Annotated in this window: 116 protein-coding genes, 2 tRNA genes, 1 pseudogene and 1 riboswitch; of the genes and pseudogenes, 66 read left to right on the top strand and 53 right to left on the bottom strand. The window is 70.0% G+C overall.

Annotation, left to right across the window (positions count from 1 at the left end):
* The first annotated feature begins 162 nt into the window (after window positions 1-162).
* Complete coding sequence (locus ABT158_RS41855) at window positions 163-459, top strand: hypothetical protein (protein WP_352363380.1); 297 nt, start codon at window positions 163-165, stop codon at window positions 457-459.
* Between the two features lie 168 nt (window positions 460-627).
* Here ABT158_RS41855 and trpS read toward each other — a convergent pair whose 3' ends face one another.
* On the bottom strand, window positions 628-1,608 hold the full coding sequence (trpS, locus tag ABT158_RS41850) for a tryptophan--tRNA ligase (protein ID WP_352363378.1): 981 nt from the start codon (window positions 1,606-1,608) through the stop codon (window positions 628-630).
* A gap of 272 nt (window positions 1,609-1,880) precedes the next feature.
* On the opposite strand from trpS, the gene ABT158_RS41845 reads away from it, so the two are divergent.
* From ABT158_RS41845 to ABT158_RS41835, 3 genes are all read left to right on the top strand, one after another.
* Window positions 1,881-2,342, top strand: a complete 462-nt coding sequence (locus tag ABT158_RS41845; protein ID WP_352363376.1) for a hypothetical protein — start codon at window positions 1,881-1,883, stop codon at window positions 2,340-2,342.
* 25 nt (window positions 2,343-2,367) lie between these two features.
* Window positions 2,368-3,258, top strand: coding sequence for a permease-like cell division protein FtsX (locus ABT158_RS41840; RefSeq protein WP_352363375.1), 891 nt, complete (start codon window positions 2,368-2,370; stop codon window positions 3,256-3,258).
* Between the two features lie 63 nt (window positions 3,259-3,321).
* Window positions 3,322-3,975, top strand: coding sequence for a class I SAM-dependent methyltransferase (locus tag ABT158_RS41835; RefSeq protein WP_352363373.1), 654 nt, complete (start codon window positions 3,322-3,324; stop codon window positions 3,973-3,975).
* Here ABT158_RS41835 and ABT158_RS41830 read toward each other — a convergent pair.
* Together ABT158_RS41830 and ABT158_RS41825 are read right to left on the bottom strand one after the other, a co-directional pair.
* A complete protein-coding gene (locus tag ABT158_RS41830) occupies window positions 3,943-4,686 on the bottom strand; it encodes a helix-turn-helix domain-containing protein (protein ID WP_352363371.1) in 744 nt (247 codons plus the stop codon). The two genes, ABT158_RS41835 and ABT158_RS41830, sit on opposite strands and share 33 nt — an antisense overlap.
* A 55-nt stretch (window positions 4,687-4,741) precedes the next feature.
* Entirely contained in the window at window positions 4,742-5,344 is a 603-nt protein-coding gene (locus ABT158_RS41825) for a hypothetical protein (protein ID WP_352363369.1), read from the bottom strand.
* 85 nt (window positions 5,345-5,429) lie between these two features.
* Between ABT158_RS41825 and ABT158_RS41820 the strand changes: the two genes are divergently transcribed.
* Window positions 5,430-6,101, top strand: a complete 672-nt coding sequence (locus ABT158_RS41820) for an HNH endonuclease family protein (RefSeq protein ID WP_352363367.1) — start codon at window positions 5,430-5,432, stop codon at window positions 6,099-6,101.
* Between the two features lie 12 nt (window positions 6,102-6,113).
* Here the strand turns inward: ABT158_RS41820 and ABT158_RS41815 are convergent, their stop codons facing one another.
* Window positions 6,114-6,944 carry an alpha/beta fold hydrolase gene (locus tag ABT158_RS41815; RefSeq protein ID WP_352363365.1) on the bottom strand — a complete coding sequence of 277 codons (831 nt, stop codon included), beginning with the start codon at window positions 6,942-6,944 and terminating at the stop codon, window positions 6,114-6,116.
* 68 nt (window positions 6,945-7,012) lie between these two features.
* Between ABT158_RS41815 and ABT158_RS41810 the strand changes: the two genes are divergently transcribed.
* Both ABT158_RS41810 and ABT158_RS41805 read left to right on the top strand, forming a co-directional pair.
* The gene (locus tag ABT158_RS41810; protein ID WP_352363364.1) at window positions 7,013-7,501 is read left to right on the top strand and encodes a MarR family winged helix-turn-helix transcriptional regulator; all 489 of its coding nucleotides are present in this window, start codon (window positions 7,013-7,015) and stop codon (window positions 7,499-7,501) included.
* Complete coding sequence (locus ABT158_RS41805; protein ID WP_352363362.1) at window positions 7,498-8,028, top strand: flavoprotein; 531 nt, start codon at window positions 7,498-7,500, stop codon at window positions 8,026-8,028. Before ABT158_RS41810 ends, ABT158_RS41805 begins: the two co-directional genes overlap by 4 nt.
* On the opposite strand, the gene ABT158_RS41800 is transcribed toward ABT158_RS41805, so the two are convergent.
* Window positions 8,009-9,043 carry a GlxA family transcriptional regulator gene (locus ABT158_RS41800; RefSeq protein ID WP_352363360.1) on the bottom strand — a complete coding sequence of 345 codons (1,035 nt, stop codon included), beginning with the start codon at window positions 9,041-9,043 and terminating at the stop codon, window positions 8,009-8,011. The genes ABT158_RS41805 and ABT158_RS41800 overlap by 20 nt on opposite strands.
* A 132-nt stretch (window positions 9,044-9,175) precedes the next feature.
* On the opposite strand from ABT158_RS41800, the gene ABT158_RS41795 reads away from it, so the two are divergent.
* From ABT158_RS41795 to ABT158_RS41725, 15 genes are all read left to right on the top strand, one after another.
* The gene (locus tag ABT158_RS41795; RefSeq protein WP_352363358.1) at window positions 9,176-9,601 is read left to right on the top strand and encodes a DUF6010 family protein; all 426 of its coding nucleotides are present in this window, start codon (window positions 9,176-9,178) and stop codon (window positions 9,599-9,601) included.
* A 36-nt stretch (window positions 9,602-9,637) separates the two neighbouring features.
* On the top strand, window positions 9,638-11,437 hold the full coding sequence (locus ABT158_RS41790) for a flavin-containing monooxygenase (RefSeq protein ID WP_352363357.1): 1,800 nt from the start codon (window positions 9,638-9,640) through the stop codon (window positions 11,435-11,437).
* Between the two features lie 128 nt (window positions 11,438-11,565).
* A complete protein-coding gene (locus tag ABT158_RS41785) occupies window positions 11,566-11,835 on the top strand; it encodes a hypothetical protein (RefSeq protein ID WP_352363355.1) in 270 nt (89 codons plus the stop codon).
* Entirely contained in the window at window positions 11,828-12,442 is a 615-nt protein-coding gene (locus ABT158_RS41780; protein ID WP_352363353.1) for a DUF6879 family protein, read from the top strand. Before ABT158_RS41785 ends, ABT158_RS41780 begins: the two co-directional genes overlap by 8 nt.
* 4 nt (window positions 12,443-12,446) lie before the next feature.
* Entirely contained in the window at window positions 12,447-13,166 is a 720-nt protein-coding gene (locus ABT158_RS41775; protein WP_352363351.1) for a DUF6082 family protein, read from the top strand.
* An 11-nt stretch (window positions 13,167-13,177) separates the two neighbouring features.
* A complete protein-coding gene (locus ABT158_RS41770; RefSeq protein ID WP_352363349.1) occupies window positions 13,178-13,567 on the top strand; it encodes a hypothetical protein in 390 nt (129 codons plus the stop codon).
* Window positions 13,568-13,609: 42 nt separating this feature from the next.
* Window positions 13,610-14,227, top strand: a complete 618-nt coding sequence (locus tag ABT158_RS41765) for a TetR/AcrR family transcriptional regulator (protein ID WP_352363347.1) — start codon at window positions 13,610-13,612, stop codon at window positions 14,225-14,227.
* On the top strand, window positions 14,224-14,640 hold the full coding sequence (locus ABT158_RS41760) for an acyl-CoA thioesterase (protein ID WP_352363345.1): 417 nt from the start codon (window positions 14,224-14,226) through the stop codon (window positions 14,638-14,640). Before ABT158_RS41765 ends, ABT158_RS41760 begins: the two co-directional genes overlap by 4 nt.
* A 61-nt stretch (window positions 14,641-14,701) precedes the next feature.
* Window positions 14,702-15,862, top strand: a complete 1,161-nt coding sequence (locus ABT158_RS41755; RefSeq protein ID WP_352363344.1) for a sensor histidine kinase — start codon at window positions 14,702-14,704, stop codon at window positions 15,860-15,862.
* Window positions 15,850-16,491, top strand: coding sequence for a response regulator (locus ABT158_RS41750; protein ID WP_352363342.1), 642 nt, complete (start codon window positions 15,850-15,852; stop codon window positions 16,489-16,491). The genes ABT158_RS41755 and ABT158_RS41750 overlap by 13 nt, the downstream gene beginning before the upstream one ends.
* Before the next feature lie 34 nt (window positions 16,492-16,525).
* Window positions 16,526-17,320, top strand: a complete 795-nt coding sequence (locus tag ABT158_RS41745) for an MBL fold metallo-hydrolase (protein WP_352363340.1) — start codon at window positions 16,526-16,528, stop codon at window positions 17,318-17,320.
* A 35-nt stretch (window positions 17,321-17,355) separates the two neighbouring features.
* Entirely contained in the window at window positions 17,356-17,928 is a 573-nt protein-coding gene (locus ABT158_RS41740) for a PadR family transcriptional regulator (protein WP_352363339.1), read from the top strand.
* Between the two features lie 115 nt (window positions 17,929-18,043).
* Window positions 18,044-18,421: an SgcJ/EcaC family oxidoreductase gene (locus tag ABT158_RS41735; RefSeq protein ID WP_352363337.1), complete on the top strand. Its 378-nt coding sequence runs from the start codon at window positions 18,044-18,046 to the stop codon at window positions 18,419-18,421.
* Complete coding sequence (locus tag ABT158_RS41730; RefSeq protein WP_352363335.1) at window positions 18,418-18,768, top strand: hypothetical protein; 351 nt, start codon at window positions 18,418-18,420, stop codon at window positions 18,766-18,768. The genes ABT158_RS41735 and ABT158_RS41730 overlap by 4 nt, the downstream gene beginning before the upstream one ends.
* 10 nt (window positions 18,769-18,778) lie before the next feature.
* Window positions 18,779-19,744 carry a GNAT family N-acetyltransferase gene (locus ABT158_RS41725; RefSeq protein WP_352363333.1) on the top strand — a complete coding sequence of 322 codons (966 nt, stop codon included), beginning with the start codon at window positions 18,779-18,781 and terminating at the stop codon, window positions 19,742-19,744.
* Here ABT158_RS41725 and ABT158_RS41720 read toward each other — a convergent pair.
* Window positions 19,731-21,077 (bottom strand): sensor histidine kinase, encoded by a 1,347-nt coding sequence (locus ABT158_RS41720; protein WP_352363331.1) that lies wholly within the window; start codon window positions 21,075-21,077, stop codon window positions 19,731-19,733. The two genes, ABT158_RS41725 and ABT158_RS41720, sit on opposite strands and share 14 nt — an antisense overlap.
* Entirely contained in the window at window positions 21,074-21,745 is a 672-nt protein-coding gene (locus ABT158_RS41715) for a response regulator transcription factor (protein ID WP_352363329.1), read from the bottom strand. The genes ABT158_RS41720 and ABT158_RS41715 overlap by 4 nt, the downstream gene beginning before the upstream one ends.
* Window positions 21,746-21,869: 124 nt before the next feature.
* Between ABT158_RS41715 and ABT158_RS41710 the strand changes: the two genes are divergently transcribed.
* Complete coding sequence (locus ABT158_RS41710) at window positions 21,870-22,439, top strand: hypothetical protein (protein WP_352363327.1); 570 nt, start codon at window positions 21,870-21,872, stop codon at window positions 22,437-22,439.
* A gap of 2 nt (window positions 22,440-22,441) precedes the next feature.
* On the opposite strand, the gene ABT158_RS41705 is transcribed toward ABT158_RS41710, so the two are convergent.
* Together ABT158_RS41705 and ABT158_RS41700 are read right to left on the bottom strand one after the other, a co-directional pair.
* Complete coding sequence (locus ABT158_RS41705; RefSeq protein WP_502911613.1) at window positions 22,442-23,518, bottom strand: Rv3169 family protein; 1,077 nt, start codon at window positions 23,516-23,518, stop codon at window positions 22,442-22,444.
* Between the two features lie 99 nt (window positions 23,519-23,617).
* Window positions 23,618-24,055 (bottom strand): hypothetical protein, encoded by a 438-nt coding sequence (locus tag ABT158_RS41700; RefSeq protein ID WP_352363324.1) that lies wholly within the window; start codon window positions 24,053-24,055, stop codon window positions 23,618-23,620.
* Window positions 24,056-24,274: 219 nt separating this feature from the next.
* Between ABT158_RS41700 and ABT158_RS41695 the strand changes: the two genes are divergently transcribed.
* Both ABT158_RS41695 and ABT158_RS41690 read left to right on the top strand, forming a co-directional pair.
* A complete protein-coding gene (locus ABT158_RS41695; RefSeq protein WP_352363322.1) occupies window positions 24,275-24,811 on the top strand; it encodes a peptidylprolyl isomerase in 537 nt (178 codons plus the stop codon).
* 112 nt (window positions 24,812-24,923) lie between these two features.
* The gene (locus tag ABT158_RS41690) at window positions 24,924-25,787 is read left to right on the top strand and encodes a rhomboid family intramembrane serine protease (RefSeq protein ID WP_352363320.1); all 864 of its coding nucleotides are present in this window, start codon (window positions 24,924-24,926) and stop codon (window positions 25,785-25,787) included.
* Window positions 25,788-25,821: 34 nt separating this feature from the next.
* On the opposite strand, the gene ABT158_RS41685 is transcribed toward ABT158_RS41690, so the two are convergent.
* Window positions 25,822-26,067: a cell division protein CrgA gene (locus tag ABT158_RS41685; protein WP_125640971.1), complete on the bottom strand. Its 246-nt coding sequence runs from the start codon at window positions 26,065-26,067 to the stop codon at window positions 25,822-25,824.
* Between the two features lie 144 nt (window positions 26,068-26,211).
* On the opposite strand from ABT158_RS41685, the gene ABT158_RS41680 reads away from it, so the two are divergent.
* The 3 genes from ABT158_RS41680 to ABT158_RS41670 are packed head-to-tail and all read left to right on the top strand — an operon-like array spanning window position 26,212 to window position 27,564.
* The gene (locus ABT158_RS41680) at window positions 26,212-26,835 is read left to right on the top strand and encodes a class E sortase (protein WP_352363318.1); all 624 of its coding nucleotides are present in this window, start codon (window positions 26,212-26,214) and stop codon (window positions 26,833-26,835) included.
* Between the two features lies 1 nt (window position 26,836).
* Window positions 26,837-26,995, top strand: coding sequence for a hypothetical protein (locus tag ABT158_RS41675; RefSeq protein ID WP_352363316.1), 159 nt, complete (start codon window positions 26,837-26,839; stop codon window positions 26,993-26,995).
* Window positions 26,992-27,564: an anthranilate synthase component II gene (locus ABT158_RS41670; RefSeq protein ID WP_352363314.1), complete on the top strand. Its 573-nt coding sequence runs from the start codon at window positions 26,992-26,994 to the stop codon at window positions 27,562-27,564. Before ABT158_RS41675 ends, ABT158_RS41670 begins: the two co-directional genes overlap by 4 nt.
* A gap of 209 nt (window positions 27,565-27,773) precedes the next feature.
* Here ABT158_RS41670 and pknB read toward each other — a convergent pair whose 3' ends face one another.
* From pknB to ABT158_RS41635, 7 genes are all read right to left on the bottom strand, one after another.
* A complete protein-coding gene (gene pknB / locus ABT158_RS41665; RefSeq protein WP_352363312.1) occupies window positions 27,774-29,615 on the bottom strand; it encodes a Stk1 family PASTA domain-containing Ser/Thr kinase in 1,842 nt (613 codons plus the stop codon).
* Between the two features lie 83 nt (window positions 29,616-29,698).
* Window positions 29,699-31,069 carry a serine/threonine-protein kinase gene (locus tag ABT158_RS41660; protein WP_352363310.1) on the bottom strand — a complete coding sequence of 457 codons (1,371 nt, stop codon included), beginning with the start codon at window positions 31,067-31,069 and terminating at the stop codon, window positions 29,699-29,701.
* Window positions 31,070-31,090: 21 nt separating this feature from the next.
* Window positions 31,091-32,551 (bottom strand): peptidoglycan D,D-transpeptidase FtsI family protein, encoded by a 1,461-nt coding sequence (locus ABT158_RS41655; RefSeq protein WP_352363309.1) that lies wholly within the window; start codon window positions 32,549-32,551, stop codon window positions 31,091-31,093.
* Window positions 32,548-33,966, bottom strand: a complete 1,419-nt coding sequence (locus ABT158_RS41650; RefSeq protein WP_352363307.1) for an FtsW/RodA/SpoVE family cell cycle protein — start codon at window positions 33,964-33,966, stop codon at window positions 32,548-32,550. Before ABT158_RS41650 ends, ABT158_RS41655 begins: the two co-directional genes overlap by 4 nt.
* A complete protein-coding gene (locus ABT158_RS41645) occupies window positions 33,967-35,265 on the bottom strand; it encodes a Stp1/IreP family PP2C-type Ser/Thr phosphatase (protein WP_352363305.1) in 1,299 nt (432 codons plus the stop codon).
* A complete protein-coding gene (locus ABT158_RS41640; protein WP_352363303.1) occupies window positions 35,262-35,732 on the bottom strand; it encodes an FHA domain-containing protein FhaB/FipA in 471 nt (156 codons plus the stop codon). The genes ABT158_RS41645 and ABT158_RS41640 overlap by 4 nt, the downstream gene beginning before the upstream one ends.
* A gap of 17 nt (window positions 35,733-35,749) precedes the next feature.
* Complete coding sequence (locus ABT158_RS41635) at window positions 35,750-36,490, bottom strand: FHA domain-containing protein (RefSeq protein ID WP_125640997.1); 741 nt, start codon at window positions 36,488-36,490, stop codon at window positions 35,750-35,752.
* Between the two features lie 198 nt (window positions 36,491-36,688).
* Here ABT158_RS41635 and ABT158_RS41630 point away from each other — a divergent pair.
* Window positions 36,689-36,771 (top strand) — tRNA-Leu (locus ABT158_RS41630).
* Window positions 36,772-37,157: 386 nt separating this feature from the next.
* Window positions 37,158-38,225, top strand: a complete 1,068-nt coding sequence (gene pdhA, locus ABT158_RS41625) for a pyruvate dehydrogenase (acetyl-transferring) E1 component subunit alpha (RefSeq protein WP_352363301.1) — start codon at window positions 37,158-37,160, stop codon at window positions 38,223-38,225.
* On the opposite strand, the gene ABT158_RS41620 is transcribed toward pdhA, so the two are convergent.
* Both ABT158_RS41620 and ABT158_RS41615 read right to left on the bottom strand, forming a co-directional pair.
* A complete protein-coding gene (locus ABT158_RS41620; protein WP_352363299.1) occupies window positions 38,195-39,241 on the bottom strand; it encodes a hemolysin family protein in 1,047 nt (348 codons plus the stop codon). The genes pdhA and ABT158_RS41620 overlap by 31 nt on opposite strands.
* Entirely contained in the window at window positions 39,238-40,584 is a 1,347-nt protein-coding gene (locus ABT158_RS41615; protein ID WP_352363297.1) for a hemolysin family protein, read from the bottom strand. Before ABT158_RS41615 ends, ABT158_RS41620 begins: the two co-directional genes overlap by 4 nt.
* 244 nt (window positions 40,585-40,828) lie before the next feature.
* Between ABT158_RS41615 and ABT158_RS41610 the strand changes: the two genes are divergently transcribed.
* Complete coding sequence (locus ABT158_RS41610; RefSeq protein WP_352363295.1) at window positions 40,829-42,091, top strand: LCP family protein; 1,263 nt, start codon at window positions 40,829-40,831, stop codon at window positions 42,089-42,091.
* A 74-nt stretch (window positions 42,092-42,165) separates the two neighbouring features.
* Here the strand turns inward: ABT158_RS41610 and ABT158_RS41605 are convergent, their stop codons facing one another.
* Window positions 42,166-42,816: a GOLPH3/VPS74 family protein gene (locus tag ABT158_RS41605; protein ID WP_352363293.1), complete on the bottom strand. Its 651-nt coding sequence runs from the start codon at window positions 42,814-42,816 to the stop codon at window positions 42,166-42,168.
* Window positions 42,817-42,839: 23 nt separating this feature from the next.
* Between ABT158_RS41605 and ABT158_RS41600 the strand changes: the two genes are divergently transcribed.
* The 4 genes from ABT158_RS41600 to ABT158_RS41585 all read left to right on the top strand — a co-directional run bounded on the left by ABT158_RS41600 (window position 42,840) and on the right by ABT158_RS41585 (window position 46,203).
* On the top strand, window positions 42,840-43,445 hold the full coding sequence (locus ABT158_RS41600; protein ID WP_352363291.1) for a TenA family protein: 606 nt from the start codon (window positions 42,840-42,842) through the stop codon (window positions 43,443-43,445).
* A 37-nt stretch (window positions 43,446-43,482) separates the two neighbouring features.
* The gene (locus ABT158_RS41595; protein WP_352363289.1) at window positions 43,483-44,361 is read left to right on the top strand and encodes an Fpg/Nei family DNA glycosylase; all 879 of its coding nucleotides are present in this window, start codon (window positions 43,483-43,485) and stop codon (window positions 44,359-44,361) included.
* A gap of 26 nt (window positions 44,362-44,387) precedes the next feature.
* A complete protein-coding gene (locus tag ABT158_RS41590) occupies window positions 44,388-44,711 on the top strand; it encodes a rhodanese-like domain-containing protein (protein WP_352363287.1) in 324 nt (107 codons plus the stop codon).
* Between the two features lie 50 nt (window positions 44,712-44,761).
* Window positions 44,762-44,875, top strand: a riboswitch (TPP riboswitch).
* Window positions 44,866-46,203, top strand: a complete 1,338-nt coding sequence (locus ABT158_RS41585; RefSeq protein WP_352363285.1) for a purine-cytosine permease family protein — start codon at window positions 44,866-44,868, stop codon at window positions 46,201-46,203. (Overlaps the previous riboswitch by 10 nt.)
* Here ABT158_RS41585 and ABT158_RS41580 read toward each other — a convergent pair.
* A complete protein-coding gene (locus ABT158_RS41580) occupies window positions 46,189-46,761 on the bottom strand; it encodes a methylated-DNA--[protein]-cysteine S-methyltransferase (protein WP_352363283.1) in 573 nt (190 codons plus the stop codon). The two genes, ABT158_RS41585 and ABT158_RS41580, sit on opposite strands and share 15 nt — an antisense overlap.
* Before the next feature lie 95 nt (window positions 46,762-46,856).
* Here ABT158_RS41580 and ABT158_RS41575 point away from each other — a divergent pair, with 95 nt between their 5' ends.
* Both ABT158_RS41575 and ABT158_RS41570 read left to right on the top strand, forming a co-directional pair.
* Window positions 46,857-48,725: an ATP-binding protein gene (locus ABT158_RS41575; protein ID WP_352363281.1), complete on the top strand. Its 1,869-nt coding sequence runs from the start codon at window positions 46,857-46,859 to the stop codon at window positions 48,723-48,725.
* 151 nt (window positions 48,726-48,876) lie between these two features.
* A complete protein-coding gene (locus ABT158_RS41570; protein WP_352363279.1) occupies window positions 48,877-49,302 on the top strand; it encodes an ATP-binding protein in 426 nt (141 codons plus the stop codon).
* On the opposite strand, the gene ABT158_RS41565 is transcribed toward ABT158_RS41570, so the two are convergent.
* The 3 genes from ABT158_RS41565 to ABT158_RS41555 all read right to left on the bottom strand — a co-directional run bounded on the left by ABT158_RS41565 (window position 49,299) and on the right by ABT158_RS41555 (window position 50,386).
* Window positions 49,299-49,940 carry a YidC/Oxa1 family membrane protein insertase gene (locus ABT158_RS41565; protein ID WP_352363277.1) on the bottom strand — a complete coding sequence of 214 codons (642 nt, stop codon included), beginning with the start codon at window positions 49,938-49,940 and terminating at the stop codon, window positions 49,299-49,301. The two genes, ABT158_RS41570 and ABT158_RS41565, sit on opposite strands and share 4 nt — an antisense overlap.
* 75 nt (window positions 49,941-50,015) lie before the next feature.
* Window positions 50,016-50,216, bottom strand: coding sequence for a DUF6412 domain-containing protein (locus ABT158_RS41560; RefSeq protein ID WP_352318263.1), 201 nt, complete (start codon window positions 50,214-50,216; stop codon window positions 50,016-50,018).
* Entirely contained in the window at window positions 50,213-50,386 is a 174-nt protein-coding gene (locus ABT158_RS41555; protein WP_352363275.1) for a hypothetical protein, read from the bottom strand. Before ABT158_RS41555 ends, ABT158_RS41560 begins: the two co-directional genes overlap by 4 nt.
* 106 nt (window positions 50,387-50,492) lie before the next feature.
* Here ABT158_RS41555 and ABT158_RS41550 point away from each other — a divergent pair, with 106 nt between their 5' ends.
* Together ABT158_RS41550 and ABT158_RS41545 are read left to right on the top strand one after the other, a co-directional pair.
* Window positions 50,493-51,191 (top strand): response regulator transcription factor, encoded by a 699-nt coding sequence (locus ABT158_RS41550; protein WP_352363273.1) that lies wholly within the window; start codon window positions 50,493-50,495, stop codon window positions 51,189-51,191.
* Complete coding sequence (locus ABT158_RS41545) at window positions 51,188-52,339, top strand: sensor histidine kinase (protein ID WP_352363271.1); 1,152 nt, start codon at window positions 51,188-51,190, stop codon at window positions 52,337-52,339. The genes ABT158_RS41550 and ABT158_RS41545 overlap by 4 nt, the downstream gene beginning before the upstream one ends.
* 83 nt (window positions 52,340-52,422) lie before the next feature.
* Here ABT158_RS41545 and ABT158_RS41540 read toward each other — a convergent pair whose 3' ends face one another.
* The gene (locus tag ABT158_RS41540) at window positions 52,423-52,848 is read right to left on the bottom strand and encodes a hypothetical protein (protein WP_352363269.1); all 426 of its coding nucleotides are present in this window, start codon (window positions 52,846-52,848) and stop codon (window positions 52,423-52,425) included.
* 160 nt (window positions 52,849-53,008) lie between these two features.
* On the opposite strand from ABT158_RS41540, the gene ABT158_RS41535 reads away from it, so the two are divergent.
* The 3 genes from ABT158_RS41535 to mptB all read left to right on the top strand — a co-directional run bounded on the left by ABT158_RS41535 (window position 53,009) and on the right by mptB (window position 55,823).
* A complete protein-coding gene (locus ABT158_RS41535; RefSeq protein ID WP_352318253.1) occupies window positions 53,009-53,356 on the top strand; it encodes an STAS domain-containing protein in 348 nt (115 codons plus the stop codon).
* Window positions 53,353-54,084, top strand: coding sequence for a glycosyltransferase family 2 protein (locus tag ABT158_RS41530; protein WP_352363267.1), 732 nt, complete (start codon window positions 53,353-53,355; stop codon window positions 54,082-54,084). The genes ABT158_RS41535 and ABT158_RS41530 overlap by 4 nt, the downstream gene beginning before the upstream one ends.
* Before the next feature lie 314 nt (window positions 54,085-54,398).
* A complete protein-coding gene (gene mptB, locus ABT158_RS41525; protein WP_352363403.1) occupies window positions 54,399-55,823 on the top strand; it encodes a polyprenol phosphomannose-dependent alpha 1,6 mannosyltransferase MptB in 1,425 nt (474 codons plus the stop codon).
* On the opposite strand, the gene ABT158_RS41520 is transcribed toward mptB, so the two are convergent.
* Window positions 55,708-58,281: a hypothetical protein gene (locus ABT158_RS41520; protein ID WP_352363265.1), complete on the bottom strand. Its 2,574-nt coding sequence runs from the start codon at window positions 58,279-58,281 to the stop codon at window positions 55,708-55,710. The two genes, mptB and ABT158_RS41520, sit on opposite strands and share 116 nt — an antisense overlap.
* Window positions 58,282-58,338: 57 nt before the next feature.
* Here ABT158_RS41520 and ABT158_RS41515 point away from each other — a divergent pair, with 57 nt between their 5' ends.
* From ABT158_RS41515 to serS, 4 genes are all read left to right on the top strand, one after another.
* Complete coding sequence (locus ABT158_RS41515; RefSeq protein ID WP_352363263.1) at window positions 58,339-59,529, top strand: glycosyltransferase 87 family protein; 1,191 nt, start codon at window positions 58,339-58,341, stop codon at window positions 59,527-59,529.
* A gap of 22 nt (window positions 59,530-59,551) precedes the next feature.
* On the top strand, window positions 59,552-59,974 hold the full coding sequence (locus ABT158_RS41510; protein ID WP_352363261.1) for a DUF4446 family protein: 423 nt from the start codon (window positions 59,552-59,554) through the stop codon (window positions 59,972-59,974).
* 73 nt (window positions 59,975-60,047) lie between these two features.
* The gene (gene pheA, locus ABT158_RS41505) at window positions 60,048-60,968 is read left to right on the top strand and encodes a prephenate dehydratase (RefSeq protein ID WP_352363259.1); all 921 of its coding nucleotides are present in this window, start codon (window positions 60,048-60,050) and stop codon (window positions 60,966-60,968) included.
* 73 nt (window positions 60,969-61,041) lie between these two features.
* Window positions 61,042-62,304, top strand: coding sequence for a serine--tRNA ligase (serS, locus tag ABT158_RS41500; protein ID WP_352363257.1), 1,263 nt, complete (start codon window positions 61,042-61,044; stop codon window positions 62,302-62,304).
* On the opposite strand, the gene ABT158_RS41495 is transcribed toward serS, so the two are convergent.
* Complete coding sequence (locus ABT158_RS41495) at window positions 62,268-63,200, bottom strand: hypothetical protein (protein ID WP_352363255.1); 933 nt, start codon at window positions 63,198-63,200, stop codon at window positions 62,268-62,270. The two genes, serS and ABT158_RS41495, sit on opposite strands and share 37 nt — an antisense overlap.
* A gap of 14 nt (window positions 63,201-63,214) precedes the next feature.
* Here ABT158_RS41495 and ABT158_RS41490 point away from each other — a divergent pair, with 14 nt between their 5' ends.
* Entirely contained in the window at window positions 63,215-63,643 is a 429-nt protein-coding gene (locus ABT158_RS41490; RefSeq protein WP_352363253.1) for a hypothetical protein, read from the top strand.
* Between the two features lie 329 nt (window positions 63,644-63,972).
* On the opposite strand, the gene ABT158_RS41485 is transcribed toward ABT158_RS41490, so the two are convergent.
* Window positions 63,973-64,176: a cold-shock protein gene (locus ABT158_RS41485; protein ID WP_043619750.1), complete on the bottom strand. Its 204-nt coding sequence runs from the start codon at window positions 64,174-64,176 to the stop codon at window positions 63,973-63,975.
* A gap of 250 nt (window positions 64,177-64,426) precedes the next feature.
* On the opposite strand from ABT158_RS41485, the gene ABT158_RS41480 reads away from it, so the two are divergent.
* Entirely contained in the window at window positions 64,427-65,206 is a 780-nt protein-coding gene (locus ABT158_RS41480) for an HAD family hydrolase (RefSeq protein WP_352363251.1), read from the top strand.
* Here the strand turns inward: ABT158_RS41480 and ABT158_RS41475 are convergent.
* Together ABT158_RS41475 and ABT158_RS41470 are read right to left on the bottom strand one after the other, a co-directional pair.
* On the bottom strand, window positions 65,197-65,709 hold the full coding sequence (locus tag ABT158_RS41475) for a bacterial proteasome activator family protein (RefSeq protein ID WP_352318235.1): 513 nt from the start codon (window positions 65,707-65,709) through the stop codon (window positions 65,197-65,199). The genes ABT158_RS41480 and ABT158_RS41475 overlap by 10 nt on opposite strands.
* Before the next feature lie 5 nt (window positions 65,710-65,714).
* Window positions 65,715-66,671 carry an NAD(P)H-quinone oxidoreductase gene (locus ABT158_RS41470; protein WP_352363249.1) on the bottom strand — a complete coding sequence of 319 codons (957 nt, stop codon included), beginning with the start codon at window positions 66,669-66,671 and terminating at the stop codon, window positions 65,715-65,717.
* Between the two features lie 114 nt (window positions 66,672-66,785).
* Between ABT158_RS41470 and ABT158_RS41465 the strand changes: the two genes are divergently transcribed.
* The gene (locus tag ABT158_RS41465) at window positions 66,786-69,017 is read left to right on the top strand and encodes a nucleotide-binding protein (RefSeq protein ID WP_352363247.1); all 2,232 of its coding nucleotides are present in this window, start codon (window positions 66,786-66,788) and stop codon (window positions 69,015-69,017) included.
* A gap of 1 nt (window position 69,018) precedes the next feature.
* Here the strand turns inward: ABT158_RS41465 and ABT158_RS41460 are convergent.
* Window positions 69,019-69,105: transfer RNA gene (locus ABT158_RS41460), tRNA-Ser, on the bottom strand.
* A 36-nt stretch (window positions 69,106-69,141) separates the two neighbouring features.
* On the opposite strand from ABT158_RS41460, the gene ABT158_RS41455 reads away from it, so the two are divergent.
* Complete coding sequence (locus ABT158_RS41455; protein ID WP_352363246.1) at window positions 69,142-69,507, top strand: STAS domain-containing protein; 366 nt, start codon at window positions 69,142-69,144, stop codon at window positions 69,505-69,507.
* On the opposite strand, the gene ABT158_RS41450 is transcribed toward ABT158_RS41455, so the two are convergent.
* The 6 genes from ABT158_RS41450 to ABT158_RS41425 are packed head-to-tail and all read right to left on the bottom strand — an operon-like array spanning window position 69,490 to window position 74,085.
* Window positions 69,490-70,335, bottom strand: a complete 846-nt coding sequence (locus ABT158_RS41450) for an NUDIX hydrolase (protein ID WP_352363244.1) — start codon at window positions 70,333-70,335, stop codon at window positions 69,490-69,492. The genes ABT158_RS41455 and ABT158_RS41450 overlap by 18 nt on opposite strands.
* A gap of 11 nt (window positions 70,336-70,346) precedes the next feature.
* Entirely contained in the window at window positions 70,347-71,102 is a 756-nt protein-coding gene (locus tag ABT158_RS41445) for a M15 family metallopeptidase (RefSeq protein WP_352363242.1), read from the bottom strand.
* Between the two features lie 29 nt (window positions 71,103-71,131).
* The gene (locus tag ABT158_RS41440) at window positions 71,132-71,617 is read right to left on the bottom strand and encodes a universal stress protein (protein ID WP_352363240.1); all 486 of its coding nucleotides are present in this window, start codon (window positions 71,615-71,617) and stop codon (window positions 71,132-71,134) included.
* Between the two features lie 13 nt (window positions 71,618-71,630).
* Window positions 71,631-71,867, bottom strand: a complete 237-nt coding sequence (locus tag ABT158_RS41435; protein ID WP_352363238.1) for an SPW repeat domain-containing protein — start codon at window positions 71,865-71,867, stop codon at window positions 71,631-71,633.
* Window positions 71,864-72,289 (bottom strand): hypothetical protein, encoded by a 426-nt coding sequence (locus tag ABT158_RS41430; protein WP_352363236.1) that lies wholly within the window; start codon window positions 72,287-72,289, stop codon window positions 71,864-71,866. The genes ABT158_RS41435 and ABT158_RS41430 overlap by 4 nt, the downstream gene beginning before the upstream one ends.
* Window positions 72,286-74,085, bottom strand: a complete 1,800-nt coding sequence (locus ABT158_RS41425) for an MDR family MFS transporter (RefSeq protein WP_352363234.1) — start codon at window positions 74,083-74,085, stop codon at window positions 72,286-72,288. Before ABT158_RS41425 ends, ABT158_RS41430 begins: the two co-directional genes overlap by 4 nt.
* 99 nt (window positions 74,086-74,184) lie before the next feature.
* Between ABT158_RS41425 and ABT158_RS41420 the strand changes: the two genes are divergently transcribed.
* The 3 genes from ABT158_RS41420 (at window position 74,185) to ABT158_RS41410 (ending at window position 77,401) form a co-directional block, all read left to right on the top strand.
* Window positions 74,185-74,745, top strand: a complete 561-nt coding sequence (locus tag ABT158_RS41420; RefSeq protein ID WP_352363232.1) for a TetR/AcrR family transcriptional regulator — start codon at window positions 74,185-74,187, stop codon at window positions 74,743-74,745.
* Between the two features lie 144 nt (window positions 74,746-74,889).
* Complete coding sequence (locus ABT158_RS41415) at window positions 74,890-76,236, top strand: glycoside hydrolase family 6 protein (protein ID WP_352363230.1); 1,347 nt, start codon at window positions 74,890-74,892, stop codon at window positions 76,234-76,236.
* 169 nt (window positions 76,237-76,405) lie between these two features.
* A complete protein-coding gene (locus ABT158_RS41410; RefSeq protein ID WP_352363228.1) occupies window positions 76,406-77,401 on the top strand; it encodes an LLM class flavin-dependent oxidoreductase in 996 nt (331 codons plus the stop codon).
* Here ABT158_RS41410 and ABT158_RS41405 read toward each other — a convergent pair.
* Window positions 77,398-77,856, bottom strand: a complete 459-nt coding sequence (locus ABT158_RS41405) for a hypothetical protein (RefSeq protein WP_352363226.1) — start codon at window positions 77,854-77,856, stop codon at window positions 77,398-77,400. The genes ABT158_RS41410 and ABT158_RS41405 overlap by 4 nt on opposite strands.
* On the bottom strand, window positions 77,840-78,547 hold the full coding sequence (locus ABT158_RS41400; RefSeq protein ID WP_352363401.1) for a PAS domain S-box protein: 708 nt from the start codon (window positions 78,545-78,547) through the stop codon (window positions 77,840-77,842). The genes ABT158_RS41405 and ABT158_RS41400 overlap by 17 nt, the downstream gene beginning before the upstream one ends.
* Before the next feature lie 238 nt (window positions 78,548-78,785).
* On the opposite strand from ABT158_RS41400, the gene ABT158_RS41395 reads away from it, so the two are divergent.
* Both ABT158_RS41395 and ABT158_RS41390 read left to right on the top strand, forming a co-directional pair.
* Window positions 78,786-79,976 carry a serine hydrolase domain-containing protein gene (locus ABT158_RS41395; RefSeq protein WP_352363224.1) on the top strand — a complete coding sequence of 397 codons (1,191 nt, stop codon included), beginning with the start codon at window positions 78,786-78,788 and terminating at the stop codon, window positions 79,974-79,976.
* 26 nt (window positions 79,977-80,002) lie between these two features.
* Window positions 80,003-80,440 carry a GNAT family N-acetyltransferase gene (locus tag ABT158_RS41390; protein ID WP_352363222.1) on the top strand — a complete coding sequence of 146 codons (438 nt, stop codon included), beginning with the start codon at window positions 80,003-80,005 and terminating at the stop codon, window positions 80,438-80,440.
* Here ABT158_RS41390 and ABT158_RS41385 read toward each other — a convergent pair.
* Window positions 80,437-80,601 (bottom strand): hypothetical protein, encoded by a 165-nt coding sequence (locus ABT158_RS41385; protein WP_352363220.1) that lies wholly within the window; start codon window positions 80,599-80,601, stop codon window positions 80,437-80,439. The genes ABT158_RS41390 and ABT158_RS41385 overlap by 4 nt on opposite strands.
* Before the next feature lie 88 nt (window positions 80,602-80,689).
* Between ABT158_RS41385 and ABT158_RS41380 the strand changes: the two genes are divergently transcribed.
* Window positions 80,690-81,715: an ATP-binding cassette domain-containing protein gene (locus tag ABT158_RS41380; RefSeq protein ID WP_352363218.1), complete on the top strand. Its 1,026-nt coding sequence runs from the start codon at window positions 80,690-80,692 to the stop codon at window positions 81,713-81,715.
* Window positions 81,712-82,548, top strand: a complete 837-nt coding sequence (locus ABT158_RS41375; RefSeq protein ID WP_352363216.1) for an ABC transporter permease — start codon at window positions 81,712-81,714, stop codon at window positions 82,546-82,548. Before ABT158_RS41380 ends, ABT158_RS41375 begins: the two co-directional genes overlap by 4 nt.
* A gap of 2,034 nt (window positions 82,549-84,582) precedes the next feature.
* Here ABT158_RS41375 and ABT158_RS41370 read toward each other — a convergent pair.
* Window positions 84,583-85,476, bottom strand: a pseudogene (locus ABT158_RS41370) (BTAD domain-containing putative transcriptional regulator); the annotation flags it as partial.
* A gap of 323 nt (window positions 85,477-85,799) precedes the next feature.
* On the opposite strand from ABT158_RS41370, the gene ABT158_RS41365 reads away from it, so the two are divergent.
* Window positions 85,800-87,392, top strand: coding sequence for an FAD-dependent monooxygenase (locus ABT158_RS41365; protein ID WP_352363214.1), 1,593 nt, complete (start codon window positions 85,800-85,802; stop codon window positions 87,390-87,392).
* Window positions 87,393-87,484: 92 nt separating this feature from the next.
* Here ABT158_RS41365 and ABT158_RS41360 read toward each other — a convergent pair whose 3' ends face one another.
* The 3 genes from ABT158_RS41360 to ABT158_RS41350 all read right to left on the bottom strand — a co-directional run bounded on the left by ABT158_RS41360 (window position 87,485) and on the right by ABT158_RS41350 (window position 89,994).
* Window positions 87,485-88,513, bottom strand: coding sequence for a CU044_5270 family protein (locus tag ABT158_RS41360; protein ID WP_352363212.1), 1,029 nt, complete (start codon window positions 88,511-88,513; stop codon window positions 87,485-87,487).
* Window positions 88,510-89,082, bottom strand: coding sequence for an RNA polymerase sigma factor (locus ABT158_RS41355; RefSeq protein ID WP_352363210.1), 573 nt, complete (start codon window positions 89,080-89,082; stop codon window positions 88,510-88,512). Before ABT158_RS41355 ends, ABT158_RS41360 begins: the two co-directional genes overlap by 4 nt.
* 201 nt (window positions 89,083-89,283) lie before the next feature.
* Window positions 89,284-89,994: a hypothetical protein gene (locus ABT158_RS41350; RefSeq protein ID WP_352363208.1), complete on the bottom strand. Its 711-nt coding sequence runs from the start codon at window positions 89,992-89,994 to the stop codon at window positions 89,284-89,286.
* Between the two features lie 70 nt (window positions 89,995-90,064).
* Between ABT158_RS41350 and ABT158_RS41345 the strand changes: the two genes are divergently transcribed.
* Window positions 90,065-90,877 carry a TetR/AcrR family transcriptional regulator gene (locus ABT158_RS41345; protein WP_352363206.1) on the top strand — a complete coding sequence of 271 codons (813 nt, stop codon included), beginning with the start codon at window positions 90,065-90,067 and terminating at the stop codon, window positions 90,875-90,877.
* Window positions 90,878-91,337: 460 nt separating this feature from the next.
* On the opposite strand, the gene ABT158_RS41340 is transcribed toward ABT158_RS41345, so the two are convergent.
* Both ABT158_RS41340 and ABT158_RS41335 read right to left on the bottom strand, forming a co-directional pair.
* Window positions 91,338-92,252: a YxiH-YxzG fusion protein gene (locus ABT158_RS41340; protein ID WP_352363204.1), complete on the bottom strand. Its 915-nt coding sequence runs from the start codon at window positions 92,250-92,252 to the stop codon at window positions 91,338-91,340.
* A 355-nt stretch (window positions 92,253-92,607) separates the two neighbouring features.
* Entirely contained in the window at window positions 92,608-93,012 is a 405-nt protein-coding gene (locus tag ABT158_RS41335; RefSeq protein ID WP_352363202.1) for a hypothetical protein, read from the bottom strand.
* Window positions 93,013-93,618: 606 nt separating this feature from the next.
* Here ABT158_RS41335 and ABT158_RS41330 point away from each other — a divergent pair.
* The 3 genes from ABT158_RS41330 (at window position 93,619) to ABT158_RS41320 (ending at window position 98,659) form a co-directional block, all read left to right on the top strand.
* Window positions 93,619-94,008 carry a hypothetical protein gene (locus ABT158_RS41330; RefSeq protein WP_352363200.1) on the top strand — a complete coding sequence of 130 codons (390 nt, stop codon included), beginning with the start codon at window positions 93,619-93,621 and terminating at the stop codon, window positions 94,006-94,008.
* A gap of 461 nt (window positions 94,009-94,469) precedes the next feature.
* The gene (locus ABT158_RS41325) at window positions 94,470-94,847 is read left to right on the top strand and encodes a hypothetical protein (protein WP_352363198.1); all 378 of its coding nucleotides are present in this window, start codon (window positions 94,470-94,472) and stop codon (window positions 94,845-94,847) included.
* A 59-nt stretch (window positions 94,848-94,906) separates the two neighbouring features.
* Window positions 94,907-98,659, top strand: a complete 3,753-nt coding sequence (locus ABT158_RS41320) for a P-loop domain-containing protein (protein WP_352363196.1) — start codon at window positions 94,907-94,909, stop codon at window positions 98,657-98,659.
* A 26-nt stretch (window positions 98,660-98,685) separates the two neighbouring features.
* Here ABT158_RS41320 and ABT158_RS41315 read toward each other — a convergent pair whose 3' ends face one another.
* The 3 genes from ABT158_RS41315 to ABT158_RS41305 all read right to left on the bottom strand — a co-directional run bounded on the left by ABT158_RS41315 (window position 98,686) and on the right by ABT158_RS41305 (window position 103,784).
* Window positions 98,686-98,991, bottom strand: coding sequence for a hypothetical protein (locus tag ABT158_RS41315; protein WP_352363194.1), 306 nt, complete (start codon window positions 98,989-98,991; stop codon window positions 98,686-98,688).
* 3,026 nt (window positions 98,992-102,017) lie between these two features.
* The gene (locus ABT158_RS41310) at window positions 102,018-102,854 is read right to left on the bottom strand and encodes a transposase family protein (RefSeq protein WP_352363192.1); all 837 of its coding nucleotides are present in this window, start codon (window positions 102,852-102,854) and stop codon (window positions 102,018-102,020) included.
* Window positions 102,855-103,277: 423 nt separating this feature from the next.
* Window positions 103,278-103,784: a hypothetical protein gene (locus ABT158_RS41305; RefSeq protein WP_352363190.1), complete on the bottom strand. Its 507-nt coding sequence runs from the start codon at window positions 103,782-103,784 to the stop codon at window positions 103,278-103,280.
* 207 nt (window positions 103,785-103,991) lie between these two features.
* Here ABT158_RS41305 and ABT158_RS41300 point away from each other — a divergent pair, with 207 nt between their 5' ends.
* Both ABT158_RS41300 and ABT158_RS41295 read left to right on the top strand, forming a co-directional pair.
* Window positions 103,992-104,186 (top strand): hypothetical protein, encoded by a 195-nt coding sequence (locus ABT158_RS41300; protein ID WP_352363188.1) that lies wholly within the window; start codon window positions 103,992-103,994, stop codon window positions 104,184-104,186.
* 294 nt (window positions 104,187-104,480) lie between these two features.
* Window positions 104,481-104,801, top strand: a complete 321-nt coding sequence (locus tag ABT158_RS41295; protein WP_352363186.1) for a hypothetical protein — start codon at window positions 104,481-104,483, stop codon at window positions 104,799-104,801.
* A 217-nt stretch (window positions 104,802-105,018) separates the two neighbouring features.
* Here ABT158_RS41295 and ABT158_RS41290 read toward each other — a convergent pair whose 3' ends face one another.
* On the bottom strand, window positions 105,019-105,477 hold the full coding sequence (locus tag ABT158_RS41290; RefSeq protein WP_352363184.1) for a hypothetical protein: 459 nt from the start codon (window positions 105,475-105,477) through the stop codon (window positions 105,019-105,021).
* Between the two features lie 318 nt (window positions 105,478-105,795).
* Between ABT158_RS41290 and ABT158_RS41285 the strand changes: the two genes are divergently transcribed.
* Together ABT158_RS41285 and ABT158_RS41280 are read left to right on the top strand one after the other, a co-directional pair.
* The gene (locus ABT158_RS41285) at window positions 105,796-106,176 is read left to right on the top strand and encodes a tyrosine-type recombinase/integrase (RefSeq protein WP_352363182.1); all 381 of its coding nucleotides are present in this window, start codon (window positions 105,796-105,798) and stop codon (window positions 106,174-106,176) included.
* Window positions 106,177-106,435: 259 nt separating this feature from the next.
* The gene (locus ABT158_RS41280; protein ID WP_352363180.1) at window positions 106,436-107,116 is read left to right on the top strand and encodes a DUF6461 domain-containing protein; all 681 of its coding nucleotides are present in this window, start codon (window positions 106,436-106,438) and stop codon (window positions 107,114-107,116) included.
* Between the two features lie 183 nt (window positions 107,117-107,299).
* On the opposite strand, the gene ABT158_RS41275 is transcribed toward ABT158_RS41280, so the two are convergent.
* From ABT158_RS41275 to ABT158_RS41265, 3 genes are read right to left on the bottom strand one after another with little or no spacing between them, the layout of a single operon-like run.
* Complete coding sequence (locus ABT158_RS41275) at window positions 107,300-107,707, bottom strand: hypothetical protein (RefSeq protein ID WP_352363178.1); 408 nt, start codon at window positions 107,705-107,707, stop codon at window positions 107,300-107,302.
* Window positions 107,708-107,709: 2 nt separating this feature from the next.
* Window positions 107,710-108,861 (bottom strand): scabin-related ADP-ribosyltransferase, encoded by a 1,152-nt coding sequence (locus tag ABT158_RS41270; RefSeq protein WP_352363176.1) that lies wholly within the window; start codon window positions 108,859-108,861, stop codon window positions 107,710-107,712.
* 4 nt (window positions 108,862-108,865) lie between these two features.
* Entirely contained in the window at window positions 108,866-109,105 is a 240-nt protein-coding gene (locus ABT158_RS41265; protein ID WP_352363174.1) for a hypothetical protein, read from the bottom strand.
* Between the last annotated feature and the right edge of the window lie 326 nt (window positions 109,106-109,431).

The following is a 109,431-nucleotide window of genomic DNA, read 5'->3' as shown; positions in this document are numbered from 1 at the left end:
CCAAGCTGCCTGTAGGCGTCGTAGGTCATGATGCCCCTGGTGGGTTACCGACGAGCAGAGGGCGTTCCGATGGCTGTGTGCAGGACGGATCCCCCTTCTCGGCGTGCGGGACGACCAAGGAGCGGGCTCCTGGGCTCCGCCCTGGTCAACCTCGCGCTCGGCGTGCCCGCGACCCTGCCGCTCGCCCTGGCGTGGTGGCTGCTGACCGAGTACCTGCCGATGGACTGCAGGAGCACGGAAGACCTCGCCAAGCCGGGTCTCGTCAACTGCAACTACACGACGCTCGATCACGCGAGCGTCGTCATGTTCCTCCTGGCGGTAACCGGTGTCGTCATCCTGGCGCTGGTGGTGGTGGTCGACGTGGTTCTCCCGGTCCGCCGCGGGCGGGGGCTCGCGGCACGGCTCGGCACGGCAGTGCTCATCCCGCTGCCGTTCGCGGTCTGCCTGGCGCTGCTCTGACGCCGGGACTTCCCGAGAACGACCTGTATCCGCACGGTCGGCGTTTTCTGCGGGTGCTCGGGCTGATTCGGGAGGGATCTGACGGGGTCCATGTCCTGATCGGGGGGTGACGCGTGCCCGCCTCCGGTGCGGGGCCGGAGGCGGGCGTGGTGCCGGGTTGAGTCGCAGTCAGGCGGGGAACAGGCCGATGGCTGCCTTGGCCTGGCGGACCTTGGCGCCGGCCAGGTCGCGGGCCCGTTCGGCGCCGGACCGCAGGGCCTTCTGGACGTGGCCGGGGTCCTCCGACAGGTGCAGGTAGCGGTCGCGGACGGGGGTGAGGGTGGCCACCACCGCGTCGGCCACCGCCTCCTTGAGCTCGCCGTAGCGGTCGAAGCGGGACGCCAGGTCCTCGGGGGCGTGGCCGGTGCAGGCGGACAGGATGGCCAGGAGGTTCGAGACCCCGGGTTTGCGGTCGGGGTCGTACGCGACCGTGTTGTCCGCGTCGGTGACCGCGCGCATCACCTTGCGCCGCAGCACGTCGGGCTCGTCGAGCAGGCGCAGGGCGCCGCCCGGCGTGGCGGCCGACTTGCTCATCTTGTCGGCCGGGGACGTCAGGTCCATGAGCCGGGCGGCCACCGGCGGGTTGACCGCCGTGGGCACGGTGAAGACGGGGGCGTACCGGGTGTTGAACCGCTGGGCGACGGTTCTGGCCAGCTCGACGTGCTGGCGTTGGTCCTCGCCGACGGGGACCTCGTCGGTGTCGTACAGCAGGATGTCGGCGGCCATGAGGATCGGGTACGTCAGCAGCGACATGCGGACCTGCTGCTGACGGCGGGACTTCTCCTTGAACTGGATCATCCGCTGGGCCTCGCCGTAGCCCGTGGCGCATTCGAGCAGGTAGTGCAGTTCGGTGTGTTCCGGCACGTGCGACTGGACGAGGAACAGGCACGACTCGGGGTCGGTGCCGGCGGCGAGCAGCAGGGTGGCGAATTCCAGGGTTCGCCGGCGCACCTGGACGGGGTCGTGGTCCAGGGTGAGCGCGTGCAGGTCGGAGATGAAGACGACGGTGTCCGTGGTGGTCTGACCGGCGATGATCGGGGCGATGGCGCCGAAGTAGTTGCCGAGGTGCAGGTCGCCGGACGGCGTGAAACCCGTGAGACGTCGTGGCATCGGTGGAGCTCCCTCAGGTCGGGAGCCGCCTGTCGTCCTGGATCGGCCGAGAGATGAGGACACCGACGGGCCGCCCGGGACTGGGCGGCCGCTTTGTCAGGTCTGCGCGGATGAGCAGTGCCGCCCGGTTAGGGGCGCCACCAGCCGAGAAATGAGTGGATCATCCGCATGACGCATACCGTACCACCCGGTTTGGAACGGGCGGTCCGCCGGTCGATGAGTATGGTCAAACGTCTGGTGGTTTGGTGGGTTGGTCCGGAATCATGCTGCCCGTGGCGATGCTCCGGTTGTTCGCGATAGGCCTTCTTGCCGGTGCCGCGCTGTGCCTGGTCCTGTGGCCGCCGCTACGTGCGGACGACTTTCAGCATGCGCGGCTCTCGACGCTGATGGCCCTGGAGATGGGGCAGTTCGTCACCGTGCCGATCGCGCTGGTCGGGGGGTTCGTGCTCGCCGTGAAAGGGGCATGGGCGCGGACTCCTGGCTATCTGCTGGGGACGGTCACGACCCTTTTCGGGGTGCTGGTCGCCACTCAGGCATGGGCCATGGGCGAATGGGTCGATACGGGCCCGCCCGGGATAGGCGATCCGGAAGGCGAAAGCGTCCTGGCGTTTCTGGGCCTGTTCTCCGGTGCGGTGACGACGGTCGTCGGCCTGTCCATCTTGATGTTGCGATGGTCCGGCTACGATTCCTCGACCGCGCCGGTACGTCAGCGACGCCCGCGCAGGCGCAGGTAAATATTTTCGTGGTGCGAGGAGTCCGGTGAGACGTTGGTTCTGGCGGGTGCTGGTTGCGAGTGTCGTGGCGTTGTCGGGAATGGCAGGGCCGGCCGCGTCGGCCGAGGTGGAGCCCGGTCCCGCGGGCGTCGCCGCTGACAACGGCGAAATCGCGGTGTTCCTCTGTACGCCCTCCGCGCGCGGGTGTGACAAACGGCATGCGACGGCGAGACAGCGGCGCGACATGGAGGTTTTCCTGAATTCCACGCCCGGCGTGACCGAGGTCCGGTTCGTGAGCCGGGCGGCGTCCTATGCGGCGTTTCGGCGGGAGTTCGCCGGTCAGCGGAAAATGCTGGCCGAGGTGCGGGCCAAGGACATGCCCGAGTCGTTCTGGATCCGGGTCTCCGAGGTGGCTGATCGGACTCGCATCGTGAATGCGGCGGATCGGCGGCCCGGGGTCGCACTGGTGGTCGATCAGCTGGAGACCCGTCGCGTGACCCGGCCGTACTGGAGTGTGGAAGTCTCCGTGTTCCTCTGCACGGGCGATTCCTCCTTGCCCGAATGCCGGCACGGGCGGGGAGGGGCGAACAAGAAAGCCGCCACCGCCAAGGAGAAGAAGGCGATCGTCGCCGTCATCGAGCGGATTCCCGGCCTCGAATCGTATGAATACGAGGACCAGCAGACGGCCTATCGCCACTTCGTCGAGACGTACGCGGACAATGAGACGTTGATCGCGGCTACCAGGGTGTCGGACATGCCCGCGTCGTATCGGCTGTCGATACAGCCGGAGGTGAACCGCGGTCCCTGGCGTCACCGGCTCGCGAAGATGCCGGGGGTCAGCCAGGTGTGGGACCACGAGTGCGTGTCGCAAGTGGCGCGGCTCTGGTCCGAATACGGGCTGCAGGACGTCGAAGCCCTAACCCGGGAATGCGAGTAGCAGCGTCGACGCGCGAGCGTTCTGTTCAAGACCGGGATGTGGCGTACGGCTGAGACTGTGCCCATGTCGCAACAGACCTTCACCCCCGCCCTCGGACGCCTGAAGTTCACCCGCCTGTACGACCCCGTGGTCGCCCTGACGCGGGAACGGCTGTGGCGCAGCCTGGTGGCCATGCACGTCGCCCCCAGGCCCGACGACTCGATCGTGGACGTCGGCTGCGGCACCGGTTCGCAGGCCATGCTGCTGCACCGCCTCGAACCACGGGCCCGGATCGTCGGCGTCGACCCCGATCCGGAGACGCTGGCCCAGGCGCGGCGCAAGAGCAGGGCGAGCGGCACGGCCCCGGAATGGCGGCTCGGCATGGGCGACGCGCTGACCGGCCTGCTGGGGCCGGGTTCGGCCGACACGGCGGTGTCGAGCCTGGTCCTCCACCAATGTCCGCTGCCGATGAAACGCGCGATCCTCGCCTCGATGCACGCCGTGCTGCGGCCGGGCGGCAAGCTGGTGATCGCCGACTACGGGTGGCAGCGGACGGCGTCGATGCGGCTGGCGTTCCGTGTCGTGCAACTGGCCGACGGGATGCGGGACACGCAGCCCAACGCGGACGGCGTGCTGCCGGAGCTGATGACCGGCGCGGGGTTCGCGGACGTCCGCGAGGCGGAGGTCGTGCGGACGGTGACCGGCTCAATCTCCGTCTACGTGGCCGCCCGCGGCTGACCGGCGCAGCAGCGGCAGCACGGTGGCCGGCGTGAGCCCCAGCATGTCGCGCAGCTGCCGGTGGAAGTGGGCCTGGTCGGCGAAGCCGCCGTCGAGCGCGGCCTCGGCGATCGATTGGCCGTCGGCCAGGGCGCGGGCCGCGCGGGTGAGCCGCCGCCAGATGCGCCACCGGGCGAGCGGCATGCCGAGTTGCAGCCGGGCCAGGGCGCGCAGGCGTTGGGGGGAGAGCCCGGCGTGCGCGGCCGCGTCGGCGACCAGGAGGTTCCGCGACGTCAACGCCTCCATCGCCACCACCAGGCGCGGATCGAGCGCCCGGGACGGCCGAGGCGACGCGACCAGACGGAAGTCCTCCTCGCGGAGGGCATGCAGGTCGGCGGCCGCGGTGATCACGCCACCGGCGGACGGGAAGCCGGGGCCGGTGGCGGACCGGCCGGGCCCCTGGGTGCAGCGGTCGCGCAAGGTGGACGCGTACGAGCACTGCGGCTCGACGAACCGGATGCGGACGTCCGGCGCCCCCGGCATGCGGTGCCGGACCATGGGCGGGATGATCAGGGCAGGCCCGCGATGGCACGTCCCCCGCTCGTCGATGACGGTCACCTCGCCCTCCACGGCGGCCGTCACCTGGTAAGCGGCGTGACGATGGAGCGAGTTGTCCGCCGACGGCCCCTGATACGACGCGTACCCCTCACCGATGAAGAACCGGCTCGTCATCCTCACCCCATCGCTCATCGTGCCGGCCGGCACCCGGCACCCAGGACGTGCGGGATCAGCTCCAGGTGGCGTGCCTGAGCACGCCGGCCAGCCCATAGGTGTTCCAGGCGTCCACCACCAGGATCCCGGACCGCGGCAGGAACCACTCCTTCTCGTTCCACCTGGCGGTGGTGCGGCCGGTGTCGTTCGTCACGCAGCGGTTCGGCCAGGTGGTGTACTTGGCCTTGTGCCCGGAGCCCACCGGCCGCAGCCCGCGGTAGGACGCCTTCTCGCCGGGATACCAGCTCAGGTTGGAGTTGAACGGGCACGGGATCACCCCGCTGAACGGATGGAACTGCTGCTCACCCGTGTACGTGACGGACCCGCCGCCGACCGGCACGTTCGTGTAGTCCTTCGGCCCGAAGATCCAGAAGCTCTCGCAGTCGGGCGCGAACGGCTCGGGCTTCTTGCACAACACCCCGGTCACCACCACGACGTGGTCGCCCGACCGGTACACCTTCCAGTCGGCGGGGATCCGCAGCGTCATGCCGCGGAAGGAGAGCGTCTTCCCGGCGGCGGAGGCCGACGCGGGGGAGGCCGACGCGAGGGAGGCGGTCGCGGGCAGCACGGTGGCGGTGGCGGCGGTCAGGGCGGCGAGGAGGAGAGGGAGCTTTCTCATGGTTCGGGAAGGTACGCACCCCCACTTGCGGAGGGCTGGCCATCCGCTTGGAGGAGGTCCGTCGTGGGTGGGTATGGGGTAAAGCATGATCTTCCTGAGACGGGCCGTCCTGATGGCCGTCCTCGCCCTTCTGGTCATCCCGATCACCGAGGTCGTCGCCGCGCCGCAGCCGGCCGCGGCGCAGTCCGGCGCGCGCGCCCACGCAGGCGCGCAGGTCAGTGCGGCGCGGGCCCGCCGCATGCTGGCCCAGTTACGGGTCGCCCGGCCCTTGTCGCTGCGCGGCTACACCCATCGCCGGTTCCAGCCCAGGTGGGGACGTCACAAGGGAAGGTGTGACGTACGGGAGACCGTCCTGGCCCGGGACGGGCGGCGGGTGCGCAGGAACGCGGCCTGCCATCCGGTGAAGGGCGTCTGGTACAGCCCGTACGACGGCAGGCGGTTGAAGAGCGAGCGCATGGTGGACGTCGACCACGTCGTCCCGCTGGCCTACGCCTGGCGCTCGGGCGCCAAGAGGTGGAGCCAGGCGCGGCGGCGGGCCTTCGCCAACGATCTCACCCGTCCTGAGCTGGTCACCGTCAGCCATTCCGCCAACATCGCCAAGGGCGGGCAGGGGCCGCAGAGCTGGCGTCCGCGCCGCCGCGCCTACTGGTGCCGTTACGCGACGTCGTGGATCACCGTGAAACACCACTACCGCCTGTTCGTGACCCGCAGCGAGCGCGTGGCGCTGTCCAACATGCTCCGCACCTGCGGCCGCTGACCGCCCGTACGTTCACGCCTGGACGCGACGCGGAGCGAGCAGTTCCTTGAGCGCCCGAGCCGTCGCGCGCGGAAAAGCCGTGTTGCCGTTGTGGCCGCCCGGCAGCGTGACCGGCTCGACGCCGAGCAGCTCGGCCAGCGCGAGCGCGCAGCGGTAGGTGTGCACCGACGGCCGGGTGGCGAGGCCGATCGCCGGGATCACCCGGGTCCCGGTGCCCGCCGTCTCCGCCGGGGCGAGGTCGTCCTCCATGACGGCCGTGAACTCCGTCCCGATGAAGAACCCGAAGTTGGCCTGCCGCCGGGCCGTGAGCGGCTGCGGGGTGAGGCCGTCCTCGGTCTGGTCGTGGGCCGGGTCGATGCCGAGGTGCCGGGTGATCGCGGGGACGGCCGCGGCCAGCCCCCCGTCCGCGTACGCCCGCTGGATGGCCGCCAGCTCGGCCACGTGCTCGGCGCGGCCGGCGGCGGGCAGCAGGTTCGGCAGCACGGGCTCGTGCGCGACCAGCGTGCCGAGCACGCCGGGGTGGCGGGCCGCGACCCGCAGGCCGATCGCGCCTCCCATGCTGAACCCGGCCATCAGGGCGGGCCCGTCGGCGACCTCGGCGAGCAGCCGCGCGACGTCGTCGGCGTGGTCGGCCATGGTGACGGGCGGCGCGGCGGGGTCGAGGGCGCTGCGCGACAGGCCGCGCCGGTCGTAGGTGACGACGGTGAAGGCGTCGGCCAGGAGCGGAACGAGGTCGGCGGTGCGATCGGCGTCGCCCTCGCCGCTCTGCGACAACAACAGGACCGGGCCGCTGCCCTCGACCTGGAAGTGCAGGGTGGCGCCTGGGACCGGAAGGGCGTTCATGGGGGTCTCCTCCGCTAAGGGAAAAAAGCATCTAAATCGATGCATCGAGATAGATGTATCATGCCTTCATGAACGGAGTCGAACTGTTCCTGCTCGGCCGCACCCTCATGAAGATCGGCGAGCAGGCGATGCCCCAGCCGAAGGGCGACGGCCCGCGGGGCTCGGTCCGTACGGTGCTCGTCGTCCTCGGCGACGTGGTCGCCCACCCCGGCACGACGGTCAGCGAGATCGCGGCGCGCACCGGCCTGCCGCAGAGCCAGGTGTCCACGGCCGTCGCCCGGCTGGAGTCCACGGGGTCGATCGAGGGCGTGCCCGATCCGGCCGACCGGCGGCGGCGGCTCATCCGTCCCGCGGCGACGCCCTCCGCCCGGGTCGCCGAGGTCAGGGCGGCCACGATCGACGACGCCCTCACCGCCGCCCTGCCCGATCCGGGCCCGGAGGCGGTCGGCGAGGTCACCGCCGCCCTGGAGGTGCTGGCCCGCCACCTCACGCCGGAGGTCGCCGCGCGCGTACGCGACGTCGAGGGGACGGCGGGCGTCCTACGATCTCAACCGTGAAGACACCGGCACGCAGTCTCTATGTCATCGTGTGCGCGGCCGGGCCGGCCGGCGACGTGGCCAGGCTCGTCGTCCCGGCCCAGGAGGAGGGCTGGGACGTCCAGGTCGTCGCCACGCCGTCGGCGCTGGCCTTCGTCGACGTGCCGGAGCTGGAGCGCCTGACCGGGCGCCCGGTCCGCAGCCGCTACCGCAGGCCGGACGAGCCCAGGCCGCCGAGGGCCGATGCGATCATCGTCGCCCCGGCCACGTACAACACGATCAACAAGTTCGCCATGGGCGTCGCCGACACCTACGCGCTCGGACTGCTGGCCGAGGCTCCGGGGCTCGGCATCCCCGTGGTCGTGCTGCCGTTCGTCAACAGCGCGCTCGCCGCCCGCGCGCCCTTCCGGCGCAGCGTCGAGGAGCTGCGGTCGGAGGGGGTGCGCGTCCTGATCGGGCCGGGACAGTTCGAGCCGCACGCGCCGAGCGCGGGCGACGGCAACGACACCTACGTCTGGGAGAGCGCCCTCACGGCGCTGCGTCCGTGACGAGAGCCGCGTCCGTGACGAGAGCCGCGTCCGTGACGAGAGCTGCGTTCGTGACGAGAGCCGCGTCCGTGACGAGATGCCGGAAAGAGGCGCGGTAGGACTGCGGCGGCACGCCGACCACCCGCTTGAACCGCTCGCGGAGGGCGACCGCCGAGCCGAACCCGGACTGCGCGGCGATCCGCTCCACGCCGTGGTCGGTGGTCTCCAGGAGGAGCTGCGCCCGCCGCACCCGGGCGCGCAGCAGCCACTGCAGCGGCGTGGTGCCGGTCTGCTCGCGGAAACGGCGGCCGAACGTGCGCTCGCTCATCCCGCAGTGCGCGGCCATCGCGGCCAGGGTCACCTTGCCGTCGAGGTTGTCCTCGATCCAGGCCAGCACCGGCTCCAGCAGCGAGCCCTGCGGCACGGGCGGCCGGGTGTGTGCCATGAACTGGGCCTGGCCGCCCTCCCGCTCCAGGGGCGTCACCGACAGGCGGGCGGAGTCGGCGGCGACCGCCGAGCCGAAGTCGCGCCGGACGAGGTGCAGGCACAGGTCGAGCCCGGCGGCGGCGCCGGCCGAGGTCAGGATCTGGCCGTTGTCGACGTAGAGCACGTCGGGCCGTACGTCGACGTCGGGGAACAGCTCGGCCAGCCGGTCGGCGGCCATCCAGTGGGTGGTCGCGCCCAGCCCGTCGAGCAGCCCGGCGGCGGCCAGGGTGAAGGCCCCCACGCAGATGGAGGCGATGCGGGTGCCGGCGGCGGCCGCGTCGCGCAGCGCCGCGAGCACCTCGGGCCCCGGCGGGACGGCCTGCTCCGAGCAGCCCGGCACGACGATCGTGTCGGCGGTGCGCAGCGCCTCCAGGCCGTGGGGCGCGACGATCGTGAAGGCGTCGCCGGGCACCTGCGGCGTCGCCGCGCACACCTGGACCCGGTACGGGCGGCTTCCGTCGGCCAGCCGGGCACGGCCGAACACCTCGACCGGGATCGCCAAGTCAGCCGCCACCACGTGATCGAGGGCCAGGACCGCCACAGTGTGCATGCGGCCACGCTAGGCCAGACGGCGGGCGGGTTGGCGGGAACCCGTCGGTGTTTGTCGAACCAGCCACTGTGACGGCCCGGACGGCCCGCCTAGCCTGGCTGCGTTCCCCTCGAAACCGGCAGGAAGTGCCCCATGTCCATCCTCATGCCGATCCTGATCGGCCTGGTCGCCGTCTCCCTCGTCTCCCTGATCCCCGAGCCGCACGGCCGCCGCGCCAACGCCGTGCTGGTGGCCGGCGCGGGCGCCGCCTACCTGAGCGGCGGCGGGCTCGGCTACTGGGAGTTCCTGCTGCCGGTCGTGATGACCTACGTCGCCTACCGCGGGCTGGAGAGCTGGACGTTCATCGGCATCGGCTGGCTGCTGCACACCGCCTGGGACGTGCTGCACCATCTCCAGGGCAGCCCGCTGCTGCCCTTTGCCGCGGACTCGTCCTTCGGCTGCGCCATCTGCGATCCGGTGATCGCGTTGTGGTGCTTCGCGGGCGGTCCGCCGGTCCTCGGCCGGCTGCGGGCCCGCTTCGCCCGGCCGCGGGCCTTGTCGAACGAGATTCGCGAATGACATTCTGGAATTCGGAACCTCGTCCCCGGAGGACGTATGGACAAAGAAGCCCTCCGCCGCAAATACCTCGAAGAGCGCGACAAGCGGCTCCGCCCGGACGGCAACGACCAGTACGTCCGCCTCACCGGCCGCTTCGCCCACTACCTCGACGACCCGTACACGCCGAGGACCGAGCGCGAACCGAAGACCGACCACGTGACGGTGGCCGTGGTCGGCGGCGGGTTCGCCGGGCTCGTCACCGGCGCCCGGCTCAGGGAGGCGGGGGTCGGCGACGTGCGGATCGTCGAGAAGGGCGGCGACTTCGGCGGCACCTGGTACTGGAACCGCTACCCGGGAGCCCAGTGCGACACCGCGTCGTTCGTGTACATGCCGCTCCTGGAGGAGACCGGCCACATGCCGACGGAGAAGTACGCGCACGCCCCCGAGATCCTGGAACACTGCCGCCGCATCGGCAAGCACTACGGCCTGTACGACGACGCGCTCTTCCACACCGAGGTCCAGGACCTGGAGTGGGACGCGTCCCGGTCGCGCTGGACCGTCCGGACGAACCGCGGCGACGCCTTCACCGCCCGGTTCGTGGTCATGGGCATCGGCCCGCTGCACGTGCCCAAACTCCCCGGCATCCCGGGCATCGACGATTTCCGCGGGCACTCGTTCCACACCAGCCGCTGGGACTACGACTACACCGGCGGCGACCCCACGGGCGCGCCCATGGACCGGCTGGCGGACAAGCGCGTCGCCGTCATCGGCACGGGCGCGACGGCCGTCCAGTGCGTGCCGCACCTGGCCCGCGCCTGCGCCGAGCTGTACGTGTTCCAGCGCACCCCCTCCTCGGTGGACGTACGCGACAACCGGCCCACCGACCCCGCCTGGTTCGCCGGGATCGCCACCCCCGGCTGGCAGCGGCGCTGGCTGGAGAACTTCACCGGCAACCAGACCGGCGGCCTGGTCGACGAGGACCTGGTGATGGACGGCTGGACCGACATCGCCCGCCGCGTCCGCGCCCGCATCGCGGCCCTGCCGCCCGAGGACCTGACCCCGGAGAAGATGGCGCAGGCGTACGAGGACTCCGACTTCGAGAAGATGGAGGAGATCCGGGCCCGCGTCGACGCGGTCGTCGCCGACCCGGAGACCGCGGCGAAGCTCAAGGCCTGGTACCGCCAGCTCTGCAAGCGTCCCTGCTTCCACGACGAGTACCTGCAGTCCTTCAACGTGCCGGGCACCCGCCTGGTGGACACCGACGGCAAGGGCGTCGAGCGCGTCACCGCGCGCGGGGTGGTGGCCGCGGGCGTCGAGTACGAGGTCGACTGCGTCATCTACGCCTCGGGCTTCGAGGTGACCACCGACTACACCCGGCGCGCCGGCTACGACCTGACCGGCCGCGACGGCCTGCGGCTCACCGACCGCTGGGCGGACGGCATGCGCACCCTGCACGGCATCCACGTGCACGGCTTCCCGAACGTCTTCGTCGTCCAGCCCACGCAGGGCGCGAACCTCATCTCCAACATCCCGCACAACCTCACCGAGGCCGGCCGGACCATCGCCACGATCGTCAGCCATGCGCTCGACCAGGGCTTCGACGAGGTCGAGGCGACCCGGGAGGCCGAGGACGCCTGGATCGAGCTGCTGCTGTCGGGCCCCGGAAGCATCCTGGGCGCCTCCGCCGACTGCACCCCCGGCTACTACAACAACGAGGGCCGCGACGCCGGCATGAAAGGCCGGCTGAACATCGGCCATCCACAGGGGGCGATGGCGTACTTCGCCTACATCGACGGCTGGCGCACGTCGGGGAAGTTCGAGGGGCTGGAGTTCCGCAAGCGCGCAGAGGGAGAATGACCCGGCGCTCACCGCGAGAACATTACTGCCGCCGCAGTGAATTCACTCTTCCGTGACGGGGACATTGTCCGTCATGGCATTCGATGTCACACTCATGCGTAACGCCACCAGGGAAAAGAGGTTTTGCCGTGGCGCGTCCATGGGAAGCTGACACATCGGCCGAACTGCGACGACGCCTGGGGAGGTCGGCCCTTGAGCTCGGCGATACCACGGCAAGTCCCTCATGTCCTGACATCTGGGAGCTTTCCAATGGCGATATCGCGGTGATAGGACGCGACCTCACGGAGAGTTATCGTGGCCGCCTGCCCGCGGGGGTTAGTATTGCCCGAGACGAACGCCTGGTCGTCATTCCCCGCAAGATGCTCGTAGCCGCCAAGCCGGATATCCCTGATGCTTAGAAACGTCGCTGCGGCGCAGTCCCAGCTGCTCACTCCAGATGAGTATTTCGCCGATTTCTGGCCGTACTTCCGCGGGCTCGAACGTGTCTTCTGGAAACTGGAGACCCGCCAGAGCTACCGCGAGCCGGACGAGCCGAGCTGGCTGGCCCTCGACGCCGGCGACTGGGGCGAGGCGATCCGGCTCATCGACGAGCGTCGCAGCGAGATCCAGCGGCCGCTGCGCGAGGCGGGGGAGTTCGCGATGCGGCGCGTCCGGCTCGTCGAGCGGCCCTTCAGCCGCTACCTGCAGTGGGAGCTCTACTACATCCGCCTGCGGGCGCTGGCGGGTGAGCACATCCGCGTGCTCGAAGCCGACCGTCTGCCCGCGCTCGGCTTCCCCGGCCCGCTGCCCGAGCTGGTCGTCCTTGACTCGACGGTCATGTACGAGGTGCTCTACAGCGAGGACGGCACACTGACCGGAGCGCGCAAGATCCTCGACCGGTCGTTGATCGAGAGCTGCGGAGACGACATGGAGAAGCTCTTCGGCCAGGGGGTGGAGCTCATCCCGTACATGGCCGCCGAACGCGACGTCCTCCCCCCGCCCCTGCGCCACTCCACCGTGTTCTAGCCCGGTGAACAGGCGGTCGTTCGGGCGCTACTGGGTGACCATCCTGCTCCTGCTGTCGGTGGTCGCCGCCGCCGGACTGGTCGTCGCCTCGCCGTTCTTCCTGGCCGCCCTCGGGCGCAGCCGCGGCGACTGGTCGGTGCTCGGCGACATCGGCCAGACGTACGGCGCGGCCTCGGCCATCCTGGCGGTCCTCGCGCTCATCGGCGTGGCGTTCTCGCTCGTGCTCCAGGCCAGGGAGGCCAAGTCCGCCAGGGAGCAGGCGCTGCGCACGCTGCACGGCGACCTGATGAAGATGGCGATGGACGACCCGCTCTACCGGGCCTGCTGGGGAGCGTTCTTCGCCTCCGGCGACGAGGAGGCCCAGCGGGCCCACCTGTACGTGAACATGATCGTCAACCACTGGCTGCTGATGTGGGAGCTGCGCTCGATCACCGAGGCGCACCTGCGGGAGATCGCCGCCACCGTGCTCGCCGGGCCGATCGGGCGCGACTTCTGGCGGCAGGCGCGGACGCTGCGGACGACGAGCGCCGGGTCGCGCAGGGAGCGCCGGTTCAACCTGATCATCGACGACGTCTACTCGGAGGTCACCGCCGGCGGGGCGGCGCCCGTGGCCGCACAGGCGCCCCGCGGGGGGAGTTCTGTGGTGGTGGGGGTCGGGGTGGCCCTCGCGCTGCTTGTTGTCGGTCGGCGTATTTTGCGCAGATTCGTCGGGGATGGGCGCTAGTTTCGTCCACCATGAGCTACGACCTGTACTTCGGCTCGGCGGGCGATGAGCCGCGCCCGCCGGACCTGGTGGCCTGGAACAACGTCGTCACCCAGGCCCGCGCGCTCCTCGGCGACGTGACGGTCTTCGAGGACCCGCCCAACTGGGAGCTCGAACACGAGGGCACCGGCATCTCCGTGGACCACTGGGCGGGCGGCTGGGGGATCAGCGTGCCCTACTGGTGGCACGGCGAGGCCGCGGGCCGGGTCGTGGACCTGATGTACCAGGTGGCGCGGATCGTCGAGCGGGAGTCGGGGCTCGAAGGCAACGATCCCCAGCTCGACTGCCCGCTCGCGGACGCGGACGCGGCGGCGGCGGTCCAGATCTTCGACGCGGTCGCGGTGCGCTACGGGAGGGCCTGACCCACCAATCTGAACGATCGGTCGTTAATGTATGCTGGCGGCATGGCCGACGTGAAGGAAGACGGTCGCCGGGCGCGCGGACAGCGCAGCCGTGAGGCGATCCTCGGGCAGGCCGTGTCACTGGCCTCGGTGCACGGTCTGGACGGGCTGACCCTGGGCCGGCTGGCCGAAGCCGCCGGAGTCAGCAAATCCGGATTTTTCGCCCACTGGCGAGATAAAGAGCAACTTCAGCTCGACACCATCGAGTGGGCCGTCCGCCAATGGACCGACGAGATCGTCAAGCCCGCGCTCAAGGCTCCTCCCGGCGTGGCCCGCGTCCTGGCCCTGCACGAGGCCCGCCTGCGGTTCTACGAGAGAGGCGTCCTGCCCGGCGGGTGCTTCTTCTACACGGCGCGGGTGGAGTTCGACGACCGTCCAGGCCCGGTCAGGGACCGGGTGGCCGAGTCGATGGCCGACTGGCTGAGGTTCGTCGAGCGGCTGGTCCGGGAGGCGGTCGAGCTGGGGGAGCTGCCCCCGGAGACCGACCCGGCGCAGCTCGCGTACGAGATCGACGCCCTCGGCGAGGCCGCGGTCACCCACACCCGCCTGCTCGGCAGGGGCGAGGCCGCCTACGAGCGGGCTCGCCGAGCCGTCCACGACCGACTGAAGGAGTTCGCGTGACCCAGACCCGCCCCGCCCAGGTGCACTTCGACGACCTCGACGCGATGGGCCTGCTGCACAACTCGCGTTACGCCCTGCTGGTCGAGCGCGCGATCTCCGCCTACTGGGCCGAGCAGGGCTGGAGCTTCGACCCGGCGATCTCCAAGTTCAAGGACCTCTACCTGGCCGTCCGCGAGTTCAAGATCACCTACAACGCGCCGGTCATGGGCGCGGGCGAGGTGCAGGTCGACTTCTGGATCGACCGCATGGGCCGCACCAGCGGCGTGTACGGCTTCCGCGTCCTGTCGCAGGACCGCTCGGTCGTGCACGCCGAGGGCTACCGCGTCAACGTCAACCTCGATCCGCAGACCTTCCGGCCCACGCCGTTCAGCGCCGAGCTGCGCACGGCCGCCGAACCGCTGATGGCGGGCTGAGCCGCCGACGGTAGACCCTGCACTACTGCGTGCCGTTCCCGCCCCCGGATACGGTCACCGGGTGGGAAACAGGACCGCGCTCGAAGCGCTCACGCAGCGGCCGCCCGGCTTCCTCCGGTCGGCCTGGCCGTGGCGGTGCGTGGCGTACCTGGTGGGCAGCGTGGTCCCGGGGGCGGCCGTCGCTCTCGGGGTCCTCGCGGTCGGGCTCGCCGGGCCGCCGGTCGGCCTGCTGCTCGTGCCGCCGCTGTCGGCCCTGGTCGTGCCGCTGATCGCCCGCTTCGAACGGGTGCGGCTGCGTCTGGTGGACCCCGTGCCGCTGCCGCCGGTGCCCGACCGGCGCCGGCGGGAGATCGGGGTCGCGGTCATGACGGTGTTCGCGATGTGGTGGATCGACCTGGTGATGCTGGGGTTCACCGTCGGGGGGCCGGTGCTGCTGATCCTGTCGCCCGTGGTCCAGCCGGAGGCCGGGCCGGTGCCGGGCGCCGTGGCGGGCGTGGCGGGGGTGCTGCTGCTGCCGGTGGCGGCGTACACGATCACGGCCTGGGGCGGGGCGCGCGGCGCGATGGTCAGGGCGGTGCTCGCGCCGGCCGGGTCGGAGCTGGGCGAGGTCATGCGGTCGCGGGCGCGCCTGGTGGACGCCTTCGAGACCGAACGCCGCCGGATCGAGCGGGACCTGCACGACGGCGCGCAGCAGCGGCTGGTCGCGCTGTCGATGACGCTCGGCCTCGCCCGGCTGGACGTGCCCGACGACTCGCCGACGGCCCGGCTGCTCGACGTCGCGCACGACGAGGCCAGGCAGGCGCTGGCCGAGCTGCGCGAGCTGATCCGGGGCGTGCACTCGCAGGTGCTCACCGACCGGGGGCTGGGCGCGGCGATCCGCGACGTGGCCGGACGCTCGCCCGTCCCCGTGGACGTGGACGCCGACGAGCTGGGACGCCTGCCCGCGCCCGTCGAGGTCACCGCCTACTACGTGGTCAGCGAGGCGCTGGCGAACGTGGCCAGGCACAGCGGAGCCACCAGGGCCACGGTCACCGCCCGGACGGCGGCCGGCACGCTGGCCGTCGAGGTGCGCGACGACGGCGTCGGCGGCGCGGACCCGGCCAGGGGCACCGGGCTGACCGGCCTGGCCGACAGGCTGGCCGTGGTGGCGGGAAGACTGTCGGTGTCCAGCCCGCCGGGCGGACCGACCCTGGTACGAGTGGAGATCCCGTGCGCGTCGTGATCGCCGAGGATGCCGTGCTGCTCCGCGAGGGGCTGGTGGGGCTGCTCGAACGTTTCGGCCACACCGTGGCGGCCGCGGTCGGCGACGCCGAAGCCCTGGTCGCGGCGGTCGCCGAGCACCGCCCCGACGCCGTGGTGACCGACGTGCGCATGCCCCCGGACTTCACCGACGAGGGCCTGCGCGCCGCGCTCGGCCTGCGCCGCCGCCACCCCGAGCTGGCCGTCCTCGTGCTCAGCCAGTACGTCGAGCAGACGTACGCGGCCGAGCTGCTGGAGTCCGGCGACGGCGCGGGCGTCGGCTACCTGCTGAAGGACCGGATCGGCGACGTGCGCGAGTTCGTCGACGCGCTCGACCGGGTGGCCGCGGGCGGCACGGTCGTGGACCCGGAGGTGGTGCGCCAGCTCCTGCGCCGGCGGCGCGACCCGCTGGCCCGGCTCACCCCGCGCGAGCAGCAGGTGCTCGCCCTGATCGCCGAGGGCCGCGCGAACGCCTCGATCGCCAGGGAGCTGGTCGTCACCGACGCCGCGGTGGCCAAGCACATCGCCGGCATCTTCACCAAGCTCGACCTGCCGCCCGAGTCCGACGGCCACCGCCGGGTCCTGGCCGTGCTGGCCTACCTTCGGGGGTGACCGGCGGGAAGTCCGAAAAGTAAGGTTCGTTGCCATGAACGAGCAGTGGCAGGAGGTCGGCGACCGGGTCTACGTGCGTCGCCATCGGTCCTTCGACCTGAACACGGGCCTGATCGTGGGCGACGGGCACTGCCTGGTGCTCGACACCCGCAGCTCCCACCGGGAGGCGGCCGACCTGATCGACGCGATCAGGACGATCACCGGCCACCCGTGGACGGTCGTGAACAGCCATTCGCATTTCGACCACTACTTCGGCAACGCGCTCTTCCGTCCCGCCGAGATCTGGAGCCACGTCCGGTGCGCCGAGGAGATCGACGTCTACGGCGAGCGGCACCGCGCGGACGTCATCGAACGGCTGCCGGACCGCCGCGCGGAGATGGAGGAGGTCGCCATCGTGCCGCCCGACCACACCTTCACCACCTCGGCCAGCCTCGACATCGGCGGACGCATGGTGCACCTGCGGCACTTCGGGCTCGGCCACAGCAGCAACGACATCGTCGTGCACGTGCCGGACGCCGGCGTGGTGTTCGCCGGCGACCTGGTCGAGGAGGGTGCGCCGCCGGCGTTCGGCGACTCCTACCCGCTCGACTGGCCGGACACGACGGCCGCGATGCTCGACGCGCTGCCCGAGCCGGTGTTCGTGCCGGGGCACGGCGCGGTGGTCGGCCGGGCCTTCGTCCAGGAGCAGCAGGCCGAGCTGGCGCTGGTGGCGGAGCTGGCCGCGAAGGCCCACGTGGAGGGGCTGCGCGACTCGATCACGCGGTTCCCGTACCCGGAGGAGGTGTCGCGGCAGGCGATCGAGCGGGCCTTCCTCCAGCTCGACAGGTGAGCTATATTGCAAACTGCAATATAGGGGGAGGCAACATGGCACAACGCAAGGGCCTGGTCGACCTGACCGTGCTCGCCCTGCTCACGGTGCAGCCGAGCCACCCCTACGAGCTCCACCGCTTCATCATCGACACGCACAAGGACTACATCACCGGCCTGCCGCGCAGCCTCTACCACGCGGTCGAGCGGCTGGCCAGGGACGAGCTGATCGTCCCCGCCGCGACCGGGCGCGAGGGCCGCCGGCCCGAGCGCACGGTCTACGAGATCACCGACGAGGGCCGCGAGGAGCTGATCACCCGGCTCCGGCGGCTGCTGGAGCAGCCCGACCCCGACCGGCGCGCCTTCGTGGCGGCCATCTCGCTGATCGGCTGCCTGCCGCTGCCCGAGGCGCAGCGGGCGCTGCGCACCCGCGCCGCCACCCTCGAAGGCACGCTCGCCGGGATGGAAGGACACATCAAGGCCATGCACGACAGTGGCCTGCCCGAGATCCTCATGCTGGAGGTCGAGTGCGAGCAGGCGCTGCACGCCGCCGAGCTCGCCTGGATCAGAAGTCTTCTCGACCGGCTCGACCAGGGCGAGCTCGCCTGGACGAGCACGACCGAGGGGTGAGAGAAGGGCCGCCGGGGTGCGCCAACACCCCGGCGGCCGGACATCCGAACACGGCGCCTGCCCTGCCCGGACGCGCAACTCCCAGGATAGGCGCCGCGACGAAAGGAGCTGTGCCATGTCCGAAGAGATCACCCGCCTGGTGGAGCGGATGACCGAGACCTGGAACGCCGGCGACTCCGCCGCCTACGCCGGCCTGTTCACCGAGGACGCCGACTACGTCACCTTCTTCGGCCTGCACCTGCAGGGCAGGAAGGCGATCGAGGAGACCCACCGCGCGCTGTTCGAGACCTCCGTCAAGCTCGCCGAGGGCGGCCCCGCGCCGCTCGTCAGGCCGCTGACCGACGACGTCGCGCTGGTGATCGTCGGCGGCAGCTCGTCGGTGGGCGGGGTGCCCGACCCGAGCAGGGAGTCCGTCGTCACGCTGACCGCGCTGCGCACGCCGGAAGGCTGGCGGTTCGCCTCCTTCCAGAACAGCCGGGTGCGCAAGCCATGAGGAAACGGCTGATCACCGAGGTGGCCGGGGTGGTCGGCGCCCCGGCCGAGCAGGTGTGGCAGGCCCTGACGCGCTCGCTGCCGACACACCCGATGACCGTCGAGAAGGACGGGTACACCGTCGCCTACCAGGGCGGCTGGTGGTACCGGGGCGAGTGGGCCGTGCTCCCGCACCCGGAAGGCGCCCGCGTGGAGCACCGCGTCTACGACGTGGCCGAGCGGGGACGCTGGGCCGTGCCCCTGGCCAACCGGTTCTTCATCGGGTTCGCGCAGCGCACGAGGGAGGGCTTCGCCGAAGGCATCTCCCGCATAGGGCGAGAATTGGGGTGCTCCGCCAGGCTGTCCTAGGCTGCTGGCCATGAGCCTGGTGTGGGAACCGCTGACCCCTGACGACGCCGAGGCGCTCGCCGCACTCCTGGCCGCGATCGAGGCCGAGGATCGCACGGGCGAGGTCCACGACCTCGACGACGTCAGGGAGCAGCTCGGCCACCGCCTGATCGACCTGGCCGCGGGGACGCTCGCGGCCAGGCAGGGCGGCGAGATCGTCGCCTACGGCTACCTGCCGGCCCGGCAGTCCGCCACCGACACCCACGTCATGCGGCTGTCGGGAGGCGTGCACCCCGCCCACCGCAGGCGCGGGCTCGGCCGGCGGATCGTCGACTGGAGCCTGGCCGCGGCGCCGGGGCTGAGCGAGCGAGCCTTCCCCGGCGTGCAGCCGGAGATCCACCTCTACGCGCCCGACACCAACGTCGGGCTGAAGGCGCTGGCCGAGGGCGCCGGTTTCGTCGCCAACCGCTGGTTCGCCCAGATGGGACGCTCGCTGTCGGGCGACCTGCCGGCCGTCGCGCCGCCCGCCGGGGTGACCATCGCCCCCTGGTCGCCCGAGCTGGACGAGGGCGCCCGCCGCGTACGCAACGAGGCGTTCCTCGACCACTGGGGCAGCGTCCCGCACACCCCGGAGAGCTGGCGCGACTACATCGTCGGCTCCCAGAACTTCCTGCCGGAATCGTCGTTCCTGGCCCTGCACGAGGGGCGGGCGGTGGGCACGCTCATCACCCACACCTTCGAGGGCTACAACGCGCTGGCCGGCGAGCGCCGGGCCTGGATCCAGATCATCGGCACGCTCCGGGAGTGGCGCGGCAAGGGCGTGGCCGGCGCGCTGATCGCGCACGCCCTGGCCGCCTTCCGCGCGCAGGGGTTCGACACGACCGGGCTGGGCGTCGACGCCGACAACCCCACGGGAGCCGTCAGCGTCTACTCCCGCGCCGGGTTCGAGATCTTCCAGCGCAGCACGAACTACGCCCTGGCCGTCAAACGGGGCTGAGCGCCCCCTCCGCGAGGGGGAACCGGGCCACGAAACCGGCGTCCGTGTACGTGAGCGTGCCGCCGTGCAGGTGGGCGATGTCCCTGGCGATGGGCAGGCCGAGCCCGGCGCCGCCGGCGTCCCTGGCCCGTGCCTCGTCCAGGCGGGTGAAGCGGCCGAAGACGGCCTCGCGGTGTTCCGGCGGGATCCCCGGGCCGTCGTCGCGCACCTCCAGCACGGCCCGGCCCTCCTCGGCGCGCACCCGTACGCGTACGGCCGCGGCGGCGTGCCGTACGGCGTTGTCGGCCAGGTTGGTGACCAGCCGGTCGAGGTGGGCGCGGGAGCCGTGCAGCACCACGTCCGGCTCGATGTCCAGCTCGACCCTGATCTCCGGCCGCCGCCTGGCGCGCAGCGACTCCTCGGCCGCCACCTGACCCAGGTCCAGCTCCTCGGTGCGCAGCGGCTCGCCGGCGTCCAGCTTGGCCAGCATGAGCAGGTCGGCGGCCAGCGACTGCAGGCGTTCGACGTCGGCCAGCGCCTCGCGGGTGAGCTCGCTCTGCTCGGCCAGTTCGAGCCGGGCCCGCAGGGTGGCGATGGGGCTGCGCAGCTCGTGCGCGGCGTCGGCGACGAACCGCTTGTGCCGGCCCACGGCCGTCTCCAGGCGGTCGAGAGTGCCGTTCACGGTGGTGGCCAGGGCCGCGATCTCGTCCTTGGAACCCGGCACCGGCACGCGCTGGTGCAGGTCGCGGGCCGTGATGTCGGCCACCTTGGCCCTGATCGCGGCCACGGGGGCCAGCGCGCGGCCCACGGAGAACCAGGTCATCCCGGCCACCACGAGCAGCAGGGCGGGCACGCCGGGCAGCAACGCGCCGTACAGGGCCTGGACGGCCTTCTGCACGCCGTCCAGGGAGACCCGCGACCAGAGCGTGGCCGGGCCGGTCGGCGTGCTCACCTGCAGGCCCGCGACGGCGTAGTCGGCCGGCTGCGCCCACAGGGCGGGTGAGCCGGTGGCGCGGCCGGCCAGGACGAGGTCGGGGTCGGCGAGCCGCACCACGGACAGGCCGTCCATGAGGATCGGGCTCGTCTGGGCGACGGTCGTCGTGGCCGCCGGCGTCAGCCCCTCGGGCATGATCGGCACCGTCTCCGCGTACGGCATCGCCGCCGCGGCACGCCTGACCGCCTCCTCGCCCGCGTTGCCCTCCAGCGTGCCGCGCAACGCCATGACCAGCACCAGGGCGGCCACGCCGAGCGCCAGGGCCACCACCAGCGTCGCCGCGACGGTGGCCCGCACCCGCACCGACGACAGCCCGCCCGACAGCCGGGCCCACGTCGGCCGTCCGAGCAGCGCCTTCATGCCGCCTCCAACCGGTAACCCGCTCCCCGGACGGTCACCAGCGTCGTCCGGCCGAACGGCAGGTCGATCTTCCTGCGCAGGGCGCTGATGTAGACCTCGACGATGTTCGGGTCGCCGTCGTAGGAGAAGTCCCACGCCTGGGCCAGCAGCTCGCTCTTGGAGACCACCTCGCCGGGGCGGCGGGCCAGCGCGTGCAGCACCGCGAACTCCTTCGGCGTCAGCCCCACCTCCACCCCGCCCCTGCGGCAGCGCAGGCCCGCCGGGTCCACCACCAGGTCGCCGACCGTGATCGTCACCGGCCGCTCGGTCCCGCCGCGCCGCACCAGGGCGCGCAGCCGGGCCAGCAGCACCACGTACGAGAACGGCTTGGCCAGGTAGTCGTCGGCGCCGTTGTCGAGCGACTCGGCCTCGTCGTAGACGCCGTCCTTGGCGGTGAGCATCATGATCGGGGTCCAGTCGCCCGCCTCGCGCAGCCGGGAGCAGACCGTGTAGCCGTTCATCCTGGGCAGCATCACGTCCAGGACGATCACGTCGTAGGCGTTCTCGGTCGCCATCCACAGGCCGTCGCGCCCGTCGTGGGCCACGTCCACGGCGAAGCCCTCGCCCGCCAGCCCGCCCTTGATCAGGCCGGCCAGCCGTTCCTCGTCCTCCACCAGCAGCACTCGCACGACGTCCAGAGTGCCTGAGCGAACCTAAAGCCAACCTGAAGATCATTTAGGGCGCGTTCAGGGTCGCTTCAGGTGCGGGCGAGCACGCTCGGGGCGTTCGGATGGATTCCACTGAGGAGAATGCATGTTCAAGCGACGTCTCGCGGTCCTCGGCACGGTGGGGGTGCTCGCGCTCGCGGGCCTGGGCGGCTCCGCCCTGGCCGACGGAACCCCCGCACCCGACGCCACCACCGCCACCACCGCGGCTGTCATCTGCCGGACGTCGGACGGCAAGGAGATCAAGCTCGCCGACGGCCCGGCGGCCCGCATTTTCGTCATGCGCGACGAGAAGGGGGAGCGGGCGGACGGCGCGCCGGAGCTCAAGGCCGAGCGGGGCCGCGTGATCGAACTCGCCCCCCGGACGATCACCGAGGCCGCACCGACCACCCCCTCCGCCCCGACCGCCCCTCAGTCCGGCACCGAGGCCGCGCCCACGACGCCGAGCGCCACCCTTCCCGAGGGCGAGGCCGTGCCCGCCGTCCCGGCGACCCCCCTGACCGACGCCGAGACCGGGCCCACCGCCCTTCCTGAAGGCGAGGCGGCGCGGATGCTCCCGGCGCTGCCCGCGACCGAGCTTCCCCCGGGCGCCGTGAAGCTGGACGACCCCGGCAAGGTCGTCCACATCGAGTGCGCCCCCGCCGAGCCCGCCAAGTAGGTTCACCCGGGGAACGACGGGTGCGGACCGAGCGCCCAGTACTCGTACAGGCCGTGGCCGACGAGCCCGTCGTACTCGAAGCGGCCGACGGCGTCGACCAGGCCCCACATCCTGGCGGCGTCGTCCGGCAGCCGGTACGTCACCGCCTGCACGACCGTCCTCGGCCCCTGGTACATGCCGTGCCTCCAGTCCGGCTCCAGCCCGTATCCGGTGCCGGCCATGAGGTGCACCGGCAGCACCGGCGTGCAGCGCACCTCGAACGGCCGGCCGCCCGGCGGCGAGAAGGCGATCACGGCGTCCACGACGTCCCGGGTGCCCGGGGCGTAGACCGGGCGGTAGTCCGGCCGGCCGAGGTACTCCTCCTCCCGCCCGTCCGTCCAGACGCGTACGGCCTCCTCCAGCAGCCGCCGGCCACGGTGGTCCTCCTGGATGATGCACAGGATGGCGTGGTCGTCGAACTTCATCGGCGTGTACAGCCAGTAGAACGTGCCGGGGTCGTTCGCCTGGATGCCGGGCGGCTCGGGCTCGCCCACCGGCCGCACGCCCCATGACCGGTCCCTGGTGCCGAGCCAGCGGTCGGGGGTGACCGGGATCACCTGGTCGCCGACGGCGATGCTGCCTGACCAGCGGCCGGTCTGGGCGAGCCGCACCGAGTCGAACATCACCCGTTCCCGCCGGCGCAGGAAGTGGCGGGGTTCGAGGGTCGCCGGGATCGTCCCCTCCCAGTCGAGCTCGAAGGACAGGCCATGCTCGGTCGGCTCCAGGATCACGCGGAGCCGCTTGAGCCCTTCGATCACCTCGACCCGGAAGGGGCCGATCCTGGTGTCCATCCGGTCGGGGCCCAGCTCGCGCGAGGCCCGCACGACCCGGTGCAGGTCGCCGTGCCTTACGAGGGCGAAGGCGTCGGTGACGCCGAGGTTGGGGTACTGGCCGAGGCCGACGATCAGCATGAGCTCGTCGGTGCCGGCGTGGCAGTTGAAGTAGTAGCGGTCGTAGAAGTTGCGGTCGGAGGTGGCGACGTGCCGCATGACCTGGGCGGTCTGGTGCACGGGGTGATCGTCTAGCGGTGACAGCGCCATGCCCGGCTTTGTAGCAAGCGCTTGGTGAACCGTCAACGGGCCGGAACGCGAAAGCGCGCCCCCCCTCTCGTGAGAGCGGGGGCGCGCTTCCGGTCCGGATCAGGGCATGTTGTGCGATGCCTGGTCCGTCTTGTTCTGCACGTTGGACGCCATCCGGTCCGCCGAATGCGCGGTCCTGTCCGCCTTCTCACCGACCCAGCGTGATGCATCGGAGGCAGAGTCCTTCATGTGCTCGGTCCACTGCTGGGCGTTGCGACGGTAGGCCATGTAGCCGATCGCGCCGACCGCAAGACCGGTCAGCAGCACCATCGTCGGCCACCGCCGTGACCGGGACGGTTTCGGGTCGATTCGCTTGGCCGCCGCCGACAGCATCCTGCTGACCTTGGGGGCGACCTGATCCTCGAACCCGTGCGCCGCGGCGTCGAGCCTCGGCGCCGCCCAGTAGCGGGCGTCTTCGATGCGCTGTGCGGTGGCCACCTTGGCCTGGTCCGCCATTGGCGCCATGCGATGGCCGGTCTTGACGGCCTGGGCCTTCATGCGGCCCATCCACGTGGCGGGTACCTCTATTACCACGCGGCGTCTCTTCAGTGTCAGGGACACGACAACCTCCCCTGTCGTTGGGGCCCCGCGCTTGACCTTCCCTGGACAAGGCGGCTCAATCATGGCGGTCCATGGGAGGATGGCTCAGGAGGCCGAACGGCCATACTGCTCAGAACATCACAAACAACCCTGTGCATAGAGGGGGGCAGCTGTCTCGTGGCTGAGAAGCTGATCGCAAATCTGAAGACCAATCGCGGCGATATCAAGGTCGAGCTTTTCCCGAACCAGGCGCCGAAGACCGTCCGCAACTTCGTGGAGCTCGCCGAGGGCACCCGCGAGTGGACGCACCCGGAGTCGGGCGAGAAGAGCACGGCCCGTCTGTACGACGGAACCATCTTCCACCGGGTCATCTCCGGTTTCATGATCCAGGGCGGCGACCCGCTCGGCCAGGGCATCGGCGGCCCCGGCTACGAGTTCGACGACGAGATCCACCCGGACCTCTACTTCAACCGGCCCTACCTGCTGGCCATGGCCAACGCGGGCGTCCGGTTCGGCAAGGGCACCAACGGCTCGCAGTTCTTCATCACGGTCGTGCCCACGCCGCACCTCAACGGCAAGCACACGATCTTCGGTGAGGTCGTCGAGGGCCAGGACGTCGTCGACGCCATCGCCAAGACCGACACCGACCGGCGCGACCGTCCGGTCCAGGACGTCGTCCTGGAGTCGGTCACCATCGAGCGCGTACAGGGCTGAGCCGATCCCTGACGGGGGCGGGCCGTCCACGGGTCCCGCCCCCTTCGGGCAGGCATGTCACAGCCCTGATCGACGGCACACAGCTACGTCCGGTACGTCATAGGCTCTGGACATGACCAGCCAGCCGCCCAGCCCGCCCTCGCAGCCCGAGCAGCCTGCCGAGGCGGTCCCCACGTGCTACCGGCATCCCGGCAGGGAGACCTGGGTCCGCTGCCAGCGCTGCGACCGGCCCATCTGCCCCGACTGCATGCGCGACGCCGCCGTGGGCTTCCAGTGCCCCGAATGCGTCGCCCAGGGCAGCCAGAACTTCCGCCAGGCCCGCTCCACCTTCGGCGGCCAGGTCGTCGGCACGCCGTACGTCACCTGGGCCATCCTGGCCGTCAACGTCCTCGTCTTCGGCGCCCAATACCTCGTGCCCGCCGTCACCGGGGCGCTGCAGATGTGGCCGGCCGGAGTGGCGGTCTTCGGCGACTACTACCGGCTGGTCAGCGCCGCGTTCGTGCACGCCGGCGTCTTCCACATCCTGTTCAACTGCTGGGCGCTCTACGTCGTCGGGCCCTATCTGGAGCGCGCGTTCGGGCACGTGCGCTACACGGCCCTCTACCTCGTCAGCGCCGTCGGCGGCAGCGTGCTCAGCCTCTGGCTCGACCCGCTCGGCCAGCCGACCGTGGGCGCGTCCGGAGCCATCTTCGGCCTCTTCGGCGCCGTCTTCGTGGTGGGCCGCAAGCTCAACATGGACGTACGCGGCATCGCCATGCTCATCGTGATCAACCTGGTGATCACCTTCGTGTTCCCCGGCATCAGCTGGACCGGGCACGTCGGTGGCCTGATCACCGGTTCGGTGCTGGCGGGAGCGATGGCCTACGCCCCCAAGAACAACCGGACCCTGTGGCAGGTGCTGGCGATCGCGGGAGCGCTGGCCGTGCTAGCCGTGCTCGTGATGGCCCGGACCTCGGCGATCCTGAGCTCGATCTGACTTCCCCAGGCTGTGGAAAAGACTGTGGAAAGAACTAACGCCAGCGGGTGGAAAGAACCACACCGAAGATGATGAAGACAAACCCGATCAGCAGGTTCCAGTTCTGGAGGTCGCTGAAGAAGGGCGCCTGCGGGGCGACGTAGTAGATCGCGATCCACAGGATGCCGATGATCCAGGACACCACCATGGTGGGCGCCAGCCAGCGCGGGCTGACCTTGACCTGCTGGGACTTCTGCGGCGGGGTGTAAACCGCCTTCTTGCGAGCCTTGGACTTGGGCACTGGGTAACTCCTGCTGAGGGCCTGGGCTTCCGGATCGTCCACAGGCTCTTCGTTAAGCGTAGTTGAAGCGTGCCCCAGGATAGTCGCCACGCGCACGACATGGCGATCCCCCACGTCGGGAGATGTCATGAATACGCTGACGACATGCGGTCCATCTTCCGGGCCGTGGGGGAGCTGAGCATCAGCGCCGGCCTGGTCCTCATGTTGTTCTGCGCCTACCTGCTCTGGGGCACCGGCGCCTACACCAAGAGCCAGCAGTTGCTGCTCCAGCGCGAGCTGGCCGCCGAGAAGGCGGAGCGCGACCGCGGCCGCATCGACAAGATCGAGCTCGGCAGGGCCGTCGCCATGCTGAGCATCCCGAGGCTCGGCCGCGACTACCGGTACGCCATCGTCGAGGGCGTGGACGCCGAGCACCTGAAGAAGGGCCCGGGACACTACCCCGACAGCGCCATGCCCGGCCAGATCGGCAACTTCGTGGTCTCGGGCCACCGGACCACGTACGCGGCCCCGTTCAAGGAGCTCGACGAGCTCGAACGCGGCGACGAGATCATCGTGGACGCCCGCGAGGCCCGCTACACCTACCGCGTCACGTCCCAGGACGTCGTGGAGCCCACGGAGGTGGAGGTGCTCGCCCCCGTCCCCGGCAAGCCCGACATCCGTCCCATCCGCGCCTACATCACCCTCTCCACCTGCCACCCCGAGTACTCCGCCGCCCAGCGCCTCATCGTGTACGGCGTGCTCAAGAAGACCGAGCTCAGAAAGGAATGACATGTACGGCTGGATCTGGCGCAAACTGCCCGGCGACCCCCGTCGCAAGGTGCTGACGGCCGCCTTGCTGGTCGCCGTCGTGGGGGTCGTACTCTGGTATGCCGTGTTCCCGCTCCTGGAGCCGGCGGTGACGCTCGACGAGGTGACCGTAAGAAGATGACCCGCGTGCTGGTCGTGGACAACCACGACAGCTTCGTCCACACGATCGTCCAGTACCTGCGCGTGCTGGGCGCCGACTGCGACGTGCGCCCCCGCGACGTCGTGGGCGTGCGCGACGGCGACGCCTTCGACGGCGTGCTCGTCAGCCCCGGGCCGGGCACCCCGGAGGCGGCCGGCGTGAGCGTGCCCCTGGTGCTGCGCGCGGCCGAACGCGGCATGCCCCTGCTCGGCGTCTGCCTCGGCCACCAGGCCATCGCGGTCGCCTTCGGCGCCACCGTGGCCCGCGCGCCCGAGCTGGTCCACGGGCGCACCAGCGCCGTGCACCACGACGGCAAGGGCGTCTTCGAGGGCCTGCCGTCGCCGGTGGCGATGACCCGCTACCACTCGCTCGCCGTGCTGCCGGAGACCGTCCCCGAGGTCCTCGACGTGACCGCCCGCACCGACGACGGGGTCATCATGGGCCTGCGCCACCGCCGGGCGCCCATCGAGGGCATCCAGTTCCACCCGGAGTCGGTGCTGTCCGAGCACGGCCACCAGCTGCTCGGGAACTGGCTGCACGGGATCGTGTAACGCCCGGCTCGCACAGAGCGACTACCAAATGAACGCCCCCGCCGTTGCCCCCGAGCGGCGGGGGCGTTCTCCACGCCCACCCTCAGAACCCCCGCCACCCCGCCCCTGACTCTTCCCGAGAGGCGGGGTGGGCGTTCGCGTCGGAAGCCTTGCGGTGGAACGCCGAGGGCCGCCCTTCCCGTGTGGGGAGGGCGGCCCGGGGTGGTCGGTCAGCCGTTGAGGCCGTCGTCGCCGATCGGGTTGTCCTCGGTCGGCTCGTCGGACGGGAAGTCCGTCTGGTCGTCGGTCGGCTGCTCGGTCGGCTGCTCGTTGGTGGGCGGCGGAGCCGTCTCGGGGCCGGTGGACACCACGATCGTGATCGTCGTGTTCGGCTGCAGCTTCTGGCCCGCGCCCGGGTTCTGCTGGATGACCGTGCCCTCGGCCTGGTCACTGGCCTGCGGCGACACCTTCACCTTGAAACCGGCGCCCTTGAGCGCGGCGATGGCGTCCTGCTGGGTGTAGCCGATCACGTCAGGCAGCTCGGTCAGCTCGAACGGCACGTAGAGGGTGACGCCGGCGTCCTTCTCGATCTCGGTGCCGGCCGCCGGCTTGGTCTCGAAGACCTTGCCCTGAGGCTTGGCGGACTGCTTGGTCTTGACCACGCCCTTCAGGCCGACGTCGGCGAGGGCCTTCATCGCGTCCTCGGTGCTCATGCCGATGAGCCCGTCGGGTACGGCGACCTTCTCCTTGCCCTTGGACACGACCAGCTTGACCGTGGCGCCCTTCTCGACCTTCTCGCCCTCCGCCGGCTCGGTCCGGATCACCGTGCCCTTGCCGAACTCGTCGCTGGCCTCCTGCACCACCTCGGGCTTCAGGCCCAGGCCGATGAGCGCCTTCTGCGCGGGTTCCAGCTTCTGCGTGGCCAGGGCCGGGATGGTGACCGAGGCGTCGGTGGGCGCGGTCTTGGTGCCGAACACCAGGTAGCCAACCGTGACGAAGGCGCCGATGATCAGCAGCGGGATGATGATCCACAACGCTGTCTTGACCGCGTTGCCGCCACCGCCGGAGGCCCTGCGCCGCCCCATGCGGGTGCCGTCGCCGTCGCCGTACTCGTACGGCGGGACCGCGCCGGTGCGCTGCGTGGCCGGGCCCTGGGCCGCCTGGGTGGCGGTCATCATGCGGGTGCCCTGGTTGAAGTTCCCGGTCATCGCCATCGTCTGGGCGTCGACCGGCATGCCGGACATGGCGCGCTGGATGTCGGCGCGCATCTCGCCGGCGTTCTGGTAGCGGTGGGCCGGGTCCTTGGCCATGGCCTTGAGCACGATCGCGTCGGCCCACGCCGGGATCTCGCGGTCGATCTGCGAGGGCGGGATCGGCTCTTCGCGGACGTGCTGGTAGGCGATCGCCACCGGGGAGTCGCCGGTGAACGGCGGCTGGCCGGTGAGCAGCTCGTACAGCACGCAGCCGGTGGAGTAGATGTCGCTGCGGGCGTCGACGCGCTCGCCCCGGGCCTGCTCGGGCGACAGGTACTGGGCGGTCCCTATCACCTGCGCCGTCTGGGTCATGGTGGCGGCCGAGTCGGCCATCGCGCGCGCGATGCCGAAGTCCATCACCTTGACGTCGCCGGCACGCGTGATCATCACGTTGGCCGGCTTGATGTCACGGTGGACGATGCCGCCGCGGTGGCTGTAGTCGAGCGCGCGCAGGATGCCGTCGACCAGCTCGGCCGCCCGCTCGGGCAGCAGCCGGCGGTCCTGGCGCAGCAGGTCGCGCAGCGTCCGGCCGTCGACGTACTCCATCACGATGTAGGGCACCGGGGTGCCGTCGGTGACGTCTTCGCCGGTGTCGTAGACCGCGACGACGGCAGGGTGGTTCAGTGAGGCCGCCGACTGCGCCTCGCGGCGGAAACGGGCCTGGAAGGTGTGATCGCGCGCCAGGTCGGAGCGGAGGGTCTTGATCGCGACTATGCGGTCCAGCCGGATGTCTCGGGCGCGATACACCTCGGCCATGCCGCCGCGCCCGACGACACCGTCGAGCTCGTAACGACCTCCGAGTAGCCGAGGCTGAGTCATTTCCTGCACTGTCCCTTACCGTTCATCTTGGGTACCGGCCTGCTCGGGGGGCCGCCGGTGTCCATCATCGACCCCGTAGCGCATCACGTCTCCTCCTTCGGCGGGTTTGTGCCACCCGGGTCCGGCGAAGCGGTTGGTGTCGGAGTTGTCGGTGTCCTGCTGGGCGTTGGGGTGGTGGGGGTGGGAGTCGGGGTACGGGTGGTCGGGGTTGGCTTCGGTGTCGGCTTCTTCGTGGGAGTAGCCGACTTGCTTACCGTAGCCGACCGCGAGGGTACCGGCCGCGTCGACTTCACCGGAAGCGCCGGGGGCCGGCGCGTGTGCTTCTTCGTCCGCGTGGGCCTGAGCAGCTCGGGCGACTGCATCGGGGTGTGGCTGGGCTCGGCGATCTCCGGCAGGGGAGGCGGCGTCGTATCGCGGTTGGCGAACGTGATCGCGCTCAGCCCCACCGCGGCCACGCAGCCGGCCGTCGCGACCAGCGCCAGCGTCCGCGCGCCGCGGCGGCTGCGGGGCGGCGGATCGGGCGGGCTCTGGACGGTCGTCGCCGGGGCGAGGCTCTCGGTCGCCCGCTGGTCCTCCGTGGCCGGCTCGCGCACCCGGAAACCCGCGGGGTCGGTGTACATGCTCAGGTCGGCGCCCTGCTCGACGCCCTCGACCAGCGACTGGCGCAGCACGTACGCCCGGTCGGCCGCCTCCAGCGCCGAGGCCGGACGCATCCCCGGCTCCTTCGACAGCAGCGTCATGACCAGGTCGCGCACCGGGACGGGCACGTCCGCGGCGAGCGGCGGCGGCTGCTCGTTGAGGTGCAGCAGCGCGATCGCCACCTGGCTGTCGGCCCGGAACGGCGTGTGGCCCGCCAGGCACTCGTAGGCCACCACGCCCAGCGAGTACAGGTCGGTCGCGGGCGTCAGCGGGAAACCCTGGGCCTGCTCGGGGCTGACGTACTGGGCGGTGCCGAGCACGGTGCCGGTCTGCGTGACGGGCGCGGCCTCCAGGGCGCGGGCGATGCCGAAGTCGGTCACCTTGATCGTGCCCTCGCGGGTGACCAGCAGGTTGCCGGGCTTGACGTCCCTGTGGATGATCCCGGAGGAGTGGGCCGCGTGCAGCGCCTTGGCGGTCTGGTGCACCACGTCGAGGGCCACCTCGGGCCCGAGCGCGCCGTTGCGCCCCAGGATGGCCGACAGCGGCTCGCCGTGCACCAGCTCCATCACGAGATAGGCCAGATCGCTCTGCTCGCCGTAGTCGAAGATCTGGGCCACCCCGGGGTCGGCCAGGGCGGCCGTGAGCCGCGCCTCGTTGCGGAAGCGCTCGCGGAACGTGGGGTCGGCGTGCATGTGACTGCGCAGGATCTTGACCGCGACCTCGCGGCCCAGAAGCTCGTCACGGGCGCGCCACACCTCTCCCATACCGCCCGTGGCGATGCGGGAGAGCAGAAGATAGCGGTTACGGAGCCGCATGACCCAGCACGTTACCGTCACTCACTTGTTCAGCACCGCCTCCAGCACAGCCTTTGCGATCGGGGCGGCGGTGTGACCGCCCGTGGCCTCCGCGCCGACATTGGCCGCGCCCGACTCGACGATGACCGCCAGCGCCACCTTCGGGTTCTCGGCGGGCGCGAAGGAGATGAACCAGGCGTGCGGCGGCGCGCCGGTGCTGGTCTCCGCGGTGCCGGTCTTGCCGCCCACCTGGACGCCCGGCACCTGCGCGAGGTTGGCCGTGCCGTTGTTGACCACGCTAACCATCATGTCGCGCAGCTTGCTCGCCGTCTCGGAGCTGACCGCCTCGGTCAGCTCCTCGGGCTTGGCCTCCTCCATGACGTCGTTCTTGGAGTCGGTGATCTTGTTCACCAGGTACGGCTTCATCACCTTGCCGTCGTTGGCGATGCCCGCCGCGATCATGGCCATCTGCAGGGGCGTCATCCGGTTGTCGCGCTGGCCGATCGAGGCCATCGCGAGCGCGGCGTCGTCGTACTTGCTGCCGAAGTCGCTCTGGGCCACCGACATCGGCACGCCGATCTGCTTGCCCATGCCGAACTTCTCGGTCTGCTCGTTGAGCTTGTCGTAGCCCAGCTGCATGCCGATCTTGGCGAACGGCGTGTTGCAGGACTTCTCCAGCGCGTACACGAGCGGCACCTGGCCGGCGCCGCAGGCCGCGCCGCCGTAGTTGGGCAGGCTGATGTTGGTGTTGGGCAGCGGCAGCCGCTGCGGTGCGTCGACCGTGGTGTCGCCGCCGCGCGAGGAGTCGTCCTCCAGGTACGCCGCCGCCGTCACCACCTTGAACGTCGACCCCGGCGGGTACGTCTGGGCGATGGCCCGGTTGAGCAGCGGCTGGCTCTTGTCCTTGTCCAGCTCGTTGTAGCGGGTGAACACCGTGCCCTTGTCGGTGCCCGACAGCTCGGCCGGGTCGAAGGTGGGCAGCGACACCATCGCCAGGATCCCGCCCGTCCGCGGGTCGAGCGCCACCAGCGCGCCGCGCTTGCCGCTGGCGCGCAGGGCGTCGTAGGCCGCCTTCTGCGCCTTGGGGTTGATCGTGAGGTCGACGTTCGCGCCCCTGGTCGGCTCGCCCGTGAACAGGTCGATGCTCCGCCGCAGCAGCAGGTCGGCGCTGGAGCCGTCGAGGAGCTTGTTCTCGGCCCCCTCGATCGCGCTCGCACTCTCGGGCGAGAAGTAGCCCGTGACGTGCGCGTAGAGCTTCCCGTCGGTGTACTTCCTGAGGAACCTGAAGTTCTTGTTGTCGGTCTCCACCGATTGGGCGATCACCTTGCCGCCGGCGGTGATGCGCCCGCGCTCGACGGCGTAGCGCTCGTAGTAGTTGCGTCGGTTGCTCGGGTTGGAGCGGTAGTCGTCGGCCCGGACCGCCTGGAGGATGTTCACGTTGATCATCAGGAGCGCGAACATGACCAGGCAGGCCACGGCCGTGCGCTTCAGAGTGCTGTTCATCGCTGGAACACCTGGGTGAGTCCTTCGTTCTGGATCGCCTGGGGCGGGGGCCGTCGCGCCGCGTCTGACATGCGTACCAGCAGCGCGATAAGGATCCAGTTAGCCAGCAGCGCCGAGCCGCCCTGCGACATGAACGGGGTGACCAGGCCGGTCAGGGGGATGAGGTTCGTCACGCCGCCGACGATGATGAACACCTGCCAGGCCAGGATGAACGACAGGCCGCCCGCCAGCAGCTTCGAGAACGGGTCTCGGGCCACGAGCGAGGTGCGCAGGCCGCGCTCGACCAGCAGCGCGTAGAGCATGAGCAGCGCCATCAGGCCGGTCAGCCCGAGCTCCTCGCCGGTCGCGGCGAAGATGAAGTCGGAGAAGCTCAGCGGGATCAGGTCGGGGTGGCCCTGGCCGAGCCCGGTGCCGAGGATTCCGCCCGCGCCGAACCCGAACAGCCCCTGCATGATCTGGTAGCTCTTGCTGCACATCGGGTCGCCCGGCGGGTCCTCCAGGCAGACGGGCGCGGTGCCGTAGTAGACCGGGTTGCTCGGGTCGAGCCAGGCGTCGAAACGCGCGCCCACGTGGTCGAAGACCTGCCCGGCGAGGAAGGCGCCGCCGACGAACAGCAGGATGCCGATGAGCACCCACGAGGTGCGCTGGGTGGCGATGTAGAGCATCGCGATGAACGTGCCGAACAGCAGCAGCGAGGTGCCCAGGTCCTTCTCGAAGACCAGCACCAGCAGGCTGAGGCCCCAGGTGACCAGGACCGGGCCGAGGTCACGGGCGCGCGGCAGGTCGATGAAGAGCAGCCGCCGCCCGGCCAGCGCCAGCACGTCGCGCTTGGCCACCAGGTAACCGGCGAAGAAGACCACCAGCGCCAGCTTGGCGAACTCGCCCGGCTGGATGGAGAAGCCGCCGACGCGGATCCAGATCTTGGCGCCCTGGACCTCGCTGAGCGAGCCGGGCAGCAGCGCCGGGATCGCCAGCAGCACCAGGCCCACCGCGCCCGCCGTGTACGTCAGGCGTTGCAGCATGCGGTGGTCGCGCAGCACGATCAGCGTGATCGAGAACATCACGACGCCGACGCCGGTCCACATGATCTGGTTGGCCGCCGAGGCGCCCTTCATGTCGGCCGACTCCAGCCGGTAGATCATCACCAGCCCGAGGCCGTTGATCAGGGTCACCAGCGGCAGGATCAGCGGGTCGGCCCAGGGCGCGAACTTGGCCAGCACCAGGTAGGCCGCCAGCATCAGGCCGCCCAGGCCCAGCCCGTAGGCCAGCATGCCGGCCGGCACCTTGCCGTCGACGGCCAGGCCGACGTTGGCGTAGGCGCCCATGATGATCAGCACCGCTATGGCGAGCAGGACCAGCTGGGCCACCCGCCGTTTGGCCGGCATCGGGACGGGGGTCGCGAGCATTTCTGCCATTTATTGCGATTTCGTCTTGGTGGCGGAGGGAGTCGGGGACGTGGCCGTGGTGGAGCTCGTGTCGCCCGTGTCACCCTTGTCGTCCTGGGAGAACTTCAATCCGTTTATCTTCGTCACGCCTTCGTTGACGTCGGTGACGGGGATGCCGCTCTTGATCAGGGCCTGGTCCGCCGGGGACAGCTTGGAGAGCGGACGGCCGGTGCGCTTCTCCACGTGGAAGAACTCGATCGGCCCCACCTCCTGCTTGATCCCCTGGAAGATGACCACTTCGTCGCCCCTGGCACCGACGAAGAACTGGTCCTGGGTCCACTGCCATCCGAGGTAACCGCCGGCGCCCAAGGCGACGGCGCCCACCCCGAGCACGGTGACCAGCACGGGCCACACACGACGGCGCCGCCCCGACCGCCGCGTCGCCTGCGCGACCGGCTCGTCGAAGTCGTCACCGTCGGTGATCGCCGGCTGGGGTGCGGTCACCGCGCTCACTCGCCCCGGCTGGGTCTCCGGGGCGCCTCCTCGTAGCCTGGTCATCCCCGCGGCGCCGACGACCGCCGCCTCCACGGGAACCTCCTGGCCGTCGCTGATCTCCAGCACGTCGGCGAGCACGCATGTGATGTTGTCGGGCCCGCCGCCCCGGTTCGCCAGATCGATGAGCTGGCGGACCACCTCTTCGGGGTCGTCGATGTTGGTCAGCGTGGCGTGCAGCGTCTCGGCGCTCACCACGCCCGACAGGCCGTCGGAACAGAGCAGGTAGCGGTCGCCCACCTGCGCCTCGCGCAGGGTGAGGTCGGGATCGACCTCGCCGCTGCCGTCGAGCGCGCGCAGCAGGATCGATCGTTGGGGGTGCGTGGCCGCCTCTTCGGGCGTGATGCGCCCGTCGTCGACGAGCTGCTGCACCAGGGTGTGGTCATGGGTGATCTGGTAGAGCTCGCCGCGTCTCAGGAGGTAGGCGCGCGAGTCGCCCACGTGCACCAGGGCGACCTGGGTGCCGTTCCAGAGCATGGCGGTGAGCGTCGTGCCCATGCCTTTGAGGCTGGGATCCCGCCCGACCATCTCGTGCAGCCGGCGATTGGCGTCGCGCACCGCTGCCTCAATGGCGTTGAGCAGGTCACCCCCCTGTTGGGCCTCTTCCAGAGAGGCCATGGCGGCGATGGCGACAGAGCTCGCCACCTCGCCGTGTGCGTGCCCGCCCATGCCGTCGGCGACGGCCAGCAGGCGGCCGCTAGCGTACGCCGAGTCCTCGTTCCCTTCGCGGAGGAGGCCGACGTCCGAGCGGGCGGCGTAGCGGAGTGCGATGGTCATTTGCGCAATTCAATGACTGTCTTGCCGACGCGGATCGGAACACCGAGCGGCACCGGGGTCGGACGGGTGACTTTCGAGCGGTCGAGATACGTGCCGTTGGTCGAACCGAGATCTTCCACGATCCACTGACCGTCCTGAGGGAAGAGCCGGGCATGCCGGCTGGATGCGTAGTCGTCGCTGACTACCAGCGTGGCGTCGTTCGCCCGGCCAATGGTGATGGGCGTCTCCGTGAGGTTAATGGTGGTGCCCTGCAATGGGCCACCGGTAACGATGAGCTGGCGTGGCTCGCCCTTTTTGCTCTTGGGCTTGACCACCGGTTTGGCGGGCTTCACGGCTTTGCGCGGGCCCGCGGGAGCCGTGCGTGAACCGAACAAGTCAGTCCGGATCACGCCGACTGCGGCAATGACGAAAAACCACAGCACCGCCAGGAAGGCGAGCCGGATCAGCAGCAGCGTGAGCTCGGACATGGACCGTCTGTCTACCCCTAATCGCGCCGGAACACCAGAGTCGTGCGTCCCAGCGTCACTCGCGTGCCGTTCTGGAGCTCGATTCTGCGTACCGGCTGGCCGTTGACGAAGGTGCCGTTCGTCGAACCGAGATCGACGAGGGCCACGAGCTGCCCCTCGACGCGCAGCTCCGCATGGTGCCGCGAGACTCCCGGATCGACAAGACGAAGATCGCAGTCGGTGCCCCTGCCTAGCAAGGTCACCGGCGTGGTGAGCTCGTAGGAGCGGTCGCCCTGCGGGTCGTCCTGGGTGGAGACGAGCAGCCTGGGCCGCCCGTTGAAGGCCCCGGGCCTGGACGGGGGCAGGTCGCTCGCCGGCTGGCGGATCTCGTCCTGCTCCACCGTCGCGCCACGGATGACGCCGGACCGGATGCGGAACAGGCCCACAGCCAGGTCGCCGGCGGTCTCGAAGCGCACCCGGACCGGTCCCACGAAGGAGTAGCCCTGTTCCTTGGCGTACTCCCTGGCGAGGTTGGCCAGCTCGTGGCTGATGCTGTCGGCGTAGACCTCAAGCCGTTCGCTGTCGGTCGTGGACAGCTCCACCACGAAGTCGTTGGGCACGAGCGTCCGGCCTTGTGCGACGATCGCCGCCCGCTCGTCCATCTCCCGTTGAACCGCGCTGGCGACCTCGACCGGCTGAAGGTCAGATTTGAACGCCCGCGCAAAGGCCCCCTCAACCAAGCCTTCGAGCCTTCGCTCGAAGCGCTGAAGGACTCCCACCGGGTACCTCCCTTCTTCCCTGCATATGATCGCGGCCCCAGACGCTTCCGGCGCCCGGTTTCCGCTCGTCCCACGTGGCGGCGTCGTGACGCTCGTTGCCAGTCGCGCCCAGCTCCTCCGCTTCCGTGTCTTCTGCGATCGTATCCGGGTTCAGTACCAGTGGCTGTTCCGTGCTACTGTTTCTCCGCACCCACAAACGGGCGGGTGGCGGAACGGCAGACGCGCACGGTTCAGGTCCGTGTGTCCGAAAGGACGTGAGGGTTCAAATCCCTCCTCGCCCACTCGGTGACTAGGGGATCCTTGGTCGCCGGCCTTACAGGTCGGCTTCCTCGGGTCCCCTCGTCATATCTGCCCGGGGGATAACCCCCGGACCCCCAGGGGGACAAGCGTTCGGGGGATTCTCCCCCGGACCCCCGTCCATGAGGGTTGCTGTTCGTGGGTCTGGCCCACCGTTTCGTACCGGGTCTTGTTGCGCAAGGGTTCTGGGATTTCTTTCTTGTGACGTGGTTCTTGGACTTTAGGTCAGCTGACTTGCAGCGAACTTTCTGGTGGCTTGCGTGATTTAGGTCACATTGGTTTGGTGGGCGGGTTCGGGTGATCCTGAGGGCTACGGCAAACTGTGGCCGCTGGGTTTCTGTTCAGGGGGTTGCCGCACATGGATGACTCGATGGTTCAGCTGCTCACGCCCTCCGGTGAGCGCGTGGAGCATCCGGAATATCCGCTGGTCGTCTCGGATGATGAGATCCGGGATCTTTATCGGGATCTCGTGGCCGTCCGGCGGATCGACTCCGAGGCCGTCGCGCTCGCGCGTCAGGGGGAGCTGGGGCTGTGGACGTCCCTGCTCGGGCAGGAGGCCGCCCAGGTCGGCTCCGGGCGCGCCATCGGGGATCTGGACGCCGTCTTCCCCTCCTACCGGGAGCACGGCGTCGCCTACTGCCGGGGGATGGACCCCCTCGACGTGGTCGCCATGTGGCGCGGCGTCAACCACGGCGGCTGGGACCCGTCCCGGCACAACTTCTTCCTGTACACGATCGTCATCGGGACGCAGGCGCTGCACGCCACCGGTTACGCGATGGGCATGCAGCGCGACGGCGTCATCGGCACCGACAAGGCCGGGGCGACCATCGTCTACTTCGGCGACGGCGCCACCTCCCAGGGCGACGTGAACGAGGCGTTCGTCTTCGCGGGCGCCTGCCACGCGCCGATCGTGTTCTTCTGCCAGAACAACCAGTGGGCCATCTCCGAGCCCCAGGAACGCCAGTCGCGGATCCCGCTGTACCGCCGGGCCGAGGGCTTCGGGTTCCCCGGCGTCCGGGTCGACGGGAACGACGTGCTGGCCTGCCTCGCGGTCACGCGCAAGGCGCTGGCCGACGCCCGGTCGGGGCAGGGGCCCACGCTCATCGAGGCGTTCACGTACCGGATGGGGGCGCACACCACCTCCGACGACCCCACCCGCTACCGGGCCAAGGACGACGTCGAGGCGTGGCGGCGGCGCGACCCCATCGAGCGGGTCAGGGCGTACCTGACCGCGGCCGGCACCGGCGACGACTTCTTCCGCGAGGTCGAGGCCGACGCCGCCAAGATCGGGGCCGAGCTGCGCAGGCGACTGCTCGAACTGCCCGACCCCGCCCCTTCGGCGATCTTCGAACACGTCTACGCCGAGCCGCACCCGCTCATCGAGGCCGAGCGGGCGCAGCACGCCGCCTACCTCGACGGGTTCGCCGCCGGGGAGTAGGCGCGCGAGGCGGCCTTGGTGTCCAGGAGCTCGCCCAGCAGGTCCGTGAGGCTCACCATGCCGATGACCGCGCCGCCCTGGCCGGTGACCAGCGCCAGGTGCGCGCGGGCCTCCTGAAGGGCCGTCACGGCCTCGGGGACCTGCGTGACGCACGCGAGCCTGGGCAGCGGCCTGGCGAGCTCACCGGCCGTACGCGTGGGCTGCAGGAGGGCGTCACGGGCGTGCAGGACGCCCTCGATCCCGGCCGGACCGCCCACCAGCAGCCGCAGGTGGCCGCTGCCCGCCGCCCTGGCCCTGATCTGGGCCGACCCGGCGGCCGGCGGCACCTTCACAGCCCGGTCGATCGGCACCATCAGGCGCTCGATGCCCTCGGCCTGCAGCCGCAGCGCGCGGGTGAGCAGGTCGTGCTCCTCGCGGTCGAGCAGGCCCATCCGGCCCGACTCGCCCACCAGCATGGCGAGCTGCCGGGGCGTCCTGGTGGTGGCCAGCTCGTCGCGCGGCTGCACGCCGAACAGGCGCAGGATCAGGTTGGTCAGCGCGTTGAGCGACGACAGCAGCGGCCGCATGAGCTGCGTGAACCCGCGGAACGGCAGCGTCAGCACCAGCGCCGCCCGCTCGGGGTGCGTCAGCGCCCACGACTTGGGCGCCATCTCGCCCACCACCATGTGCAGGAACGTCACCAGCGCCAGCGCGATCGTCAGCGCGATCGGCATGCGCAGCGACTCCGGCACGCCGACGGCGGCGAAGACCGGCTCAAGGAAGTGCTCGATGGCCGGCTCGGTGACCTGGCCGAGGCCGAGCGTGCACAGCGTGATGCCCAGCTGCGCGCCGGCCAGCATGAGCGAGAGCTGACGCCCGCCGCCCACGGCCGACTTGGCCGCGACCCGGACCAGGCGGTTGCCGCCCGAGGCCATCTCCTCCAGGCGGTGCCGCCTGGCGGAGACGAACGCGAACTCGGCGGCCACGAACAGCGCGTTGAACAACAGCAGCGCGAGGCTGACCAGGATCATCGTCATCGGGACGCCTCCGCGTGCTGCACGGGCGCGAGCCGCACCCATTCGGGCACCCGGCGGTTGAGCGACATGACGGTCAGCTCGGCCAGGTGCTCGGCCGCGTCGTCGGCGAACGGGTCGGCGTCCCCCTCGATCGGGACGGTCACCATGTCGCCGGGGTCGGGCATCCGGCCCAGCCGGGCCAGCACCAGGCCGGCGAGGGTGTCGTAGTCGTCGCTCTCCGGCAGGGCGACGCCGGTCGCGCGCTCGACCTCGTCCAGCCTGAGCCAGCCGGGCACCTCCCAGACGCCGCCGGGGCGCTCGACGGCGCCCGCCGGCTCGGGGTCGTTCTCGTCGACGAGCTCGCCGACCAGCTCCTCGGCCAGGTCCTCGACGGTGAGCACGCCGGCCAGGCCGCCGTACTCGTCGATGACGCAGACGATGTCGTCGTTGGCCGCCCGCATCCGGTCGAGGACGGCCGGCAGCGGCAGCGAGTCGGGCACCAGCAGCGCGGGGCGGGTGATGCTGCCGACCAAACCCTCGTCCAGGCCGGACTCCAGCAGCTCGCGCACGCCCGTCACGCCCACCACGTCGCCGTCGTCCCCGACGACGGGATAGCGGGAGTGGCCGCGGTCGCGCATGACCTCCAGCAGGTCGGAGATGGGCTGGGAGTCGCGCAGCGCCACCACGCGGGGGCGCGGCACCATGATCTCCTCGGCGCTGTGGTCACCGAACTCCAGGGCGCGCTCCAGCAGCTCCGACAACCTCGGGGGCAGCTCGCCCGCCTGGGTCGACTCCTCGATGATCCGGGAGAGCTCCTCGGGGGTGGCCCCGTGCTCGACCTCCTCGACCGGCTCGATGCCGACGCGGCGGAGCAGCCCGGTGGCGGCCGAGTCGAACAGCTTGACCACCGGCCCGACGACCGCCAGGTAGACCAGCGTGGACCCGGCCAGGAACTTGGCCACCGGCTCGGGCCTGGCGATGCCGAGGTTCTTCGGCGCCAGCTCGCCGAGCACCATCTGCACCACGGTCGCCACGAACACGCCGGCGGCCACGGACAGCCCCGTGATCGCCGCGTCGGGCAGGCCCGTGCCGTCGAGCCAGGGCCGTACCAGGACGGAGATGGCCGGCTCGGCCAGGAAGCCGACGAGCAGGGCCGTGACGGTGATGCCGAGCTGTGCGCCCGAGAGCATGAACGAGAGCCGGGAGGTCACCTGGAGCGCCTTTTCGGCCTGAACGTCACCGGCGGCGGCCTGCTCGCGCAGGAGGCCCCGGTCGGCGGCGACGAAGGCGAACTCCTGGGCGACGAAGTACCCGGTTGCGGCGGTGAGGAGGAAAAGGGCCAGCAGGCCGAGATAGGCGCTCACCGGGGTGAGCCCTCAGAGGAACCCGTGCCGAGGCACGGGCCAAGACTCCACGAGTCCGGAGCGGACACGATCATCCCTTCGATAGAGGTCGTCCATAACGCTAACGACGCAGTCCGCGTCTATGTTTCCGCAGTGACTCTCCGCTAGTTGTGTGTACTTGTCCGTGGGAGAAACTTGGTGAGATGTCTTCACTGCCAGGGGGTTGGACGTAGCGTCTATGGCATACCGAAGGGAAGAAGGCGAAGTGTCTGAGGACGACCGTACGCGGGCCATGCGCTCGCCGGGCGACGGCCGCCCGCTGCCACCGAGGCCCGGCGACGGGCAGCGCTCCGGTGGCGCACCCGCCCACCGGGTCCCGCCGGGCGTGCCGAACGCGGCCACGTCCAAGCTGCCCGCCTACTCCGACGAGCAGCAGTCGCCGCCGCCTCCGCCGCCGTCCCGATCGGGAAAGGTCTACGGACGTGAGCGCGCCGGGAGCAGCCCGGTCAAACCGCTCAGGGCGGCGGGCGAGACCGCGCCGAAGGAGCCGCGCGGGCCCAGGGGGCCGCGGGTGCGCGGCCGGACCGTCCTGAAGATCGTCGCGGGCCTGGTCGCGCTGCTCCTGGTGGCGTCCGTGGGCCTGTTCTTCTGGATCAACTCCCGGCTGGCGGGCATCGACGGGGTGCTCGACGAGTACGAGGGCCGGCCCGCCGACACACCCGGCACCAACTGGCTGCTGGTCGGCTCCGACAGCCGCAAGGGCCTGACCGCGGCCGAGCGCAAGAAGCTGGCCACCGGGCGCGCGGTCGGGCAGCGCACCGACTCGATGATGCTGCTGCACATCTCCGACAACGGCGACAAGCCCACCCTGGTCAGCCTGCCGCGCGACTCGGCGGTGACCATTCCGGGGCGCGGGCGCGACAAGCTCAACGCGGCGTACGCGGCCGGCGGGCCGAAGCTGCTGGTCCGCACGATCGAGACGGTCACCGGCGTGCACGTCGACAACTACATGGAGATCGGCTTCGCCGGCTTCGTGGACATCGTGGACGCGATCGGCGGCGTCGAGATCAACGTCCGGGCCGACGTCGACGACCCCAAGGCCGGGCTCAAGCTCAAGAAGGGCAAGCAGGTGCTCAACGGCGCCCAGGCCCTCGGCTACGTACGCACCCGCAAGGGCGGCGCGCTGCCGGACTTCGAGCGCACCAAGCGGCAGCGGCAGTTCCTCGGCGCGGTGGTGAAGAAGGCCGCCAGTCCGGGCGTGCTGATCAACCCGTTCACCTCGATCCCGCTGGCCATGAGCGCCACGGACGCGGTCGAGGTCGACTCCGGCACCGGCGCGTTCGACATGCTCTCGCTGGGGCTGGCGATGGGCGACAGCCCGGTCACGACGGTGGTGCCGTTCGGCGGGAACGAGATCGTCGCCGGCGGCGGCGCGGCGGTCAAGTGGGACCGGCTCAAGGCGCTGGCCCTCTTCGACGCCCTGAAGGCCGACAAGCCGGTGCCGAAGGAGATCGTGGACGCCGGTTGACCCCTTCCCGCGCAGGCGCGAGCCTCGCGGGAACGGCCGGGCCCGGCGGGGCCCGGCTCAGTCAGCGGCCCGGCTCAGGTCGTGGTGGCGGCGACGGCCGCGGCGGTGGAGGCGGTGACGGCGATGGCCGCGGTGATGGCGGCGATGGTCTTGGCGACCGCCTGGCCGGCCCACTCGCCCTCGGCGATCTCCTTGACGCGCCCGCGGTCGGCGCCCGGGAAGGCTTTGCGGTCGAGCTTCGCCGCATGCATGATCGCGATCAGCGTGGCGGTGCGCTCGTCGGGGTCGGCGCCCGCGAGGACGGCCGTGACGCGTTCACGCACGTCGGCCTCCACCTGAGGGTCCGCCTCCGGCCAGCGCGTGGTCGGGAAGACGCCCAGGATCCGGCCGCGCTCCTCGGCCAGCACGCCCGCCTCGGCGAGCCTGGTGAGCAGGCGTCTGCGCAGCTTGTCCGACTGCAGCCGCTGCACCCACCACGCGGGCTTCCTGGCCTTGCCGTCCTCGGCCATGCGGGCGAGGGCGGCGTCGAGCTCCGCGTCGCCCAGCGGGGTGGGGTCCGTCACTGTCACCTTGTCGTCGGCCAGCTCGACGCGGCCCGCGGCGGCCAGCTCGGCGAGGATCGCGCCGCCGAGCGCCGGGTGGAGCTGGACGCCTCCGATGAGCTGCTTGCCTTCTTCCTCGTCGAGGGCGAGGAGGAGGAGTTCTTCGGCAATCGTCACGGTCATGTCCCGACACTAACCTCCCAGGCATGAGCATTTCGGAAAGACTTCACGCGATCGGCCGGCCCTTGCTCCAGGCGCAGCTGGACCATCCCACGGTGGCCGGCATCGGGCGCGGCGACCTGCCGGAGCCGGTCTTCCGGTCCTGGCTGGAGCAGGACTACCTGTACCTGCTCGACTATGTGCGGGTGTTCTCCAGGCTGGCCTGGCAGGCGCCGGACGGGCATCTGGGCGACCTGGTGGATCTGGCGTACGCGACGTACCACGACGAACTGCGTCTGCATCGGTCGTTGTCGGCGGAGTTCGGGGCCGATCTGGACAATGCGGTGAAGGGGCCGGCGTGTGTGGCGTACACGGCGTTCCTGTTGGAGGCGGCGGGGTCGTACGGGGAGGGGTTGGCGGCGCTATATCCGTGTATGTGGGGATATTCGAGTCTTGGCAGGATCCTCGCCGAGAACCCGCCCGCCGAGCCGCGGTACCGCGCCTGGGTGGACACCTACGCCGACCCGGCGTTCGCGGCGCTGACCGTACGGATCGGGCAGATGATCGACGAGGCCGACCCCGACCCCGTACGGGCGGAGGCGCTGTTCGCCGAGGGCATGGCACACGAGCTGGCCTTCTGGGACGTGCCGTAGTCGCGTGCCGGTCCGGCGCGCGCCATACCCTGGGGGCATGCCGGAACTTCCCGAGGTGGAGTCGCTCACCAACTTCCTGCGCGAGCGGGCGGTCGGCCGCTCGATCGCCGGCGTCGACGTCGTCGGCTTCCAGGCGCTCAAGACGTTCGACCCGCCCGTCACCGCGCTCGGCGGGCTCACCGTCACGGGCGTGTCGAGGCACGGCAAGTTCCTCGACCTCGACTGCGACGGCCTGCACCTGATCATCCATCTGGCCCGCGCCGGCTGGCTGCGCTGGCGCGACGACCTGACCGGCGCGCGGCCGGTGCGGCCGGGCAAGGGGCCGCTGGCCGTACGCGTACGGCTGGCGCCCGACGACGACGGCCTGGCCCCCGGCTTCGAGCTGACCGAGGCCGGCACGCAGAAACGGCTGGCCGTCTACGTCACCGACAAGCCGGAGGACGTGCCCGGCGTCGCCGCCCTGGGCCCCGACCCGCTCGACGACGCCTTCACCGTCGAGGCGCTCAAGCGCATCGTGGGCGGCAACCGCACCCAGATCAAGGGGCTGCTGCGCGACCAGAAGGTGATCGCGGGCATCGGCAACGCCTACTCCGACGAGGTGCTGCACGCGGCGAAGATGTCGCCGTTCAAGATCGCCGCGACGCTGACCGACGCGCAGATCGCCGACCTGCACGAGGCCATCGTGACGACGCTGCGCGACGCCGTCGAACGGGCGCACGGGCTGGCCGCCAAAGACCTCAAGGCGGAGAAGAAGTCCGGGCTGCGCGTGCACAACCGGGCCGGCCAGCCGTGCGACGTGTGCGGCGACACGATCCGCGAGGTGTCCTTCGCCGACTCCGCGCTCCAGTACTGCCCGACCTGCCAGACGGGCGGGAAGCCGCTGGCCGACCGGCGGATGTCGCGCCTGCTCAAGTAGGGTCCCGGGCGCGGGATGATGGAGGCATGACCGTTCCAGAGATCGACGTCACCGCCGTTCCCGACGACGCCTACCTGCTCGACGTCCGCGAGCAGGACGAGTGGCTGGCCGGCCACGCCCCCGAGGCCGTGCACATCCCCATGTCGCAGATCCAGGGCCGGGTCGAGGAGGTGCCCGCCGACCGCACCGTCTACGTGGTGTGCCGGGTCGGCGGCCGGTCGATGCAGGTCACCGCGTGGCTCAACCAGCTCGGGCGCGACGCCGTCAACGTGGGCGGCGGCATGCAGTCGTGGGAGTTCGCGCGCCGTCCCATGGTCAGCGAGACCGGGCAGGAGCCTTTCGTGGCCTAATGCCCCACTGTGGCGGTTCCGCCGCCATTGAGGCATGATGAGGGCGCCAACTGCATAGTCGCGGGAGCTCGGGGTGCCGGGCTGAGAGGGCAGCAACACAGCCGCTGCCGACCGCCTGAACCTGTCCGGGTAATGCCGGCGTAGGGAGTGTGCGATGACGCATGTCGTCGACGAAGTTCCGCTGACCCTTGACGGCGCGCCCCCCAAGACCCTCGGCGTCCTCGACCAGGGCGCGCTCTGGGCCAACCTCGGTGTCAGCCTCCTCGGCTTCTCCGGCGCGCTCGTCCTGATCGATCCCCTGGGCAACGCGCCGCTCAGCCTCGTGGCCGCGCTCACGGCCGCCGTGGTGGGCAGCCTCATCGGCACGGCCATGGTCGGCCTGTCGGCCATCCCCGGCACGCAGACCGGGCGGCCGGCGATGGTGCTGCTGCGCGGGCTGTTCGGGGCGAAGATGTCGTACGTCCCGTCCGTGCTGAACATCGTGCAGATGCTCGGCTGGGGGGCCTTCGAGCTCTGGGTGATCGCCAAGGCCGCGAGCGCGATCTTCGGGAGCGTCCCGTACCAGGTGTGGGTGGTGGTGGCGGGGGTGCTGACCACCGCGCTCGCCGTCTGGCCGCTCGGGTCGATCAGGCTGCTGCGCCGGTACGTGACCGCCGGCGTGATCGTGTCGCTGATCTGGTTCACCGTGTCGTTCCTGGGCGAGGCGCCGACGTACACGGGCGGGTCGTGGACGGCCTTCGCCCCGGCCGTCGACTACGTCATCGCCCTGTCGGTGTCGTGGGTGCCGATGGCCGCCGACTTCGCCAGGCACTCGCGTTCCAGCCGGGCCGCCTTCACCGGCGTCGTCGGCGGCTACACCGTCGCCCAGGTGGCCTGCCTGGCCCTCGGCGTGTACGCGGTGGCCATCGCGGGCGCCCAGGCGGTCCAGGCCGACGGCATGGTCGTGTTCCAGCCGTTCGTCGCGGCGCCGCTGGGCGCGCTGTTCTTCGGCATCCTGGTGCTGCGCGAGACCGACCAGTCCTTCGCCAACGTCTACTCCACCACCGTCTCGCTGCAGAACCTCATGCCGAAGGTGGACCGGCGGATCGTCTCCACCGCGATCGGCGTGCTCACCACCGCGATCGCCCTGGTCGTGGACGTCACCTCCTACGGCGCGTTCCTCGGGGTGATCGGCGCGGTGTTCGTGCCGATGTTCGCGGTGCTGGCCGTCGACTACTTCGTGCTCGGCGGCGCGGCCCGCTGGAACACCGCCGAGGACGCGCCCTCGCGCTGGCTGATGCTGCTGCCGTGGGCGCTGGGCTTCGCCGCCTACTGGTTCACCACCTCGACGCCCACGGTCGCCGGCTGGGACGACTTCTGGGCCTCCGCCCGCGAGGCCGTCGGCTTCACGCGGGAGCCGTGGATGAACGGCGCGCTCGGCGGCGCGCTGGTCGCGGCCCTGGTGACGCTGCTCATCGGCGTGCTCGGCCGGCGCCGCTCAGCGGCCCGCTGAGACCCGGCGTTCGACGTTGAGCAGGTGCTGCTTGGCGGCCACGCCTCCGGCGTAGTCGCCGAACTCGCCGTCCTCACGGACCACCCGATGACAGGGCACGATCACGCACACGGGGTTGGCGCCGACCGCGTTGCCGACCGCGCGAAGGGCGCGCGGCCGTCCGATGCTCGCGCCGATCTCCTCGTACGTCGTGGTCGTGCCGTAGGGCACGGCCATGGTCTTCTGCAGCACGGTACGGGCGAACGGCGTGGCCAGCGCGAGGTCGACCGGCGTGGCGAAGGTGCGCAGCCGGCCGGAGAAGTACGCGTCGAGCTCGCGGCGCACCGGGTCGAGGCGGCGGGCGTCGGGCCCGATGAACGTGCCGACCTCCTTGGCCAACCGCTCGAACACGGTGTTCTCGGCCTCGAAGCTGCAGGCCGCGATGCCCTTGCCGGTCACCGCGAGCACCAGCCTGCCCACCGCGCCGTCGTAGGTGCCGAACGCGATGTCCGGGGGCCCCTCTCCCTTGTAGGTGCTGGAGGTCACTCTCAGCAGGGCATCGAGGTCGCTGCTCGACATGCCTCTCACCCGTTTCAGCCACCGGAATCTTCGTGAGCGCAGCGTATCGGACGGATCGCCCGTCAGACCCACCACGCCACGTGCACTATGGAGGTGTGGGATACGCATGGGTCGGCAGTGACGAGGAGATCGCTCGCGCCGTGCTCGCCGGGTCCCCCAACGCCGTGGTGGCGCTCGACCGCGACCAGAGCGTGCTGGTCTGGAACGCGGCGGCCGAGCACCTGTTCGGCTGGACGGCGGCCGAGATGCTGGGTCGCCGGGCGCCGATCGTCCCCGACGAGCTGGCCGCCGAGCACAACGCGGTGCTGGAGCGCGTACGCACCGGGGGGCAGGTGTCGTTGCGCACCAAGCGCGTCCACAAGGACGGCAGGCCGCTCGACCTGCGGGTGGACATCAACGCCCTGCGCATGGGCAACTCCGTGGTCGGCTACGTCCTGGCCCACCATCCCGCGCGGGCCGACGAGGTCGCGGGGCTGCGCATGGAACGCCGGGCCCGGCTGGTGCACCGGCTCACCGACGTGGTCGGCGACATCAACTCCGAGCTGGAGCTGCCGGCCGTGCTCGACCGCATCTCGGCCAGCCTCACCGAGCTGACGGGCGCGGACGCGGGCGGGTTCGTGCTGATCGAGGGGGAGCGGCTGCGGCTGGTCAGCACGTACCGGCTGCCGGAGACGCTCAGGGGCACCACCACCGGCCTGCGGACGAGCCTGGTGGACAAGCTCTTACGGACGGGCAAGACCGTCATGCTGGAGTCCCAGGGGCTCGGCGACCTGGTGTGGGCCAGGCTCAACGGGCTGCACACGATCGCGCTCGGCCTGGCCGCGGTCGGCGGCCGCCCCTACGGAGCCCTCTACGCGCTGTTCGCCGGGCCCGCCCCCGGCCACCTGGAGCTGGAGCTGCTCGAACTGCTGGCCGGGCACGCCGGCATCGCGGTCGGCAACGCGGTGGCCTACCAGGAGGCGGTGCGGCAGCGGGCGCACGAGCGGGCCGTGTTCGACGCCAGTGCCGACGGCATCGCCGTGCTGGACGACGCCGGCCGGGTCGTGCGCTGGAACCCCGCCGCGGCCGAGCTGACCGCCTTCCCCGCCGACGCGGTGATCGGCGGCCCGCCGCCGTTCCCGCTGCCCAGCCCCGGCGAGAAGCTCACGTTCCAGCTGGAGAACGGGCGCTGGCTGGACGTGGTGAGCGCGCGGATCGAGGAGACCGGCGAGATCGTCATCGACTTCCGCGATGTCACCCAGGCCAAGGAGCTGGAGGAGGCCAAAGACCTCTTCCTGGCCACCACCAGCCACGAGCTGCGCACGCCGATCACGATCGTGCGCGGGTTCGCCGGCACGCTCGACGCGCGCTGGGACAAGATGAGCGACGCGGAACGCCGCTCGGCCGTGCACACGATCGCCGAGCGGGCCGGATCGCTGGGCCAGCTCATGGACCACCTGCTGCTGGGAGCCAGGGCGGGCGCGGACGAGCTGGCCGTGCGGATCGAGACGTTCGACCTCGCGGCCCGGATCCACGCGGCCACGCTCGGACTCCCCGTGTTGTCCGACCGCCACCGCGTCGAAGTGCGCATCCCGGACGAATTGCCGCCGGTGCTGGGCGACGCCCTGGCAACCGACATCGTTTTGGGGCAATTGCTGGAGAATGCGTTTAAATATTCCCCAATGGGTGGATTGATCTGTGTTGGAGCTTGGCCCGAAGACGACGGCGTGGTCGTAGTGGTGGATGACGAGGGGGTCGGAATCCCACCGCCTGACCGCGAACGGATCTTTGAGCGCTTCGTCCAAGTGGACAGCGGGGACCGGAGGCGCTTTGGTGGAGTGGGGCTCGGCCTCTACATCGTGCGCAGTCTGGCCAGGGCTCAGGGGGGAGAAGTGAGTGCTCAGCCGAGGCCCGGAGGGGGTACGAGGATGCGGTTGATCCTGAGGCGCGCTTCCCCTATCCGATCCGACACACCGATGCGGTAACGAGGTGGTCACAGTTGAGCTGATCTATCGTCCAATGTGTACAAGCTGTGATCGAGATGCGGTTTCTGCGATTGGCTAACGGGGCATTTCGGTCGTACCGGGGAGTGTTCCCGCGGGGGGCACAGGGAACGGGGAGGTGGGTGTGTCAAGCGTGGTGCTGCTGCCGTACGCGCCGTCCAGCGTCGCCGTCGCCCGCCAGCGTCTGAGCACTGACCTGCAGGATTGCGGGGTCTACACCGCCGCGATCGACGATGCGGTGCTGGTGGTGAGCGAGTTGCTGAGCAACGCGCTGCGGCACGCGCATCCGCTGCCTTCAGGCATGGTGAGGGTCGCCTGGATGCGTAGCGACGATCACATAGAGGTGGCGGTCAGCGACGGGGGTGCGGCGACAGAGCCGCGGGCGGGCCGCCCGACCCTGTCTTCGCTCGGGGGCCGGGGGCTGGGGATCGTCGAATACGTGGCTGAGAGCTGGGGGGTTCGTCACGACGGTGACACGACGACGGTGTGGGCCATCCTGCCCGCACCCAACGGGGCGGCGGTGAACGGGCAGGTCGCGGCCCTGAAGGAGGCCGGTTAGGCGGTCCTGGCCGCCAGTACGGCCCGTTCGGTGACGGCCCACGCCGTGGAGACCAGGAGGTACAGGCCGGCCGCCAGGGGGAGCACGAGCACGGCCAGCGCGGAGCCGTACGGCAACAGCGGCATGACCTTGCGCAGCAACTCCGGCTGCTCCTCCGACACCTTGATCGAGCGTGCCGACAGCCATGCCAGCAGCACGAGCCCCGCGATCACGATGACAAAGACCGAAACCGGCCAACTGATCAGACCGAAATTGGCCACCACACCCGCGAGCTGCTGTCCCAGCGGCGCCCCGAACAGCGTGTGCCCCGCCAGTGCCGTCGGGTGCGTGGCCACCCTGAACATCAGCCACAGGAACGGCAATTGCGCCAGCATCGGCAAGATCCCCGCGAACGGTGACGTGCCCTCCCGGGCGTACAGAGCGGTCAGCTCCTTGGACAGCCGCTCGGGATCGCGCCCGTGGCGCTTGCGCAGCTCCTGCAACTTGGGCGCGAGCCGCTGCCGGACCTGGCCGGCCCGCGCCTGGCGGACGTTGAGCGGCAGCAGGACCAGGCGTACGGCGAGGGTGAACAGCACGATGGCGAGCGCGGCATGGCCGCCGGACACGCCGATGACGAACGTGACAAGTGAATCGATCATGAGCCCTTCAGACATGACGACGGATCAGGGCTCACACATGACGATGAGCCCCGCTTTGACGGAAGCGGGGCTCGCCTAAGGCGCTCGTGGACGCGGGCGTCCGGCCGCGTCGGGATCGCGCAGCCGCTGGAAGGCCGTGCGGCGCGCGTAGGTCAGCGGGAAGCCGGGAGACTCACCGCCGAGGACGGGCGGCAACGTGGCCGCCCACGTGGCCAGCAGGAGGATCGCCATCATGGTGATCCCCACCAGCCACGGATCGAACAGAAGCGACGTCACTGCGACGAACGGGACTTACCGACGACGGTGACCGCGATGAAGACAATCAGGGCGACGACCCCGACGATCAGGACGAGCTTGAACAGACCTGCCAGCAGCGGCAGGAGGAAGTTGAACAGCACGAAGAGACCGAGAAGGGTCCCTAAAACGAGCATCACGACTCTACTCATGAGGCCACCGTACGTCCTCCGAGCATGATCCGCGAGGCTTACGAACCTGTGACGTCCATGTCCGCCACCATGTCCGCCACGTGCGGCTCAGCCGTACGGTGAGACGGTGAACACCCGCATCCTGGTGGTCGACGACGATCCGACCGTGTCCGAGGTCGTGGCGCGCTATCTGGAGCGCGACGGGCACGAGGTGGAGTGCGTGGGCGACGGCGCGGAGGCGCTGCGCAGGGCCCTGGCCGACCCGCCCGACCTCATGGTGCTCGACCTGATGCTGCCCAGGATCGACGGGCTCCAGGTGTGCAGGAAGCTCAGGGAGCGGTGGCCGGTCCCGGTGATCATGCTGACCGCGCTCGGCGAGGAGATCGACCGGGTGGTGGGCCTGGAGACCGGGGCCGACGACTACGTGACGAAGCCGTTCAGCCCCCGGGAGCTGGCCTTGCGCGTGCAGTCGGTGCTGCGCCGGGCGCGGGGGGCGTCCGGCACGGCCGGCACCGGCGTGCTGCGCGACGGCGAGCTCGTCGTGGACGTCGGCGCCCACGAGGTGCGGCTCGGCGGCGCGCAGGTGATGCTGACGGCCAGGGAGTTCGACCTGCTGGCCTACCTCATGCGCAACCCGCGGCAGGCGTTCAGCCGGTCGGCGCTGCTCGACCAGGTGTGGGGGTGGTCGTTCGGCGACTCCTCGACCGTGACCGTGCACGTGCGGCGGCTGCGGGAGAAGGTCGAGGCGGACCCGACCGAGCCGCGGCGGATCGTCACGGTCTGGGGTGTCGGCTACCGGTACGAGCCGATGGAGAGCGCGGGGTGACGCCCCCCGAACCCTGCCTGGGCGGGACGTGCCCTCAGGCCATGGTGTCGGTGAGCGAGCTGCCCATGGTCGTGGCCGTCTCGGCGGGGCTGGGGCTGCTGGTCGCCGCCGCCGGCGTATGGGCCATGGGACGGCTTCGGACCAGGTCGATCGGGGTGATGCTGGCCGTCGTGGTGGTGGTCGCCGTGGCGGCGACGCTGGCGGGCGTGGTCGCCATCACCATGAAGATGATCATCGAGGGGGCGGTCAAGGACTTCGTGCTCAGCGTGGTCGCGGTGGGCGGCCTGGTGGGGCTCGGGGTCGCGTTCGTGCTGGCCAGGCGGGTGGTGGGGGAGAGCAGGCGACTGGTGGCGGCCGTGCGCGACGTGCCGTTCAGAGCGCCGCTGGGGTTGCCGGCCGAGCTCCAGGAGATCGCGAGCACCCTTGAGGAGGCGTACGCGCGGGAACGCGCGCTCGAAGGCGCGCGCCGGGAACTGGTCGCCTGGGTGAGCCACGACCTGCGCACGCCGCTCGCCGGCCTGCGGGCCATGGCCGAGGCCCTGGAGGACGGGGTGGTGGCCGACCACGAGACGGTCGCGCGCTACCACGGCCAGATCAAACTGGAGGTCGAACGGCTCTCGGCCATGGTGGACGACCTGTTCGAGCTGTCGCGCATCCACGCGGGCGCGTTGCGGCTCTCGCGGGCCAGGATCGGGCTCGCCGACCTCGTCGCGGACACGCTGGCCGGGGTCGAGCCGCTGGCCAGGGCCAAGGGGGTGGTGCTCACGGCGGAGGCGGCGGGGGCCGTGCCCGTGGAGGCCGACGCGGCGGCGCTGGGCCGGGCCCTGCGGAACCTGGTCGTCAACGCCATCCGGCACACGCCGTCGGAACGGGCCGTGGTGCTGCGGGCGGAGGTGGACGAGCAGGGGATGGCCTGCCTCTCGGTGGCCGACGGTTGCGGGGGGATTCCCGAGGAGGATCTGCCTCGGGTGTTCGAGGTGGCGTTCCGGGGGGAGGCCGCGCGTACGCCCACCGCCGACGGCGGCGCCGGGCTCGGGCTGGCGATCGCCCAGGGGATCGTCGAGGCGCATGATGGGATGATCGGGGTGGTCAACGAAGGACCGGGATGCCGGTTCGAGATCCGGTTGCCCCTGATGTCCGGAAGTTGACGTTCCCGCACGGTGTCCTGCCTCGATCTTCCGCTGTGGTCTCGCTTCCTCGATCGTGGGTCGCCCGGGTCTGGGCGCCCGGGTCAGGCGGGTTCGGGGAGCGCGGTGTCGCGTTGCCCAAACGACTCCGACATCGCCCGGAACGTCGGGCAGGGCCAGCGCCACATGCAGCTCCGGCACCGCAGGATCGGGTTGGCGGTGTCGCTCGTGATGCCACCCGCGTCGCGCGGCTGGTGCAGGTCGAGCAGCCGCAGCCCGAGCTCGGCGAACCTGAGCAGGTCGGCGCGGGAGCCGGCCAGGAAGTCGAGGTCTTCGCTCGCCAGCCTGGTGCGGATCGGGACGTAGCCCTCGTGATTCAGCAGGCTGCGCAGGCGCGCTGCTTCGTCATGCCATGACGTGGCCTTTTCTGTGCGGATGAGGATGGTCTCCAGACGTTCCCGGAGCCCCTGACGCTGTGGATCTTCAGGTTTCTCTGCATTCATCGATATGAGGCCCATGGGGCGGGCCACAGCCCCTCCTTCTCCATGAAGCGTTGCCGGTTCCGGTGTCACGCTGTCAAGCTTCGCGTACTCTCCGTTTTGATGGAGCCCAAACGGAGGACAAAAACCTGTCGTTCCCCTCTCGGCGTGACAACGTGACCGGAAGCCTCCGCGCCGCTAGCCTGCCCATGTGGAGCTCAAGGTCTCGACTCGATCACATGCCGGGTGCGCACTCGTTGCCATCACCGGAGAAATCGACCTCTATACGGCGCCTCACCTGCAGGCCGAGTTCACTCGGCTGCTGCAGGACGAGCCCAGCCGGGTGGTCATCGACATGTCCGCCGTGGATTTCTGCGACTCCACGGGGATGAACGTGCTGCTCTCGGCGCTCAAGCGCATGAAAGAGCGGGGAGGTGTGCTGGAGGTGGCCGCGCCGCGTCCGGCCGTCCGCAAGATCCTGCAGGTGACGGGGCTCGTCTCGGTGTTCACCGTGCATGACGAGCTGCCGCAGGAGTTCCTCATCACCGAGGGATCATGACGCAGGCTGACACGGCCGTCGTCATTCCCGCGGTGAACGAGGGCGACCGCATCGGCGCCACCGTCGCGGCGGCGGCCGGCCTGCCGGGCGTCGATCTCGTCGTGGTCGTCGACGACGGCTCGACGGACCGCACCGGCAAGGTGGCGCGGGCGGCGGGCGCGCGGGTGGTCCGCCACAGCCGCAACCGCGGCAAGGCCGCGGCCATGGAGACGGGCGCGGAGGCCGTACGCCTTCTCGACGAGGACCGTACCCCTCGCCACCTGCTCTTCCTCGACGCCGACCTGGGCGACACGGCGAGCGCCGCGGCGCCGCTGGTGGAGCCCGTGCGCGAGGGCAAGGCCGACATGACGATCGCGCTGTTCGGCACGCGGGTGAAGCTCGGCGGCCATGGGTTAGTCGTGCGCGTGTCCAAGGACGGCATCCGCCGCGCCACCGGTTTCGAGGCCGCCCAGCCGCTCAACGGCCAGCGTTGCCTGACCCGAGCCGCCTTCGAGGCCGCCCGGCCGCTGGCGCACGGGTTCGGCGTGGAGACGGCGCTCACCATCGACCTGCTGCGCAAGGGGTTCAGGGTCGTCGAGGTCGAGGTGGAGATGTCCCACCGGGCCACCGGCAACGACTGGCGGGCCCAGTTGCACCGCGCCCGGCAGCTGCGGGACGTCGCCCTGGCTCTGGCGAGCCGGGAGCCGGTGGTCGTCGAAAATCTCGGCAAACTCCTCCCCAAGCGGTGATTTCGTGCTCCGGGTTATCCACAGGCGTGGATGATCTGGGGCTGGCGCCGTGACGAGTGTGCTGGAATTTGCGGGTGACTTCGGAGAGACGCCGCAAACAGGCACAAGCCCCACCCTTCCGGGTGGCATCGCTGCGGCTTCCGTGGTCTGCCGCCGACCGGCGCCGGTTCCCGGCGGGCGGGGGCGGGGTCGTCGCGTGGGGTGGGCGGCCGGTGTTCGCCCGGGCCTCCGCGGCCGGTGGTCGGGCGGCGGCGCCTCGGCCGGGATGGCTCGCCGACGCGGTTCGCGCGCGGCTCGCGGTTCCCGGGCTGGTGATGATCGCGATCTCGGTGCTCCTGACGATCACGATCGGGTTGCTCGGGCCCTCTCCCATGGTTCCCGCGCTGGGCGGGCCGGGGTGGCAGCCGCCGTACTGGCTGGATGCCCGTCCTGATCCTTATGCGGTGCTCGTCCTGGCCGCCGCGGCTCTGGTCATCGGCGGGGCCGGGCTGCTGGCGGCGCTGGCCGCCGGGCCGCGTCCCGGGCTGCGTGCCCGGCCGCTGGTGCTGCTCGGTTGTCTCGCCGCGGGGGTGCTCGCGTTCCTGCCTCCCTCGGGCTCCGGCGACCATCTCAACTACGCCGTGTACGGCCGGATGGTCACGCTGGGGCTCAACCCCTACACGCACGGCGCCGTCGACCTGCCGGGCGATCCCATCGCCGACGCGGTCGAGCGGCCGTGGCGCGAGGAACCCAGCGTCTACGGGCCCGTCGCCACCGCTCTGCAGGCGCTGGCGAGCTGGATCGGCGGCGACTCGCTCCGGTTGACCATCTTCGTGCTGGCGCTGTTCAACGCCGCCGCCTTCGTCGTCACGGCTCTGCTGATCGACCGCTTCACCAGGGACGACCCCGCCCGGCGGCTGCGGGCCGCCCTGTTGTGGGCGGTCAATCCGCTCCTGCTCTACCACCTGGTCGCGGGCATGCACGCCGACACCCTGGCCATCGCGTGCATGGTGGCGGCGCTGCTGGCCAGGGCACGTCCGGTCGCGTCGGGGGTGCTGCTCGGCCTCGGGGTGGCGACGAAGCTCAACGCGGGGCTGGTGGCGCTGGGGCCCGCGTGGGAGCTGCGCCGCCGTCCGGGGCGGCTCGCCGTCATGGCGGCCGGGGCGCTGGCCGTGGTGGTCGTCGGCTACGCGGTCGTCGGGCCCGAGGCGATCACGCCGGTGACGACCACCAGCAAGGCGATCTCGCACGCCTCGTTCTGGAAGCTGGTGCAGGGGTGGCTCTGGGCCCTGGTGGGCACGGGGCGCGCGTACCGGGGCGAGATCCAGGTGGGCGCGCTGGTGGTGCTCGCGCTCGTCGCCTGGTCGTTGCTCCGGCTGGCGTCCCGGCGGTCCGCCTTCCGCGAGGGGGCCTCAGGAGGGCTGGAGGCGCCGGTCGTGGCGGCGGCGCTCGTCGTGGCCTACCTGTTCGCCACGCCGTACATCCTGCCCTGGTACGACGGGCTGGCGTTCGGCATGCTCGCCCTGGTGGGCGCCTCGGCCGTCGACGGGTTCATGGTCGCCCACCTGCTGGTCCTGTCCCTGGCCTACCTGCCCGCCCGGGTCGACGGGCAGCCGCAGGGCGTCGAGTGGCTCAGTGGCGTCCTCAGGCCTCAGATCGCGTGGGCGCTGCTGGCGTTGACCGTTGCGCTGGTGGTGTGGGCGTGGCGAGCTGGAGGGCCCGTACGCAGGCCGCGAGCGTCAGCGGCACCGCCACCGTGAGCGCCATGGCCGGGATGGCGATGCCCGAGTCGTTCATCAGGAAGCCGATGAAGGCGCAGGTGAGCGTCCCGAACAGGCCGGCCCTGAGCGGCGGGGCCAGCGTGTACGCCTGACCCAGCGCCGAGGCCCCCCACCGCGACGGGCGGGCCAGCACCAGGAACAGGAACGCCAGCGCGACCAGCGAGAGCAGGGTCAGCGGCCAGTTGCCCACGGTCACGCCGATCATGGCCCCGAACTTGCGTCCGACGACGGTCCACGCCTGGCCGTCGATGATCTGCTGCACGAACGCGCCGAGGTGCGTGCGCGTGTCGGCTGGGCGCATCCAGTCGAAGACCGAGATGGCGGCGATCAGCGCGACCGCGCCCACCCCCACGAGCAGGAGCTTCACCACCGACACCCGCCTGCCGGACAGCAGGATGAGGAAGACCGCCACCCCGATCACGAACGCCGGGACACCGCCGAAGTCCGCGCCCCACGAGGGGGAACCGTCCGCGAAGACGGCGAAGGCGCCGTACAGGCCGCACAGCGCCACGACCACCGTCCTGGAGACGCCCCTGCCGAGCAGCCAATGCGCCACCCCGGCCAGGCCGAGCACCGTGCCGGTCGCGTAGACGGCGAAGGCGATGTTGCTGAAGCCGTAGAAACGTCCTCCGGTGACGGGTTCGTAGCCGGTCACGGCGTTGACCTGGAGGGACGAGCCGGTCATCACGTCGATGAGGAGGGCGAGCGAGGTGACGGCCGCGACCACGGTGAGCGGGCCGAGCACGTGCGCACGCCACGGACCGGCGAACGCGAGGCCGGTGATCAGGGCGGCGATGGCCAGGATCGTCACGATCACCGAGACCATCGGCATCGGCAGGCTCCACCACGGCACGAGCTGGGCCAGGAACGTGGAGACGGCGATCGCGCCGCTGACGGTCGCCACCACCTGGATGGCGGCCAGCAGCTTCGAGGCGTCGGCCGGGTCGCCGCCCGCAGCCGAGGTGGGGTGGCCGTTCGCCTCGGGGGCGTCCGGCACGGCGCCCGGCACGGCGCCCGTTACGGCGCCCGTTACGGCGGCGGTCGCCGGGGGCGTGCGGTCGCCGGCGGCCGACGAGCCGGCGGCGTCGGACGCGGGCCGGGCCTGCCGGACGCGGGAGGAGCGGCGGCGCCGCAGCGCCAGGGCGGCCAGGGCGTAGAAGAGCAGCTGAACGCTGACGAGGATCGTGAAGAAGGGCCCGCGTACGTCCTTGAGCACCTTGCTGGCCAGGTCGCCGTCGGCCAGTCGGGTCACCGTGGCGGCGGCCGGCGCGGAGGCCTCGCCGTCGGGCTGCCAGGCGCGGCCGACCACGTCGCGGGGGGCGGTCAGGCCCAGGAGCTGGATGGCGGTGGCGGTGAGGTCGGTGATGGTGACCAGGCCGTCCTGGCGGGTGGAGGAGGCGGTGAGGTAGCCCCCCTGCGGGTACGGCCGCCCGCTCGGGGACGGTCCCGTGGCGATGGCCGCGTGGAGGTGGGCGTCCGGGCTGAGGTCGGAGATGCCGGCGAGCAGGACGGTGGTGTTCGCGGGCACCTTGCCGATCAGGGCGGCGATCTGCTGGTCTGCCTTGGTTGCGGCGGCCTGACGTTCGGCGGCCGGGAGGGAGACCGGGATTCCGTGATCGTCGAGGGGGCCGCGGGCCCAGGCGGTGGTGAGGTCGGCGGCTTCGAAGACGATCAGGTTGTAGGGGGTCAGGTCGTTCAGGGCGTCGAGGGTGGGGGCGTATCTGGTGATTTTTCCGGTCTTGTCGGCAGCGGCGAGGGCGGCGCCAGGGCTGATCGCCGCCACCTTGCCCCCGCCGTCCGCCACCAACTGGCCGAGCGTGCCGATCTGGGCCGCGTAGCCGGTGTCGGACTGGAAGGCCACCAGCTCCCGCCACCCCGGGACGGTGGCGCCGTCCCCGGCGGGCTGAGGAGGCGTCGCGGCGGGGCAGCCCTGTCCGGGGGTACCGGCGCGCTGACCGGCGGAGACGGTCAGCCAGCCCGCCATGGGGCAGGTGACGCCGCGGTCCTTGGGCGGGACGGCGCGGGTGGACAATGACGCCGAGCTGCCCTGGGCGGCGAGCTTCCACAGGGTGGGCGTGCCCGACTCGCTGAAGTCACTCCACTGAAGACCGGGGACGCCGACCACGACGACCCGCCGCCCCGCCGGCCCGTCTTGCCCCGGGACGCCGTTGACCGAGGCCGCCGCGACGCTGCCCTGGGCGGCGGCGGCGGCGGGGGCGGCCGTGCCGGGGAGGAGGAGGGCGGCGAGCAGGAGGCCGAGGAGCACCGTGATCAGATGGCGGCGCGCCCGTGGCGCCGCTGCACCGTGGCGCCGCAGGGCCTTGGCGAGGTGCCGCAGGGGCTTGGCGAGGTGCCGCCGGGGCTTGGAACGGGCGCTCGGGGTCGCGGGGCGTACGCGACGCGCTTGGTGCTCGCCCCCGAGCGTGGCGTAAGGCATGTACGGAACCCCCAGTGTCTGCGCCCTCGATCAACAGCCACGGTAACGTGCCACATCGTGACAAGAGGCGAGGTGCGAGTGATCCGGCGGCAGTGGTGGGCGTGGGTGGTGGTGGCGCTCGTCGTCGCGGCGGCGGCCGCGCCTCTCGTGCACACGTGGCTGACCAACCCGGACGACCAGCGGCTCGTCGACCTCGACGTCTACCGTACCGGCGGCCAGATGCTGCTCGACGGCCGTCCGGTGTACGACTTCTTCACCCCGGCGCCCCAGCTGCTGCCGTTCACCTATCCGCCCGTCGCGGCGATGCTGGCCGTGGCGCTGGCCGAGATGTCCTGGGGCACCGCCCAATGGGTGTGGACGGCCGGCATCTTCGCGGCGCTGGCGGTCACCGTCTGGTTCGCCTTCCGCCAGGCGCTGCGGGCCTACGTGCCGTGGGTGTTCGGGCTGCTCATGGTGGCCTGCACGTACCTGATGCCGATCCGCGACCAGGTGCGGTTCGGGCAGGTGGACATCCTGCTGGTCGCCCTTTGCCTGGTGGACTGCCTGGCGCGGCGGCCCTGGCTGCCCCGGGGGTTCCTGGTCGGGCTGGCCACGGCCGTCAAGCTGACTCCCGGCGTCTTCCTGATCTACTTCCTGGTCACCAGGCAGTGGCGGACGTTCTTCATGGCGGCGTTCGTGGCGGCCGTGCTGACGGTGCTGCCGTTCGTGGTGATCCCGCAGGACGCGTCCGCCTTCTGGTTCTCGGCGCTGCTCGATCCGGAGCGGCTGGGGGCGAACAAAGCCACGACGAACCAGTCGATCCGGGGCATGTTGCTGCGGCTGTACATGCCGGAGTCGCTGACGTTCGTGATCTGGGCCGTGATCGTGGCGGCCGTGGCCTGGTACGGGTTCCGGGCGGCGCGGGCGGCGTACCTGGCGAAGGACGAGCTGACGGCGGTGGCGCTGACCTCGCTGATGGCGGTGCTGCTCTCGCCGGTCGCCTGGATCCACCATCTGGCCTGGGTGGTCGTGGTGCTCGGGGCGATCGTCGGCGACGGGCGCGATCCGGTCAGGCTGCGGGTGGCCGCGGGGGTCTGGCTGTTCTACGTGGTGCCCGTGCCCTGGTGGGGGGTCTCGCTGATCGCCGCCGGGATCCCGGGGGTGAGCCTGGTGCTCGGGAAGATCGTCCAGGACGGGTTCGGGCTCGGGGCGCTGGTTCTGGTCTGGCTGCTGGCGTCCTGGTTGCCCAAACGGCGGCAACTGGCTTGACCGAAGTATTACCCTCTGTGGCGTGCTCCTTACCGCTTGGGTAGTCGTGGGCCTCGTGGCCGGGGTGAGTGGCGTGTTCATCGGCTACATGGGCCTCAGGCAGGCCAGGGCCGCCGTCGACGACTGTCTGCGCAGGGTGGCCAGGCAGACCAGCGAGGGCGCCGGCGACCTCAAGGCGATCAGGGACGTGGCCGTGTGCCGCTACGACGCGCTCGCCGAGATGAGCGGCAGGCTCTCGTTCTCGGTGGCCATGATCAACGCTCTGGGTGACGGCATCGTGCTGACCTCGATCAACGGCACCAGCGAGACGCGCACGTACGTGCGTCCGGTGGTGGGCGGGAAGGGGCAGCAGCCGCTGTCGCCGGAGGAGGAGCAGGCGGTGCGGGCGGCCCGGCTCGGGCTGGGCCCGCTGGTCCCGCCGCGGGCCCTCAAGGGTTCACGCTGAGTGTCCGTACGGGTGCCGTACGCGGTCGGCGAAAGGGCGGCGTGCTGCGACCACCTGCGGATACTCTGGATGCATGCCCAGACTCGCCTATCTCGGACCGGAAGGGACCTTCACCGAAGAGGCCCTGAGGCTCCTTGACCCCGCCGCCGAGCGCCTGCCCTGCGCCACGGTGAGCGCGGCGCTCAACGCCGCCCGTTCCGGTGACGCCGACGGCGCCGTCGTGCCGCTGGAGAACTCCATCGAGGGCGCGATCACCACGACGCTCGACGAGTTCGCCTGGGGCGAGCCGTTGACGATCACGGCCGAGCTGCTGCTCCCGGTCCAGTTCTCGCTGCTGGCCAGGCCCGACACCGAGATCGCGCACATCAAGCGGGTCTACACCCATCCCGCGGCCATCACGCAGTGCCGCGCCTTCATCGCCCGCGAGCTGCCCGACGCCGTGGTGGTCGCCGCGCCTTCCACGGCGGCCGCGGCCCAGGAGGTCTCGCTGCCCGGCTCGCCGTACGACGCGGCCATCGCCGCGCGCATCGCCGGCGAGCACTACGGGCTGGTCGCGCTGGCCGGCGACATCGGCGACCGGTCCGACACGGTGACCAGGTTCGTCAAGGTGAGCCGTCCGGGGCCGCTGCCCGAGGCGACCGGCTCCGACCGCACCACGCTGGTCGTCTTCCTGGCCGACGACCACCCGGGCGCGCTGCTGGAGATGCTGACCGAGTTCTCCGTGCGCGGGGTCAACCTGACCCGCATCGAGTCCCGGCCGACGGGCGACGGCATCGGGCGCTATTTCTTCCACTTCGACTTCGAGGGGCACATCGCCGACGCGCGGGTGGGCGAGGCCGTCGCCGGGCTCCACCGCATCTGCGGCGAGGTGCGCTTCCTCGGCAGCTACCCCCGCGCCGACGGGGTCGCGCCGCAGATCAAGAGAGGCACGGCCGACACCCAGTTCGCCGAGGCCGCCGACTGGCTGGCCCGCATCAGATCCGGCCGGCTCTGACCCCCGAGCCCTTCACGGGGCTGCCGGGGAATCCGGGGGCGGGGTGGGGGCGGGCGCCGGTAGCCTTTCCCTTGTGATTGACCTGCGTACCCTTCGTGAGGATCCCGACCGGCTACGGGCGTCGCAGCGTGCCCGCGGTGAGGACGACTCCGTCGTCGCAACGCTGCTCGACCTCGACGAGCGCCACCGATCCGCGCTGACCTCGTACGAGTCGATGCGCGCTGAGCAAAAGAGCATGGGCAAGTCGGTCTCCAAGGCGCAGGGCGAGGAGAAGGCCGCGCTGCTCCAGCGGGCCAAAGACCTCGCGAGCCAGGTCAAGGCCGCCGAGGCCGAGGCGGAGAAGCTGGCCGCCGAGCTCGACCAGCTCATGCAGGCGGTGCCGAACATCGTCGAGGAAGGCGCCCCTCCCGGCGGCGAGGACGACTATGTCGTCCTGGAGACGTTCGGGGAGCCGCGCCAGTTCGACTTCGAGCCGAAGGACCACCTGGAGCTCGGCGAGGCGCTCGGCGCGATCGACATGGAGCGCGGCGCCAAGGTGTCCGGCTCGCGGTTCTTCTTCCTCAAGGGCGTCGGCGCGCGCCTGCAGCTCGGCCTGCTCAACATGGCGATGCAGCAGGCGATCGAGGCCGGTTTCACGCCGATGATCACTCCGGTGCTGGTCAAGCCGGAGACCATGCAGGGCACCGGCTTCCACGTGGCCCACGACAAGGAGATCTACCGCCTGCCGGAGGACGACCTCTACCTCGTCGGCACCTCCGAGGTGGCGCTGGCCGGCTACCACGCCAACGAGATCGTCAGCGGCGACGAGCTGCCGCTGCGCTACGCGGGCTGGTCGTCGTGCTTCCGCCGCGAGGCCGGCTCGTACGGCAAGGACACCCGGGGCATCATCAGGGTCCACCAGTTCGACAAGGTGGAGATGTTCTCCTACGTCCGTCCCGAGGAGGCGCACGAGGAGCACCAGCGGCTGCTGGCCTGGGAGAAGGAGATGCTGGCCAAGATCGAGGTCCCGTACCGGATCATCGACACGGCGGCGGGCGATCTCGGCATGTCGGCGGCGCGCAAGTTCGACTGCGAGGCGTGGATCCCGACCCAGGGCCGCTACCGCGAGCTGACCTCGACCTCCAACTGCACCGAGTTCCAGTCGCGCAGGCTCGCCGTCCGGTATCGGGACAAAGACGGCAAGCCGCAGCATCTGGCCACGCTCAACGGCACGCTGGCCACCACCCGGTGGATCGTGGCGATCCTGGAGAACCACCAGCAGGCCGACGGCTCGGTGGTGGTTCCCAAGGCGCTGCGTCCCTACGTGGGGCTCGACGTGCTGGAGCCGTCCAAGTAGGAGTGGCGGCGGGCGTCGATCGCGATGACGGCGACGCCCGCGACCACGATCAGGCCGGTCAGCAGGGCCGCGAGCGTGACGGCGGTCCCGTGGGTCTCGGGCGTGCCGCGTGCCCAGCCATGGAAGGGCAGGTAGACGGCCGCGTAGACCAGCGGCGCGGCCACCACGCCGGTCAGCGCGCTCACCGGCTGCGGCTTTCCGTCCCAGGCCAGCACGAGGCAGGCCAGCCCGGTCGCCAGCGCCACCGCCCAGCTGAACACGGCGGTGAGGTTGACGAACCCCGTCTCGCCGCTCCCGCTGTCGAGCGCGACGAACATGGCCAGCGCCCCGATCGCCCCTGATGCCGCGAACGCGCCCTGATACCTGCGCATCCTGGCGCCGACGCCGCCCAGCAGCATGCACGCGGCCAGGAAGAGCGCGACGTTCCGCTCGGGGCTGAGGTCCACCTCGTCGGCCTGCACGTCGTCGAGCGTGTAGGACCAGCCGAGGCGATGCCAGGCACCTGAGACGTCCCTGACCAGGATGCCGTCCACGCCGTTGGCGACGACCACGACGTGTCCTCCGGGCCTTGCCTGGACCGCCAGGTCGTAGGACATGAGCATGCTCTCGTCCGCGCCGTACTTCCTGTTCAGCCGGAGGCGGGCGTCGGGGGACGGTTCCCAGGAGGGTCGCCAGGTCCGGCCGCCGTCGTCCGACTGGTCCACGCCGAGGTGGTTCTGGCGGACGCGGTAGCAGCGGGTCGCCTGGCCGGGCACGCACTGGGCGCTGATCGACGTCCGGGGTGAGGCGGGGGCGGTTCCGTCGGTCCAGGTCGTGCCGCCGTCGTCGGAGAGGCGGGAGCTCTGTTCCGCGCCGGTCGTCCCGACGACGATCTTGCCCGATCCGGTCACGTCCACGGACAGGGCCGCCGATGCCGGGACGGGCCCGGGCCGTGGCGGTCACGGCCAGGACGGCCAGCGGCACGGTGACCATGATCCGCCGGCGCGCGGAGTCGGTGCCGGCGCTGCGCTGCCGTACCCACCAGGCCAGGGCGAGGGCGGGCAGGGCGATCAGGTCCGTGGGGTCGGCCAGGACGCGCGAGGGCCCGGCCACGAGGCTCCAGCCCTGGGAGGCGAGATCGGCGCCCGTCTCGGTGGTCTTCATGAACGTGAACAGCAGACCGGTCAGGACGGTGGACGCCAGGTCGGCGCGGCGTCCGAGGAGCAGGGCCATCAGGGCGGGGGCGACCACGAGTCCGGCCAGGTCACTGAGCTTGCCGGTGAGGAGGCCGGGCCAGAGCGGCTTGAAGAGGTGGTCGTTGAGCAGGAGCAGGATGACCCCGGTGATGGTCACGGGGTGACATAACCACGCGTACCTCATATACGGGTGGATGGCGGGAGACGGAGGGAAGTTGGGCCGCGCCCGAGGCCGTGACTGATTTGTGAAACTCCCGGTTGTCCACAGGACGACATCCACCTGTGGACAGAAGTCCGGCAGGGCGCTTCAGACGGCCGCTGACGCGCGAGTACATGTCCGGACATGGGAGGGGCCGCACGACGCCTCTCGGAGCCGCCACGGCGCCCTCAGGCTTTGGTGAGAGGCGGTGGAGGTCTCAAGGGCGAGAAGCAAAAAGGCCGGAGTCCGCTGGAATGCGGACCCCGGCCTTACTTGCGAACTACGAACTACAGGTCAGATAGCACGGACCTGGGAGGCCTGCGGCCCCTTCTGTCCCTGCGTGATCTCGAACTCGACCCGCTGGCCGTCTTCAAGGCTGCGGTAGCCGTTGCCGACGATCTCGGAGAAGTGCACGAACACGTCCGGCGCACCGCCGTCCGGGGCGATGAAGCCGAAGCCCTTCTCAGCGTTGAACCACTTGACGGTTCCCTGAGCCATAAAAGCTCTCCCTCAGGATGTGAATCTATGGGACCCACACCTCGTGGATCCCGGTGTGTCGTACAGCAGGCACCCGGGGTGGCTCAGACAAAGTCATGCTGGTTTTCACTACGGGATCAGCTAATACAACGCCATCACATCTAACACCATTCTGGCGCGTTGGTGTTCCCGTCCCTACGAAGATTTCTGTCAGGCGGCATCACCGGGCAAACTGGAACCTGTTATGCAGAGCCTTGCACCGCCGCGCCTAGTGGCCACCGACCTCGACGGCACCGCCCTGCGTGCCGACGGAACCGTGTCTCCCCGGACGGCTGCGGCCTTCGCGAAAGTCGAGGAATCCGGGGCCGCGCTCGTCTTCGTGACCGGACGGCCGCCCAGGTGGATGCGGGAGGTCGCGGGCGCCGTACGGCACCGTGGCCTGGCCGTATGCGCCAACGGCGCACTGATCTACGATCTCCATACCGAACGGATAGTGGAATCTCACCTCATCGACGCCCAGGTACTCGGGGAAGTCGTCGCTCAGCTACGAGCGAACGTGTCCGGTCTCGTATTTTCGGTCGAGTATGAAGGTGGTTTTGCGCATGAGTCCGATTTCCGACTCGGTGGTCTGGATCGCAAGGGTGTCGGAGTTGTCCGGATTGACCGAGAGGCGCTGACCGCGCGGCCCTGCGCCAAGTTGCTCGCCCTCCATCCCGACATGGGCGCCGACGAGCTGCACGCGACCGTGCACGACCTGGTGGGCCACCTGGTGACCGCGACCCACTCCAGTCACGGCGGCCTGGTCGAGATGAGCGCCCAGGGCGTGACGAAGGCCACGGCGCTGGCCGCGCTCGCCGGGCGGCACGAGATCAAGCCGGCCGAGGTGGTCGCCTTCGGCGACATGCCGAACGACCTGCCCATGCTGAGCTGGGCAGGTACGTCGTACGCCGTCGCGAACGCCCACCCCGACGTGCTGGCGGCGGTCGATCACGTGACCGCGTCCAACGACGAGGACGGCGTCGCTCTGGTGCTGGAGCGGCTCTACAGGTAGGGGCCCGACCCGCTCGGCGGCCGATGGCCCTCGTCACCCGGCACGCCGGGCAGCGCCCTGCGCATCTGCTCCAACTGGGCCCTGGCCGCCATCTGCTGGGCGAACAGGGTGGTCTGGATACCGTGGAACAAACCCTCCAACCAGCCCACGAGCTGGGCGTGCGCGATGCGCAGCTCGGCCTCGCTGGGGGGCGTGCCGTTGTCGTCGGTGAAGGGGAGCGACAGCCGTTCCAGCTCGTCGACCAGCTCCGGCGCCAAACCGTCCTCAAGCTCCTTGATGGAGGACTCGTGGATCTCCTTCAAGCGCTTGCGGCTGGCCTCGTCGAGGGGGGCGGCGCGCACCTCCTCCAGGAGCTGCCTGATCATGCTGCCGATGCGCATCACCTTGGCGGGCTGCTCGACCAGGTTGGTGACCGAGCGCTCCTCATCACCGCTATCGCCCTGACCTTGGAAGTCGGGGCCCACCACCACGATGTGAGGGGTGTTGTTGTCCTCAGCATTCATAACACTCACCGTACTAGCAGGATCTTGCCGACGTGCTCTCCCGAATCCAACATTCGGTGTGCATCGGCTGCCTCCGCCATGGGCACGCTCGCGTAGACCACGGGACGTACGGCACCCGCCTCCACCAGCGGCCAGACGTTGTCCACGACGCTCCGGACGATGACGCCCTTCTCGTCCACCGGACGGGCGCGCAACGTGGTGCCGTGGACGGAGGCCCGCTTGGTCAGCAGCGCGCCCAGGTCGAGCTCGGCCCTTCTGCCGCCCTGGAGGCCGATGATCACCAGCCGGCCGCCGGTGCGCAGCGCCCGTACGTTGGCCGCCAGGTACTTGGCGCCCATGATGTCGAGGATGACGTCGGCCTCCACCCGGTCGGCGAAGTCCTCCTCGCGGTAGTTGACGACCTCGTCCGCGCCCAGCTTCCTGACCTGCTCGGCCTTCGCCGCGGAGCCGACCGTGGCCGCCACCCGCGAACCGAGCGCCTTGGCGAGCTGCACCGCGAACGTGCCGATGCCGCTGGCCCCGCCGTGCACCAGCAGGGTCTCGCCGCGCCGCAGCCGGCCGACCATGAACACGTTCGACCACACCGTGCACGCCACCTCGGGCAGCCCCGCCGCCTCCGCCAGCGGCACGCCCTGCGGCGCCGGCATGACCTGCTGCCAGGGCACCGCCACGCGCTCGGCGTAACCGCCGCCGGCCAGCAGCGCGCACACCTCGTCGCCGGCCTTGAACTGCTCGACGTCCGCCCCCACCGCGGCCACCACGCCCGACACCTCAAGCCCCGGGTACGCGGGCGCGCCGGGCGGCGGGTCGTAGAAGCCCATCCGCTGGTGGACGTCGGCGCGGTTCACGGCCGAGGCCACCACGTCGATGAGCACGTCGCCGCGTCCGACGGCCGGATCGGGCACCTCACGCCATTCCAGGACCTCTGGTCCACCCGGCTCGGTGATCTCAATGGCTCGCATGCGATCCACGGTAGCCGGGCAAAGAAGTTGTGGGTTGCCGGGCTGCGCGGGAACGCGTGGCGTTAACCTGCAAAGTATTTGCTGCCCCTTTAGACCCACCCGAGGGGGAACACGGTGGCAAGACACGATCGAGAAGAATCTCTCGAGGAACAGCTGGCCTGGCTGGACGCGATCAAGGAGACGGAGGAGACGCCCGTCTCCGTCGGAGCCTCGTCCGCGTCGGCGGACGAGCCGGTCGCTTCGCCGTACCCCAAGGACCCGTGGCTGCTCGTGCCCACGCCGCACGACACGCCGACGCCGCCGCTGTTCCGGGCCGCCGTCGACTCCGTTTACGGCCACGCGGCGGCCGAGGATCTGCCCGAGGCCGAGAGCGAGGCAGGGGAGTGGCTGGACAGGGCCGCCACGCAGGAGAGCGGCCGGGGGCAGGAGGGCGCGGCGGGCGAGCCGGCCGCGCCGCCGGTGAGCCTCGGCCGGTCGGAGGACCCTTTCCTGGCGCCGCTCAAGCCGTTGCCGCGTCCTGACGACACCGACAGCTACTCCTTGACGTTCACGCCGCCCGAGCGGGCGGGGAGCGGGGAGAAGGACACCGGGCAGGGCCGGGAACAGGGCCGGCAGCAGGGCGGGAAGCCGAGCCAGGAGCAGGGCGAGGAGCCGGTCCGGGACCAGGAGCGGCAGCAGGAGCGGCAGCAGGTCCCGCAGCAGGGCGAGGAGCAGGCGCGCGAGCGCGAGGAGCCGGGCTGGCCGTCGCTCGGCGACTGGTCGCGGCCCGCCGAGCAGTCGAACGAGACCCAGCCGCTGATCACCGAGCTGCCCGAGGCGTTCCACCTGCCGTCCCGCACCGAGCCGCCCAGCGCGTTCGACCTGCCGTCCCGCACCGGGCCGTCCAGGGCGTTCGACGAGCCCGCCCGTACCGAGCCGGCCGGGGCGTTCGACGGGCCCGCGCCGGTCGAGGCCGCCGAGCTCGCCCCCGTCGAGCCGCCGCGCGGGTTCGAGGAGCCCGTCCGCGCAGAGGAGCCCGTCCGCCGAGAAGGGCCCGTCCGCGGAGAGGAGCCGGTCCGCGGAGAGGCGCCGGTCCGCGGAGAGGAGCCGGTCCGCGGGGAGGAGCCCGTCCACAGGGAGGCCGTACGCAGGGAGGCGGTCGAGGAGGCGCCGGCCGACGAGCGGCCCCGCTGGGACGAGCGGCCGCAGTGGTCCGACACCTCCTTCCGCGAGGGCCGCCCGCAGCGGCCCGACCTCGCGCACGGCGAGGCGCCCGCCCCCCAGGACGCCGCTCGGGACGAGCGCCCGCAGTGGAGCGACCGCCAGGAGTGGCGGCCGGCCGAGCGGGAGATCCCGCCGCCGCACGAGCGCCGGCGGCGTCCGGCGCCCATCCCCGTGTTCACCGCGCCGCAGCGCCCGCCGCTCACCGGCAGGCCGACCGCCGACAGCCTCGACCCGGAGTCGTTGCTGCGCGGCAGGCGCAACGCGCCCTCGAAGGGCTGGCGGCGTCTGGTCTACAAGGCGTCCGGCGGCTGGATCAAGCCGGGCGAGGCGCCGGAGGTGCGCCGCCGCCGCGAGCTGGTGACCAGGGCGCGCACCCCCGTGACCACCGGCCACCACCGGGTGGCCGTGCTGAGCCTGAAGGGCGGCGTGGGCAAGACCACGACCACGGTCGGGCTCGGCGCGACGCTCGCGCAGATGCGCGGCGACCGCGTCATCGCCGTGGACGCCAACCCCGACCGGGGCACGCTGTCCGACAAGCTGGTGCTGGAGACCTCCGCCACCGTGCGCGACCTGCTCAACGAGCGCGACCAGGTCAAGCGGTACGTCGACATCAGGGCGTTCACCTCGCAGGCGCCCTCGCGGCTGGAGGTGCTGGCCTCCGACCGCGACCCGTCGGTGTCGGAGGCGTTCAGCGGCGCCGACTACCAGGCCGTCTCCCAGGTGCTGGAGAACTTCTACTCCATCTGCATCACCGACTGCGGCACCGGCCTGCTCCACTCCGCCATGGGCGGCGTGCTCGGGCTCGCCGACCAGATCGTGCTGGTCAGCAGCCCTTCCGTGGACGGCGCCAGGGCCGCCTCGGCCACCCTCGACTGGCTGGAGGCCCACCACTACGCCGACCTGGTGAAGAACGCGACCGTGGTGCTGTGCAGCGTCCGGCCGCGGTCGAAGTCGGCGGTGGACATCAGAAAGCTGGAGGCCCATTTCGCGGCCAGGTGCCGCGCGGTGATCAGGGTGCCGTACGACCCGCACCTGGAGGAGGGCGCGGAGATCGACCTCGACCGGCTGCAGGAGGCGACCAGGGAGGCCTACCTGCAGCTCGCCGCCAGCGTGGGCGACGGGTTCGCGGGTGTGCGCGAGTGAGCGGAGGGTGTGGGATTCGAACCCACGAGGCCATCGCTGACCTGGCCGCTTTCAAGGCGGCTGCACTCGTCCACTATGCGAACCCTCCTGTGCGGACACCACGATAGCGGCTGTGGTGGCAGGGGTGTACGTTCAGGAGGTGGCGGATCTCGGCGTCGAGGTGGAGCGCGGTCCTGGCGACACGACGGTGCGCCTGGCCGGAGACCTCGACAAGGTCACGGCGCCCCTGCTGAGGCAGCGGCTGGCCGAGCTGATCGCCGAAGGGCTCGTGCACCTCGCGATCGACGCCCACCACCTCGACTTCTGCGACTCCAGCGGCCTGTGGGCGCTGGTGGAGCACCAGCGCGCGGTCGCCGGGCGCGGCGGCTCGTTACGCCTGTTCGGCGTGCACGGCGTGCTGCGACGGGTGCTCGACGTGACCGGGTTGACGGCCGTCTTCGACGAGGTGCTCCCTGTTGAGAAGGCCGCCCGTTCAGTGGCTCAGTTGTGACAGGAGCCAGCGGGGGCCCTCGGTCTCGGCGCCCAGTTCGGCGACCCGTTCCCGGAGCCCGCGGTCGGCCGTGACGACGAGCACCCGCTCCCACGGCTTGGCGCGGGCCACGACGTCGACGATCGCGTCGTCGCCGCTGCCCGTGGCCGCGACGACCTGCAGCCCGGGGATCTCGGGGGTGCTCCTGGCCGCGCCCTCCACCACCGCGACCACCCGCGGGAACCACTGCGACAACACCGGGTGGAACAGCCTGAGCTCCGCCACGTCGGTGAGCAGGCGGGTGGCCGCGCCCAGCCGGTCGTTCCACCAGCCGTGCTCGGCCCGCGCGCCGATGATGTTGGCGACGTCGAGCACGATCGTCTCGGGACGGATGGCGGCCTGGACGCGGTCCCAGGTCGCGGCGAAGCCGGGATGCAGCTTGCGGCCGGCCACCTCGGGCAGCGGCAGCCAGCGCAGGTCGGTGCTCTCGCTGTTGGCGGGCCTGGCCGGCACCAGTTCGGCGGACTCGGCGATCACCGTCTCGAAGGTCCAGCCGCCGTGGTCGTCGAGGTAGACGCCCTGGACGCGGAACCCGTCGCCGCCGAGGGCGGCCTCCTCGTGGGCCTCGCGCAGCGCGCTGGTGACGGCGTCCTCGTGGCTGTCGCGGGCGCCGCCGAGCAGCCCCCAGGTGCCGCCGTGGTGGCTCCACAAGGAGCGTTCCTGCATGAGCACGTGGGGCACGCCGAGCGGGTCATGGTGGACGAGCAGCAGGCCCGACGCTCCGTGGATGCCCCAATGTCTGTGTCCGAGCCCGCATTCGGCCCAGCCGTCGCCGTCCTTAGCCGCCATGAGGGATTGTCTCAGCCTCCGCCCTTACTGAAATGCTGCAGGTCCTTGGCGCCCGTCCAGTAGCCGCCCCACTCCCATCCGACGTCGGCGAAGGCCCTTACGACCTTGTCTCCAGGGTTTACCACACCTTTACCCTTCATTGGGCGCTCGGTGTACCTCTTGGCATTTTGGTGCGCTGTGCCACCGCTTGCAGTGACATATGGGTTCTCGCGTGGATTGATGTCAATCGCTTGGCCGTACGCGTGGTTCGACCAATTGCTGGAGCCGGTCGCGCGACGGCAGTTGAATGCCGAGGTGTTGTCGGCCTCGATGGAGGCGAAGTCGTCGCCTTTGTAGACGTCGACGAGCTTCATCTGCCGGATGGGCCAGCGCCAGTCGTACAGCTTGCGGAAGACGGTCTCGATGTCGTCGGTGACCGTCTTGCGGACGACCAGCTCGCCGGTGTGCGGCTTGTCGTCGAAGCCCCAGAACGACATGGTGACCAGCCGCAGGTCCTGGTAGGACACCGGGCAACCGGGCCGCCACGAGTACGGCAGCCGCTCGCGCGACACCTTCGTGACCTTCGAGGTGAACGGCGGCGGAGCCGTCGGGCTCGGCTCGCTCGTGGGCGACGTCGTGGGCGACGTCGTGGGCGAGGTCGTGGGCGACGTCGTCCCGGACGCGGGCGCGGAGGGCGTGGGCGTGGCGCCGGACGAGGCGACGGGCTCCTGCCCTGCGCACGAAACGGACGTGAGCACCACGAACACGATGGCGGCGGTACGTTTCATCTGGCCACCATATGCGACGTCATGCCAGGTCAGGGGACTATCAGCACGGTACGGCGAGCCCGTTTCGCCAGGCCGACGGCCACCGAGCCGCCCAGGGCGTGCCAGGAGGAGCGCGACCTGCCGACCACGATGGCGTCGGCCCGGTAGGAGCCGGCGAGCGCCTCCAGCTCGCGGGCCGTGTCCCCGCGGACGCTGACGAACTGCCAGGGGACGCCCGCGCCCCTCAGCTCGTCCCGGAGGTCGTCGGTGAGGTCGGCCGCGCTGTCCGGGATGACCGGGGAGCCGGCGAAGAACCACAACGTGGTGCTGTTGATCGGCTCCACGAAGACGACGAGCAGCGCGGCGGCGTCCCGCCGGGCCAGGCCGGCCGCGTACGCGAGCGCGTTGCGGCTGGGGTCCGACCCGTCGAAGCCGACGACCAGCAGCCCGGCGCCGTCCTTGCCGATCTCGAACTGCCCGGCCGGGAGCCGGCCTTCCAGTGGCTCCCAGCCGGGGTCTTTGTTACCGCCGAACACGGCACGACTCGCGTCAGGCGTCCGCGTGCTTGCCACGGCGGGCCAGCTCGCGCAGTGAGTCGGCGGCGTAGACCACCAGGGCGACGAACGAGACCGCGGCGAGCCCGCCGCCGACCCACAGGTCGTTGACGGTCGCGTCCGTGTACACGGCGCCCCGGGGCTGGTAGCCGACCGCGAACGGCGCGGCGACCAGCCACAGCCCGGTCAGGAACAGCAGGACGAGGGCGGAAATGCCCAGCTTGGCCTTCATCGGGACTCCTCCAGACCCACCAGGGTGGTCTTGCCGTTCTGACGGTGCTCACCGCCGCGGCTCGGGTTGTGCATGTCCTCGCGCAGCGCCTCCACGAGCGGGGCGAGCAGGCTCGCCAGCTCGGCCGAGGACGCCTGCGGCGCGGCGGGCACGGGCTCGGGCTCCGGCTCCGGCTGCACGCGCTGTTTGACGGTCACCAGCCCGCGGATCACGAGCTCTTCGTAGATGGCCAGGACGAAGCCGACGACGCCCACGAGACCGAAGACGGTCACGCCCAGGCCCGAGAAGAACTCGGTCGTGGTGGGGTCGGTCCAGTCGGCGTTCTCGGGCTGCGTGCCGAGGGCGAAGGGGGCGATCATCAGCCACAGACCGGCCATGACCGCCAGGGCCGCCGCTACGGCGCCCACGAACTTGCGAATCATTGTGAGACTCCTCCGGATACGAGGTCTTGCTGCGCCGGCGTGGCCTGCGCGATGAGGGCGCGCGAGGTGGGCCGGAGCACGTTCTGTGCGACCGTCCAGGCGCGTTCGCGCTCGGGGCGGCCGTCGGGCGGCGCCATCCTGGCGACCGCGGACAGCAGCGCGGACGGCTGGCCGTTCGACCGCTCGACGCGCTGGGCGATGAGCTCCAGGAGCAGCCCGGCCAGGACGAGGTCGTCCTTGCCGAGGGGCTTGGGGCCGGCCGGCATCGTGGTGCCGCGCAGCGGCAGCTCCTTCAAGAACAGCGCCGCGACGAACCCGAGCAGGGCGATCGGCACGCCGACCATGAACACCGTCTCCAGGGCCCGGGTGAAGGACTCCAGGATGATGCCCTTGATCGGCTCGGGCAGGTGCTGGATGGCGGCCGGGCTGCCCAGCTTCTGCCCGGTGCTGGGCAGGTGAAGGCGGGCCTGGGCCACGAGGTCGGCGAACTCGCTCGCCTGCCGGTTGGTCAGGATCGCGCCGAAGCCCGCGACGCCCATCGCGCCGCCGAGCGAGCGGAAGAACGAGACGCCGGCCGTGGTCGAGGCCATGTCACGCAGCTCGGAGCCGTTCTGGGCGGCCAGGATGAGCATCTGCATGGACAGGCCGAGGCCGATGCCCAGGACGCCCACGTCGAAGCCGATGAGCCATTCGCTGGAGTCGACGTGCAGCCGGGAGAGCAGGAACAGGCCGACGGCCACGATCACCAGACCCGCGACCGGGAAGATCTTCCACTTGCCGGTGTTCGTGACGATCTTGCCGGAGATCACGCCAGCCAGGAACAGCGCCACGACCATGGGCAGCGTCATCAGACCCGAGTTCGTCGGGCTCAGGCCCTTGACGATCTGCAGGTACTGCGGCAGGTAGATCATCGCGCCGAACATGGCCATGCCGACGAACAGCGAGGCCGCGCTGGTGAGCACGAACGTGCGGTTCCTGAACAGCCGCGGGGGCAGGATCGGGTTGCGGGCCGTACGCTCGGCCAGCACCGCCAGGGCCAGCATGAGCACGGCGAACGCGGCCAGGAAGTAGGTCCAGAACGAGTTCCACTCGAACTCGTTGCCGCCCAGCGTCAGCAGCAGCATCAGCGAGGCCGCGCTGGCCGTGATGGTGGTCGCGCCCCAGATGTCGATCGAGGTGTTCCGCTTGACCTTGGGCAGCCGCAGCACCTTCTGCACCACCGCGAACGCGACGATCGCGAACGGCACCACGACGTAGAAGCACCAGCGCCAGCCGAGCCAGTCGGTGTCCACGATGAACCCGCCGAGCAGCGGCCCGGCGACGGTGGAGATCCCGAAGACGGCCCCCATGTAACCGGAGTACCGGCCGCGCTCGCGCGGCGAGACGATGTCTCCCAGGATCACCTGCGCAAGCGCCGACAAACCACCCACGCCCAGGCCCTGTACGGCACGTGCCGCGATCAGCTGTCCCATGTTCTGCGACAGACCGGCCACCAGTGAAGCCGCCACGAACAGACCGAGAGCGGTCTGGAAGAGCAGTTTCCGTCCGAACAGGTCGGACAGCTTGCCCCACAACGGTGTCGAGACCGTCATCGTCAGCATGGTGGCGCTGGCCACCCATGAGTACTGGTCCTGACCGCCGAGTTCCCCCACGATCGTCGGCAACGCGGTGCCCACCACGGAAGTGGAGATCATCGACGTCAGCATGGCGAGCATGAGCCCGGACATGACTTCGAGGATCTCGCGGTGGGTGTACTGCCTTCGGGCGGGGGGCGCGGCCTGTGCCTGGGCTACCAAGACACCACATCCCCTTCGTACGCAATTATCCAATGTTGAGTATACGCATGTTTACTAGCCGCGCGGCAAGTGACTTTATTCCTGAGTAGAGTTCGGAACATGGACGCCCCGACGACGGACGCCCGGCCCCGCGGACGCGAGGCCACCCGGCAGCGCATCCTTGACGCGGCCCGCGTGCTGTTCGGCGAGCACGGATACGAGCAGGTCACCGTCCGCATGATCGCCGCGGCCGCGGAGGCCAACATCGCCCTGGTCGGCCGCTATTTCGGCTCCAAAGCCGGGCTCTTCGGCGCGGTGCTCGAAGGCGAGCCCACGTTCGTCGCCCTGCTGGCCGGCGATCACGGGAGCCTGCCGCGGCGCCTGGCCGAATACGCGGCCGAGCGCATGCACCACGACCCCGAGAGCCCGGTGCTGCGCACCCTCGAACGTTCGGCCGCCCATCCGGAGATCCAGGACGTCGTGCGCGAGCGCCTGCACACGTCCATCCTCGATCCGCTGGCCGCGCAGCTCGACGGGCCCGACGTCCAGGCGCGGGCCAGGATGGCGACGGCGGTCTTCCTGGGCATCGGCGCGATGCGCCGCCGGCTGGGCCCGGAGCAGCCCACGGCGGCCGACGTCGACCGGTTGACCGCGGTGTTCGAGGCGTGCCTGGCGGAGTGAAACTTTCATCGCCCTGACCGGCCGTGGCCTGGGGAAAGCCGGTCCGCAACGGTCGGACGTCTTTCTGCGGCCGGGCGGGCTCCTTACGATCCGGAGAGAGCCGTGGGAGCGCTCCCACTCCCACTCTACGGACGGAGTAACCTCATGTCTCGCAGAAGGCCCGTGCTCGCGGCGCTCGTCGCCGCCACCGCCGTGGCCGCGGCGGGGGCGGTCGTCCTCGCCTCGTCCACCGCCCAGGCCGCCGACTCCGCTTTCTACGTCGATCCCCAGACGAACGCCGCCAAATGGGTCGCCGCCAACCCGGGCGACAGCCGTACGCCGGTCATCAGGGACCGGATCGCCGCCGTCCCCCAGGGCCGGTGGTTCGCCAGCTACAACCCCACGACCGTGCGCGGCCAGGTGGACTCCTACGTGGGCGCCGCCGCCGCGGCGGGCAAGATCCCGATCGTCGTCGTGTACGACATGCCCAACCGCGACTGCGGCGGCGCGAGCGCGGGCGGCGCGCCCGACCACGCGTCCTACCGGGCGTGGATCGACCAGATCGCGGCCGGTCTGGGCGGGCGGGCGGCGACCGTCGTCCTCGAACCGGACGCGCTGGCCATCATGACGAACTGCATGAACGCCGCGCAGCAGGCCGAGGTGAAGGCGTCCATGGCGTACGCCGGCAAGAAGTTCAAGGCGACGTCGTCGCAGGTCAAGGTGTACTTCGACATCGGCCATGACGCCTGGCTGTCGCCGTCGGAGGCCGCGTCCAGGCTCAACGGCGCCGACGTCGGGGGCAGCGCCGACGGCATCGCGCTCAACACCTCCAACTACCGCGCGACGCCGGGACTGGTGTCGTACGCCAAGAGCGTCATCGCGGCGACGGGCGTGTCCAGGTTGAAGGCGGTCATCGACACCAGCCGCAACGGCAACGGCCCGGCGGGCAGCGAGTGGTGCGACCCCGCCGGCCGGGCCACGGGCATCTGGAGCACCACGAACACGGGTGACGCGGCGATCGACGCCTACCTGTGGGTCAAGCCGCCGGGCGAGGCCGACGGCTGCATCGCGGGGGCCGGGCAGTTCGTGCCGCAGCGGGCCTACGACCTGGCCATGGCCGCGCCCTCACCCACCGCGAGCCCGACCGTGACGCCCACGGTGACCCCGACCGTGACCCCGACGGTCACGCCCACCGTCACCCCGACCACCGGCCCGGCCGGCTGCTCGGCCGCCTACAAGGTGACCAGCCAGTGGCAGGGCGGCTTCCAGGGCGAGGTCACCGTGAAGAACACCGGCTCGGCGCCGACCACCGGCTGGAAGGTCCAGTGGACGTTCCCCGGCGGCCAGACGATCAGCCAGCTCTGGAACGGCACCCTGTCCGGCAACGCCACCGTGACGAACCTGAGCTGGAACGGTGCCCTGGCCGGCGGCGCGACGACCACGTTCGGCTTCCTCGCCAACGGCGACGCCGCGACCAGCACCCCGCCCGCCCTCACCTGCACCGCGTCCTGACACCTCCCGGGCGCCCCCGCACGGGGGCGCCCGGGAAACAAGCCTGGGGAACAAGCCCGGGAAACAAGCCTGGAGAACAAGCCTGGGGAACAAGCCCGGGAAATAAGCGGAGAGCCGTTACGGTTGCACTGCCCGATGGCCACCGTCCAGGCGAAAGGGCTCGTTCCCCATGACTGTTCCACTCTCCATCCTTGATCTGGCGCACATCGGCGACGGAGAGACGGCGAGCGAGAGTCTGGCCGCGAGCGTGGGCCTGGCCCAGCGGGCCGAAGAACTGGGATACCACCGCATCTGGTACGCCGAGCACCACAACATGCCGAGCATCGCCTCCTCGGCCACCAGCGTGCTCATCGCGCACGTAGCCGCTCACACCAGGACGATCCGCCTCGGAGCGGGCGGCATCATGCTGCCCAACCACTCCCCGCTGACCATCGCCGAGCAGTTCGGCACCCTGGAGACCCTCCACCCCGGACGCATCGACCTCGGCCTCGGCCGCGCCCCCGGCAGCGACCAGCCCACCATGCGCGCCCTGAGGCGCACTCCCGGCGCCGCCGACACCTTCCCCCAGGACGTCCTCGAACTGCAGGGATTCCTCACCGGCGAGTCCCGCATCCCCGGTGTGGACGCCACGCCCGGCAAGGGCACGAACGTGCCGCTGTACATCCTCGGCTCGTCGTTGTTCGGCGCCCAGCTGGCCGCCGCGCTCGGGCTGCCGTACGCGTTCGCCTCGCACTTCGCGCCGGACGCGCTGGAGGAGGCCGTGGCGCTCTACCGGCGCGAGTTCAAGCCGTCCGAGCAGCTCGCCGAGCCGTACGTGATCGCCGGGGTGAACGTGATCGCCGCCGACACCCGCGAGGAGGCGCAGGAGCAGCTGCTGACGGCCAAGCGGTACCGGGTGAGCCGGTTCCTCGGGCGCGGGCGCACGTTCACGCCGGAGGAGGCCGACATGGTGCTCGAATCGCCGGGCGGGCAGCAGATCCTGCGGATGATGCAGTACTCGGCCGTCGGCACGCCCGCCGAGGTCGAGGACTATCTCACCCGCTTCGCCGCGCACGCGCAGGCCGACGAGCTGATCGTCGTGTCCTCGGCGCCCGACAGGAAGGCGTGGCTGCGCTCCATCGAGCTGCTGGCCGCCGCCCACGGCCTGGCCCGCGACGCCTCCTAGTCGGCCGAGTGCTGCGGCCGCAGCAGATGCGGCCCGGTCAGGTCGGACGGCGGCGCCGGTGACAACCCCGCGTCCACCAGCTGGGAGCGCAACGCGACGACCGTGCGTTCCAGGGCCCGGATCTGGGCCTGCAACCGGCGGATCTGGTCGCGCATCGCCACCGAGCTGCTCTGCTCGTTGACCAGCTCCGCGCCGAGCTGGCTGGCCTGGCCCTGCATCCGGGTCATCTGCTTCTCCATCTGCGCCAGGGCGTCCTCGTAGATCGTCTTGGCGCGGATGAACGCCTCGGCGTCGACCTTCGAGCGTTCGACCTCGGCCTGGTGCTCGACCTGGAGCAACGCGCTCTGCTGCGACTTCTTGCTGGCGTCCGTCGCCGAGCGGAAGGCGAGGTAGGCCACGCCGAGCGGCACGACGCCGACGCCGAGCTGGACCAGGATGTCACTCAGAGCGGACATGGCGGCCCCCCAATGGACGGATCACCCCTGTGTAGGTCACCCCGTCGTCGCTGTGCCAGGCGTTGACCGTCAGCGCGATCGGGAACTCGCTGCCGTCGCGGTGGAGGCCGACCAGCGGGATGATCCGGCCGGCCAGGCCGGAGTGGCCGTCGGAGAGCACCCGGGCGAGCCCGTCGGTGTGCGGGCCGCGGAAGCGCGGCGGCATCAGGATCGTCAGCGACCTGCCGACCGCCTCGTCGGTGTCCCAGCCGAACAGGGCCTCGGCCTGCGGGTTCCACGACTGGATCGTGCCCGAGGAGTCGGCCACGATGACGGCCGTCGAGGACGCCGCGCGGCCGCCCGGCAGGCGGCCCAGCACGACCGCCTCGGGCCAGGTGGCGATCAGCGCGATCCAGCCGCCGAAGGCCAGCCAGACCGCCCCGCCGACCCAGCCCCGCGGGTTGTCGCCGGTGAAGGTCGAGATCAGATAGATCAGCCCGTACGTGAGGAGCAGCGCGGTCGCGGCGGCGAAGGCCACCCGGTCGGACCGCATGAACGCCTGCGCCAGGCAGAGCATGCCGAGCGCGCACCAGACCGCCGCCCAGGCGGGCAACGGCGCGACGACGGCCAGCGACGCGTAGCCGGGCGTGCCGCGCTGGTTGCCCGGCACGAACGCCAGCGAGGCCGCGATGGCCAGGCTCAGCAGGCCCACGAACGTCAAGGAGGCGCCCCGCCTCCCGACGCGGCGGAGGACGCGGGTGAGGGTACGGCGAAGCGGGGGCGTACCGACAACGTGTCCATTACTCACAGTCGTCAGATTAATGCATTTAGTTATCGTCCGATGAGATTACCGTGCTGGTCCACCCGGCGTGGCGGCCGTACCGGAAACACCGGGGAAACGCCGTGACCGGTTGCATGCCTTTCCTGGACCTGTCCGAGAAGAGGTGCGCATGAGTGGAGCCGGATCCGCGGGGCCGTCGCGGCGGACGACGTTGGGGCTGCTCGGGGCGGTGCCCCTGGCGGTCGGTGGCGGGCTGACGCCTGCCGAGGACGGGGTGGCCGCCTATGACCGATATCTCCGTTCGCTGGCCGAGCAGGACCAGTTCTCCGGGACGGCGCTGCTGGCCCGTCGCGGGCGTCCGGTGCTGGCCCGTTCGTACGGGATGGCCGACAAGGAACGGTCGATCCGCAACGGGACCGACACCGTTTACTGCCTGGCCTCGGCGTCCAAGCCGTTCACCGGGCTGGCGGTCGTGCAGCTCGCCCAGCAGGGCAGGCTCAGGTTCTACGAGAAGCTGGGCGCGTACCTGGACGGCTTCCCCGACGAGGTCGCCAGGCACGTCACCGTGCACCAGCTGCTCACCCACAGCTCCGGGCTGCCGGACTTCACCGTCCAGGACCCGGACGACGTCAAGGTGGTGACCCACAGCGTCGAGGAGCAGACCCGGTTCGTCAGGACGCGGACCCGCCTGCTCAAGCCCGTCTACACCCCCGGCACCGACAAGACCTACAGCAGCTCCGGCTACGAGATCCTCGGCGAGCTCGTCGCCACGCTCTCGGGGCTGCCCTTCCACGAGTACGTCCGCCGCAACATCTTCGTCCCCGCCGGGATGACCCGCTCCGCCTACTACACCCGGACGGACTGGCTCAACGACGCACGCATCGCCCATCCGTACATCTACCAGTCGGACGGCTCGCGGGTGGACGGCGTCCGCCACCTGGAGGCGGGGGCCGTGCTGAACGGCGGGCCGGGCACCAACGCCGCCCGCGCCTTCATCGGCTCCGGCGGCGGCAGCGGCTTCTCCACGGCCCCCGACCTGGTGCGCTTCGCGCTCGCGCTGCAACGCGACAAGCTGCTGAACCACGCCTACACCCAGCTCTACCTGAGCCCCAAGGTCTCCGGCCCGCCCCTCCCCGGGCCCGGCCCCGCACCCGCCACGGAGGCGTTCCAGGCGTACGGGCCGGTCGCCGGGATCACGGGCGACCAGCGGCACATCAGCCACGGGGGCGGCATCGCGGGCGGCAACACCAACTGGTCGATCTACCTGGACAGCGACTGGGTGGGGGTCATCCTGTGCAACTACGACCTCGACATCCAGGCCATCATCCGCCAGGAGAGAAAGGCCGTCCTGGGCGCCTGACCGCCGTCGCCGGTAGCGTCGGGCGCATGGGTGTCGAGGTGGCGGTCGTGCGTGAGGTGGACCAGGAGCTCGTTGACGCGTTCGGGGTGCTGCTGCCGCAGCTCTCCGCCTCCGCCGGGCCGCCGGACCGGGCGGCGCTCGAACGCGTCGTGCGCAGCGAGGCGAACACCGTGCTGACCGCCCGCCTGGACGGCCGGATCGTCGGCACGCTGACGCTGGTCCTGTTCCCGGTGGCGACCGGCATGCGCGCCCGCATCGAGGACGTGGTGGTCGACGCCTCGGCGCGAGGGCGCGGGATCGCCGCCGAGCTGACCCGGCACGCCCTGCGCCTGGCGGAACAGGCGGGCGCCCGTACCGTCGACCTCACCTCCCGCCCCGACCGCGCGGCCGCCAACCGCCTGTACGAGCGCCTCGGGTTCCAGGCCAGGAACTCGACCGTCTACCGCTTCGGCTCCGAGCGCTAGCTGGTTCCGCACGTGGCCAGGAGGCGGGCGAGGGTCTGGGCGGGGGTCTCCGCGTCGGTGTGCAGGACGGTCGTGGCCAGGGTGCGGTGGTCGGTCACCGCGCGTTCCACGGCGTGGGCGCGGGCCGGTTCCCACTCCCGTTCGGCCGCGACCCGACCCACGGCCCGGACCCGGGAGCGCAGCCGGTCTCGGCACCCGGTGAAACCTTGTCGAGGGCACCATGAAACCGGCGTCCCCGACAGTGGAGCCATGAGCATCACAGAACTCGGGCACACCGGGGTCGGCCCGCCCCCCAGAGCGGCCGCCGAGGCGGCCGTACGCGCCGAAGGGCTGGTGAAGACGTTCGGCGCACACCGGGCCGTGGACGGGATCGACCTGGACGTACGCACCGGCGAGATCTTCGGCGTCCTCGGCCCCAACGGCGCGGGCAAGACCACCACCCTCCGCATGCTGGCCACCCTCCTGAAGATCGACGCCGGCCGCGCCGAGATCTTCGGGGTCGACGTGGCCGCCAACCCGCACGTGATCCGCCAGCTCGTCGGCGTCACGGGCCAGTACGCCTCGGTCGACGAGAACCTGACCGCCCGCGAGAACCTCTGGCTGTTCAGCCGCCTCCAGGGCATCGCCAAGCCGCGCGCCCGGCGCATCGCCACCGAGCTGCTGGGCCAGTTCGGCCTGGAGGACGCGGCCGACAAGCCGATCTCGCAGTTCTCCGGCGGCATGCGCAGGCGCCTGGACCTGGCGGTCAGCCTGATCACCAGGCCGCCGCTGATCTTCCTGGACGAGCCCACCACCGGCCTCGACCCCCGCACCCGCGGCCAGATGTGGGACGCCATCCGCGACCTGGTCGCCGACGGCTGCACCGTGCTGCTGACCACCCAGTACCTGGACGAGGCCGACCAGCTCGCCGACCGCATCGCCGTCATCGACCATGGCCGCAAGGTCGCCGAGGGCACGCCCGACCAGCTGAAGAGCGCGGTCGGCAACTCGACCCTGCAGTTGCTGCTCGCCGAGCCGGACGAGGTGCCGGCCGCCGTGGAGGTCGTGCGGCGCGTGCTCGGCTCCGACCCGGTGCTCAGCCCGGAGCAGGGCCGCCTCAACGTCGCGCTCGACCAGGCGGACCTGGCCGCCGAGGTGCTGATCGCCCTGCGCACCGCCGGGGTGTCGATCTCGTCGGTGAGCGTGGCCAAGCCCAGCCTGGACGAGGTGTTCCTGGTCCTGACCGGCCACGGGACGGACGGCGACGCCGAGACCGGCACGGAGGAGAACCGATGAGCACCATGATCGCCCCCACCCGCCAGACGGTACGGGCCGCCGACCGCGTGGAGGCCGCCCGGCGGCGCGTGACCCTGGCGGAGACCGTCGGCCAGACCCTGTCGATGGCCTGGCGGGCGCTGAAGAAGATGCGCCGCAACCCGGAGCAGTTCTTCGACGTGGCGCTGCAACCCCTGCTGTTCACCGCGATGTTCGCCTTCATCTTCGGCGGCGCCATCGCCGGCGACGTGCAGAGCTACCTCCCGCTGATGATCCCCGGCATCCTCGCCCAGACGGTGCTGACGACGTGCATGGCGACGGGCACGCAGCTGCGCGAGGACATGGAGAAGGGCGTCTTCGACCGGTTCAAGTCGTTGCCGATCGCCCGGATCGCGCCGCTCGCCGGCCCGATGGTGGCCGACCTGCTGCGTTACACGATCGCGGCCACGCTGACCTTCGGCATGGGCCTGGTGATGGGCTACCGGCCGGGCGGCGGCGTGGGCGGCGTGCTGGCCGCGATCCTGCTGGCGATCTTCACCGGCTGGTCGCTGGCGTGGATCTTCACCTGGGTCGGCACGATCGCCCGCAGCGCCCAGGCCGTGCAGGGCATCTCGATGATGATCCTGTTCCCGCTGACGTTCCTGTCCAACGCGTTCGTTCCCGTGGAGACCCTGCCGGGGTGGCTGGCCGCGTTCGTCCGGGTCAATCCGGTCTCACACCTGGTCACGGCCACCCGGGACCTCGCCAACAACGCCCTCGTCAGCGGCGAGGTGGCCTGGACCCTGCTGGCGTGCGCGGTCGTCATGGCGATCTTCGCGCCCCTGTCGGTGCGCAGCTACAAGCGGCACATGTGAGCGCCGCCGGTCACGGCCGAAGACCTGTTCGACGTGCCGCCGGGCCTCGTCGAGCAGGTCGGGGCCGCGCCGGTCGCCGTACCCGGCCCGGACGGCCGCGAGCGTGCCCGGCGCGGCCCGTTCCGCGTGCGGCTCGATCAGCGCGAAGTGCATGCTCGGCATCGTGCTGTTGTACGCGAACCGTTCGGCCAGCACCAGCAGCCTGATCGCGTCGCGCGCCTGCATGGCCTGCCGCAGCAGCCCCCACGTCCCGAGCGCGAACAACATCGAGCCGCACACCGGGAAGTCGAGGACCGGGTTCGTCACGATCAGCAGGTCGTAGCCCTGCGCGGCGGCGAACAGCTCCGCGCCGTACCGGACCTCCCGCGGCCCGGCGTGGTGGGCGTACGCCGTCAGCGCGATCGACTCCGCGACGACCGACCAGGACGTGGCCCCCTCGTACGGCACCCCCGGCGGACGCAGGTCGCGCGCCCGCTCGACCGCCCTGCGGTAGTGCACCAGCGCCGCGGCCCTCTCCCCCCGGGCGAGGGCGATCTCGGCCGCGCACAGCGAGTCGATCGCCGCGCCGCCGAGCACGGTGTCGCCCTCGCTGATCCCGTTGATGCCGGCCAGCTCGGCCTCGGCGGCGTCGAGATCGCCGTCGGCCAGCGCCGAGATCAGCAGGACCGAGCGGAGCTGGGCCTCGTCGTCGACGGCGCCGAGCCGGCGCAGCACCGGCAGCGCGGTCCGCGCGTGGCCGACCGCCCGCCCGCGGTCGCCGAGCTGCATGAACAGGTGGGCCAGCACGGCGTGCGCGATCGCGCCGATCCACGGGCCCTCGCTGTCGCGCAGCAGCGACAGGGCCTGCTCGGCGGCCTCGATCGCCTGGTGCACCGCCCCGACGTTCTCCAGGACGTGGATGCTCGCCTGCGCCGCGGCCAGCGCCACGTCGCGGTCGGGGCTCCGGCGCAGCTCCAGGAGCTTGCGGTGGGCGTCGTCCCGGTCCCACGCGAGCGCCACCGTGGTCATGGCCCCCAGGCGGGGGTCGGTCTCGCCGGTCTCCGGCAGCTCCTTGAGCAGCAGGCGCAGGGGATCGTGGGCGCGGTCGGTGACGGCGATGGTGTTCATCAGCGTGATCAGCAGGGCGGCCCTGGTCACCTCGACGAGCGGCGGTGGCGGCGCCCAGCCCTTGAGCGCCTGGCCGATCGCCTCCCGGTGGACGAAGATCCGGGTGTGGTCGCCGCGGATCGACCACAGCGAGCCCACACCGGCCAGCAACTGGACCGTCGCGGCCGGGTCGGGCTCGCCGAGTGCCTGCCGGAGCAGGTCGGCGAGGTTGCCCTCCTCCGCGCGCAGCGCGTCGACCGACTCGTACTGTCCCGCGCCGAACAGCGTGTAGGCGTGCGCGAGGGCGTACGCCGTAGCCCACTGCCGTTGCGCCGCGCGTGCCGCCGCCACCTCGCCGGTCTCCTTCAGCCGCAGCCGCCCGAACTCCCTGACGGTCTCCAGCATCCGGTAGCGCAGGCCGTACGCCGTCTCGCGGACGCCGAGGATGGACTGCTCGGTGAGCGCGTCCACGACGGCCAGGGCGTCCGGGCCGAGCACGTGCTCGGCGGCGGTCAGCGTGAACCCGTCGCCGAACAGCGACAACCAGCGCCAGGCCCGCCGTTCGGGCTCGTCCAGCAGGTTCCACGACCAGTCGATCACCGCGAGCAGCGTCTGGTGGCGGTCGGGGGCCGTCCGGTTGCCGCCGCGCAGCAGGGCGAACCGGTCCGCCAGCCGCCGCGCGATCTCCTCGACCGACATGACCCGCACCTTGGCCGCGGCCAGCTCGATCGCGAGCGGCAGCCCGTCGAGGCGGGCGACGACCTCGGCGACCGCCTCCTCGCCGATCCGCACCCCGGGGCGGGCGGCCGTGGCGCGCTGCCGGAACAGCTCCGCCGCGTCCTCGGCGAGCAGCTCGCCGAGCAGGTAGACGCGTTCGGCGGGGATCGACAGCGGGGCGCGCGAGGTGGTCAGCACCCGCAGGTCGCGGGTCGTCACGGTCAGGAACGCCACCAGGTCGGCGACGGCCTCGATCACGTGCTCGCAGTTGTCCAGGATGAGCAGCGCCGGAGCCTGGTCGAGATGCTGGGCGATGCGGGCGCGCACGTCGGCGCGCTGCCCGGCGGTCAGGATCCGGCGTCCGCTGACCGAGTCGCGGACCCCGAGCGCCGACCCCACCTCGCCCACCACGCCCTCCGGCGAGGAGACGCCGACCAGCTCGATGAAGTGCACGACGGGCTGCGCGGCGTTCCGGCCCGCCACATGGGCCAGCCGCGTCTTGCCCAGGCCGCCGGGGCCGACGACGGAGACCACCCGGTTGGTCTGCAACAGGGCGTGGACGGCGCGGATGTCGTCCTCGCGGCCGAGCAGCGAGGAGCCGTCGAACTGCAGGCCGACGCGCACCGGCCGGTCCGCGGCGAGGAGTTCGGCGTACACGCGGGCCAGCTCGGGGCCGGGTTCGGTGCCGAGCCGGGCGATCAGGCCCGAGCGGTGGCGTTCGTAGCGCTCCAGCGCGGCGGCGGCGCCGCGGACGGCGGCCTCGCTGCGCAGCAGGCAGGCCAGCAGCTCCTCGTCCTGCGGCCGTTCGGCCGCGGCCTCCTCCAGCAGCGGCAGCGCGGCCTCGTGCGCGCCGCCGCGGGCGGTCGCGATCGCCGCCACCCGCCGGGCCTCGGCGGCCTGCCGCGCCGCGACGGCGCGCAGGTCGGCCGGCGCGCCCGTGACGCCGTCGGGGCCGCCGGGGCCGCCGGCCACGACCAGGTCCAGGGCCTCCTCGGCACGGCGGCGCGCGAGCGCCGCGTCGTCCTGGCCCAGCGCGGCCCGCGCCTGCTCCACCAGCGTCCCCAGCAGCAGGACGTCGACCTGGTCCGCGGGCAGCCCGAGCCGGTAACCGCGCGGGACGCGCACGACGACGTCGGGGCCGGTCGCGGCCCTGGTCCGGGAGACGACCACCTGCAGCGCCTTGGTCGGGTTGGCCGGCGCGCCGTCCGGCCACAGCTCCTCGACCAGCCGCTCGTCGCCGACGCCGGCGCGCCCGTGCAGGGCGAGCACGGCCAGCAGGGTGTGCGCGCGGTCGCCCACGACGCGCGCGCCGTGCCAGCGGACGCCGTCGAGGAGGACCAGTGCGGGAGACACATCCTCAGCTTACGGACGATTCCCCGGCCCGCGCCGCCTCCCGCGCCCGCCCCGCCGCGACGACTCGGCCGGGCAGGCTTTGCCTACGATGAGGCGTGGATCGACTGCGGAGCGTCCCCATGGCGGACGGCGAGGTGGAGGTGCTCATCGTCGGCGGCGGGCCGGTCGGGCTCACCGCACGGGCGCTGCTGGACCGCTGGGGCGTGCGGGTCCTGCTGGTCGAACGGCATCGCGAGCCGTCGCCCTTCCCGCGGGCACGGCTGGTCAACGTGCGTTCGATGGAGATCTACCGCGGGCTCGGGCTCGCCGCCGGGATCGCCGCCCACGCGTTCGCCCCCGAGTACGGCCGCATCCGCTTCCGCGACACCCTGTGCGGCCGCGACTTCGCCACGGCGGCGATGACCGGCATCGACGCGCCGGTGCCCGAGAGCCCCGTGACCGGCGTGGTCACCTCGCAGGACCGCCTGGAACCCGTCCTGCTCGCCGGGGCGGGGTCGCCGGCCCTCTTCGGCGTCGAGCTCGCCGGCCTGAGCGAGGAGGCGGACGGCGTCGTGGCCGTCCTGGTCGGCGGCCGCCGGCGCGGCGAGAGCACCCGGCTCCGCGTCCGTCACGTCCTCGCCGCCGACGGCGCGAACTCCACCGTCCGGCGCCTGCTGGGCATCGGCGTCACCGGGCCCGGGAGCATGGGCGGCTTCACCACCGTCGTGTTCGACGCCGACCTGCGCCGCTGGTGCACCGACCAGCCCGCCGGGGTCTACTTCACCGCGCACGGCCTGTTCGCGCCGCTGTATCCGGAGGGAGGCTGGGCCTGGTTCGTCCCCACCCCGGACGACGGCCCGCACGCCGACTGGCCCGCCCTCCTCGCGCGCGCCCTCGGCGGAGTGCCGGCCGACGTCGTACGGGTCCAGCACTGGGAGACCGACGCGTTCGTCGCCGAGCGGTTCCGCCACGGCCGGATCCTGCTGGCCGGCGACGCCGCGCACGCGATGCCCATCGTCGGCGGGCTGGGCATGAACACCGGCATCGCCGACGTGCACAACCTGTGCTGGAAGCTGGCGGGCGTCCTGCGGGGGTGGGCCGCTCCCGGCCTGCTGGAGACGTACGAGGAGGAGCGGCGGCCCGTCGCCTGCCGGACACTGCGCCAGGCGGTGGCCAACACCGAGCTCATGCTCGACGTGCAGAACCGGCGCCGCGCCCAGCTCCGGGCCGGCCGGGCGGCGCCGGACCACGTCGAGCTGCCCTGGTCGCAGCGGTACTTCGCGCAGCTCGGCCTGGTGCTCGGCGGCACGTACCGCTCCGGCGCCGTCCTCGCGGGCGAGGGACCCGCGCCGGAGCCGCCGGGCGCGGACTACGTGCCCAGCGCGGAACCAGGCCACCGGATGCCGCACCTCTGGCTCGCCCGCGACCGCTCGACCCTGGACACGTTCGGCGAATGGTTCACCGTGCTCACCCCGGACCCCGCCGCCTGGGCACTTCAGGCGACACCATGGCCGGTGCGCGTCGAGCAACTTCCCATGGAACACGCGGCGTTCTGCGGGATCACCGCGCAGGGAGCGCTGCTCGTCCGTCCCGACGGGCACGTCGCCGCCCGCTGGTCCGGCCCTCCGGTCGCCTCCACCCTCCTCGACGCCCTCGCCACGTTGACCGGGCAGGGCGCCCGAGCCGTCCGTCGCGCAGCGCCTCCGTGACGACGGCTGCGGAAGGAACGATCGAGGTGTGGTCACATGAGGCAAATGGCCGTTCAGGGGGCGGGAATTCACACCCCGCTGCCCTCGGCAGACTAGCTGCCGGTGCACCACTGACCGCTCTTGAACCTCTCCTCGATCTCGACCTCGGGCGCCGAGTCGGCGACCGAGATGTCCAGTTGCGCCGTGGCGGCCACCAGGGTGCCGGCCGGCGACTTGGCCGCCTTGGCGTCGACCACCACCTGACGGTCGCCGAGCAGCGCGTAGGTGTCCCTGTCGAAGATCAGCTCCCAGCGCAGCCCGTCCGGGCTGGTGAAGCCCACGCCGACGCCCGTGCGGCCCGCGGCGTCCTGCACCCCCTCGTCGAGGGTGATGCCGGGGAACGTGCTCAGGGCCTGGTACAACGCGCTGCGCTGCGCGGCCGGCAGGTACGTCTGCCACAGCAGCTCACGTGCGGCGAGGAAGGCGAGGAACGGCGTCAGCTTCTCCGCCTTGGGCTTCCACATGGCGTCGAGGTGGGCGCGCATGCCGGCCGCGTCGGTCGGCAGGTTCTTGATCGTCGGGTAGTCGCTCTTGAAGTCCTTGCAGTAGACGATGGGCTGGAGCTTGGTTCCCATGTCCTTGTAGGCGGACTTCGGGATCGGTTCGCCGGCATAGGCCAGGGGCTCGATGGGCGTCTGCTTGCGTACGCCGTCGGCGTACTGCCCGGGCCGCCGCTCGCCCGCTCGCAGCCAGATGGTGCCCTTGTAACGCCGGTAGTAGTGGTCCTTGGACTTCTCGTACGGCATCAGGGAGTAGTCCATCGTCTGCAGGGTCTTCACCACGATGTACTGGTCGTCGCGCGGTTCGATCTCGTCGACGGCGGCCCTCGCCGCGCGGTTGAGCACTTCGGCGGCCGACAGCAGCCTCATCTCGTGAGGCGGGTTCGAGGCGGGCGGCACCCGCACCACGACCAGGCCGACGGCCAGCGCCAGCCCTCCGGCGAGGGCGAAGGCGTACGGCCTGCGCCAGGCCCACCGGGACCGTCCCGCCCTGAGCAGCCGATCCCTGGCCATGGCCTTGGTGCCGGGGTCGTAGGGCGCCACTTCCGGCCGGACCTCGTTGATCAGGTCGAACTCGTTCATCGGGGGTCCTCCAGGACGTTGCGAATCTTGGCCCGGATCCGGGACAGACGGGAACGAACCGTGCCCACCGGGATGTCGAACGCCTGAGCCGCCTGCTCGTAGGACAGTTCGGCCCAGGTGACCAGGAAGAGCAGCTCGCGTTCCGCCGAAGAGAGCCTGGCCAGCGCGTCGGCCAGACGGGGACCGAGCCGCTGGGCGTCGATCCGGTCGATGCTGCGCTGCTCGAAGGGGTTGTCGTCGTGACCCGGCATCCTGGCCAGGGCCCGCAGCCTGCGCACCTCGGTACGGCGGTGTTTGGCGATCAGGTTGGCGGCGATGCCGTACAACCAGGGGGCGGCGTCCGGTCTGGACAGGTCGTAGCGGGACCGTTTTCGGAACGCCGCGAGGAACGTCTCCGCCGTCACGTCGTCGGCCGCGGAGGAGTTCTCCTGGCCGAGGCGTCTGGTGGCATATCGGTGGATCTCATCCGCGTACCTGTCGAAGAGGCCCGCGAACCGAACGGGGTCGGCCAGCGACTCCTCGATGAGGGCGGCGTCCGTGATGGCCGCCACCGGGGTGAGTCCTCTCATGGGGGGAAGTCCTTCCACAGGGCGCGTTCGCACCCTTCACCACAGACTCACCCGCACCGGCCCTTCGGTTCCATCGCTCCCCGTGGGAGTTGGGCGCGTGGGGCTCAGCGGAATGCGTCCTGCTTCAGCGGGATCTAGCCTGCTTAACGGGAGCCGACCCCGCTGAACTCGCCACGCGTACGTGCCTGTGCGTCGCGGTGGTCAGGCGAACCGCGGCGCCGGCATGACCCTCTTCCTCAGCGCCGCGACGCCGACGGCCGCCACCCAGATGGCGGCGATGCCGTTGAACATCGCGACCGCGCCCCAGCCGTTCGAGGCGTAGAACTCCGACGAGTTGAAGCCGAAGAACATCGACGGCACCCCGGCCAGGTGCAGCGCGGCGATGCCGAACGACGACCAGCCGACCCACCGGGATAGGGCGCCGGTGCGCAGCACCGCGTACCCGAAGGCGACGCCGAAGACGACCAGCATCAGGTGGCTCATGGAGCCGTAGAGCAGGTAGGTGGGCACGGTACGGGTCGGGTCGATCTCCTCGACGGCCTTGATGGCGCTGCTGCCCTCGATCCCCTTGGCGACCATGTCGATGATCGCCCACGCCACGCCGGCGGTGCCGGCGACCGCCCCGAACCATTCGTAGCGGGCGTCGGCCCGCGTGATGAGCGACCGGACACCGCTCATGAAGACCAGGAACAGCGTCAGCGCGCAGAAGTTGAAGAGCGTACGGGTGAGGATCAGCCAGTCCGGCATGAGGGCGCCGGTCTCGACACCGCAGGCCGGCGGATCACACGCGGGCACGACGAAGTAGAGGGGAAGCTCGGCCATCGCGAAGACGGCGCCGAGGATCCCGGCCACGCCGATCCAGCGGCGAGCCGTGGGCGGGAGCTGAATCTGTGTAAGTAATGAAGTGTTCATGGCATGCACAGTAGCAACAACTGTGTAAGCCGTCTACTATTTCCTTCAGATCTTCGAGAGGATGCCGGCCATGACCCCACGCAAGAGCTCCGGACGCGACCTCACGCGAGACCGCGAGCCCGCGCCGGATCCCGTGGCCGCCGACGACGCCGACCTCGATGCGCTGCCGCCGGGCCTGGCCGCGGCCTGGGGCGTCGTCGACACCGGTGGGCGGCGCGGCCCCAAGCCGGCGCACAGCGTCGAGAAGATCATCGCGGTCGCCACCGAACTGGCCGACGAGGAGGGCATCGCCGCCGCCTCCCTGCCGAAGGTGGCTGCCCGGATCGGCGTGACCGCCAACGCGCTGTATCGCTACGTCAGCTCCAAGGAAGAGCTCATCGTGCTCCTGGCCGATCGCGCGTGGGGCGACCCGCCCGAGCTGCCCGACGGCGACTGGCGAGAGGCGGCCGCGCTGTGGTCACGCCGGCTGTTCGAGCGTTTCCTCTCCCGCCCGTGGCTGCTGGACGTGCCGACCACCGTCTCCCTGACCCCGCACAACGCGGCCTGGCTGGACGCCCTGATCACCGCGCTCGGGCCGACCGGCATGGAGGCGCAGCTGATGCTGAACTGCGCGTACCTCCTCGACAGCCACGCCCGCTACGGCGCCAACCTGCGACGCAACACTCCGACACCGGCCGCGTTGCGCCGCGCGAACCCCGACCAGCAGCGGGCGGTACGCGCGGTCCGCGTGTTCCTCGACGGCCAGCTCCGCTCCCGCAACCTGAACGCCGTCGCGGACGCGATCCAGGACCCGATGTTCCTCGCCGACGAACCTCCGCTCGACGGCTTCGAATTCGGCCTCGCCAGAATCCTCGACGGCATCGAGGCATACGTCCAGCAGTAGGAACGCCGCAACAGCCTTCCCGCCGAATAATCCCGCCGGCAATTGCGCCTATGTCGGCGGGCTCTCGGGTGGGCCGGTATATGTGGCATGAATCATCAGCCCTGCGTTCCGACGTCTGGTCCGGCGTCCCCCGCGGCTGACGATTGACGGGCCATCGCGTACGAACAGCGTCAGGACCCCGGCCGGCCCAAGCCAGGGCGCTGCGGCCAATGCGTCCCCGCGGTCGGTCGCCGCCGCCGTCGTGGGCGCACCGGGCATGGCCGCCACCGGCCTCTACGCACACCCGCCGGACCCGGAGAGCTCGAAGTCGCCGGTCCCGGCGAGGTCGAGGCCGGCGAGGTGGACGGCGACGCCGACGGCGATGTCGTCCAAGCCGATCGATCCTCGGCCACGTTCTCGCCAAAGGCCGCAAACTACGGCCACTCGACTGACACAGACCCCGCACATGCCGTTCGACCACTCACGCCGACGCCAGGTCCTCGAACCCCGCCTTCAACCAAGTGGTGCCCACGACGACATGCAGCTCACTTCCCCGCCCCAGCACGACCGCCGCCCTGGGAACCGGCCGTCCGTCGGGCATCACCAGCCGGGCGGGACGATTCACCGAAAAACCCTCTCCCTTGATGCTCCCGATGACCACCCGATGCCGATGTCCTGCATATCCGCCGAAAAGCGCCACCCGGTCGCCGGCGACAACGAGCGCATGGGCGCCCCTCACCTCCGTGGACCAGCCATCAACCGCGCCGGCTCGAACCCGCACAATCGGAAAGTCGGTGTAGTAGTAGGCCCACGCATCATTCCCCGACACGTTCAGCGCGTAGCAGTCGGAGATCGCGTCGAACTGACCGTCGTACGGATATCGCCACGCGGGAGCCAGATCAGCCCCGAAGCGGATGAGACCGGGGGAGCCGATGGGGGCAGGGTTGCCTTTCTCCCCCCAGCCGAAGTTGCCGAACACGCCTTCGTCGAAATAGCTCACCCATATGTCGCCGGAAAGCGTCGCCTGCACGTCGGCGATTCCGTCCCCCAGCACGCCCCTTCGCAGGAGCTTTCCATCGGCATCGTAGACGGCGGCGTTGGACTCGGCCGCTCCGTCCCGCCAACGGCACCGTGCCCCCACCAAGAGCACGGCCCCGTCCGGCATCGGCTGGACGTGGTTGTGCGCCTGCGAGTGCCGGGCGATGGAAACCGACCCCGTCAGATGGGGACGGTACGTGGCGACATGCAGCGAGACTGGCGCGGCCGTACGCGAGTGGGGAAACGATGCCCCATCGGAGGCCACAGTCCGTGCAGTCAGCGCATCGGAGTTCTCCTGCGAGGCCCACACAACGACGAGTTCTCCCTTGGGACCCGCCGCCGTACTCACCGTCTCCACGCCCCGGGACGGCGGAACCAAGTCCGCATGATGGCGCAGCCTCACAACGTCTGTCTTTCGCTTTCTTCCGGCTCGGCCTGGCATGGACGACACCTTATTGATCGCATGGCGGAATCGCGCCTGAAATAAATCCCAGCCAGTGCCCGCGCCGACGCTCCTGAAGCCCAACTTCGGAGCCGATCTCCATATCGCAAACGATCGACCCGTCCATGTGGCATGGAACGCCGCCGCGATCAACAGCCGCCCCGCTCCTCTCCCGGACGAGCACGTCACCAGCTACCCGGCCCGGCCGCCCGCTGCCCTCCAAGGCGCGGCGGTACGGTCGGCGATGCCTTCGCACAGGTTGTCCAGGCGTTCAGCGACGGGCTTTACGCAGCCCGGTGATCTGCAACTCGGCGAACAGCCCCACGACCAGGGCCTGCGCGATGGCCCAGACACCCCCGAGCGTGCTGAACTCCAGCGCACCCGTCACGACTGCGGCCACGCTGCCGAGGGTCCAGACGATGTTCAACGCGATGACGGCCCTGACGGCGTTCTGGCCGATCCTGGGACGCGTGGCCACCAGGCCGACGGCGGCGCCGTACACGAGCAGGAAGACCCCGATCTCGCGCAGCAGCCCCGCACCCGGCCCGAGCAGGCCGCTCACGGGCCCGGCCAGGGCCAGATACACCAGCCCGTTGACGCCGGTGACGACGGCGTCCGCAACAAGAGCGAGGCGCAGGAACTTGGTCCGGTCGGCGGTGATGGTGAGGGCGGTCATCTCTGCTCCTTCAAGTGCTCGTTTCGACACCTGAACAATGGCAGCGAGACGTAAGGACCGCGATTACGCGCCAGGTAATGACAACGGCCACCATCCCACCCCCTGGCCGCTCAGGGCGGCCGCTACCCGCTACAAGGATGCGTCTTTCCATGTCACTTGTACTGGCGCCGCTACAGGGGAAGGCCACCGTGGACCGGTTCACTGCTCTGCTGATCGCCGCGGCGCTTGTGGCCGTGCTCTACGTCGCCGTCAGCCGCCAATCCCATGTACTGCGCGCCGATGGAGCGTACGGCCACCAGCAGGACGCCAGGCACCTTCGACGACACTCAGCCGCACGCGGCGGCCGGACGGCCGGGATGGTGTTGAGCATCGGCAGCTCACCTTCTGCGCGCCCGCCTTGCACTTGCCGTACTGGCTGCGGCGCGGGGACAGCGGCTCCAGCAGCCGCACAGCGCCGTCTTCGGCATTGAGCACACGTCATAGCTCTTCGGCTTGGCCGGCGCGGCGCTCGCGGAGGCGGCACCAGTCACATCGAGGCCGACGACGAGAGCAGACAGGACTACAGCGCGCTCAAAGTTGCTCATTGAGGGTTCTCCTCAATGAGCCATGGGGGCAACCGAAGAGTGCCCGCATCGGACAGCCCGCTTGGAAGCGGCCTCGAATCGCGCTCTGGAGACGTTCAGCGCAGCCTTCACACATGCCCTTGAAGGGCTGGACAATGGCGTGGTGACAAAGACTTCTGGCGCAGCATCCGGACCAGGATCTGTTGCCACCCGCACCGGCCGGCAACTGCCTGCGTGGACGATTCCGGCCGCGCTTGCTGCAGCCGGTTTGGTCTGCTTCATGGCTGCGATGATTTTGATGAAGGTGTCTGATGGAACGCAGCCGTGGTTGAGGATCGGTATCGCCGCTCTGGCGTTCTCCGCAGAAGTATGGGGCTGGTACTCGACGCTGCGATGGCTCGCCCGCAGACGACGGCAGAACATCACTGGCTAGTCAGCCTCGTTGATGTACTGCCACACCCGGAACCCATGACACCCTCACCAGGACGGCCCAGTCGTCGAGGGTGACCCTTCCACTCGTCCTGCGGCCGTCCGCCTTCTAAATCGCCTTCAGAGCCTTCTCCAGAACGTCACCGAACACCTCATCGTCCGGCGCCTGCCGCGACCGGGTAGCCGCGGGCGTAGAGCAGGTCGTAGGCGGATTTCACATCCCATTCCTTCGCGCCCCTCCGGAGTGCGGGCAGTTGCTTCACGAGAACCTCCGTGGGGTCGGGGTGAGTCTTGGCGCGGGTTCGGCAGGAACGCAGTGGTGGGCAGGTCGGCCGAAGCCGGCGCCGATGGGATCGGACCCCCGCATGTGGGAGTTGGAGGAATTGAACTCGATCGTCACCATGCGCCCTGATCTGCCCGGCCCGGAGCCATCGAGCACGTTTCCTGGTTTCGCAGGGATTCGGGATGGTCGACGCGGACAAAATGCTTGGTATGACGGTGCAGCGATGGGTGCTGGCGGGGACGGCTGTGGTGGTGGCCGTGCTGGCGGTCGTGTTCGCGGTCTTGGGTTGGGACTGGGCTGATAAGGCCGCCTCGGTGGTCTCGGCGCTGGCCGGAGTAGCTGCGCTGGGGGTAGCGGTGTGGGCGGCGTGGCCGGTGGCCTCTGGCGGGGGAAGCGTTCGCGTCTCCCACACCGGGCGGGCCACGACCAGTGGGGCCGGGCGGGCCAATACCGGGTTTTCTGGACGGGCCAGCGCGGTGCCGGGCCGGGTACGGGTGAAGCGTACGGGGCAGGCGAGCTCCGACGACGGCGATGCCAACACCGGCGTTGACCTCACCTAAGCACCACAAGAACTGGGTCGGTGCAGAACAGGGATGATCGGCGAAAGGGCGATCCTCTGATGAAGAGCACGGTCCGGGACACCGGTGACGCGTCCGGTGGGGCGGGCAGCTATGTCAACACCGGTAGCCATCAGGGGGATGTGTATCTGACAGATGCGCCGATGGCGAGGTCGGCCTACCGGGATCAGGTTGAGCAGATCTTCCCCTGGAAACTGGTGGGGCGTGAGGCCGAGTTAGCAGAATTAGCCAGGTTCTGCATCAGCGATCACGAGAGCGCCTATGTGTGGTGGCAGGGGGAGGCCTGGGCGGGCAAGTCGGCGCTGATGGCGACCTTCGTGCTGCATCCGCCGCCAGGGCTGCGGGTGGTGTCGTTCTTCATCACGGCCCGCTATGCGGGTCAAAGCGATCGGAACGCCTTCCTGGAGGTGGTAATCGAGCAGTTGGCCGAACTGCTGGGCCAGTCGATGCCGACGCTGCTAACCGAGGCCACGCGGCAGGGCTGGTTTGCCCGGTTGCTGAAGGAGGCGGCGCGGCGCTGTCGCGAGCGCGATGAGCGGCTAGTGCTGGTGGTAGACGGGCTGGATGAGGACCGCGGCGTGACGGTCGGCCGCAACGCGCACAGCATTGCCGCGCTGCTGCCAGCGATACCTCCGGAGGGAATGCGGGTGGTGGTGTCGGGGCGTCCACATCCACCAGTGCCCTCGGATGTCCCGGCCCGGCATCCGCTACGCGATAGGGCGATCGTGCAGATGCTGAGCCCCTCCTCTGCGGCGCAGGTGATCCGGGAAGATGCCGAACGCGAGCTTGATCATCTGTTGTTCGGCGATCAGAGTGAGCGTGATTTGCTTGGGGTGTTAATTGCCGCCGGGGGCGGTCTGAGCGCTGGTGATCTGGTGGAGTTGACCCGGATAGCAGCGGTGGAAGTGGACCGGCGGCTTCGAGCCGTTTCCGGGCGGACCTTCAGTAGCCGCGACAGTGCTTGGCGACCTCGGGAGGGTGCCAAGGTGTTTGTGCTGGCACACGAGGAACTCCAAGCCACCGCGATGGCCACGTTCGACGAGGCCGACATAGCCGGGTACCGGCAGATGATCCATACCTGGGCTGACGGGTACCGTGCTCAGGGCTGGCCGGCCGGCACTCCGGAATACCTGCTGCGCGGCTACCACCGCCTTCTTCACACCAGCGGCGATCTCGGGCGGATGGTGGCCTGCGCCACCGATCAGGCCCGGCTGGATCGAATGCTGGATGTCAGCGGAGGAGATGCTGCAGCGCTGGCGGAGATCACCATCTGCCAGACGATCATTTGTAAGCAGAGTGCACCAGACCTGGAAACGATGTTGCTGCTGGCTCGTACCCGCGACTTCCTGACTGATCGCAACGCCAAGATCCCCACTGGCTTGCCAGCGGTGTGGAGCAGGATCAGCAATCCGATTCGTGCTGAAGCCCTCGCCCGCTCCATCGCCAACCCGGACTCCCAAGCCCAGGCACTGGCCGGCCTAGCCGGCGCTCTGGCCGAGGCTGGGCAGTTCGACCGGGCCGAGGCCGTTGCCCGCTCCATCACCGACCCGGACTCCCAAGCCCGGGCGCTGGCCGGCCTAGCCGGCGCTCTGGCCGAGGCTGGACAGCTTGACCGGGCCGAGGCCATTGCCCGCTCGATCACTGATCGGGACTTCCGAGCCCGGGCATTGCGCGAGCTGGCCGAGGCAGGGCAATTTGACCGGGCAGGGCAGATGACCAACCGTACCGAGGCCATCGCCGACTCCATCACCGACCCGTACTACCAGGCCCGAGCTTTGAGCGGCCTGGCCGGCGCCCTGGCCGAGGCAGGGCAACTTGACCGCGCGGGGCAAATGGCCAACCGCGCCGAGGCCATCGCCCGCTTCATCGCTGGCCCGCACCACCAGGCCCGGGCGCTGGGCGACCTAGCCGGCGCTCTGGTTGAAGCAGGGCAGCTTGACCGGGTCGAGGCCATTGCCCGCTTCATCACCGGCCCCTCCGCCCAGGCTCGGGCCTTGAGCAGTGCTCTGGCCGCGGCAGGGGAGCTTGACCGGGCTGAGGCAGTCGCCCGCACCATCACCGACCCGTACTCCCAAGCCCGGGCACTGACCGGCCTAGCCGGCGCCCTGGCCGAAGCAGGGCAACTCGACCGGGCAGAAGCCGTCGTCCGTACCATCACCAACCCGTCCGCCCAGACCTGGGCACTGGGCCGCCTGGCCGGCACTCTGGCCGAGACGGGGCACCTCGCTCGCGCCGAGCAGATGGCCCACCGCGCCAAGGCCGTCGCCCGCACCATCACCAACCCGGACTTTCATGCCTGGGCGCTAAGCGACCTGGCCGGCACCCTGGCTGAGGCGGGGCAGCTCGACCCGGCCGAGGCCGTTGCCCACTCCATCACAGGCTTGGACTTCCAGGCTCGGGCATTGAGCGCACTGGTCGATGCTCTGGCCGAAGCAGGCCACCTCAACCGGGCAGAAACCGTCGCCCTCACCATCCCTGACGCGGACTCACAAGCCCGGGCACTAAGCCGCCTGGCTGGCGCTCTGGCCGAGGCGGGGCACCTCGCTCGCGCCGAGCAGATGGCCCACCACGCCGAGGCCGTCGCCCGCACCATCACCAACCCGGACTCACAAGCCCGGGCGGTAAGCCGCCTGGCCGGTGCCTTGGCCGAGGTGGGGGAACTCGACTGGGCAGAAACCGTCGCCCGTACCATCACCGACCTGTCCGCCCAGATCTGGGCACTGGACCGCCTGGCCGGCGCCCTGGCCGAGGCAGGGCACCTCGACCGGGCAGAAGCCATCGCCCGCACCATCCCTGACCCGGACTCCCAGGCACGGGCACTGAGCCGCCTGGTTGGCGCCCTGGCCGAGGCGGGGCACCTCGACTCGGCCGAGGCCGTTGCCCACTCCATCACCGACCCGGAGTTCCAGGGCCGGGCACTAACCACTCTGGCCGATGCTCTGGCCAAGGCGGGGCACCTCGACCGGGCAGAAACCGTTACCCTCACCGTCACCGACCTATCTGTCCAGACCTGGGCCCTGGGCCGCCTGGCCGGCGCTCTGGCCGAGGCGGGGCACCTCGCTCGCGCCGAGCAGATGACTTATCGTGCCGAGGCCATTGCCCGCTCGATCACCGGTTTGTCCGCCCAAGCCCGGGCACTGACCCGCCTGGCCAGCGCCCTGGGCGAGGCAGGGCAACTCGACCGCGCAGGGCAAATGGCCAACCACGCCGAGGCCGTCGCCTGGACGATTACCAACCCATCCGCCCAGGCCCGGGCCCTGGGCCGCCTGGCCGGCGCTCTGGCCGAGGCGGGGCACCTCGCTCGCGCCGAGCAGATGGCCCACCACGCCGAGGCCGTCGCCCGCACCATCACCGACCCAGACTCCCAAGCCCGGGCACTGACCGAGCTTGCTGGCGCTCTGGTCAAGGCGGGGCAGCTTGACCGCGCAGGGCAGATGATCGACCATGCCGAGGCCGTCGCCCGCACCATCATCAACCCGGACTCCCAAGCCCGGGCACTGAGCGTCCTGGCCGGTGCCTTGGCCGAGATGAGGAAGCTCGACCGGGCCGAAGCCGTTGCCCGCTCAATACGTGAAGCGGATTACCTCGTTGAAGCGGTTACTGCGATCACTGCTCAAACGAATACACAGAGATCTCGTCGAATGCTTGCGTGGGCGCTGACCAAAGCAAGATCCCATGCGTTGTTGATGGCAATTGCCAAGGTTGATCCGCTGGTGATTCTACGGCTCGCTGAGGAAATGCACCCCGCCCGCGCAGTAGGAGAAGGCCCTGGTAGTGGTGAGGAGCAGAGGTGATCGGTGGCAAGCCGATCCGGAGCCGTCTACTCCCCGGGAAACAGTTGGGAACCAATGACGCGCGTGCTCATGGAGCCATCTTCAAAGTCGAGAGGGAGGTACTTCGACCGGTTGTCGAGGTTCTCTAGCTTGGCGACCCGGCGGCAGTTGTCGGGCGAGTAGCCGAAGTCATTGTCGATTCGGTCGAGTTCCTTGCCCTCGACATAGCCGTGCCTCATTGCCCAGTCCCGGAATTTCTCGAAGCTGTCGACCCACTCCGTGCAGACCGTGATCCCCCGCCCGGAGTAACGATGGGCTCCCCTGATGTTGGGGTTGGAGCAGCGCTGCTTCATAGCGGATCAGGTCCGGTAGAGCGGTGTCCCAGACTCACCATGGGTGCGGCGCCTGGTCTGCCGGCTCTTGGCGTCGAGGCGGCCCGCCCAGGTCACCATGCTCCGCGAACACGTCGCCCGGTACGGCATTGCCAAGGACGGCAGAATCGGCAGCACGGGTACCGGCGGCTCCTATTCCAGTTCGGCGCACTCCTACGTCTGGCAGGAAGCCGCAAGCTGGCTCTCACCCCGGAACAGGCCGCCTCATCACTGGCCGCGCGTCCGTACGACCTCCGCCACGCGGCGGTCTCCCTCTGGCTGAATGCTGGCGTCCCGGCCCCCGAGGTGGCCAAGCGCGCCGGCCACAGCGTCGATGTGCTCCTGCGGGTCTACGCCAAATGCATCGACGGCCAGCAAGAGCAGATCAACAGCAAAATCGACAACGCCCTCGGCACATAAGTGAGCCTTGTCTCGCTTCGGCCCCGGATCTGCCGGGGCCATGTCGTTTCACGCTGGTCACCATGCCGCGTCGTTCCCGCCGAAGCCCGTCACGCTGCGCCAGCCTGTCATGCACGCGCACCGAGAGGAGGACCATGCACACCACACCCGACCCCCCGCGCCGCTCCCCGGAGAGCGGCCCCCGCTGCGGCGACCGCCGTCCGACCTGCCGCTTCAGGATCGACCCCGGCCCTTCAACGTGTCCGACTCCCTCGACTGGCGAACGTATTCGCCCCCAGCTCCACCCGGCCGATCCACTCTGCGAAATCGGGATCGCCTGCCCCGGTCGGTGCTCATCGTCGGTCTCCTGGCCTGTGCCAGCTTCAGCATCTGGTCGAGTGCGTGGGGCACTGACAACGCCTCACCTCGGACGACGGCTATGCCGATGCCGACGCCTCACCTGAGCCCTGCTGAACGCCCAGCCGTGGTCATCTCGTCGGCGACGCGCACACCCGTTCCTGAAACGACTCCGCCCTCGACGGTGCCGCGAACAGATCGCAAGCAGTTGAAGAACAAGGCGAGACGGACGTGGGAGCACCACCAATCACGTGACTCGGCTGTGGCACGCCAGCATGACGAAGACGTCCATGAGACTCCGCACACGACGACCGCGACGCCCCCTCGTCATTCAAGAAGGCCCAGCCCCGTGGTGCCTGAGGACCGCGACAGGAGACGCTCGGCTCCTTGGATCGCGGCGAAGTGCGACGAGCTCTTTCCTCCTTCCCGATCAGAGTTCCTCATCCAAAATCGAGCGTGTCATTTTCTATACGGATAGTCTGGACAATGTGAATTTGCTCCAGTAAGGCTCATGTGACCTGCGAAGACACACGACGCGAGCAGCCCGCCGGCGTGGCCATTTCATGGATATTCTATTTTCTCCAGCTCGACGGCGTATTCCAGGCGTAGTGGAACGCGGATTGCTTGGGCCGGAAGGGCCGAGGGCGCCGCTCTGGTGCCGTCCAGGCATGGGGTGAGGCCGCGGATGCGCCGCGCGGTCGACCCGGCCTCGACGTCCACATCTACACCCCTCACACACAGCGAGTACGCGAGGAAACCGCCTATTTTGGATGCACCAAAACTATCGCAAGAGACCAAAATATTGCGATTTGCTGGATAGATCCATAGCCGGTAGATGGCCCGAAGTCTCGCCAGAAGGCCCGGAGAGTCAGTTGCTCGGACATGCACTTCCAAGCTCTCGAGCGATAGACCTTGATAGCTGAAACGATTGCATATAGGAGTAGGCATGCTGTTGTGATAGTGCGTCTCACATGTGATTACATGGAGGTAGCGAATGAATGCTCAAGGTAACCCGTCTGGAGGAGGCGCCCAGAGGGCAACCGTCGTGGCCGCAATCATTGGCGCCACCGCAACAGTCCTAGCAGCGGTCGTTGGGCTGCTCGCAGGGAAGACTCAAGGAGAAACTGCCGCGGCCGAAAAGAACGCACCAACCGTTACTGTAACCAGATCCGTTGTACCCCCCTCCGATGCTCGGAGTAGCAAGACTACGGAGGCGGATAACCCTGAGAGCCTTGCGATATCGGGCGCCTACAGGCAGCTTTATAAGGAAAAGTCAATCCTCCTCACTCCATCTAAATGCTCCTTTGAGAGCGATGGTTACATTGATCTGGATGAGCCACGAATTAATCCAGGCGAGGGGTCAGATATTCAGTACACCGCCGAATGTGAAGACCGACCCCCTAGGCTGTTGTTCAGTGTAAACTTCAGCGTGCCAGCTAGCGCTTCGACCGCCGAAGATTGCGCAGAATCGATTAAACTAAGCGCTTCTAAGGACGTAAAACTCCTCCCAAAAAAGGGCCAGATCATATGCGTAGAGACGGATGGCGCAGACCGTGAAGGTCAAACATATTCCTCCGCAAATATAGCCCTCGTGAAGGTTGCGCGGGTTACTTCCGACAAATCGATTGCAGGGACCGTGCAAGCATGGAGATATGGAGAGTAGATGAGCAATTGGCGCCAGCCCGACCGGCGTAGAACGTTCACAATGGAGTGCTGCCGGATTGGCACGGGCGGGCTGGGAGTTGGCGTATTTCGGGCAGCGTGAGAGGGATCTGCCAACAAGCGTCAGGGCCGACGTGAGGCAGGTCGCCATCGGAGGGCTGTATTCGCTGTGAGCCAGGGCAATGAAGTCCTGCCACTCCTCGGGGATGTCTTCATCGCGATAGTCCTGATCCGTAGCCAGTTCGGGACTGTCCATCAGCGTTTACCAGTGTCCGAAATGCCTGCTCACCGAGGCCCTCGTCGTGATCGCTTCCTACGAACGTCCATCGGTATCCAGGGACGTCGTTAGCAGGACCGGCACGCCATCGGCATCATCGTGATGCGGCCTCCCCAGTAGAGCGCGCAGGCGAAGGACCTCGTTCCAGTAAATGCAGGACATCGGACCGCGCGTGCGCGATGAACGCCGCATTCTCATGCCAGTGATCGTCGGACCTGCAGCGTAGAGGCTTCGCGAACTGCACCAAAGTGGCCGCCAACAGCTCACAGTCATCCCACGCCGGCCAGCGCTTACCTCGTCCAGTGAGGTGATCTCAGCGAATTCCGGGTAGCCAGTTGTGCTCGAAATGAGTCAGGACAAGGGCTGCTCGGGCAATGTCGCCGATTGCGCTGGGGTCGGCGGTGATGTGCTGAAGGATCCGCCAGCGGCCTTTGAGCAGGGCGAACCCGCGTTCCCCGAGACAGCGCAGGCTACGCAGGAGTTGGTTGTAGGTGCGATTGTCCGGGCTGAGGACCTGGTTTTCCTGGGGTTGCTTGATCGGGGTGTGAACGCCAATGCCCGCGCCGTCGTAGCCGCCGTCGGCCAGGGTGGGCAGGCCGCGGGCGGCAGCGGCGTACAGCGCGCCCAGGACGTGCGTGCGGGCGGCGGTCAGATCGTGCACCGAGCCGGGTTCGACGTCGGAGATCCAGAGCGGAAGGCCGCTGGGCGCCGACAGTGCTTGCAGATTGCCGGCGTGCTTGTGGGCTTTGCCGGAGTACCAGGCGTCGATCGGCTCGCCCTTGACGCTCAGGATCTGCTCGGCGCAGCGGTCGACGCCGATCAGGGTGCCGTCCAGGATCACATACGCCAGCTCGTCGGCTTGGGCGCGGTCAAGAGCCTCCTGAAGATCCGGGGCTTGAGCTGCGAGGACGTCGATTCCTTCGTCGATGTAGCGATAGGCGGTGGCCCGGGAGACACGATGATCGCGGCCGAGCTTGGGGATGTCGTGCTCGCCGCGGAACCAGCGCAGGATCATCACCGCCTGCCAGAACGGGGTCAGCGCTCGGCTGCCTTTGGGAGTGCCGCGCCGACGGCGTTCGGCGTGCAGCAGTCGGGCGACGTGGTGAACGAGTGCACGGGAGACGTCGAGCGTGGCACGATGAGCAATCACGTGGAGCCTTCTGGCCGATGGGGATTCTTGTGGTGAGAACTCATCTACCGGAGGCTCCACGTCTGTCTCCGGCCTTCGACGACTTCTCCCAAAAGGCCCGGAACGCCACCACGGGCGTCCCAGAGATCCCAGTCACCCCACATTATTTCTCCGAGATCACCTCAGTGTGTTATCCGTCGCTCGGCACGAGCACGAGACGTCACTGGAGTCGAGCATGTCGGGGACCGAAACAATGCAAGGCCCAGCGACACGATCGTGAGTACGACATGACGTTTGTCTCACGCATTTTGGATTTCCGCAGCCCGCTGCATGTAGGGTTCGGGCCCGTGCTGTCGTCCTCTTCTGCCGATGAGTGTGCGCCATATATGACGCGGCAATGACGTCGGAAGGGCGGAGCGAGGCAACCGCACGGTCCTGGGTTAATCAGTAGCCGGGTTCGCCCCCAGCAGCCAGCCGGGCCGCTGCCTCGGTGGGGCTATCGTCGTAGCCCGGCCGGGCGATGAGCGCCGATTGGAAGAAGTGGCCCTGCGCCTCATCTAGGTCGTCATCGGCTGCGAACGGTCGCCACAGCGCGAGGTATAATGCTCGCGCGGTGAACCCGTCATCGTCTTCGTTCGGCATGAGGTCGATGTGGCTTCGGAGTTGCTTCACGACCTCCAGCGCGGGCAAGCCAAAGATGTCGACGTCGCGGTATCGCACCACGTCGCGCTCGTGCGGACGCCACACCTCGATCGCATTGACCCGATTCCGCGTCGGCCCCGCCCCGAAGCCCACGCTGAACCCAAGCCCACTCGTCAGGTGCAGGGCCAGCTCGCCGTAGGTGGTCGGCTGCAGCGGACCTAACGTTTCGAGCGCCGCTCGTGCCTCGTCTGGCGTCATCCCGAGCCGCAGGGGGCCGATCCCGTGCGGCGGGTCGAGCACTAACTCCATCCGCTGATCATTGCAGGCTTCCATCCTGGAGAGAAACCGAACAGTTGCAATCAGCGGGCCGTTGTCACGGCGCACGCTTCTGCCGCTGTTCGAGCGGGCTCATGGCGGCGATTGACCAAAGGGAACATGATCGGGTCATGGCGGCATCGGGTAGGTGTGCCTCCGCTGTCAGGCGCCAGATTCAGATCGGGATTCTGAGGAGAATCAATGGCCAAGCGCGTCAACGCCGATGGGCCGGGAGACGATCCGGACGAGTACTGGTTCGAGTACGAGGACTGCGAGGGCACGGGAACCGTAAATGTCCCAGACGGACTCGACGAGTCCACCAGCGTCAGGGCCGAGTGTCCTGGCTGTGGAGGCCTGGGCTTCTACGAGGGCGACGCTGACGATGTCGACACCTGAGGGCCAGGTGCTTTGGCAGGTGCTGTACGAGCATGGAAAGGCGTAGCGCCGCGCTACTCCGGTGCGCTCAGGCGATGGGTGAGTAGCGGAGCCATGCCGTTAGCAAGATTGTCCTGACAAACACAAAAGCCCGCTCTCAGGATGTCCCTGATTGCGGGCCTTTCTGCTGTGCGCGGCCGATAGGATCGGAATTTCAAGCGATTAGGCAGGACCGCTGATCTTAAGCACGAACCCGCGCGAGCCAAAGACCTTCATGTTTGGACTCGTGAGTTGTTGGTTTGGAACAACAGGGGGATGGTTAACCAGGCGCAAAACTCCGGTGAGCAGCAGGTTGCCCCAGGATTCGAGCTGCTGGCGCAGGCGCTGATCAGTACCCGCGAAGGGCTGGCGAGCCTTGGCCTTGCCGACGAGGATTGGGCGGACGCGCAAACCGCGGCAGATGACGCGCTGGCCGAGGTCACTGAGTCCGAGCCGGATCGTGGCAAGCTGCGCCGCGCTGTGACTGCGCTGAAGGGCCTGCTTGCCCCCATCGCGACCGGCCTCACGGCTGGCGCAAGCGAGGGTGTGCAAGGCTTCGCGCGTACAGCAATTGAACAGCTCGGAAGTCACATCTGAAATTGAGACCTACCGGCACGTCTATAGCAGGGCGGCAGTTTTCACCCTCTACCTCAGGGCTACGACCACTACCAGGCGATCATCGCTTTCACCCGCGATGGGGCGACCGTGCTCGGCCTCAGCATCGACGCCCCCGACGGCCTGACGGAAGCGCTCAGACAGGCCGAGTAGCTCGTAGAACAGCTGCGACAGCAGTTCTCCACCCCGGCCGCGGCGATCATCCCGGAGTCGGAGCGGCCCGGCCGGAGGCAATCTCTTCGACCTGGTATCGCTTGAGCGGACGCTTACGTCGCTGAGTGAGTAGCACTATGAGCTCTTCAAGCTCATCCTCGGTGATCTCAAACTTGTCCCAGTACCGCTTGAGATCCGGTGAGTACGGATATAGCTCGGCTATGGCCGCCCTGGCGTCCGATGCAGCTTGCAGGAAGGACTTCACCGCGTCTACTGCGAACTCCTGAATAATACGATCATGCTCTTCCTGAGAGACAGCACGCGTGTACTGCATTCCAACATTCGGCGCTACTCCGTGCCGAGCAGCTTGGAGCTTGCAGGCAGCCATGAGGGCTGCGTCATATCGCGCCCGCGCTGCAAAGCGCTGGTCGAAACGGCGAGGAAGGTACACGCCGAGGGTCACGCCCAGGAGGCTAGCTAGCGCCGCAATGAGCGGGGGGATCATGAGGGCGATCCTAGTCAGACGCGGCCCGAGTGGCGTGCCCGCGCGAGAACGGCCCAAGCCGCACGCGCAGCGTGCAGGCCGCAACCTCGCGCCGCGTGGCGGCACGCAGCACCGCCGCTCGATGCCTGCAAGAGCCATTCGGCATTGTTCCTGTTGCACCCCAGTGTCACCAGGTGAAGCCGGAGAAAATAGACAGGTGGCCGGCTCCGCCACCGGCACACCACCAAGACAGAGGACTCGACCGCTTCGCTGCCTCTCTTCGGCCTGTGCGTTTCCGCGCTCAGGCACCGCCAGCGCATCCAGGAGGAGGCGCGCAAGATGGCCGGGGACGCATGGAAGACCTCGGACCTGACGTTCAAGACCCGTACCGGCACGCCGATCGAGCCACGTAACTTCAACCGGGCCTTCGAGAACCACTGCCACCGAGCGGGCGTCCCGCGCATACGTGTGCATGACACCCGGCACACCTGCGCCCCGCTCCTGGTCGCCCTCGACGTCCACCCGCGTGTGGCGATGCGCATCCTGCGGCACTCGCAGATCTCGATGACCATGGACGTCTATACGCAGATTCCGAGCCCCGAGACCCGCAAGGCGCTCGACCGGCTGAATGAGCGTCTGACCGGCGAATCAGACGGTGAGGCTCGGCGGTGTTGCTGTACAACGCTGCTGTACGCCCACGAAAAAGGCCCTCCGGGGTGATCCCGGAGGGCCTTTGACCTGCTGTGCGGCCGGAGGTACTCGAAACCCCAACCTTCTGATCCGTAGCCAGTTCGCGATCGTCCACAAGTGTCCACCACCATCAGAAGCACCTGCTCAACGACCTCCCCGACTTGATCGGGTTCCATGGGCGTACACCTGTGTCTGTGGACATCGTTAGCAACGGCGTTAGCAAGATCGGCCAGACTCGGCTGCCCCGAGACAACTGCTGATGCTGACTCCTGGCGGTCACCTGTCCCGCTTGAGCCTGACGCAGAGGGGACGCGCCCATCTGTGGCCGCGTTTTGTCATTCCCGGCTGGCAGCATGTCGGCATGATCGCTACTGCCGCTGACTACGCCTGGTTCACCTTTGGCCGGTTCATCTACGACGAGTACACCGATCTTCGGGAGGCATACTGTTTCACCCTCGTTCGCGGGCTGACACCTGGGCAGGTTCTGGCCAGGACTGGGGCCGAAGGCCTTCCGCCCATGGGACTCAAGGAGCTGATCAAGGCAGGGGTTTCCGACCTCGGCAGGTCCGGCTCCGGGCATAGCCACTTCTTCGGGATCGCACCCATCGGTGACTGGGCATTCATCGTCGAACCTAACGGCTTCATGGGCGTTCTCCCTAGCATCGCCGGACGGTTGTCGGCGGGCACCCGGCTGGTCTCCCATTTCCGCAATGTCAACGGGCAGGAAGACTTCCTCTGGATGGAAGACGGCCAGGAGCGTCTGGCCTTGGAGCCAAGCTGTTCCGACATCGACTCCTTCACCAAATTGGATGAGGAATTCACCGAGATCGCGCGGCAGGTCGAATTCGACGCCGCACACAGCAGTGAGTCGTTCTTCGCGATGGCCGAGTACCTGACTGGGGTCAAGGTGACGCCGGAATTGCTCGAACAGTCGGTCTACCTGTGTGGAGTCGCTCCCAGCTCGCAGTAATCTGAGCCGCTCCGGCTTCAATGGACTTGACCTTCTGATCCGTAGGGAAGGGCAGACCGCTCGTTGAGGGCACCCCGGCCTGGTCAGGCAGTAGATGCTCGCTGGTCGGGTGTGATCGCGTAAGTCGGCGTTGCTGTACAGCTCGCGCACCACAGGAGCCGAGGGCCTGTTCGAAGAGACTTGTCAATCGTCGAAGCTGGCGATCCATTCATTGATGAACTTCGATGCCTCCTCGGCCGTGACGACATCGCTTCTGGGGGCGGGTCCGAGGCTCTCGACGAGCAACTCTGGCGATACGGGTTCCCCGGCGACGACTACGTAGCACGAAAGGCCCTCGCTCATCTGACGTGACATCGAGGAGACGAACGCATCGCGGCGGTACCTGTTGCAGAGCAACAGTAGGTTCTGCTGTTCCAGCTCTGCTCTCAGCTGTCGCAAGGTGTCTTCGAAGTCGATCGATGAGCGAATCCTGATGGGCGAAGCGCTTGCTCGATTCAGCCGGAGTTCGTACGTCTCGCCATCGGTCTGCGTGGTCACCTGGCAGGACAGAAGGGATTCGTCCGCCAGATTGACCAATTCGAGATCGTGCATGCTCACCTCGGCACGTAGTGGGGGTTCGGAATCCAGACGTCGTCAGCGCTTCCATACTTGCCCGGCTTCCAGGCTCCTCTGATCTGCGATGGATCGATGCGCTTGAACACGACCTCCTGCTCGCCTCTGAGGTGCTTGAAGCCGGGGCCGTACTTTACCTCCATGCCGTTTCCGCGGTCCTCGATCTCAAAGATGTAGCCCTTGTGTCCGACGGCGAACCCTCGGGCCACGTTCTTGCTCTTCGAGGCGGCGATCAGGCCGTTCTCGCCGGAGAGATGCTGTTCGATGCTCATGTCCGGGTCGCGAGCGGTCATACCCTTCTCGAAGATTCGCTCCAGTGTCCGGCCGTCTCCGCGGAACAGCGGTGGCACGTCCTTCCCCTTGAGTTCGAAGCGCTCCCCAAAGCGTGAGAGCGTGGCCGTCGGTTTGGGTTTGATCACGCCCTTGGCCGCCTTGCCCAGGGCTCCCACGGCTCGGGTGGTGCCGGAGACGGCGCCGCTTGAGCCAGCCGTTGTGACGGCTGCCACGATGTCCGGAATGAGGCGGCCAAATGCCCGATCGGGATTGGAGGCCCAGGTGTCCCAGTCCAGCACGGACTTGACGAACCCGACCGGGTCCTGAATGCCGTAGAACAGGCTTTGGCCCAGGTCGTTGACGCTGCGTTGCCAGCCCATGAAGTCGACGACCGCCCGCGTGGGAGAGTAGTCGATCACCATCTTGCCCAAGCCGGCCAGGCTCTCTACCGCGCCCTTGGCCGTTTCCGTCATCTGGTTGCCGGAGGTCAGGTTCGGGTCGAAGGCGTCCTGGATCTGCTGGCCGATGCGGTCCCAGAAGCCGCCTGCCGTGGGCAGGACCGCGCCTGGAGCGAACATCGAACCGTCGACCGAGATCGGCGGCTTCCCAGCGCCGAACAGCTCCGGCTTGTCCAACTCCATGCGTTCCAGGAGCACCAATCGCTTGTTGATCTCCGGTCCCTGGGCGCCGGCCCACGCCGCTACCTGACGGATCGTGTCGGCCGAGGCGGTCGACAGCCAAGACCCGCGAAGTATGTTCCACAACTCCTCGCCGATAGATTCCAGCGACGATTCGGCCTGGTGCAGCGCGTCCTTCAGACTGCGGACTCCCTCGGGGACCATGCCCTCCAGCTGCCCCATGGGCTTAGCCGGACGTGTCTGCCGGCATGCGGGCTAACAACGCCCGCAGTTCGTCTACTGCGCTGCCGCACGCCCCGATCAGGGCTTGACGATGAGCGGTCAGCTCGTCGGCGAAGCGCTGAGCGGCTGGGCCGGTCCAGACGTTCTGCGCCATGAGCGAGAGTGCCCAATCCAGACCGGGCTTGGCTTGATCCGTGAGTTGCTCGGCTCGGCGTAAGGCCTGTTCCACTTGCTCCCGGGTCATACGTGACTCCTTCGGGTGCGACGACCAAGCTTGAGATCAAGGTGTGAGGCCATTGGACTGCGCTCCATTCACCGCAGCAACCGAATCGCCGGGATTGGTCTGAAGTGTCAGTTGATGCGGCGCACTGCTTTGGGAGAGCGGAGGCCAAACCCTTGTGGGAAGGCTGTCGGCTGGTCGGAGCAGTCACGCTGCTCACCTGATCGAGAAGGTGGTCAAGCACATGGGCTTCGGTGAATCGTCCCGGGTTCGGTGGAGACTTGATCTCTTGAGAGGATCGAGTCCATGCCAGGTAAGTCTCCCTATCCCGCCGAGCTGCGCCGTCGAGC

Origin of the sequence: Nonomuraea sp. NPDC001636 (assembly GCF_040298265.1) — a bacterium.
Classification (GTDB): Bacteria; Actinomycetota; Actinomycetes; order Streptosporangiales; family Streptosporangiaceae; genus Nonomuraea.
This window is presented reverse-complemented; position numbering and strand designations above follow the sequence as displayed.

What these genes read in the sequence shown, in the direction of transcription:
- trpS (WP_352363378.1), bottom strand. Translation starts at nt 1,608, where the DNA reads ATGCCACGACGTCTCACGGGTTTCACGCCGTCCGGCGACCTGCACCTC.
- ABT158_RS41835 (WP_352363373.1), top strand. Translation starts at nt 3,322, where the DNA reads ATGTCGCAACAGACCTTCACCCCCGCCCTCGGACGCCTGAAGTTCACC.
- ABT158_RS41830 (WP_352363371.1), bottom strand. Translation starts at nt 4,686, where the DNA reads ATGACGAGCCGGTTCTTCATCGGTGAGGGGTACGCGTCGTATCAGGGG.
- ABT158_RS41825 (WP_352363369.1), bottom strand. Translation starts at nt 5,344, where the DNA reads ATGAGAAAGCTCCCTCTCCTCCTCGCCGCCCTGACCGCCGCCACCGCC.
- ABT158_RS41820 (WP_352363367.1), top strand. Translation starts at nt 5,430, where the DNA reads ATGATCTTCCTGAGACGGGCCGTCCTGATGGCCGTCCTCGCCCTTCTG.
- ABT158_RS41815 (WP_352363365.1), bottom strand. Translation starts at nt 6,944, where the DNA reads ATGAACGCCCTTCCGGTCCCAGGCGCCACCCTGCACTTCCAGGTCGAG.
- ABT158_RS41810 (WP_352363364.1), top strand. Translation starts at nt 7,013, where the DNA reads ATGAACGGAGTCGAACTGTTCCTGCTCGGCCGCACCCTCATGAAGATC.
- ABT158_RS41800 (WP_352363360.1), bottom strand. Translation starts at nt 9,043, where the DNA reads ATGCACACTGTGGCGGTCCTGGCCCTCGATCACGTGGTGGCGGCTGAC.
- ABT158_RS41795 (WP_352363358.1), top strand. Translation starts at nt 9,176, where the DNA reads ATGTCCATCCTCATGCCGATCCTGATCGGCCTGGTCGCCGTCTCCCTC.
- ABT158_RS41790 (WP_352363357.1), top strand. Translation starts at nt 9,638, where the DNA reads ATGGACAAAGAAGCCCTCCGCCGCAAATACCTCGAAGAGCGCGACAAG.
- ABT158_RS41780 (WP_352363353.1), top strand. Translation starts at nt 11,828, where the DNA reads ATGCTTAGAAACGTCGCTGCGGCGCAGTCCCAGCTGCTCACTCCAGAT.
- ABT158_RS41770 (WP_352363349.1), top strand. Translation starts at nt 13,178, where the DNA reads ATGAGCTACGACCTGTACTTCGGCTCGGCGGGCGATGAGCCGCGCCCG.
- ABT158_RS41765 (WP_352363347.1), top strand. Translation starts at nt 13,610, where the DNA reads ATGGCCGACGTGAAGGAAGACGGTCGCCGGGCGCGCGGACAGCGCAGC.
- ABT158_RS41745 (WP_352363340.1), top strand. Translation starts at nt 16,526, where the DNA reads ATGAACGAGCAGTGGCAGGAGGTCGGCGACCGGGTCTACGTGCGTCGC.
- ABT158_RS41740 (WP_352363339.1), top strand. Translation starts at nt 17,356, where the DNA reads ATGGCACAACGCAAGGGCCTGGTCGACCTGACCGTGCTCGCCCTGCTC.
- ABT158_RS41735 (WP_352363337.1), top strand. Translation starts at nt 18,044, where the DNA reads ATGTCCGAAGAGATCACCCGCCTGGTGGAGCGGATGACCGAGACCTGG.
- ABT158_RS41730 (WP_352363335.1), top strand. Translation starts at nt 18,418, where the DNA reads ATGAGGAAACGGCTGATCACCGAGGTGGCCGGGGTGGTCGGCGCCCCG.
- ABT158_RS41725 (WP_352363333.1), top strand. Translation starts at nt 18,779, where the DNA reads ATGAGCCTGGTGTGGGAACCGCTGACCCCTGACGACGCCGAGGCGCTC.
- ABT158_RS41720 (WP_352363331.1), bottom strand. Translation starts at nt 21,077, where the DNA reads ATGAAGGCGCTGCTCGGACGGCCGACGTGGGCCCGGCTGTCGGGCGGG.
- ABT158_RS41710 (WP_352363327.1), top strand. Translation starts at nt 21,870, where the DNA reads ATGTTCAAGCGACGTCTCGCGGTCCTCGGCACGGTGGGGGTGCTCGCG.
- ABT158_RS41705 (WP_502911613.1), bottom strand. Translation starts at nt 23,518, where the DNA reads ATGGCGCTGTCACCGCTAGACGATCACCCCGTGCACCAGACCGCCCAG.
- ABT158_RS41700 (WP_352363324.1), bottom strand. Translation starts at nt 24,055, where the DNA reads ATGAAGGCCCAGGCCGTCAAGACCGGCCATCGCATGGCGCCAATGGCG.
- ABT158_RS41690 (WP_352363320.1), top strand. Translation starts at nt 24,924, where the DNA reads ATGACCAGCCAGCCGCCCAGCCCGCCCTCGCAGCCCGAGCAGCCTGCC.
- ABT158_RS41680 (WP_352363318.1), top strand. Translation starts at nt 26,212, where the DNA reads ATGCGGTCCATCTTCCGGGCCGTGGGGGAGCTGAGCATCAGCGCCGGC.
- ABT158_RS41675 (WP_352363316.1), top strand. Translation starts at nt 26,837, where the DNA reads ATGTACGGCTGGATCTGGCGCAAACTGCCCGGCGACCCCCGTCGCAAG.
- ABT158_RS41670 (WP_352363314.1), top strand. Translation starts at nt 26,992, where the DNA reads ATGACCCGCGTGCTGGTCGTGGACAACCACGACAGCTTCGTCCACACG.
- pknB (WP_352363312.1), bottom strand. Translation starts at nt 29,615, where the DNA reads ATGACTCAGCCTCGGCTACTCGGAGGTCGTTACGAGCTCGACGGTGTC.
- ABT158_RS41660 (WP_352363310.1), bottom strand. Translation starts at nt 31,069, where the DNA reads ATGCGGCTCCGTAACCGCTATCTTCTGCTCTCCCGCATCGCCACGGGC.
- ABT158_RS41655 (WP_352363309.1), bottom strand. Translation starts at nt 32,551, where the DNA reads ATGAACAGCACTCTGAAGCGCACGGCCGTGGCCTGCCTGGTCATGTTC.
- ABT158_RS41650 (WP_352363307.1), bottom strand. Translation starts at nt 33,966, where the DNA reads ATGGCAGAAATGCTCGCGACCCCCGTCCCGATGCCGGCCAAACGGCGG.
- ABT158_RS41645 (WP_352363305.1), bottom strand. Translation starts at nt 35,265, where the DNA reads ATGACCATCGCACTCCGCTACGCCGCCCGCTCGGACGTCGGCCTCCTC.
- ABT158_RS41640 (WP_352363303.1), bottom strand. Translation starts at nt 35,732, where the DNA reads ATGTCCGAGCTCACGCTGCTGCTGATCCGGCTCGCCTTCCTGGCGGTG.
- pdhA (WP_352363301.1), top strand. Translation starts at nt 37,158, where the DNA reads ATGGTTCAGCTGCTCACGCCCTCCGGTGAGCGCGTGGAGCATCCGGAA.
- ABT158_RS41620 (WP_352363299.1), bottom strand. Translation starts at nt 39,241, where the DNA reads ATGACGATGATCCTGGTCAGCCTCGCGCTGCTGTTGTTCAACGCGCTG.
- ABT158_RS41605 (WP_352363293.1), bottom strand. Translation starts at nt 42,816, where the DNA reads ATGACCGTGACGATTGCCGAAGAACTCCTCCTCCTCGCCCTCGACGAG.
- ABT158_RS41600 (WP_352363291.1), top strand. Translation starts at nt 42,840, where the DNA reads ATGAGCATTTCGGAAAGACTTCACGCGATCGGCCGGCCCTTGCTCCAG.
- ABT158_RS41595 (WP_352363289.1), top strand. Translation starts at nt 43,483, where the DNA reads ATGCCGGAACTTCCCGAGGTGGAGTCGCTCACCAACTTCCTGCGCGAG.
- ABT158_RS41590 (WP_352363287.1), top strand. Translation starts at nt 44,388, where the DNA reads ATGACCGTTCCAGAGATCGACGTCACCGCCGTTCCCGACGACGCCTAC.
- ABT158_RS41585 (WP_352363285.1), top strand. Translation starts at nt 44,866, where the DNA reads ATGACGCATGTCGTCGACGAAGTTCCGCTGACCCTTGACGGCGCGCCC.
- ABT158_RS41580 (WP_352363283.1), bottom strand. Translation starts at nt 46,761, where the DNA reads ATGTCGAGCAGCGACCTCGATGCCCTGCTGAGAGTGACCTCCAGCACC.
- ABT158_RS41565 (WP_352363277.1), bottom strand. Translation starts at nt 49,940, where the DNA reads ATGATCGATTCACTTGTCACGTTCGTCATCGGCGTGTCCGGCGGCCAT.
- ABT158_RS41555 (WP_352363275.1), bottom strand. Translation starts at nt 50,386, where the DNA reads ATGAGTAGAGTCGTGATGCTCGTTTTAGGGACCCTTCTCGGTCTCTTC.
- ABT158_RS41530 (WP_352363267.1), top strand. Translation starts at nt 53,353, where the DNA reads ATGACGCAGGCTGACACGGCCGTCGTCATTCCCGCGGTGAACGAGGGC.
- mptB (WP_352363403.1), top strand. Translation starts at nt 54,399, where the DNA reads ATGATCGCGATCTCGGTGCTCCTGACGATCACGATCGGGTTGCTCGGG.
- ABT158_RS41520 (WP_352363265.1), bottom strand. Translation starts at nt 58,281, where the DNA reads ATGCCTTACGCCACGCTCGGGGGCGAGCACCAAGCGCGTCGCGTACGC.
- pheA (WP_352363259.1), top strand. Translation starts at nt 60,048, where the DNA reads ATGCCCAGACTCGCCTATCTCGGACCGGAAGGGACCTTCACCGAAGAG.
- ABT158_RS41490 (WP_352363253.1), top strand. Translation starts at nt 63,215, where the DNA reads ATGCCGGGACGGGCCCGGGCCGTGGCGGTCACGGCCAGGACGGCCAGC.
- ABT158_RS41485 (WP_043619750.1), bottom strand. Translation starts at nt 64,176, where the DNA reads ATGGCTCAGGGAACCGTCAAGTGGTTCAACGCTGAGAAGGGCTTCGGC.
- ABT158_RS41475 (WP_352318235.1), bottom strand. Translation starts at nt 65,709, where the DNA reads ATGAATGCTGAGGACAACAACACCCCTCACATCGTGGTGGTGGGCCCC.
- ABT158_RS41470 (WP_352363249.1), bottom strand. Translation starts at nt 66,671, where the DNA reads ATGCGAGCCATTGAGATCACCGAGCCGGGTGGACCAGAGGTCCTGGAA.
- ABT158_RS41450 (WP_352363244.1), bottom strand. Translation starts at nt 70,335, where the DNA reads ATGGCGGCTAAGGACGGCGACGGCTGGGCCGAATGCGGGCTCGGACAC.
- ABT158_RS41445 (WP_352363242.1), bottom strand. Translation starts at nt 71,102, where the DNA reads ATGAAACGTACCGCCGCCATCGTGTTCGTGGTGCTCACGTCCGTTTCG.
- ABT158_RS41435 (WP_352363238.1), bottom strand. Translation starts at nt 71,867, where the DNA reads ATGAAGGCCAAGCTGGGCATTTCCGCCCTCGTCCTGCTGTTCCTGACC.
- ABT158_RS41430 (WP_352363236.1), bottom strand. Translation starts at nt 72,289, where the DNA reads ATGATTCGCAAGTTCGTGGGCGCCGTAGCGGCGGCCCTGGCGGTCATG.
- ABT158_RS41420 (WP_352363232.1), top strand. Translation starts at nt 74,185, where the DNA reads ATGGACGCCCCGACGACGGACGCCCGGCCCCGCGGACGCGAGGCCACC.
- ABT158_RS41415 (WP_352363230.1), top strand. Translation starts at nt 74,890, where the DNA reads ATGTCTCGCAGAAGGCCCGTGCTCGCGGCGCTCGTCGCCGCCACCGCC.
- ABT158_RS41410 (WP_352363228.1), top strand. Translation starts at nt 76,406, where the DNA reads ATGACTGTTCCACTCTCCATCCTTGATCTGGCGCACATCGGCGACGGA.
- ABT158_RS41405 (WP_352363226.1), bottom strand. Translation starts at nt 77,856, where the DNA reads ATGTCCGCTCTGAGTGACATCCTGGTCCAGCTCGGCGTCGGCGTCGTG.
- ABT158_RS41395 (WP_352363224.1), top strand. Translation starts at nt 78,786, where the DNA reads ATGAGTGGAGCCGGATCCGCGGGGCCGTCGCGGCGGACGACGTTGGGG.
- ABT158_RS41390 (WP_352363222.1), top strand. Translation starts at nt 80,003, where the DNA reads ATGGGTGTCGAGGTGGCGGTCGTGCGTGAGGTGGACCAGGAGCTCGTT.
- ABT158_RS41380 (WP_352363218.1), top strand. Translation starts at nt 80,690, where the DNA reads ATGAGCATCACAGAACTCGGGCACACCGGGGTCGGCCCGCCCCCCAGA.
- ABT158_RS41375 (WP_352363216.1), top strand. Translation starts at nt 81,712, where the DNA reads ATGAGCACCATGATCGCCCCCACCCGCCAGACGGTACGGGCCGCCGAC.
- ABT158_RS41360 (WP_352363212.1), bottom strand. Translation starts at nt 88,513, where the DNA reads ATGAACGAGTTCGACCTGATCAACGAGGTCCGGCCGGAAGTGGCGCCC.
- ABT158_RS41355 (WP_352363210.1), bottom strand. Translation starts at nt 89,082, where the DNA reads ATGAGAGGACTCACCCCGGTGGCGGCCATCACGGACGCCGCCCTCATC.
- ABT158_RS41350 (WP_352363208.1), bottom strand. Translation starts at nt 89,994, where the DNA reads ATGAACACTTCATTACTTACACAGATTCAGCTCCCGCCCACGGCTCGC.
- ABT158_RS41345 (WP_352363206.1), top strand. Translation starts at nt 90,065, where the DNA reads ATGACCCCACGCAAGAGCTCCGGACGCGACCTCACGCGAGACCGCGAG.
- ABT158_RS41335 (WP_352363202.1), bottom strand. Translation starts at nt 93,012, where the DNA reads ATGACCGCCCTCACCATCACCGCCGACCGGACCAAGTTCCTGCGCCTC.
- ABT158_RS41330 (WP_352363200.1), top strand. Translation starts at nt 93,619, where the DNA reads ATGGGGGCAACCGAAGAGTGCCCGCATCGGACAGCCCGCTTGGAAGCG.
- ABT158_RS41325 (WP_352363198.1), top strand. Translation starts at nt 94,470, where the DNA reads ATGGTCGACGCGGACAAAATGCTTGGTATGACGGTGCAGCGATGGGTG.
- ABT158_RS41320 (WP_352363196.1), top strand. Translation starts at nt 94,907, where the DNA reads ATGAAGAGCACGGTCCGGGACACCGGTGACGCGTCCGGTGGGGCGGGC.
- ABT158_RS41315 (WP_352363194.1), bottom strand. Translation starts at nt 98,991, where the DNA reads ATGAAGCAGCGCTGCTCCAACCCCAACATCAGGGGAGCCCATCGTTAC.
- ABT158_RS41305 (WP_352363190.1), bottom strand. Translation starts at nt 103,784, where the DNA reads ATGGAGTTAGTGCTCGACCCGCCGCACGGGATCGGCCCCCTGCGGCTC.
- ABT158_RS41300 (WP_352363188.1), top strand. Translation starts at nt 103,992, where the DNA reads ATGGCCAAGCGCGTCAACGCCGATGGGCCGGGAGACGATCCGGACGAG.
- ABT158_RS41295 (WP_352363186.1), top strand. Translation starts at nt 104,481, where the DNA reads ATGGTTAACCAGGCGCAAAACTCCGGTGAGCAGCAGGTTGCCCCAGGA.
- ABT158_RS41290 (WP_352363184.1), bottom strand. Translation starts at nt 105,477, where the DNA reads ATGATCCCCCCGCTCATTGCGGCGCTAGCTAGCCTCCTGGGCGTGACC.
- ABT158_RS41285 (WP_352363182.1), top strand. Translation starts at nt 105,796, where the DNA reads ATGGCCGGGGACGCATGGAAGACCTCGGACCTGACGTTCAAGACCCGT.
- ABT158_RS41275 (WP_352363178.1), bottom strand. Translation starts at nt 107,707, where the DNA reads ATGCACGATCTCGAATTGGTCAATCTGGCGGACGAATCCCTTCTGTCC.
- ABT158_RS41270 (WP_352363176.1), bottom strand. Translation starts at nt 108,861, where the DNA reads ATGGGGCAGCTGGAGGGCATGGTCCCCGAGGGAGTCCGCAGTCTGAAG.
- ABT158_RS41265 (WP_352363174.1), bottom strand. Translation starts at nt 109,105, where the DNA reads ATGACCCGGGAGCAAGTGGAACAGGCCTTACGCCGAGCCGAGCAACTC.